Origin of the sequence: Planktotalea sp. (assembly GCF_050633725.1) — a bacterium.
Taxonomy (GTDB): domain Bacteria; phylum Pseudomonadota; class Alphaproteobacteria; order Rhodobacterales; family Rhodobacteraceae; genus Planktotalea.
This window is the reverse complement of record NZ_JBOEHB010000017.1, coordinates 18,324-117,346: the sequence shown is the minus strand read 5'-3', so window position 1 is coordinate 117,346 and position 99,023 is coordinate 18,324. Positions and strand designations below refer to the sequence as shown.

103 protein-coding genes and 1 pseudogene are annotated in these 99,023 nt (G+C 55.2%); 35 read left to right on the top strand and 69 right to left on the bottom strand.

The genetic code is table 11. The annotated features are described in order from the left end of the window. The 4 genes from ACRBCU_RS14215 to ACRBCU_RS14200 form a co-directional block, all read right to left on the bottom strand. Positions 1–1,086: hypothetical protein (locus ACRBCU_RS14215; RefSeq protein ID WP_431366054.1), on the bottom strand; the 1,086-nt coding region annotated here is incomplete at its 3' end. 42 nt (positions 1,087–1,128) lie between these two features. After that, positions 1,129–1,941 (bottom strand): TauD/TfdA dioxygenase family protein, encoded by an 813-nt coding sequence (locus ACRBCU_RS14210; protein WP_431366053.1) that lies wholly within the window; start codon positions 1,939–1,941, stop codon positions 1,129–1,131. Positions 1,942–1,980: 39 nt separating this feature from the next. Next, a complete protein-coding gene (locus tag ACRBCU_RS14205; protein WP_431366052.1) occupies positions 1,981–2,247 on the bottom strand; it encodes a hypothetical protein in 267 nt (88 codons plus the stop codon). A 146-nt stretch (positions 2,248–2,393) separates the two neighbouring features. After that, complete coding sequence (locus tag ACRBCU_RS14200) at positions 2,394–3,053, bottom strand: hypothetical protein (protein WP_431366051.1); 660 nt, start codon at positions 3,051–3,053, stop codon at positions 2,394–2,396. A 192-nt stretch (positions 3,054–3,245) separates the two neighbouring features. Here ACRBCU_RS14200 and infC point away from each other — a divergent pair, with 192 nt between their 5' ends. Continuing rightward, positions 3,246–3,800 carry a translation initiation factor IF-3 gene (gene infC / locus ACRBCU_RS14195; protein WP_431366056.1) on the top strand — a complete coding sequence of 185 codons (555 nt, stop codon included), beginning with the start codon at positions 3,246–3,248 and terminating at the stop codon, positions 3,798–3,800. A gap of 97 nt (positions 3,801–3,897) precedes the next feature. On the opposite strand, the gene ACRBCU_RS14190 is transcribed toward infC, so the two are convergent. After that, positions 3,898–4,452, bottom strand: coding sequence for a hypothetical protein (locus ACRBCU_RS14190; RefSeq protein WP_431366050.1), 555 nt, complete (start codon positions 4,450–4,452; stop codon positions 3,898–3,900). Between the two features lie 129 nt (positions 4,453–4,581). Here ACRBCU_RS14190 and ACRBCU_RS14185 point away from each other — a divergent pair, with 129 nt between their 5' ends. Both ACRBCU_RS14185 and ACRBCU_RS14180 read left to right on the top strand, forming a co-directional pair. After that, positions 4,582–5,178 carry a class I SAM-dependent methyltransferase gene (locus ACRBCU_RS14185; protein WP_431366049.1) on the top strand — a complete coding sequence of 199 codons (597 nt, stop codon included), beginning with the start codon at positions 4,582–4,584 and terminating at the stop codon, positions 5,176–5,178. Positions 5,179–5,264: 86 nt separating this feature from the next. After that, the gene (locus ACRBCU_RS14180; RefSeq protein WP_431366048.1) at positions 5,265–6,746 is read left to right on the top strand and encodes a calcium-binding protein; all 1,482 of its coding nucleotides are present in this window, start codon (positions 5,265–5,267) and stop codon (positions 6,744–6,746) included. Here ACRBCU_RS14180 and ACRBCU_RS14175 read toward each other — a convergent pair. The 6 genes from ACRBCU_RS14175 to ACRBCU_RS14150 form a co-directional block, all read right to left on the bottom strand. Then, positions 6,743–7,729 carry a molybdopterin-binding protein gene (locus ACRBCU_RS14175; RefSeq protein ID WP_431366047.1) on the bottom strand — a complete coding sequence of 329 codons (987 nt, stop codon included), beginning with the start codon at positions 7,727–7,729 and terminating at the stop codon, positions 6,743–6,745. The genes ACRBCU_RS14180 and ACRBCU_RS14175 overlap by 4 nt on opposite strands. Then, positions 7,726–8,700 carry an XdhC family protein gene (locus tag ACRBCU_RS14170; protein WP_431366046.1) on the bottom strand — a complete coding sequence of 325 codons (975 nt, stop codon included), beginning with the start codon at positions 8,698–8,700 and terminating at the stop codon, positions 7,726–7,728. Before ACRBCU_RS14170 ends, ACRBCU_RS14175 begins: the two co-directional genes overlap by 4 nt. An 82-nt stretch (positions 8,701–8,782) precedes the next feature. Then, positions 8,783–9,364, bottom strand: a complete 582-nt coding sequence (locus ACRBCU_RS14165) for a YeeE/YedE thiosulfate transporter family protein (protein WP_431366045.1) — start codon at positions 9,362–9,364, stop codon at positions 8,783–8,785. 3 nt (positions 9,365–9,367) lie between these two features. Next, positions 9,368–9,919 (bottom strand): YeeE/YedE thiosulfate transporter family protein, encoded by a 552-nt coding sequence (locus ACRBCU_RS14160; RefSeq protein WP_431366044.1) that lies wholly within the window; start codon positions 9,917–9,919, stop codon positions 9,368–9,370. Between the two features lie 80 nt (positions 9,920–9,999). Further along, the gene (locus ACRBCU_RS14155; RefSeq protein WP_431366043.1) at positions 10,000–11,259 is read right to left on the bottom strand and encodes a vWA domain-containing protein; all 1,260 of its coding nucleotides are present in this window, start codon (positions 11,257–11,259) and stop codon (positions 10,000–10,002) included. Between the two features lie 67 nt (positions 11,260–11,326). After that, entirely contained in the window at positions 11,327–12,226 is a 900-nt protein-coding gene (locus tag ACRBCU_RS14150) for an AAA family ATPase (RefSeq protein WP_431366042.1), read from the bottom strand. A 147-nt stretch (positions 12,227–12,373) separates the two neighbouring features. On the opposite strand from ACRBCU_RS14150, the gene ACRBCU_RS14145 reads away from it, so the two are divergent. Continuing rightward, a complete protein-coding gene (locus tag ACRBCU_RS14145) occupies positions 12,374–13,333 on the top strand; it encodes a phosphoadenosine phosphosulfate reductase (RefSeq protein ID WP_431366041.1) in 960 nt (319 codons plus the stop codon). Here ACRBCU_RS14145 and ACRBCU_RS14140 read toward each other — a convergent pair. Continuing rightward, positions 13,330–13,761 carry an SRPBCC family protein gene (locus tag ACRBCU_RS14140; RefSeq protein WP_431366040.1) on the bottom strand — a complete coding sequence of 144 codons (432 nt, stop codon included), beginning with the start codon at positions 13,759–13,761 and terminating at the stop codon, positions 13,330–13,332. The two genes, ACRBCU_RS14145 and ACRBCU_RS14140, sit on opposite strands and share 4 nt — an antisense overlap. Beyond that, the gene (locus ACRBCU_RS14135) at positions 13,758–14,027 is read right to left on the bottom strand and encodes a hypothetical protein (protein WP_431366039.1); all 270 of its coding nucleotides are present in this window, start codon (positions 14,025–14,027) and stop codon (positions 13,758–13,760) included. Before ACRBCU_RS14135 ends, ACRBCU_RS14140 begins: the two co-directional genes overlap by 4 nt. A 96-nt stretch (positions 14,028–14,123) precedes the next feature. On the opposite strand from ACRBCU_RS14135, the gene pyrC reads away from it, so the two are divergent. The 5 genes from pyrC to ACRBCU_RS14110 all read left to right on the top strand — a co-directional run bounded on the left by pyrC (position 14,124) and on the right by ACRBCU_RS14110 (position 19,144). After that, positions 14,124–15,161: a dihydroorotase gene (gene pyrC / locus ACRBCU_RS14130; RefSeq protein WP_431366038.1), complete on the top strand. Its 1,038-nt coding sequence runs from the start codon at positions 14,124–14,126 to the stop codon at positions 15,159–15,161. A 73-nt stretch (positions 15,162–15,234) separates the two neighbouring features. Beyond that, positions 15,235–15,915 carry an orotate phosphoribosyltransferase gene (locus ACRBCU_RS14125; protein ID WP_431366037.1) on the top strand — a complete coding sequence of 227 codons (681 nt, stop codon included), beginning with the start codon at positions 15,235–15,237 and terminating at the stop codon, positions 15,913–15,915. Between the two features lie 153 nt (positions 15,916–16,068). Further along, positions 16,069–16,386, top strand: coding sequence for a hypothetical protein (locus tag ACRBCU_RS14120; RefSeq protein ID WP_431366036.1), 318 nt, complete (start codon positions 16,069–16,071; stop codon positions 16,384–16,386). Beyond that, on the top strand, positions 16,379–17,428 hold the full coding sequence (locus ACRBCU_RS14115) for a hypothetical protein (protein ID WP_431366035.1): 1,050 nt from the start codon (positions 16,379–16,381) through the stop codon (positions 17,426–17,428). The genes ACRBCU_RS14120 and ACRBCU_RS14115 overlap by 8 nt, the downstream gene beginning before the upstream one ends. 225 nt (positions 17,429–17,653) lie before the next feature. After that, positions 17,654–19,144, top strand: coding sequence for a replicative DNA helicase (locus ACRBCU_RS14110; RefSeq protein ID WP_431366034.1), 1,491 nt, complete (start codon positions 17,654–17,656; stop codon positions 19,142–19,144). Here ACRBCU_RS14110 and ACRBCU_RS14105 read toward each other — a convergent pair. Further along, on the bottom strand, positions 19,141–19,866 hold the full coding sequence (locus tag ACRBCU_RS14105) for a sterol desaturase family protein (RefSeq protein ID WP_431366033.1): 726 nt from the start codon (positions 19,864–19,866) through the stop codon (positions 19,141–19,143). The two genes, ACRBCU_RS14110 and ACRBCU_RS14105, sit on opposite strands and share 4 nt — an antisense overlap. A gap of 71 nt (positions 19,867–19,937) precedes the next feature. On the opposite strand from ACRBCU_RS14105, the gene ACRBCU_RS14100 reads away from it, so the two are divergent. The 16 genes from ACRBCU_RS14100 (at position 19,938) to ACRBCU_RS14025 (ending at position 34,403) form a co-directional block, all read left to right on the top strand. Continuing rightward, on the top strand, positions 19,938–21,005 hold the full coding sequence (locus ACRBCU_RS14100) for an agmatine deiminase family protein (protein ID WP_431366032.1): 1,068 nt from the start codon (positions 19,938–19,940) through the stop codon (positions 21,003–21,005). Then, on the top strand, positions 21,002–21,931 hold the full coding sequence (locus ACRBCU_RS14095; RefSeq protein WP_431366031.1) for an isopenicillin N synthase family dioxygenase: 930 nt from the start codon (positions 21,002–21,004) through the stop codon (positions 21,929–21,931). Before ACRBCU_RS14100 ends, ACRBCU_RS14095 begins: the two co-directional genes overlap by 4 nt. Positions 21,932–22,018: 87 nt before the next feature. Continuing rightward, positions 22,019–23,053 (top strand): alanine racemase, encoded by a 1,035-nt coding sequence (gene alr, locus ACRBCU_RS14090; protein ID WP_431366030.1) that lies wholly within the window; start codon positions 22,019–22,021, stop codon positions 23,051–23,053. Further along, positions 23,050–23,835, top strand: coding sequence for an MlaE family ABC transporter permease (locus ACRBCU_RS14085; protein WP_431366029.1), 786 nt, complete (start codon positions 23,050–23,052; stop codon positions 23,833–23,835). Before alr ends, ACRBCU_RS14085 begins: the two co-directional genes overlap by 4 nt. Further along, a complete protein-coding gene (locus ACRBCU_RS14080) occupies positions 23,832–24,578 on the top strand; it encodes an ABC transporter ATP-binding protein (RefSeq protein WP_431366028.1) in 747 nt (248 codons plus the stop codon). The genes ACRBCU_RS14085 and ACRBCU_RS14080 overlap by 4 nt, the downstream gene beginning before the upstream one ends. A gap of 75 nt (positions 24,579–24,653) precedes the next feature. Further along, on the top strand, positions 24,654–25,061 hold the full coding sequence (locus ACRBCU_RS14075; RefSeq protein ID WP_431366027.1) for a hypothetical protein: 408 nt from the start codon (positions 24,654–24,656) through the stop codon (positions 25,059–25,061). Then, positions 25,058–25,492 carry a paraquat-inducible protein A gene (locus ACRBCU_RS14070; RefSeq protein WP_431366026.1) on the top strand — a complete coding sequence of 145 codons (435 nt, stop codon included), beginning with the start codon at positions 25,058–25,060 and terminating at the stop codon, positions 25,490–25,492. The genes ACRBCU_RS14075 and ACRBCU_RS14070 overlap by 4 nt, the downstream gene beginning before the upstream one ends. A gap of 99 nt (positions 25,493–25,591) precedes the next feature. After that, positions 25,592–26,353: a DNA repair protein gene (locus ACRBCU_RS14065; protein WP_431366025.1), complete on the top strand. Its 762-nt coding sequence runs from the start codon at positions 25,592–25,594 to the stop codon at positions 26,351–26,353. 54 nt (positions 26,354–26,407) lie between these two features. Beyond that, positions 26,408–27,775, top strand: coding sequence for a DNA repair protein RadA (gene radA, locus ACRBCU_RS14060; RefSeq protein WP_431366024.1), 1,368 nt, complete (start codon positions 26,408–26,410; stop codon positions 27,773–27,775). Positions 27,776–27,808: 33 nt separating this feature from the next. Then, positions 27,809–28,369, top strand: a complete 561-nt coding sequence (locus tag ACRBCU_RS14055) for a CvpA family protein (RefSeq protein WP_431366023.1) — start codon at positions 27,809–27,811, stop codon at positions 28,367–28,369. 102 nt (positions 28,370–28,471) lie between these two features. Next, positions 28,472–29,929, top strand: a complete 1,458-nt coding sequence (purF, locus tag ACRBCU_RS14050) for an amidophosphoribosyltransferase (protein ID WP_431366055.1) — start codon at positions 28,472–28,474, stop codon at positions 29,927–29,929. 49 nt (positions 29,930–29,978) lie between these two features. Then, on the top strand, positions 29,979–30,623 hold the full coding sequence (locus ACRBCU_RS14045) for an SDR family NAD(P)-dependent oxidoreductase (RefSeq protein ID WP_431366022.1): 645 nt from the start codon (positions 29,979–29,981) through the stop codon (positions 30,621–30,623). Positions 30,624–30,683: 60 nt separating this feature from the next. Further along, positions 30,684–31,466, top strand: a complete 783-nt coding sequence (gene surE, locus ACRBCU_RS14040) for a 5'/3'-nucleotidase SurE (RefSeq protein WP_431366021.1) — start codon at positions 30,684–30,686, stop codon at positions 31,464–31,466. Further along, positions 31,463–32,104 (top strand): protein-L-isoaspartate(D-aspartate) O-methyltransferase, encoded by a 642-nt coding sequence (locus tag ACRBCU_RS14035; RefSeq protein WP_431366020.1) that lies wholly within the window; start codon positions 31,463–31,465, stop codon positions 32,102–32,104. Before surE ends, ACRBCU_RS14035 begins: the two co-directional genes overlap by 4 nt. A 66-nt stretch (positions 32,105–32,170) precedes the next feature. After that, positions 32,171–33,331 (top strand): peptidoglycan DD-metalloendopeptidase family protein, encoded by a 1,161-nt coding sequence (locus ACRBCU_RS14030; RefSeq protein ID WP_431366019.1) that lies wholly within the window; start codon positions 32,171–32,173, stop codon positions 33,329–33,331. A 34-nt stretch (positions 33,332–33,365) separates the two neighbouring features. Beyond that, the gene (locus tag ACRBCU_RS14025; protein ID WP_431366018.1) at positions 33,366–34,403 is read left to right on the top strand and encodes a glycosyltransferase family 2 protein; all 1,038 of its coding nucleotides are present in this window, start codon (positions 33,366–33,368) and stop codon (positions 34,401–34,403) included. On the opposite strand, the gene ACRBCU_RS14020 is transcribed toward ACRBCU_RS14025, so the two are convergent. The 6 genes from ACRBCU_RS14020 to ACRBCU_RS13995 form a co-directional block, all read right to left on the bottom strand. Then, positions 34,400–35,233, bottom strand: a complete 834-nt coding sequence (locus ACRBCU_RS14020; RefSeq protein ID WP_431366017.1) for an ATP-binding protein — start codon at positions 35,231–35,233, stop codon at positions 34,400–34,402. The two genes, ACRBCU_RS14025 and ACRBCU_RS14020, sit on opposite strands and share 4 nt — an antisense overlap. After that, positions 35,230–36,189: a twin-arginine translocase subunit TatC gene (gene tatC / locus ACRBCU_RS14015; protein ID WP_431366016.1), complete on the bottom strand. Its 960-nt coding sequence runs from the start codon at positions 36,187–36,189 to the stop codon at positions 35,230–35,232. Before tatC ends, ACRBCU_RS14020 begins: the two co-directional genes overlap by 4 nt. Then, a complete protein-coding gene (tatB, locus tag ACRBCU_RS14010) occupies positions 36,186–36,746 on the bottom strand; it encodes a Sec-independent protein translocase protein TatB (RefSeq protein WP_431366015.1) in 561 nt (186 codons plus the stop codon). The genes tatC and tatB overlap by 4 nt, the downstream gene beginning before the upstream one ends. Before the next feature lie 6 nt (positions 36,747–36,752). Then, on the bottom strand, positions 36,753–36,974 hold the full coding sequence (locus ACRBCU_RS14005; RefSeq protein ID WP_431366014.1) for a twin-arginine translocase TatA/TatE family subunit: 222 nt from the start codon (positions 36,972–36,974) through the stop codon (positions 36,753–36,755). Between the two features lie 161 nt (positions 36,975–37,135). Beyond that, complete coding sequence (locus ACRBCU_RS14000; RefSeq protein ID WP_431366013.1) at positions 37,136–38,215, bottom strand: ABC transporter ATP-binding protein; 1,080 nt, start codon at positions 38,213–38,215, stop codon at positions 37,136–37,138. A gap of 73 nt (positions 38,216–38,288) precedes the next feature. After that, entirely contained in the window at positions 38,289–39,668 is a 1,380-nt protein-coding gene (locus ACRBCU_RS13995; protein ID WP_431366012.1) for a sodium:proline symporter, read from the bottom strand. 160 nt (positions 39,669–39,828) lie between these two features. Here ACRBCU_RS13995 and ACRBCU_RS13990 point away from each other — a divergent pair, with 160 nt between their 5' ends. Next, entirely contained in the window at positions 39,829–40,518 is a 690-nt protein-coding gene (locus ACRBCU_RS13990) for a hypothetical protein (RefSeq protein ID WP_431366011.1), read from the top strand. On the opposite strand, the gene ACRBCU_RS13985 is transcribed toward ACRBCU_RS13990, so the two are convergent. After that, the gene (locus tag ACRBCU_RS13985; protein ID WP_431366010.1) at positions 40,515–41,294 is read right to left on the bottom strand and encodes an SDR family oxidoreductase; all 780 of its coding nucleotides are present in this window, start codon (positions 41,292–41,294) and stop codon (positions 40,515–40,517) included. The genes ACRBCU_RS13990 and ACRBCU_RS13985 overlap by 4 nt on opposite strands. A gap of 129 nt (positions 41,295–41,423) precedes the next feature. Here ACRBCU_RS13985 and ACRBCU_RS13980 point away from each other — a divergent pair, with 129 nt between their 5' ends. Continuing rightward, positions 41,424–42,443 (top strand): Hint domain-containing protein, encoded by a 1,020-nt coding sequence (locus ACRBCU_RS13980; protein WP_431366009.1) that lies wholly within the window; start codon positions 41,424–41,426, stop codon positions 42,441–42,443. A 128-nt stretch (positions 42,444–42,571) separates the two neighbouring features. Beyond that, complete coding sequence (locus tag ACRBCU_RS13975) at positions 42,572–44,182, top strand: peptide chain release factor 3 (protein WP_431366008.1); 1,611 nt, start codon at positions 42,572–42,574, stop codon at positions 44,180–44,182. 6 nt (positions 44,183–44,188) lie between these two features. On the opposite strand, the gene ACRBCU_RS13970 is transcribed toward ACRBCU_RS13975, so the two are convergent. Then, positions 44,189–44,959, bottom strand: a complete 771-nt coding sequence (locus ACRBCU_RS13970) for an N-acetylmuramoyl-L-alanine amidase (RefSeq protein WP_431366007.1) — start codon at positions 44,957–44,959, stop codon at positions 44,189–44,191. 265 nt (positions 44,960–45,224) lie between these two features. On the opposite strand from ACRBCU_RS13970, the gene ACRBCU_RS13965 reads away from it, so the two are divergent. From ACRBCU_RS13965 to ACRBCU_RS13955, 3 genes are all read left to right on the top strand, one after another. Then, complete coding sequence (locus tag ACRBCU_RS13965; protein ID WP_431366006.1) at positions 45,225–46,949, top strand: glycosyltransferase family 2 protein; 1,725 nt, start codon at positions 45,225–45,227, stop codon at positions 46,947–46,949. Continuing rightward, positions 46,942–47,892 carry a glycosyltransferase family 2 protein gene (locus ACRBCU_RS13960; protein ID WP_431366005.1) on the top strand — a complete coding sequence of 317 codons (951 nt, stop codon included), beginning with the start codon at positions 46,942–46,944 and terminating at the stop codon, positions 47,890–47,892. The genes ACRBCU_RS13965 and ACRBCU_RS13960 overlap by 8 nt, the downstream gene beginning before the upstream one ends. A 201-nt stretch (positions 47,893–48,093) precedes the next feature. Next, positions 48,094–49,548 (top strand): DEAD/DEAH box helicase, encoded by a 1,455-nt coding sequence (locus ACRBCU_RS13955; RefSeq protein WP_431366004.1) that lies wholly within the window; start codon positions 48,094–48,096, stop codon positions 49,546–49,548. Positions 49,549–49,614: 66 nt separating this feature from the next. Here the strand turns inward: ACRBCU_RS13955 and ACRBCU_RS13950 are convergent, their stop codons facing one another. Further along, the gene (locus tag ACRBCU_RS13950) at positions 49,615–50,199 is read right to left on the bottom strand and encodes a hypothetical protein (RefSeq protein WP_431366003.1); all 585 of its coding nucleotides are present in this window, start codon (positions 50,197–50,199) and stop codon (positions 49,615–49,617) included. A gap of 84 nt (positions 50,200–50,283) precedes the next feature. Between ACRBCU_RS13950 and ACRBCU_RS13945 the strand changes: the two genes are divergently transcribed. Further along, positions 50,284–50,742 (top strand): MarR family winged helix-turn-helix transcriptional regulator, encoded by a 459-nt coding sequence (locus ACRBCU_RS13945; protein ID WP_431366002.1) that lies wholly within the window; start codon positions 50,284–50,286, stop codon positions 50,740–50,742. Here the strand turns inward: ACRBCU_RS13945 and ACRBCU_RS13940 are convergent. The 42 genes and pseudogenes from ACRBCU_RS13940 to ACRBCU_RS13735 all read right to left on the bottom strand — a co-directional run bounded on the left by ACRBCU_RS13940 (position 50,739) and on the right by ACRBCU_RS13735 (position 90,909). Then, positions 50,739–52,406, bottom strand: a complete 1,668-nt coding sequence (locus ACRBCU_RS13940) for a ribonuclease J (RefSeq protein WP_431366001.1) — start codon at positions 52,404–52,406, stop codon at positions 50,739–50,741. The genes ACRBCU_RS13945 and ACRBCU_RS13940 overlap by 4 nt on opposite strands. A 6-nt stretch (positions 52,407–52,412) precedes the next feature. Then, a complete protein-coding gene (locus tag ACRBCU_RS13935; RefSeq protein WP_431366000.1) occupies positions 52,413–53,186 on the bottom strand; it encodes a type III pantothenate kinase in 774 nt (257 codons plus the stop codon). A 15-nt stretch (positions 53,187–53,201) separates the two neighbouring features. Then, entirely contained in the window at positions 53,202–53,960 is a 759-nt protein-coding gene (locus ACRBCU_RS13930) for a biotin--[acetyl-CoA-carboxylase] ligase (RefSeq protein WP_431365999.1), read from the bottom strand. Continuing rightward, the gene (nuoN, locus tag ACRBCU_RS13925) at positions 53,950–55,392 is read right to left on the bottom strand and encodes an NADH-quinone oxidoreductase subunit NuoN (protein ID WP_431365998.1); all 1,443 of its coding nucleotides are present in this window, start codon (positions 55,390–55,392) and stop codon (positions 53,950–53,952) included. The genes ACRBCU_RS13930 and nuoN overlap by 11 nt, the downstream gene beginning before the upstream one ends. A 14-nt stretch (positions 55,393–55,406) precedes the next feature. Further along, the gene (locus ACRBCU_RS13920) at positions 55,407–56,951 is read right to left on the bottom strand and encodes an NADH-quinone oxidoreductase subunit M (protein ID WP_431365997.1); all 1,545 of its coding nucleotides are present in this window, start codon (positions 56,949–56,951) and stop codon (positions 55,407–55,409) included. Next, entirely contained in the window at positions 56,951–59,098 is a 2,148-nt protein-coding gene (gene nuoL / locus ACRBCU_RS13915; protein WP_431365996.1) for an NADH-quinone oxidoreductase subunit L, read from the bottom strand. The genes ACRBCU_RS13920 and nuoL overlap by 1 nt, the downstream gene beginning before the upstream one ends. Positions 59,099–59,102: 4 nt before the next feature. Further along, positions 59,103–59,408 (bottom strand): NADH-quinone oxidoreductase subunit NuoK, encoded by a 306-nt coding sequence (nuoK, locus tag ACRBCU_RS13910; protein ID WP_424439108.1) that lies wholly within the window; start codon positions 59,406–59,408, stop codon positions 59,103–59,105. Between the two features lie 77 nt (positions 59,409–59,485). Then, positions 59,486–60,094 carry an NADH-quinone oxidoreductase subunit J gene (locus ACRBCU_RS13905; RefSeq protein ID WP_431365995.1) on the bottom strand — a complete coding sequence of 203 codons (609 nt, stop codon included), beginning with the start codon at positions 60,092–60,094 and terminating at the stop codon, positions 59,486–59,488. Further along, the gene (locus ACRBCU_RS13900) at positions 60,091–60,498 is read right to left on the bottom strand and encodes a carboxymuconolactone decarboxylase family protein (protein ID WP_431365994.1); all 408 of its coding nucleotides are present in this window, start codon (positions 60,496–60,498) and stop codon (positions 60,091–60,093) included. The genes ACRBCU_RS13905 and ACRBCU_RS13900 overlap by 4 nt, the downstream gene beginning before the upstream one ends. Next, entirely contained in the window at positions 60,495–60,989 is a 495-nt protein-coding gene (gene nuoI / locus ACRBCU_RS13895) for an NADH-quinone oxidoreductase subunit NuoI (RefSeq protein ID WP_431365993.1), read from the bottom strand. The genes ACRBCU_RS13900 and nuoI overlap by 4 nt, the downstream gene beginning before the upstream one ends. Before the next feature lie 4 nt (positions 60,990–60,993). Continuing rightward, complete coding sequence (nuoH, locus tag ACRBCU_RS13890) at positions 60,994–62,034, bottom strand: NADH-quinone oxidoreductase subunit NuoH (protein ID WP_431365992.1); 1,041 nt, start codon at positions 62,032–62,034, stop codon at positions 60,994–60,996. 7 nt (positions 62,035–62,041) lie between these two features. Continuing rightward, positions 62,042–62,446: a hypothetical protein gene (locus tag ACRBCU_RS13885; protein WP_431365991.1), complete on the bottom strand. Its 405-nt coding sequence runs from the start codon at positions 62,444–62,446 to the stop codon at positions 62,042–62,044. Positions 62,447–62,454: 8 nt separating this feature from the next. Beyond that, positions 62,455–64,145, bottom strand: a pseudogene (locus tag ACRBCU_RS13880) (molybdopterin-dependent oxidoreductase); the annotation flags it as partial. Between the two features lie 2 nt (positions 64,146–64,147). Further along, positions 64,148–64,484, bottom strand: a 337-nt coding sequence (locus ACRBCU_RS13875; protein WP_431365990.1) for a 2Fe-2S iron-sulfur cluster-binding protein, incomplete at its 3' end; no start/stop codon positions are given. Between the two features lie 6 nt (positions 64,485–64,490). Then, entirely contained in the window at positions 64,491–64,901 is a 411-nt protein-coding gene (locus ACRBCU_RS13870; protein WP_431365989.1) for a DUF5333 domain-containing protein, read from the bottom strand. Positions 64,902–65,019: 118 nt separating this feature from the next. After that, complete coding sequence (locus ACRBCU_RS13865; RefSeq protein ID WP_431365988.1) at positions 65,020–65,349, bottom strand: hypothetical protein; 330 nt, start codon at positions 65,347–65,349, stop codon at positions 65,020–65,022. Beyond that, entirely contained in the window at positions 65,346–66,647 is a 1,302-nt protein-coding gene (gene nuoF / locus ACRBCU_RS13860; protein WP_431365987.1) for an NADH-quinone oxidoreductase subunit NuoF, read from the bottom strand. Before nuoF ends, ACRBCU_RS13865 begins: the two co-directional genes overlap by 4 nt. 7 nt (positions 66,648–66,654) lie before the next feature. After that, entirely contained in the window at positions 66,655–66,882 is a 228-nt protein-coding gene (locus tag ACRBCU_RS13855; protein WP_431365986.1) for a DUF5337 domain-containing protein, read from the bottom strand. Between the two features lie 12 nt (positions 66,883–66,894). After that, positions 66,895–68,013 (bottom strand): hypothetical protein, encoded by a 1,119-nt coding sequence (locus tag ACRBCU_RS13850; RefSeq protein WP_431365985.1) that lies wholly within the window; start codon positions 68,011–68,013, stop codon positions 66,895–66,897. 30 nt (positions 68,014–68,043) lie between these two features. After that, positions 68,044–69,225, bottom strand: a complete 1,182-nt coding sequence (locus ACRBCU_RS13845; RefSeq protein WP_431365984.1) for an NADH-quinone oxidoreductase subunit E — start codon at positions 69,223–69,225, stop codon at positions 68,044–68,046. A gap of 32 nt (positions 69,226–69,257) precedes the next feature. After that, positions 69,258–69,770 (bottom strand): hypothetical protein, encoded by a 513-nt coding sequence (locus ACRBCU_RS13840; RefSeq protein WP_431365983.1) that lies wholly within the window; start codon positions 69,768–69,770, stop codon positions 69,258–69,260. A gap of 1 nt (position 69,771) precedes the next feature. After that, the gene (locus ACRBCU_RS13835; RefSeq protein ID WP_431365982.1) at positions 69,772–70,083 is read right to left on the bottom strand and encodes a hypothetical protein; all 312 of its coding nucleotides are present in this window, start codon (positions 70,081–70,083) and stop codon (positions 69,772–69,774) included. Next, positions 70,080–71,303, bottom strand: coding sequence for an NADH-quinone oxidoreductase subunit D (locus ACRBCU_RS13830; protein ID WP_431365981.1), 1,224 nt, complete (start codon positions 71,301–71,303; stop codon positions 70,080–70,082). Before ACRBCU_RS13830 ends, ACRBCU_RS13835 begins: the two co-directional genes overlap by 4 nt. Beyond that, positions 71,303–71,473, bottom strand: coding sequence for a hypothetical protein (locus ACRBCU_RS13825; protein WP_431365980.1), 171 nt, complete (start codon positions 71,471–71,473; stop codon positions 71,303–71,305). The genes ACRBCU_RS13830 and ACRBCU_RS13825 overlap by 1 nt, the downstream gene beginning before the upstream one ends. Beyond that, entirely contained in the window at positions 71,470–72,078 is a 609-nt protein-coding gene (locus tag ACRBCU_RS13820) for an NADH-quinone oxidoreductase subunit C (protein WP_431365979.1), read from the bottom strand. The genes ACRBCU_RS13825 and ACRBCU_RS13820 overlap by 4 nt, the downstream gene beginning before the upstream one ends. Before the next feature lie 21 nt (positions 72,079–72,099). Beyond that, positions 72,100–72,633, bottom strand: coding sequence for a NuoB/complex I 20 kDa subunit family protein (locus tag ACRBCU_RS13815; RefSeq protein WP_431365978.1), 534 nt, complete (start codon positions 72,631–72,633; stop codon positions 72,100–72,102). After that, positions 72,624–72,989 (bottom strand): NADH-quinone oxidoreductase subunit A, encoded by a 366-nt coding sequence (locus ACRBCU_RS13810; RefSeq protein ID WP_431365977.1) that lies wholly within the window; start codon positions 72,987–72,989, stop codon positions 72,624–72,626. Before ACRBCU_RS13810 ends, ACRBCU_RS13815 begins: the two co-directional genes overlap by 10 nt. Before the next feature lie 318 nt (positions 72,990–73,307). Next, a complete protein-coding gene (locus ACRBCU_RS13805; protein ID WP_431365976.1) occupies positions 73,308–74,099 on the bottom strand; it encodes a crotonase/enoyl-CoA hydratase family protein in 792 nt (263 codons plus the stop codon). Then, on the bottom strand, positions 74,096–74,959 hold the full coding sequence (locus ACRBCU_RS13800; RefSeq protein ID WP_431365975.1) for a hydroxymethylglutaryl-CoA lyase: 864 nt from the start codon (positions 74,957–74,959) through the stop codon (positions 74,096–74,098). The genes ACRBCU_RS13805 and ACRBCU_RS13800 overlap by 4 nt, the downstream gene beginning before the upstream one ends. After that, positions 74,956–75,633, bottom strand: a complete 678-nt coding sequence (locus ACRBCU_RS13795) for a glutathione S-transferase family protein (RefSeq protein WP_431365974.1) — start codon at positions 75,631–75,633, stop codon at positions 74,956–74,958. Before ACRBCU_RS13795 ends, ACRBCU_RS13800 begins: the two co-directional genes overlap by 4 nt. Further along, entirely contained in the window at positions 75,630–77,576 is a 1,947-nt protein-coding gene (locus tag ACRBCU_RS13790) for an acetyl/propionyl/methylcrotonyl-CoA carboxylase subunit alpha (protein ID WP_431365973.1), read from the bottom strand. The genes ACRBCU_RS13795 and ACRBCU_RS13790 overlap by 4 nt, the downstream gene beginning before the upstream one ends. Positions 77,577–77,642: 66 nt before the next feature. Beyond that, positions 77,643–79,247, bottom strand: a complete 1,605-nt coding sequence (locus ACRBCU_RS13785; RefSeq protein WP_431365972.1) for a carboxyl transferase domain-containing protein — start codon at positions 79,245–79,247, stop codon at positions 77,643–77,645. After that, positions 79,244–80,785: an AMP-binding protein gene (locus ACRBCU_RS13780; RefSeq protein ID WP_431365971.1), complete on the bottom strand. Its 1,542-nt coding sequence runs from the start codon at positions 80,783–80,785 to the stop codon at positions 79,244–79,246. Before ACRBCU_RS13780 ends, ACRBCU_RS13785 begins: the two co-directional genes overlap by 4 nt. Next, the gene (locus ACRBCU_RS13775; protein ID WP_431365970.1) at positions 80,786–81,127 is read right to left on the bottom strand and encodes a hypothetical protein; all 342 of its coding nucleotides are present in this window, start codon (positions 81,125–81,127) and stop codon (positions 80,786–80,788) included. Continuing rightward, on the bottom strand, positions 81,127–82,290 hold the full coding sequence (locus tag ACRBCU_RS13770) for an isovaleryl-CoA dehydrogenase (protein ID WP_431365969.1): 1,164 nt from the start codon (positions 82,288–82,290) through the stop codon (positions 81,127–81,129). The genes ACRBCU_RS13775 and ACRBCU_RS13770 overlap by 1 nt, the downstream gene beginning before the upstream one ends. Before the next feature lie 149 nt (positions 82,291–82,439). Further along, positions 82,440–83,240 carry a glycosyl transferase gene (locus ACRBCU_RS13765; RefSeq protein WP_431365968.1) on the bottom strand — a complete coding sequence of 267 codons (801 nt, stop codon included), beginning with the start codon at positions 83,238–83,240 and terminating at the stop codon, positions 82,440–82,442. 609 nt (positions 83,241–83,849) lie between these two features. Beyond that, a complete protein-coding gene (locus ACRBCU_RS13760; RefSeq protein ID WP_431365967.1) occupies positions 83,850–85,016 on the bottom strand; it encodes a M20 aminoacylase family protein in 1,167 nt (388 codons plus the stop codon). A 12-nt stretch (positions 85,017–85,028) separates the two neighbouring features. Next, a complete protein-coding gene (locus tag ACRBCU_RS13755; protein ID WP_431365966.1) occupies positions 85,029–86,201 on the bottom strand; it encodes a M20 aminoacylase family protein in 1,173 nt (390 codons plus the stop codon). Between the two features lie 69 nt (positions 86,202–86,270). Then, positions 86,271–87,611 carry an NAD(P)/FAD-dependent oxidoreductase gene (locus ACRBCU_RS13750; protein ID WP_431365965.1) on the bottom strand — a complete coding sequence of 447 codons (1,341 nt, stop codon included), beginning with the start codon at positions 87,609–87,611 and terminating at the stop codon, positions 86,271–86,273. Continuing rightward, on the bottom strand, positions 87,611–88,783 hold the full coding sequence (gene argE / locus ACRBCU_RS13745; protein ID WP_431365964.1) for an acetylornithine deacetylase: 1,173 nt from the start codon (positions 88,781–88,783) through the stop codon (positions 87,611–87,613). Before argE ends, ACRBCU_RS13750 begins: the two co-directional genes overlap by 1 nt. Beyond that, complete coding sequence (locus ACRBCU_RS13740) at positions 88,776–89,081, bottom strand: hypothetical protein (RefSeq protein ID WP_431365963.1); 306 nt, start codon at positions 89,079–89,081, stop codon at positions 88,776–88,778. Before ACRBCU_RS13740 ends, argE begins: the two co-directional genes overlap by 8 nt. A 7-nt stretch (positions 89,082–89,088) precedes the next feature. Next, positions 89,089–90,909, bottom strand: a complete 1,821-nt coding sequence (locus tag ACRBCU_RS13735; protein ID WP_431365962.1) for an ABC transporter ATP-binding protein — start codon at positions 90,907–90,909, stop codon at positions 89,089–89,091. Positions 90,910–91,221: 312 nt separating this feature from the next. Here ACRBCU_RS13735 and ACRBCU_RS13730 point away from each other — a divergent pair, with 312 nt between their 5' ends. The 3 genes from ACRBCU_RS13730 to ACRBCU_RS13720 all read left to right on the top strand — a co-directional run bounded on the left by ACRBCU_RS13730 (position 91,222) and on the right by ACRBCU_RS13720 (position 95,040). Beyond that, on the top strand, positions 91,222–92,925 hold the full coding sequence (locus ACRBCU_RS13730; RefSeq protein ID WP_431365961.1) for a peptide ABC transporter substrate-binding protein: 1,704 nt from the start codon (positions 91,222–91,224) through the stop codon (positions 92,923–92,925). A gap of 140 nt (positions 92,926–93,065) precedes the next feature. Then, positions 93,066–94,073 carry an ABC transporter permease gene (locus ACRBCU_RS13725; RefSeq protein ID WP_431365960.1) on the top strand — a complete coding sequence of 336 codons (1,008 nt, stop codon included), beginning with the start codon at positions 93,066–93,068 and terminating at the stop codon, positions 94,071–94,073. After that, on the top strand, positions 94,066–95,040 hold the full coding sequence (locus tag ACRBCU_RS13720; RefSeq protein ID WP_431365959.1) for an ABC transporter permease: 975 nt from the start codon (positions 94,066–94,068) through the stop codon (positions 95,038–95,040). The genes ACRBCU_RS13725 and ACRBCU_RS13720 overlap by 8 nt, the downstream gene beginning before the upstream one ends. Positions 95,041–95,151: 111 nt before the next feature. Here ACRBCU_RS13720 and ACRBCU_RS13715 read toward each other — a convergent pair whose 3' ends face one another. The 4 genes from ACRBCU_RS13715 to ACRBCU_RS13700 all read right to left on the bottom strand — a co-directional run. Then, a complete protein-coding gene (locus ACRBCU_RS13715; RefSeq protein ID WP_431365958.1) occupies positions 95,152–96,708 on the bottom strand; it encodes a hypothetical protein in 1,557 nt (518 codons plus the stop codon). A gap of 141 nt (positions 96,709–96,849) precedes the next feature. Beyond that, positions 96,850–97,179, bottom strand: coding sequence for a DUF2322 family protein (locus tag ACRBCU_RS13710; RefSeq protein WP_431365957.1), 330 nt, complete (start codon positions 97,177–97,179; stop codon positions 96,850–96,852). 97 nt (positions 97,180–97,276) lie between these two features. Then, on the bottom strand, positions 97,277–98,674 hold the full coding sequence (gene murD / locus ACRBCU_RS13705) for a UDP-N-acetylmuramoyl-L-alanine--D-glutamate ligase (RefSeq protein ID WP_431365956.1): 1,398 nt from the start codon (positions 98,672–98,674) through the stop codon (positions 97,277–97,279). A gap of 70 nt (positions 98,675–98,744) precedes the next feature. Beyond that, positions 98,745–99,023 (bottom strand): tetratricopeptide repeat protein (locus ACRBCU_RS13700; protein ID WP_431365955.1); only part of this gene is annotated, 279 nt, incomplete at its 5' end.

The following is a 99,023-nucleotide window of genomic DNA, read 5'->3' as shown; positions in this document are numbered from 1 at the left end:
GATCAAGGTAGAGAACGTCACCGTGTCTGGGAAAAACCGCGGCAAATACTGAGAAAATGCAATCCTTTGTGCGTTTTTGAGGTCTTTCTGCATATGCGCCAATAGGTTAACGCGTTTCGCACGCAGGTTAGTAAGCTCTTGAATTTTTTCATTTGTTCGCGCGGCAGAAATTGCAGCGCCATATTCAGCTATCGCGTCTGAATGACGTTTCTGCCTCCAAAGCAAGCTTGCTTTCAATCCGAAAATGCTTGCCTCCGCGTCACCTTCGTGCATGGCGCGCTGATCTAATTCATGCCTGCGCTCCGACTGGCTACGCAAGCCAATTTCGATGAGGTCTAACGCAAGATTTGAATTACCTTCGGCAAGCGCTACTCGAACGGAGTCCGCAAGTTCAGCAACGTTAGGGGCTTCGTTGGCTGCGCGCGTCAGGTCAGTTAACCGAACATCAGTGTCATCACTATCTGCACCCAAATCTGACAACAATCGCTGTTCGTTTTGAATCATTATCGATTGGCTTAAGTTGTCAATCATCTCCTGTTGTTGCGCAAATTTATCAAGCATCTGTTGGTGACGTTCGTCCGCTCGACTTGCCTCATCTTCTTGATTGCGGGCAATTGCAGTTAAGCTATATGCAACTGCATTTTCAAAGGCTTGATCCGCCATCAATTCAGTCAGAATTTGCGCCGAAATGTCTCTGAAACGCTGATGTAAGATTGGTTCGTTAAAAGGCGTTTTGTTGGGTACTTGTAAAAGCATACGGCGAGCAATCTCGTCGACATCGCGCCCAGCTTCATTAATGTCCTTTTCAGTCAAGCTGATATGCAAAAACATTTCGGGAATCAGCGTTCGATGTTCTTCGGACAAATGTGTATGTTTAATTCTAGTTTTTAGCTTTTGCGCGACTTCGTCTACAAATGGCTTTTTCGCTTCAAAGCCTAATATTCCCAAGACGGAACCGACAAAACTAGAAACACTGGCAGCCGCACCTGTTGCAGAACCGACAGAAACTGATGCAACTGCTCCTGCAGCGGAAACTAGACAGTTTGCAGCGTGATAATATGGGTCCGCACGTTTAATAGGTTTCATTGCGACTCAATCAAATACCAATTCCGCATTTGGGACACTCTATTAATTGAAACCTTCCAATGCCACCCCCTCTACCGTAATCCTGTGCATCAACCTGCCATGCCCTGCGTAGTCGGCACTGGCGAAATGTTGCACGAGGCGGTTGTCCCAAATGGCGACGCTGCCTTCCTCCCATCTCAAACGGCAGGAATATTCGGGGCGGGTCGCGTGGGCGTAGAGGTAGCTCAGCAAGGGTGCGCTTTCCTCGGCGCTCCAGCCTACAAAGTTCTCGGTGAAATCGCCGTTTACATAGAGACAGGGCGCGCCTGTTTCGGGGTGGGCGATGACGCAGGGGTGCAGCGCTGGGGCGCGGTGAGCGCTGGCGTCGGCTTCGATACCGACGCGGCTTTGCGCAAAACTGCCGTCGGAATGCACAGCGCTGAGGGATCGCAGCGTGGATTTGAGGCCCTCGGAGAGACCTTCATAGGCGGCGGTCATGGAGGCAAAGAGCGTATCGCCGCCATAGGGTGGCAGTTCACGCGCGGCGAGGATGGAACACATGGCGGGCGCAGGGTCATAGGAGTGATCGGTGTGCCATGTGCCACCAATGACGCGCGTCATCTCTGGCGATGTGCGCACTTCGGCGATCATCGGGTGCGTGGCGACGGGGGTGAAAAAGCGGTTGGTGTCGATCTTGCCGAACCGCTCGGCCAGCGCGATATGCGCCTCGGGCGTGAGGGATTGGCGGCGGACCACCACCATGCCGTGCGCGAAAAGCGCGGCTTTGAGATCGGAAAAGCCAGCATCCGTCAACGCATTGAGATCGAGCCCCGTGAGTTCAGCGCCAACCGCGCCAGAGAGTTTGCGAATGTCCATGTGCCGAGCAAATAGACAATCCGCAGAGGTGGCAAGCCTTTAGCTCTCACTGCCTGTGTAGGTCACCCCATCGTGCACACATTGAATGGGCGAAGTGCCGGGGACAATGATGCCGATGCCAACGCAGCTTTCGAAATCCTTCACGCTGTTGGCGCGTGCCGCTTCAAAAGCGCCGCCAGAGGGGCGCATTGGCGCGTTGTTTGACGTGGCGGCAGCCCCGGCATTTGCTTTGTTCAAGACGGGCAAATTGACAGTTTGGCAAGCGCTGAGCAGGCAGATTGCGGCGAGTGCAGTTCGTTTTTTCATATTAACCCCAAGTACTTAGAACTGAATACGAGCAAAGATTAACTTAGGTTACATCTTTGGGTCAGGGGAAAAATTTTGGAGTTTAGGCAAAAGAAAAGCCCCGCCAGATTGCTCGGGCGGGGCTTTCAACGTCTTAAGTGGTCGGCTTACATGCCGAGTGCGGCTTTGATTTGATCCAGCGCGCCTTTGAGCAGGTCAGGATTATCCTGCGCGCTTGAAAGGGCTGTCTTCAGCGCTGTTTTCTTCAATGCGCCGATTTCAGAGCCGTCGATCATTTCAGACACTTTTTCGAGGTTGAAACCTTCAGGTGTCAGCAGATCAGCCATGCCACCTGTTGCCTCTTCTGCGGCTTCGGTTGCAGCAGCTTCGGCCTCTTGCGCGGCTGTTGCGGCTGCTTCTTCGGCTTCAGCTGCGGCGGCAGCGGCTTGCTCTTCAGCCGCGGCGGCTGCGGCAGCGGCCTCTTCTTCGGCTTTCGCAGCGGCGGCAGCAGCAGCTTCTTCAGCGGCTTTGGCTTCTTCTTCCAGCTTGGCAGCAGCGGCAGCAGCTTCTTCCTCTGCTTTCGCAGCGGCGGCAGCAGCAGCTTCTTCAGCGGCCTTTGCTTCTTCTTCTAGCTTGGCAGCAGCGGCAGCAGCTTCTTCTTCGGCTTTCGCAGCGGCGGCAGCGGCTTCTTCAGCGGCTTTGGCTTCAGCGGCTTTTGTGGCTTCGGCTTGCGCCATTGCCGCTTTTTCAGCCGCGTTATTTGAATAGAGCATATAACCGCCACCAAGTACGACAGCTGCAATAATTACCCAAATCATGTTCTTCATGGATCATTCCCCTAAAAGGTATTCTTCCGCATTCAGCGTCTTTGCGTGAATGCTGCGCAGGCGAAATGATCACATAGCCACGTGAGCGCAAGGGGAAAACGTTGCATCGCGATGCAAATCGCCTCAATTTGGCGCTTGAAGCGAGAAGACACTGCCACTATCTTGCAGGCCTGAATTTAAAGCCATCAAAGGATAAATCCCATAGCCCGCAGACCTCACAATGCGCCGCCACAGCGCGACACCGGCCCACGCGTCAACGACAAAATTCGCTGCCCTGAAGTTCGTTTGATCGGAGCAGACGGCGAGAATGTTGGTGTCATTCATCCGGCCAAAGCATTGGTTATGGCCGAAGACGCCGGCCTTGATCTGGTTGAAATCTCTCCGAATGCCAATCCGCCTGTGTGTAAGATTATGGACTTTGGTAAGTTCAAATACGAAACACAAAAACGCGAAGCCGAAGCGCGTAAGAAGCAGAAGATCATCGAGATCAAAGAGGTCAAGTTCCGTCCGAATACGGATAAGAACGACTATGATGTGAAAATGCGCAACGTTTATAAGTTCTTGGAAAATGGCGACAAAGTGAAAGTCACTTTGCGTTTCCGTGGACGTGAAATGGCGCACCAGAACCTTGGTCGCGAATTGCTAGAGCGCGTTGCTGCGGACACAAAAGAGCATGGCCGCGTGGAGAACTTTCCCAAGATGGAAGGTCGCCAGATGGTGATGCTGATCGGTCCTTTGCCGAAGTAAGCGCTGTACACGACGTAATAGTTGGAAAAGCCTGGCCATTGCGCCGGGCTTTTGCTTTTTTTCACCGATTAGGAAGTGCCTGCGTGCTTTCCGCGCCCTACCCGTTTGGTTCTGAAATTCGTGTCACGGTCCTAGTGATCTTTCGTCCATCTCGTTTGTATTCTTGATACACTACGAAATTGTACTTCCCGATCGTATATTTGAAATCTCGGGTTTCTTCGGTTGTGACCCGTCGCCACGTTCCAACCCTATTTGTCGCGCCGATCTGTTTGATGTTGTAAACATACTTGCCTGTATGTCGCGTCGTGCCTCGCACAAAGTGAGTACACGGCCCAACAACATAGTAACAAGAATTCGGTACATTTTTCACGTTATAGCCGCGTGCGTTGCTCCCTCGCACAAAGTGACCCTGCGCATTGAATTGTTGCCTGACTTTATTGCCTGTTTGCAAATTCGTTTCTTCTAAGATGTAGAACCTGCCCTGCTTTCCGACATATCGGCTTACGTATCTATCGCCATTTTGCCATTTCATTTCATATTCTGTGCCAACGGGCATCTGATCGAAACGGATGCCCCAGTTTTGAGCAAACGAAGAGGTCGCAAACACAGTAAAAGCGAGCGCAAGCAATGGTAATTTCAAAAAGTTAAACATAGGTATCCTAGAGACTGGCAGCCATTACAGATTTGACTGATCTAAAAATGCATCACGCGGCGCGAAGTCGCAAGATCGTAGCTTGCTTTGAGCCAAGCGCGCAAAACGTCCACGTAAAAGGAAGATACCATGTGGGAAGAAAGATTTGCAGTTGATAACTACGTGTTCGGAACCGAGCCTGTGCCCTTCCTGACCAAGTATGAAAGCCTGTTCGAAGCGGGGCAAAGCGTGCTGTCGATTGCCGAAGGTGAAGGGCGCAACGCGGTGCATTTGGCGAAGATGGGGCTGGACGTAACGGGCGTTGAATTTGCGCCCTCCGCGGTGGCCAAAGCGGAAAAACTGGCGGCGAAGAACGGTGTCTCGCCGCGTTTCATCCAGTCTGATCTGTTTGATTGGGACTGGCCAAAGGACGCTTATGACATCACGCTTGGGCTGTTCTTTCAGTTCGTGGGCCCGCAAGAGCGCAATATTTTGTGGCGCAATATGCTGGCTTCGACCAAGCCCGGTGGATTGGTGATGATTCACGGCTACACCCCCAAACAGTTGGAATTCGGCACGGGCGGCCCGCCTAATGTTGAGAATATGTACCGCAAAGCGGATTTTCTCGAAATTTTTGAAAATTGTGATATTCTGGTAAACGACGAATATGATGCGGAGCAACGTTCCGGGTCTGCCCATGTGGGCATGTCGGCTTTGATTGATTTTATCGCGCGCACCCCTTTTTGAGAAAGTATTCAAACAAATGGATAGGCGCATGTGGAGCATTTTCATCACGTAAATAACAAGATCGAATTGAAAAAAGGAATTTATGAATGACAACGACATTTCAAAGCACCGACTCGATCGGTGCAGGACAACGGTTCAGCTTTGCTGATGCGGGCGACACGCTCGTCGTGCTCTCAGGCGTTACAATGGCCTCGACAGATTCTAGAGCGATCGCCTCCAGCTTTTCCAACTCGTCACTGCGTTTAGATGGATCAGTCTACAGTCCAGACAGTCCTGCAATTGACTTTGGTGCAGGGTCTTCGCAGATCACAATTGGTGAAAACGGTATTGTTGCTTCACATACCGGCTTTACCGGCGCTGCGGTGCGCATGGACGCTGCGGATAATGTTCTAAGCAGTGCAGGCGAAATTTCGAACCCGGGCGGTATTGGCGTTTTGTTGGCAGGAGACGACTGCCAAGCCATGAATTCCGGTTCCATAGTCGCGTCAACTGGTTTGATCGTTGGTTTCACGGGCAGTGGCAGTTCGCTTTACAACACCGGCCTGATATTCGCCAATGACGATGACAATATAGGCAATGATCCCAACGTTACCCAAATGAGCCACGGAGTGCATGTTGAAGGCAACGAGACGGCCATAACCAATGCAGCGGGGGGCGAAATCATTGCGTCTGGCTGGGGCAAAGCCGGCGTTCATGTAGGGCTTGGCATTGCGAGTACCGGAAATTGGTCAGTTGTCTTGAACCACGGGCTGATTTCATCGCTTCAAGGCTATGGCGTGGATTTTTCCGATATGCTTGCGGCGGAAGCTGCGTCGCTTACAAACCACGGTACAATTTCAGGCGCGATGGCATCCTTTATCGGGAATGTATCGGGCGAAACCATCGTTAACACGGGATTGATGGACGGCGCGGTTCTTACCAATGACGGCGATGATCGTTTCGAGAACACGGGCACGGTGCAAGGCGACGTTGACTTGGGTGACGGAGCAGACACCTATCGCGGACTTGGCGAAAGTTTTGTCTTTGGCGATGTTTTGGGCGGCGCGGGCAAAGATCGTCTTTATGGCGGCGAAAACATCGACAAACTGTTTGGCAACGCCGATGCGGATCGCATACGCGGGCGTCAAGGCGATGACGATTTGATCGGCGGCACAGGCGAAGACGATATTCGCGGCCAGCTTGGCAATGACGTGATTGAGGGCAATCAAGACAATGACCGCCTCGGTGGTGGTCAGGGCAACGATATTATCAAGGGCGGTTCAGGTCTTGATACGATCACCGGCGGCATGGGTGAGGACACGCTCACGGGCGGCATGGGCGCGGATGTTTTTGTGTTCAACCGTCGCTCTGGCGATGATGAAATCACTGACTTCAACAACAACACCGACAAGTTGGACCTGTCGAAGTTTGCCCTCTCATCGCGTCAAGATTTGACCGACGCGGGCGCTATCATTGAAAATGGCGCGGGCTCGATCATTGATCTGACGGCGGTTGGCGGCGACGGGGTGATTTACGTCGAAGACATGAGCGTCGCGCAATGGAGCAACGCAGATTTCATCTTTGCCTAAGCCTGTCGTGGGCGTGGGCGTGTTGGAATTTCTTTGAGCAATCCACCCACCCCCATGCCAGCGATGTCTTCGCTGGTGACGGGAACGCCGCAGAGCACGCGGCTTAGCACTTTGTCCGCGCCATTTAGCGCGGGCGAGCGTGCGCAGCCCGGCAGGCCAATGACCGGCTTTTCATGCAAACGAGCTAGGAACAGCAGGTTTCCGGGATCAACTGGCATGCCAAAGCGAATAAGCGTGCCCCCTGCCCCGATCAGCGCCGCAGGGGCGACATCGTTTGGATCAGAGGTGGCAGAGCCCGTGAGAATGAGGATCACCTCGCCTTTTGCGGCGTGAACGGCATTGATCAACGCGCCCTTTTCATGGGCGCAGGTCAGGACCTCGATCAAAGGGCTGCCGAGCGCGTCTAGGCGGGCTTTTGTTGCCGCAATGGCCTTTGTTTCATCAGCGCCGTGTTCGATCTGCGTGATGATCAAGGACACGGTTTGCCCCAGCGGCCCCGCAAGCGTCAGCGCGCCTTGCGCATGGGCGCAGGCCCTCTCGAGATCGCGCTCTGGCACTGCATATGAGATGATTTTCACCGTCCCGAGCATGCCGCCTGTGTGCAGTTGATGATAGGCAGGCACGGAAGCAAAAGAGATCATCGGGTTGACCTCGTTTAGCGCTGTGAGTCTGTCGAGGTCGAGCATTGCCACGCCTGCCCTTGTCGCGATAAGGTTCACCCGTCCTGTGGCCGCTTTGGTCACGCGAAGACCCGCCGTATTTGCAAGCAGCGCATCACCAAGGAGGCGTGCGGCATCGTTTTCTTCGACATCTCCTGCCTCTAGGGCGGCGACCGTGATCTCGGTTAGCCCTGCGCGGCGCAAGTGGTCTATGTGCTCGGCCTCCAGTTGGAGCCCTTTGCGCAGGCGTCCACCTTCAATGCTGACCGAGTGCGCAAGGATACAGCCAAGCGCTTGCTCGATTGGGAGAGGCCCAAACCTCACGCTGCGCCCTTGCGCAAAACTTGGGTGATTTGCGCGATGATCGACACGGCTATTTCCGACGGGCTACTTGCGCCGATATTGAGGCCAACGGGGCCATGAATGCGAGCAATGTCTTGCTCGGTGAAGCCTGCCTCTGTAAGGCGCGCGGTGCGTTTGGCGTGGGTGCGGGTTGAGCCGAGCGCGCCGATGTAAAACGCTTCAGAGCGTAGCGCGATCTCAAGCGCGGGATCGTCGAGTTTCGGATCATGGGTGAGCAGAACCAAGGCCGAGCGGGTATCAAGCGCGAACTCTTTAACCGCGTCGGCAGGCCAGTCGGTCAAAACACGTTGCCCCGGAAAGCGTGCTTCTGTCGCAAAGGTCTCGCGCGGATCAACGATGACAGGATCATAGCCAGCCATTTGCGCCATCGGCGCGAGCGCTTGGGCGATATGGACCGCGCCAACAACAATCATCCTGAGAGGCGGGTTGTGAATGGCAATGAAGCGGCGGGTTCCCTCTTCAAAGCCAGAGCGATCCATACGGAAGCGTTCGGAAAAGCCCGAGGTGTGGAGCGCGCGGGTTCCTGCGTCGAGATCAACTTCATAGGCGATCGGTTGACGTGCTGTTCGGGCGCTGACCAGATCGGCAAGCATTTGCTCGGGAAGCACTTTTCCGACAGGCTCAAGCAGAATGCGGATGGTGCCACCGCAGGCTAGGCCGACAGCAAACGCATCGCCGTCCGAGATGCCAAATTCCAACTCACGCGCATCGCCTTGTTCTATTGCCTCTATCGCTTCGACAATCACCGCGCCTTCGACGCAGCCGCCTGACACAGAACCGATGATGTCGCCCTGCCCGTTGATCGCAAGTTGACTGCCCGTGCGGCGCGGGGCGCTGCCCCAAGTTTCAATCACGGTGGCCAATGCTGCGCCTTTGCCAGCACGATGCCAGCTCAGCGCTTGTTCGGGGATTTGGTCGATGTTCATATCCATGGGCATCACATTGGCGCAGGATTTCGGAAATGAAAATGGCCACCTTGGTCGGGTGGCCATTTTCCTGTTTTGTTTGCTTTGCTTACTCCGCAGGCGTCAGCACCGTGCCTTGACCTGACAGACGCTCTGGCAGGACAATCGCGATGATAATGAACAGCGCGCCAAGTGCGATGCCGACAAGATCGCCAGAAAGTGCGGTAAGCCCGTCGTATTTCGCGCCCGGAACCGTGCCGAGCGTTTGCTTAACGCCGTCCAGCATGCCAGTCGCTTTCCACATCGGGTAGGTCACCATATAGGCCGCTGCGCCAAGCAAACCGCCTGCGATGAAGAACAGCGCGTCCTTGCGACCGGATGCGGCTGCGCACACGCTGGTGCCGGGGCAATAGCCAGAGGCGGCCCAGCCTGCGCCGAGCAGAAGGCCACCGATGAAGACGCCAACATAGGCAGTTTTCACGCTCATATGGCCCACATCCACGAGGCCCGCCATCTGACCTGCGAACATCAAAACCGAGCCTGTGCCGATCGCCAGAAGGATGGTTTTCATCAGGTGCAAGTTGGTGAGGTTCAGCATACGCCCGATCCAGTTAGGATTGCTTGCACCGATGCGATCCAGCACTGCGCCGAAAGCGCCGCCGATGATAATTGCGAGTAGAATTGAGGTCATGATTTAGGCCTCCTCTTTATACATGAACATGGCGACAGGAATTGCGGCGGCGAATGCGCCAGCGGCAAAAATGTAGCCTGAAATCGAGGTTTGCATCATGCCAGACATCATGTGGCCCGATGTGCACCCGCCAGCCAAACGCGCGCCGTAGAGCACGATAAAACCGCCCAGAAAGGCCACCGCGTAGCGTTTCATTGGGGTGTCGCCATAGTTGGCGTACCAGATTTCTGGCAGGCGCTTTTCATCTTTGCTAATGCCGCCGCGCGCCAGCGTTGACAGGAATGCCCCTGCGATCATCGCGAGCACGAAGACAAAGCTGTAGTTCAGCGGATTTGCGATGGACTTGGCGTATTTGCCATTCGATTTCGCCAGATAAGCATTGGTTGAGGTGTAGCCATCCTCGGTTTGCGTCACCAGCTCGGGGTTGGCGATGTCCGCGACGATACCGTCCAGAATGACGAATTGCGTCGAGACGCCAATCGGTTTGACCAAGACCACCGCCATGAAGAAGACGAGGCCCAAAAGCAGCCCGCCTATTTTCCAATTGAGTGTCATTTTCTTTCCTTTCGACTCAGTATGAGGGAAAGGGTGGCATTCATATTCAGTTTTTTGAATGATTTAGATCAAGTGGTGATTTATTCTTGTGCCATTGCACGCAACAGGCGGGCTTTTTCGCCTGTGTCGCCCTCGACGGAGAGCGCGTGCGCCAGATCTTCCAGTGAGGCGATGGAATGGCCTGCGCGAAAACTGTCAACATGGGGCAGCATGGCGCGAATGCCTTGGGCCTTTGGGGCAAATTCGCTCCAGCGTAGCAGCGGGTTGAGCCATATGAGGCGATGCGACGACAGATGCAGGCGCTGCATTTGTTTGGCCAGTTGGTCTGGTTCGCCGCGATCAAGCCCGTCGGTGATCAAAAGGACCAGAGCGCCCTGCCCCAGCACGCGGCGCGACCAGTCTTTGTTAAAGCGCTCAAGGCTTTCCCCGATGCGCGTGCCGCCGTCCCAATCTTGCGTTTCTGCCCCCGCCGCAGCAAGCGCCGCATCTACATCGCGTTGGCGCAAATGCCGCGTGATATTGGTGAGGCGTGTGCCAAAGGTGAACGCATGCACCTTCGCCCAGCCCGCGCCTTTGTCATTGGCTACGCTGTGCAAAAAATGCAGCACGATGCGGGAATATTGGCTCATAGAGCCAGAAATATCGCAAAGCACAACAAGGTTCGGCCAGCGTGTGCGCGGGGTTTGCTTGACCAGCTTGTGCACCTCGCCGCCTTGGCGCATGGAGGCGCGCAGGGTGGCGCGAAAGTCGATTTTAGGGCCGCTGAGCGCAGTGCGCGCACGGCGCGATACAAGGGGCGTTACGGGCAGCTTGAGCTTTGAGAGGATGCGCTTGGCCTGTGCCACTTCATCGGTGCTCATCTGTTCAAAATCAAGGCTGCGCAGGCGCTCTTCTGAGGACATGGTGAGGGAGGTGTCGATCTCGATCTCTGTCCCGTCTTTGTCTTCTTCCTGCTCTGGGAGGTCGCGCTCTACCCCATCGAGCAGCGCCTCTGCAGCGCGTTTTTCTGCGGCGCTGGCTTGTTTTTCTTCCTGCACTCCGCGAATGGCAGGCAGCATCATCGCCATCATATGTTCCATGAACTGCGGATCGCGCCAGTAAAGCCGGAAGATTTGCGCGAACACCGCACGATGTTCCGGGCGGGTGACAAAGCAGGCTTGCAGCGTAAAGAAAAAGTCGCGTTTTTCGGTGAAACCTGCCGCTTCGACGGCGTGGATTGCATCAATGACGCGGCCCGGACCGATGGGCAGGCCCGCTTTGCGAAGCGCACGCGCGAAATAGGTAATATTGCCCGCGAGGCGCGGGTTGTCGGGCAGCTCTAAGGGCGCTTGCGTTACCACTTGGTGCCCAGCGCTGGGGATTTCACATCCCCAGACCCCTGTGGGATATTTTTAGAGAGAGGATGCATTAGGGAGCTTCTAATGATTTTTTGGCATCTTCCAGAATGCGCTTGGCTTCGGAACCCTGAAGCTGCGCGATGTCATCTTGGTATTTGAGGATCGCGCCGAGCGTGTCAGCGATGACTTCGGGACTGAGTTCGAGCACATCCAGCGCCAACAGGCATTTGGCCCAATCGATGGTTTCCGCGACGCCGGGTTTTTTGAACAGATCTTCGCCGCGCAGTTTTTGCACAAAGGCGACGACTTCGCGGCTCAGGTTTTCCGAAGCCTCAGGAGCGCGGGCGGTGAGAATGTCCATTTCGCGCTCGAAAGTCGGGTAATCCACCCAATGATAGAGGCAGCGGCGCTTCAGGGCGTCATGCACTTCGCGGGTGCGGTTTGAGGTCAGGATCACAATGGGCGGCTCGGGCGCTTTGATCGTGCCAAGTTCGGGGATGGTGACTTGGAAGTCAGAGAGCGCTTCGAGCAGGAATGCCTCGAAGGGTTCATCGGTGCGGTCAATTTCGTCGATGAGCAGGACTGGCGCGCCGCCTTCTTGCGGGCGCATCGCGTCCAGCAGCGGACGCTCGATCAGGAAATCTTCGGAGAAGAGTTCGGTGGTGAGAGACGCGCGATCTGCGCCGCCTGTGGCCTCGGCGCTGCGAATAGCGACCATTTGTGCGGGAAAGTTCCACTCATAAACCGCGCTCGCGGCATCAAGCCCTTCATAGCATTGCAAGCGGATCAGCTTGCGGCCCAGCGCGGTGCTGATGGCTTTGGCAATCTCTGTCTTGCCAACGCCCGCCTCACCCTCGAGAAACAAAGGCCGCCCGAGTTTAAGCGAAAGGAACACCACCGTCGCAAGATCGCGCCCGCAGACATATCCGGTCTCGCCCAGCGCCTCTTGCACCGCATCAATACTATTCATCCCGTCCCCCCTCAAAGCCCGTCAAAACCTGCGTTTTGCCAAGACTTGGGCGCAGCATCTTCCCATTCCTGCCCCAATTTGCAGGCAATTTGCCGACAAGTGATCCGCATAAGACGGGCCTTTTTGAGACGTGCAGGAGCAAGTAAGATGCAAGACCCCCTTCATTTGTTAGACCAGTCACTGGCCGGCAAAACCGGCCAAGCGTGGCTGTCTGCCGTGGAAGATATTACAGATGAAGCAGGGTATTTCCAGCCACTCAGCCCTAAGCATAACGTCGCATTTATAGATGCGGGGAAAACGCTATTAGTGACGTTCGAATCACTGCAATCCATTCAATCCATCAATGAAAACGCCCACCCCGTCGGTTTTGAAATGGCGCGCGAAGAAGGTTGGTCTTTGCTGTCGTTCTTTTGCGATGGCCATACGTGGTTCCGCGACCCTGCGATCTATCGCTATGTGGATCGGCTTGTGGATGACGGCTTTTTTGAGGATTTCGATCAGGTTATCTTTTATGGTGCAGGATCGGCGGGCTATGCGGCCTGCGCCTATTCTGTGGCCGCGCCGGGCGCGCATGTACTTGCGTTGAACCCGCAAGCGACGCTTGATCCGCGCGTAACAGAATGGGACGAGCGGTTTCGCCGCGCGCGCCGCATTAGCTTCACCGACCGCTATGGCTATGCGCCTGACATGCTGGACGCAGCCGAGCGCGCGACGATCATTTACGACCCACGCGTTGAGATGGACGCGATGCATGCTGCGCTCTTTACCCGCCCGAATGTCGACAAGCTTCGAATGGGGTTTTATGGCGCGGCGCTTGATAGCCAGATGATGCGGCTTGATATTCTTTATCCGCTGCTCAGCGCGATCGGTGCAGGCGCTTCGGTGCCCGAAGAGTTCTACACGCTCCACCGCCAACGCCGCATGGATCGCAATTACCTGCGCGCCGTGCTTGGGGATATGGAAGATGCGAAACGGTGGACCTTTGCCAAAATGATCTGTGACCATGCTGCGCGTGCTTTGAATGCGCCACGGTTTAAGAAACGGGGCGAGCAGATTGCCGCCCTACAGGCCTCCGAACGCGCAGCCAAAGACGCGCAAGAAGACTAACGCGCAAGCATGCGCAGACGCGGCTTATGGCGGCGCTTGTACATATAGCGCGCCCAAGCCGCGATGATCGGCGTGCGCCAGCCTGCTTCGATGTCGATCTCGTCAATGAGCTCAGCGCCCAGCGCGTGGGGCTGAACCTGCAAACGGTGGATCCAGTGCTTTACGCCCATTCCTTTCTCTGACGAGGTGAAATGCATCGCAATTGGATCAAAATCAACAACCTCCATTCGATAGGGTTGTGCGGGCAAGATACCAAACAGAGACACCTCAACGTCTAACACCTGCCCTTTGTGGATCGCGCCGCTTGGCAGCCCGGTGAATGTGAGCAATCCACGCACCGCTTCTTTGAGGCAATCTATATCCGTTGCGACGGCCCAGACCTTTTCCGGGGGATGCTCATACACATGGCTCAGGCGCACTGTCTTCACTTGCCTTGCTTTCCCGTGATCCGCGCCAACAGCTCTTTGCGCGCGATGCCTGCGATAGCTCCGATGCACAACAATAGCGGATAGTCATGCACCCCGATAAGGTTAAGCACGATGAGAGCGGCCCCAAGGCAAAGCACGATAGCAATGATTGGGATTTGCTCTTTGGGGAGCGTTATGCCGATTTTACCAAAACCGTCCTTCATAAAAGGGACCGCGCTTTGATAAAATGCGCCAACGGCAAACCCGATGATCAACGTGAAAATCATATCCTACCTCCAAACGGTTGGTTCAAGACCTACCCAAGCGCTAAGAAAGACGCAAACCCCTAGCCCTTCGCTGCGCTCCAGTGTATGCGCATTTGCATGACTGATAGCCTCACACTCCGCCGCCCCGACGACTGGCACCTTCATCTGCGCGATGGCGATATGCTGCGCGCTGTGTTGCCAGAAACTGCGCGCCATTTCGCGCGTGCGATTATTATGCCAAACCTTGTGCCTCCTGTTGTGACGGGCGCGGATGCGCTGGCCTACCAAGCGCGCATCAATGACGCTTTGCCGAGCGGCATGACGTTCGAGCCTCTGATGACGCTTTATCTGACTGAAGACACGGATCCAGCGGACATGCGCGCAGCTTTCGAAAGTGGGCTGATCAAAGCGGTGAAACTTTACCCCGCAGGCGCGACGACCAATTCGGCCAGCGGCGTGCGCGATTTTGCGCGTGTGCAGCCTGTCTTGGATGTGATGGCCGAAATCGGCTTGCCGCTCTGCCTACATGGTGAAGTCACAGACTCCCATGTAGATATCTTCGATCGCGAGGCCGTCTTTATCGACACGGTGCTTGACCCGCTACGTCGCGCAACGCCCGGCCTTAAGGTCACGATGGAGCATATCACCACAAAGGACGCTGTTGATTACGCGCGCGCGCAGGGCGATGATCTAGGCGCGACGATTACCACCCATCACTTGGTGATCAACCGCAACCACATCCTCGTGGGCGGGATTAAGCCGCACTATTACTGCCTGCCCGTCGCCAAACGCGAGCTTCACCGCGAAGCTTTGGTCGAGGCCGCCACCTCTGGCGAGGCGCGCTTCTTCCTTGGCACAGACTCGGCGCCCCATACGGATGAGCTAAAAGAAAACGCCTGTGGCTGCGCGGGCTGCTTTACCGCGACCAACACCATGTCGATTCTGGCGCAGGTGTTCGAAGAGCATGGCGCGCTAGACAAGTTAGAGGCCTTTGCCTCTCTCAATGGCCCCGCGCACTACGGCCTGCCGATCAATGAAGAAACGATTACCCTGAACAAGACTGCACCAACCTACCCTGAGAAAATCATCACAGGAATGGGTGAAGTCACGGTCTTTGATCCTGGGTTCGAGCTCACATGGTCTGTCACCACCTGATCTTCATTTTCCAAAACAAACTCCCGCCGGAGGCTCCCGCATTCTCCGGCTTTGCTGCCAAACGAGACCAAACATGATCCCAACAAGCTACCCAAGCCCCGAAGAAATCGCGCGCCTTACGGCCCGTATGTTGCTTGAAATAAAAGCGGTGCACTTTAATGCGGCCGAGCCGTTCATTCTGTCTTCAGGCCTGCCCAGCCCAACTTATATTGATTGCCGCAAACCCAACTCATATCCGCGCATTCGCGCAACGATGATGGATTTCATGGCCGTTACCGTCATGCGCAATGTGGGCTTTGAAGCCTTTGACAACGTTGCGGGCGGCGAAACCGCGGGCATTTCTTATGCGGCCTTGATGGCCGAGCGCTTGGCCCTTCCCATGACCTATGTGCGCAAGAAAGCAAAAGGGCACGGGCGCGGCGCGCGGATTGAAGGCGATATGAGCGAAGGTCAGCGCGTTTTGCTTGTGGAAGACCTGACGACAGATGGCGGCTCCAAGCTAAATTTCGTCGACGCTATCCGCGAGACTGGCGCGTCTTGCGCCCACACGGCTGTGATCTTCTATTATGACATCTTCCCCGAGACCACCAAGACCCTTGGGGACCACGGCGTCACGCTACACCATCTATGTACATGGTGGGATGTTTTGGCCGAAGCCAAAGCGCAAGGTGCCTTTGATGCAGCCACGCTTGACGGTGTCGAGGCCTTCCTGAACGATCCGCGTGCATGGCAAGAGGCCAACAAACAGGGCTAAGCCCCTTGTTAAGAGAAAGAGAGAGTAAAGGGCGCATTCTAGATCGCCCTTTATGCGGGCTCAGCACTTTGTATAGTTGATCAGGTATCACACTCTCACCTGACACGGGTTTTTCGCCCCCAATGTATCGCGCTTTTTGAAACGAGACCCTCATTGACGCTGACAAGCAATATTGCCCCCTATATCGCACTTCTTTGTCTTGTTCTTGGCGCGGCGAGCCTTGGCATATATCCTGTAAAAAAGCTCATTCAGGTGAAAGAGGCCAAACACGAGCTTAAACATGGCTCGGCCGGGTTTCTGCGCACGATGTCTGGTTGGATCATCATTGCGCTTTGGATCGCTGCTGTGTGGTTCTTTGCCACCATCATTGGAGATTGGTGGGCGTTTGGAAATCTAGAACAGGCAATTGCGCGTTCCTTTCATCGTCTAGAGCTATTGCTGCATATACTGGCGGCGCTTGCCGATGACTAAACTCGCAACATTAGCGCAGCGCGATTTGCTCTGCTCGAATTGCGCAGGGCAATGCGTCTATGCGCCAAGCACCGGCACGCTCACCTGCAACAGCTGCGCCACAGAGCATCAGATTATTCCAGACCCAAACGCCGATCCGGCAGCAGAGCAGCATTATCATCCCGATATGCCGCACACAGAGCAGCCAAGGTTTGCGACGGATCGTCATTTCCAATGTGATAGCTGCGGCGGTGACGTTGTCTTTCAGGGACATTCGATCTCTGAGAACTGCCCTTACTGCAACGGTTCTTTGGTAGAGCAAGCCTTTGACGAGAGCTTTGCCATCCTTGGCATGATCCCTTTTGCGATCACCGACAGGGCTGCGCAGGAAAAAGCCCAAGACTGGGTCAAACGTCGATGGGCCGCGCCGTCAAACCTCGGGGCGCTCATATCCAATTGCCGCGTTGCGGGTATTTACGTTCCCTTTTGGACATTCGATAGCAAAGAGGCGATCGATTACACGGTACGCTACAAGAAAAAGGTCGGGAAGCGCTCTTACACAAGATCGCTCAGCGGGTCGATGAAAACCTACTTCGATGATTTACTCATGCCTGCCTCGCCCCATGTCACGCCGCTTATCCGAGACGGCATTTTACACGACTTTGACCCCGACAAATTGCGCCCGTTTGAGCCAGCCTACCTTGCAGGGTTCGCCGCTGAGCGTCACCATCAAACTGTCAAACAAGGCCTTGCGTGTAATGCCGATGACAAGGCGCTCTTGCTGCGAAATCGGATCATAAGACATTCAGGCAAAAGCAACATCGTTGATGTGAGTTATCTCACCGATACAACGGGGATCAAATATCGCCGTATTCTTTTGCCCGCCTGGATTTTGCACTACGAATACGAGGGGCAACCGATGAAAGTGATAACGTGCGGACTAAACGGGCGCACATTTGGCGAGCGCCCTTTCTCAATGCTCAAACTCTTTACTTATGCGGCGGTGCTTTCAAGTTTGGCTGCTGGTTTTGGCTTTGTCTGGGGCGCGTTGAATATCTATTGAAGAATTTTGCCGCGCGCGCGCTCGGGGTATCCACGCAGCCAGCAAGATAAAATTTTCTTAACAGCCTCTCTCGGGCCCAGCTCCGCTAGAAAATGTGGCATACCTTCGCCAAGCTACAGCATCTAGTAGAAAATTGCCCGCACTTGTGTTATCCACAAAAACATACAATTTGCACTTCCCCTGCTCTTTTTTGTAAGGACGGGGTCGGGATAGTGAGGGCGCGTTATGAATGAAATTGCATCAATCAATCAAACTCAGGTCGATGTTGCATCTGCCGAGACCATGCCGAACTCGATTGAAGCGGAACAACAGCTTTTGGGCGCGATCCTCACAAACAACGACATTTATGACCGCGTTGCATCGATTATCCAGCCGCGCCATTTCTTTGATCCTGTGCATCGTCGCATCTATGAAGTTGCCGCAGCGCGCATAGGCAAAAACAACCTTGCCTCCCCTGTGACGCTCAAAGCGTTTCTGGAAGATGACGAGGGTTTAAAAGAACTAGGCGGCCCCGCCTATCTTGCGCGCCTCGCGGGTGCGGCGATCTCTGCTTTTGCGGCGCGCGATTATGCTCAGATCATTTATGACCTCGCGATCCGGCGTGAACTGATGGGGCTTGGCCGTGATATCGCGGCAAAGGCCGCACGCGTTGATGTCGCGTCAGAGCCTGCCGAGCAGATCGTTGAAGCCGAACAAGAGCTTTATAAGCTGGCGGAAAAAGGCAGCTCGGACTCCGGTTTCCAATCTTTCCTGCGCGCGATCACCGATGCGGTAAACGTCGCCAACGCGGCCTATGAGCGTGGGGGCGGCATGGCCGGTGTCTCGACCGGCCTGGACGACATGGATAAGATGTTGGGCGGATTGCATAAATCTGACCTTTTGATCCTCGCGGGTCGCCCATCTATGGGCAAAACATCGCTTGCCACGAACATCGCCTTTAACGTCGCCAAGGCCTATCGTCAGGGTCAACTTGCCGATGGCACGCAAGGCGCGGTTGATGGCGGGGTTGTTGGCTTTTTCTCGCTGGAGATGAGCGCCGAGCAGCTGGCAGGGCGTATTCTAGCGGAAGCCTCCGAGATTTCTTCGCACAAGATTCGCCAAGGTGACATGGAAGAGTTCGAATTCCGCCGCTTTGTTGAAGCCGCCAAAGATTTGGAAGCCTGCCCGCTTTACATTGACGACACGGCGGCGATCCCGATTGCCCAGCTTGCCGCACGTGCGCGTCGCCTCAAGCGAACGCATGGGCTTGATGTTTTGATCATCGACTATTTGCAGCTTGTGCGCGGTACGTCAGAAAACCGTGTGCAGGAGATTGGCGAAATTTCAATGGGCCTCAAAGCGATTGCAAAGGAGCTGCAAATCCCAGTGATCGCCCTATCCCAGCTCTCGCGTCAGGTTGAAAACCGCGAAGACAAACGCCCGCAGCTGTCAGATCTGCGTGAATCAGGCTCGATTGAGCAGGACGCGGACGTTGTGATGTTCGTATATCGTGGCGAATACTACAAAGAACGTGAAAAGCCTGATGATGAAAACCTCGAAGCAATGGCGGCGTGGCAGGACGATATGGCCCGCTTGCACGGCAAGGCCGAGGTTATCATCGGCAAACAGCGTCACGGGCCGATTGGAACAGTCGAGCTCAGCTTTGAGGCGCAATACACGCGCTTTGGCAACCTTGCAAAACCTTGGCAGGTTGGCAGCGACGACGCGTCTTTCTAAGCAACAGCCGCGCGGGCGATTTCGTCCGCGCTTAGGCCATATTTATCGGCAAAACGACTGCGCGCCGCACGCAGCCTTTTGTCATCGGGCCGCATCCCCAGCGTACGAATGAACTCTATGCGTTGTTGGTCTTTCAAGGCCTCGCGCGAAATCGCAGTGCCCAGCGCGCGATCGATGATTTCACCGCCGGGGGATACGTGAAACCACTTTGAAAAGTCGCGAAAGTGGTGCTGGTTGTGCAGTTTCGTGACATGCCGTGCGAACGGCCCCTTTGGCACATTAAGATGCGCCGACATGTGAAACCACTCATAGCCAAGAAATGTTGCGACCCCGCCAACTGGAACAATTGCCAGTGCGATCCAGAACGCTTGCGCCGCGCCAAAGAGCGCAAGAAGCCCCCAGAGCGCGAAGAAGTTAAACCCAAGCATTGGCAGAGCCACCCAGACCGGAACAAAGAACAGTTTGTGATTGGTTGGAAAGTCGTGATGGCCATAGTGAGCGCGGTAAAGCAGATCGAAAGCCCATTGCTGCGTTGGCGGTTTCAGATGGAACACATAGCGGTGCAGGTTATATTCATTCAGGTACTGCGCAAGGATGCCCAGCGGGACACAGGCCCACACCCAAATTGGTCCCCAAACGGCTAGCGTCACAATAGCCAGTGCGCAAACCGCGGCCATGAGCACGACACTTGGATGTTGCATCAACAATCTGAGCCGAACCATTGTCCCCTCCCCCTTGCCTCAGGAATTCACCGCCAATAGGCTTGCACCACCCTATTTCAGGAGAGCCTTTGTTGAAAAGACGCGAATTCATAGCTGCGGGCATCGCAACGGGCGCAACGTTTTCGCAAGCACGTCCCGCTTTGGCAACGCAGCCCCTTCATGTGCGCCCCGAGGAAGATCGGCATGAAGCCACGTTTATGATGTGGCCCGTGAATAGAAAGGTGCATCCTAACGCGAGCTTTCTTCAGCATCTGCAACTGACGATCGCGAACATTGCCAATGCGATAGCCGATTTCGAACCCGTTATCATGCTCGCGGCGGCCAGCGATCATGGCAAAGCACGGCGCATGCTCGCGCGCGGGGTTGAGCTTTGGGATATCCCCACCGAGGATTTATGGGCGCGTGATGCGGGTCCGTTGATAGCGCATCAAGGGTCCAAACGTGTGGTCAGCCATATTCAGTTCAATGGTTGGGGCGCAAAGCAGGTTCACAAGCGCGACAGCAAAATCGCCCGCGAAGTGGCGCACATTTTGGGTTTTGACATGATCGACAGCGGCTTGATCGGTGAAGCCGGCGGGGTTGAGCACGACGGACACGGTCTGCTCATGGCGCACGAAAGCTCATGGGTGAATCGCAATCGCAATGGTGCTTTGGGCCGCGCCGAGATCGAACGTAGCTTACTCAACGCTTATGGCGCTGAGCGGATGATTTGGGCCAAAGGCGTAAAAGGTGAAGATATCACCGATTATCACATAGATTCATTAGCGCGTTTCACGGGGCCGAACCGGGCGCTGATCAACCTCAACGACAATCCCGATTGGGAAGATCCGTTCCATGTGGCCGCCTATGAAACTTACGATGTTCTAAAGGCCGCAGATGTTCAGCTAGAGGTCATTCCAGAGCCAACGTATCGGCGCGTCAAAGGCGTTGAATTCGTTGCCTCTTATGCCAATTACTATGCCTGCAACGGCGCGTTGATCGCTGCTGCCTTTGGAGATCACGAAACGGACGAAATTGCGCAGACAGCTTTGGCACGGCATTACCCGGAGCGCGAGGTCGTGACGCTTAATGTCGATGCTTTGGGTGAAATTGGCGGCGGCATTCATTGTGCAACCCAGCAGCTTCCAGAGGCTATATGACAGCTATTCCAGTCTTAGACCTAACGGATCGCAATATCGATCGCGCCTTTGTCAAAGCCTACAGCAATGTCGGGTTTGCCTATTTCGTCGGCCATGGAATTTGCCCCAAATTGCGCCAATCGCTCTTTGACGTCTCAAAGGTGTTTCACGCGCTACCAGAGTCCGAGAAAAACAAAGTCGCAGTTGATCGCAACCATCGCGGCTACATTGGAATGGCCAGTTCAACTGATGTAAATTCAACCCTCGCAGAGGTCAACAAGCCCAATCAATCGGCAAGTTTCATGATGATGCGCGAGGATGCTATAGCGGATCGCGATGTTTATCTTTCGGGCCCGAACCAGTGGCCAGATGTGGCGCAGTTTCGCGACACGCTTGAGCGCTACAATCAAGAAATGTGTGTCCTAGCGGACAAGATGATGCGAATTGCTTTGCGCGCGATTGGCGCTCCTGTTGAGGCGATAGAGATGTTCACACCGCCCACAACTTGGCTGCGGCTGCTGCACTACCCTCCGATGCCCCATGCCAGCCCCGATGATCTTTACGGCTCGGCCCCGCATACAGATTTCGGCGCGCTGACTTTTTTGGCAACGGATGACGTCGGTGGCTTGCAGGTGCAAACACCTGATGGGCGCGAGTGGATTGATGTCCCGCCTCGCCAAGACGCCTTTGTGGTCAATGTGGGCGATATGCTGCATCGGCTTTCCAACGGCGCGCTGCGCTCAACCCCGCATCGTGTGATCAACAAAACCGGGCGCGAGCGATATTCATGCCCGTTCTTTTATGACCCGCACGTTAGCGCAACGATCAAGCCTCTGATCGGCGCGCAAACGCCTGCATTTGAGCCAATGGTTTTCGGGCATTTTCTGCGCCGCGAACTTGAAGCAAGCTATGATGCGCACAAGCCAGATATGGATCAAAAAACCTAAGATCAGCCTCAGTTTAGCAACGGCGCGGCTGGCTTACGGGGTCTTTTACCCTTGACGCGCAGGTCTGTCGTGGCAAACACCTCTTTTATGAGCACAGGTACACTTACGATTGATCTGGCCGCGATGGCCAAGAACTGGACCGCACTAGATGCGATGAGCCAAGCCGAAACGGGCGCAGTGGTCAAAGCAGACGCCTATGGCACAGGCATTGGCCGCGCAGCGCGCCGGCTTGCGCAAACAGGGGCGCGCAAGTTTTTCGTCGCCGTTGCCGAAGAAGCCGCCGATATCCGCCATGCCCTAGGTCCTGATCCTGAAATTTTCATTCTGTCAGGCCATATGTCTGGCGATACGGATATGATTTCGGATTTGAACCTGATCCCCTTACTGAGCTCGATTGATCAAATGCTGCGCCATTTCGAGGCCCTGCCCGGCGCGGCCTTTGGCATTCAGCTCGACACGGGCATGAACCGTCTCGGCATGGAGCCTGCCGAATGGGAAGCCGTTCGCACACTCGTGATCCCGCAGGCACCAAAGCTAATCATGTCGCACCTTGCCTGCGCAGATGAGCCCGAGCATCCAATGAACGCGCAGCAACTTGCGGCTTTCACCCAGATGACCGATGGCATTGATGCGCCTCGCTCGCTCGCCGCGACGGGCGGCATCTTGCTAGGGCCTGAGTACCATTTTGACGTCACCCGCCCCGGAATCGGCCTTTATGGCGGCTTGCCTTTCATTGATGCCGTGCCCGTTGTCTCGATAGACCTGCCGATCATCCAGACCCGCGATGTCGCGACAGGTGAAAGCGTTGGGTACGGAAATACGTGGATCGCTGAGCGCCCAAGCCGTATCGCCACGGTGTCTTGTGGCTACGCAGATGGTATCATCCGCGCCATGGGCCCGAACACAGAGCTTTTTGCAGCAGGTACGCGCGTTCCTATTGCGGGGCGTATTTCAATGGACAGTATTGGCGTTGATGTCACCGATGCTAAGGATCTGCCTTCTTCGCTCCAGCTTCTTGGCCAGCACCAATCGGTTGATACGCTTGCCGCAAACGCGGGCACGATCGGCTATGAAATCTTAACGTCGCTAGGCGCGCGCTACACGCGGCGGTACATTGGATGAGTGCGATTTTCGCTCTGCTTGCCGCCATCGGTGCTGCGACGCTCAATATGCTGGCGGCTTTGGGACGTATTTCAATTTTCGCCTTTGAAACGCTGCGCCATTGCTTTCGCCGCCCGTTTTATCTGCGCGAGCTGGGCATTGCGCTGCTTCATGTCGGGTGGCTGTCTTTGCCTGTTGTTGGCCTTACCGCGATCTTCACAGGCGGTGCTTTGGCGCTGCAAATCTATGCGGGCGGGTCACGCTTTAACGCCGAAGCCGTGGTGCCACAGATTGTTGCCATCGGTATGGTGCGCGAGCTGGGCCCTGTGCTGGTTGGTCTGATGATCGCCGCGCGCGTGACATCCTCGATTGCCGCAGAGATTGCGACGATGAAAGTAACCGAGCAGATAGATGCGCTTGTGACGCTTTCCACCCATCCGATGCAGTATCTCACGGTGCCGCGTGTTCTGGCGGGCTTGATCTGCGTCCCTGTTTTGGTTGGCGTTGGCGATGTGATCGGAATTTTGGGCGGCTACGCTGTGGCGACAGGTACGCTTGGCTTTAACGCCTCGACCTATCTCGTGAACACCTTTGATTTCTTGGAAATGCGCGACGTTCTGTCATCGCTGGCCAAAGGCGCAGTCTTCGGGGTGATTGCAACCCTTATGGGCTGTTACTACGGTATGAACTCAGGACGCGGTGCGCAGGGTGTTGGCGCGGCGACCAAGGGCTCGGTTGAATCGGCGGCAATCCTCATTCTTGCCGCGAACTTCGTTCTTACAGGGGTGTTTTTCTCGCTATGATCACGCTCACAGACGTAAAAAAGTCCTTTGGTAGCAATCACGTTTTGCAAGGCGTGAACCTTGAGATCGCGCGCGGCACCTCGATGGTAATTATTGGTGGCTCTGGCACGGGCAAGTCCGTGGCGTTGAAATCTGTGCTTGGTTTGGTCACGCCTGACAGCGGCACGATTATGGTAGACGGGCAGAACGCCGCCACCGCCGAGCGCGACGCCTTTCTGGCGCGCTTTGGTATGTTGTTCCAAGGTGGTGCCCTTTTTGATAGCTTGCCCGTTTGGCAAAACGTCGCCTTCCGTCTGATGCGCGGTGCATTGAAACGCCCCAAGGACGAGGCCCGCGAGATCGCTATTGAAAAGCTGCGCCGCGTTGGCCTTAAGCCTGATGTCGCAGACCGCCTGCCCGCTGAATTGTCGGGCGGCATGCAAAAACGCGTCGGCCTTGCGCGCGCGATTGCAGCAGAGCCCGAGATTATCTTTTTCGACGAACCAACAACGGGCCTCGATCCGATCATGTCCGGCGTGATCAACGATTTGATCCGCGAAATTGTGGTGGAAATGGGCGCGACAGCAATGACCATCACCCACGACATGACCTCTGTACGCGCGATCGCTGACAATGTGGCGATGCTTCACGACGGCGTCATAAAATGGAGCGGGCCTGTCGCGGATATGGATAACTCGGGCGATCCATACCTTGATCAATTCATTCATGGGCGTGCGAGCGGCCCGATAGAAGCGGTGCGTTAAATCGCGCGCTCGCACCTTGTAACGCCCTTAACAAACAGCCACTTTAAGTTACGCGATTAACAAAAAGGCCGTCAGGTGAGCACTTTATTCGAGCCCAATTACCCGCTTTACACGTTTTTGATGATCAAAACGTTCTTCTATATTGAAGTTGTTGGAGTTTTGGCCTTGATCCGCGTCTTTGTTGCCTCTGGCCCATCACGCATTGCTGCGCTAATCGCCACGCTTGTTGCACTTGTCGGTGTGGCGGCGCGCTTTGCGCCCTCGCTTGCGGGGGTGTCCGGCACGGAGGCAGGCCGACTGGCCGCAAGCATCGTGAACCAAGGTGTGTTCACTGCGGGATCGGGCATGGCGCTGCCTATCGTGGTCTCGCTGATCTTTGCTCTGTCTTGGCGCTTGCGCGGGCACCGTTGGTGGGCGCTTGATGCTGTGCACCTTCTCGCCGCTATCGGCTTTTTCGGACTTTGGATTTACACGAGCCTATGAGCGTTCCTAAGCTATTGAACCTTGCGCTTATCGTTCTTTTTCCGATTGCATGGTTTGCCCCGCTGATGCGCGCTGGGTTTCTTCCGCTGTTTGGTCTGAGCGAAATCAGCATCATTTCCGGTCTGCAAAGCCTTTGGCAGAGCGACGTTTATCTTGCGCTGCTCGTTACTTTCTTTGCGCTATTTGCCCCCTATGTGAAAACCCTCGGGCTTGCGCTGGTGCAATTTGGATTGCTCAGCGACAAAGTTCAGCCCGCGCTTGGCATCCTGAGCAAATTGGCTATGGCAGATATTTTTCTGATTGCGGTTTACATCACGATTTCCAAAGGTATTGGCGTTGGACGAATTGAAACGGCTTGGGGGCTTTATCTCTTTACGGGATGTATCATGGTGCAACTGCTTTTAGGGCTTTTGATCAAACCTAAGTCCTAGCCTGCTCAGTCACCATTCTGGCGAAAGCTGCGATCTATTCCCCTGTGACGCTTGCACCGCATCGGCTAACCTCCGCCTATACCCTTGGGGGAGATGACTATGTTAGCGTTTACGAACACTTTCCGCATTGCTTCTTGGTTGATGCAACGGTTGACCTTTTTCCTACTCATCGCTTTGGCAGTCGGTGCTTTTGCTCTTACCATCGCGAGCGCCGTTGGATACGCGAGTTGGTTGGACCTACCTATAACTTTGGGCGATGACGTCTATCCTTGGGCTGGAGCCGCATTGCAGATTGTCTTTACGGTGCTGTTGATTGGGCTGTGTTTCTTTCTGCCAGCACATAATCGCATATCAAAACTGGAAACATCGCATCGACTGTTTCAAATCGGTATGGAGGATGTTGCACGTGCTTATGCAGTCGCTCATGCCCAAGATCGCACAGGTGCTTTTCAGCTTTCTAGTGAATTTGACGCTGTACGCGAACGTCTCGGATTTCTGCGCAGCCACCCCGACTTGGCGCAGCTAGAGCCTTCAGTTCTAGAAACCGCCGCGCAAATGAGCCAGGTGTCTGCCGAACTGGCGCATATCTATTCAGATCAGAAAGTGGAACGCGCGCGAAACGTTCTAAAAGAGCGCCAGCATGAAATCGTTGAGTTCAACGCCCGCTTAGAAGACGCAAAGATCGTCTCAACCGAATTGAAGGGCTGGCTGGCTCAGGTTGAAATGGATGAAAGTGTGGCGCGCGCGCAAATTGATCGCTTGGTTGATGATCTTGCAGATGTGCTTCCCGGACTGGGGCTTGAAATAACAGAGCAAGACAGCGAGAGCAAAGTAATCGCCCTGCCGCACGCCGCAGAATGATCCAAGAGCAATAGTTTGATTTGACGCCGCAAGCTGGTTTCGTCACAAGGGCGCATGGCTAAAAAACCTTCTTTCTCATGTAATGATTGCGGCAACATCACCTCGAAATGGTCGGGGCGATGTGAAGCGTGTGGCGCGTGGAATTCCATCACCGAAGACGCGGGGCTTAGCAGCTCAGGCCCCGAAAAATCCGGTCTTGGCACAGTGCGCGGACGCGCGGTGCCTTTGACCGACCTCAGCACCCAAGAAGCCCCGCCCCCGCGAACGAACTCTAACTTGAACGAGTTAGATCGCGTGCTGGGCGGCGGTTTGGTGCCTGCCTCTGCAACTTTGGTCGGCGGTGATCCGGGCATTGGTAAATCAACGCTCTTGCTGCAAGCCGCCGCACATTTCGCCAACGCTGGCCTTAAAACGATCTACGTTTCTGGCGAAGAAAGCAGCGCGCAGGTGCGTATGCGCGCGCAGCGGCTTGGCCTCGCGGATGCGCCCGTGCAACTGGCCGCCGAAACCAACCTGCGCGATATTCTCACAACATTAGAGATCGAAAACCCGCAACTTGTTATCATCGATTCCATTCAAACCATGTGGTCTGATAGCGTTGGCTCTGCCCCCGGCTCAGTCAGTCAGGTGCGCGCAGCGGCGCATGAGCTGACGAGTTTTGCCAAACGGCGCGGCATTGCGGTTATTCTGGTTGGCCATGTAACCAAAGACGGGCAAATCGCCGGTCCACGTGTGGTTGAACATATGGTTGATACAGTTCTCTACTTTGAGGGCGAGCGCGGCCATCAGTTCCGCATTTTGCGCGCTGTGAAAAACCGTTTTGGTCCCTCCGATGAAATCGGGGTGTTCGAAATGACCGGCTTGGGGCTGGCGCAGGTAACCAATCCGTCGGCCTTATTCCTCTCGGAGCGCGGCACACCTTCGCCCGGATCGGTGGTGTTTGCGGGCATTGAAGGCACGCGCCCCGTTTTGGTCGAACTGCAAGCCCTCGTCGCGCCCTCGCCTCATTCACAGCCGCGCCGCACAGTTGTTGGCTGGGATGGCGGACGCCTTGCGATGATTCTTGCGGTCCTGGAAGCACGTGTCGGCATCCCTTTCACGGGCCTTGATGTGTATCTCAATGTCGCAGGTGGAATGAAGATTTCCGAGCCAGCCGCCGATCTTGCCGTCGCCGCTGCACTTTTAAGTGCGCGCGAGGACGCAGCTTTACCCGCAGAAACTGTGGTGTTTGGCGAAATTAGCCTCTCAGGTGCCCTCAGACCGGCACCGCAGACCGAAAATAGGTTGAAGGAAGCGCAAAAACTTGGTTTTACGGGCGCACTTGCTCCGGCAGGTGGTAAAGGTGTCAAAGTCGATGGAATCGCGCTCAATCAAATGAGCGATTTGACTGCCTTTGTGGGCGATGTATTCGGCGCGGGTTAACGCGCGATCAAAGGCAAGAAAGCGAGCGGACCAATGGAAGGTTTTACGATTATTGACGGTGTAGTTGCGGTTGTTATCGTGCTCTCCGCCCTTCTGGCTTATTCGCGTGGCTTTGTGCGCGAAGCTCTTGCGATTGCTGGCTGGGTCGTTGCTGCGCTTTTGGCCTTTATGTTCGCCCCGCAAGTCGAACCTTTGGTAAAAGAAATCCCCTTCATTGGTGAATTTTTAGCTGACAGCTGCGAGTTAGCGATTATCGCGGCCTTTGCCATTGTCTTTGCGATTGCCTTGATCGTGACCTCTTTGTTTACCCCTTTGTTTGCCTCGCTTGTGCAACGGTCTGCACTTGGCGGACTTGATCAGGGGTTTGGATTTTTGTTCGGCGTTTTGCGCGGCATTCTCTTGGTTGCGGTTGCCTTCTTTGTTTATGACACCGTCGCAACTCAGCAAAATATTACAATGATTGACGAGAGCCGCTCTGCAAAGGTCTTTGCGCGCATGACCGGCCAAATCGAAGATCGCAACCCCGAGCAAGCGCTTGGCTGGATCACAACGCAATACGAACAGCTTGTCGGCACCTGCGGCGCGCCAGAGTAACGCAGTTGCGCATCTTTTGATGTGGTGACAGCGCCGCTGTGAACCTCTATGAGTGGCGCAACTTCCACAAGTTCGGATTCGGAGCTGCCCTTGACCCTTCAAATGCCTCCCGCCCATCCCTTTGACGACGACAAGCTAAAAGAAGAATGCGGCGTATTTGGCGTTGTTGGGGCCTCAGATGCCGCCAACTTCGTCGCGCTTGGCCTGCATGCCTTGCAACACCGCGGACAAGAAGCTGGCGGAATTGTCAGCCATGATCCTGTTGAGGGTTTCAACTCCGCGCGCCGCTTCGGCTATGTGCGCGACAACTTTACCAAAGCCTCCCTGATGGAAACGCTTCCCGGCCCGCTCGCAATTGGCCATGTGCGCTATTCCACGGCTGGCTCCAAAGGCGCGGTTATCCGCGACGTACAGCCGTTCTTTGGCGAATTTTCCATGGGCGGCGCGGCGATTGCGCACAATGGTAATATCACCAATGCCGATGCCCTGCGCAAAGAGCTGATTGAACGCGGCTCGATTTTCCAGAGCTCGTCTGATTCCGAATGCATCATCCACCTGATGGCACGCTCCTTGCAGCGCAACATCCCCGAGCGGATGGAAGATGCGCTGCGCCGCGTTGAAGGCGCGTTCTCCGTTGTTGCCATGACCCGCACCAAGCTGATTGGTGTGCGCGATCCTTTGGGCGTGCGCCCTCTGGTATTGGGGAGGCTCGATGGCGACGGCTGGGTTCTCAGTTCAGAAACCTGTGCTTTGGACATTATTGGTGCAGAATATGTGCGCGAAGTTGAGCCGGGCGAAATGGTCGTCATCACGGCCAAAGGCGGCGTTGAAAGCCACTTCCCGTTCCGCCGTCAGCCGTCGCGCTTCTGCATCTTCGAACATGTTTATTTCTCGCGTCCCGATAGCATCATCAGCGGTCGCTCGGTCTATGAAACCCGCCGTCAGATTGGCGTCGAGCTGGCCAAGGAAAGCCCCGTTGAGGCGGATCTCGTCTGCCCTGTGCCGGACAGTGGCACGCCCGCCGCGATCGGTTTCTCGCAAGAAAGCGGCATTCCTTATGCGATGGGCATTATCCGCAACCAATATATGGGCCGCACCTTTATTGAGCCGACCGAGCAAATCCGCAACATGGGTGTGCGCCTGAAGCTGAACGTGAACCGCGCGTTGATCAAGGGCAAACGGGTGATCCTCGTGGATGACAGCGTTGTGCGCGGCACCACGTCGCGCAAGATCAAAGAGATGATCCTCGATGCGGGCGCAGCAGAAGTGCACTTCCGCATTGCCTCCCCGCCCACGGCGTGGCCTTGTTTCTATGGCGTAGACACGCCCCAGCGCGACAAGCTGCTCGCCGCGACGATGTCCGAAGACGAAATGCGCGATCACCTTACCGTAGACAGTCTCAAGTTCATTTCACTCGATGGTCTTTATCGCGCCGTCGGCGAGGTCGAGGGTCGCAACTCTAAATGCCCACAGTATTGCGATGCCTGTTTCTCAGGCGACTATCCTGTGACACCAAGCGATCAGATCACCAAAGGATTTGAACTAAAGGCGGCGGAATAACCCCCGCCCCTTCCTCTCTCTAAAAATATCCCCGCCGGAGGCGTCCAACATGAGCAAAATAGCACTGGTTACAGGCGCCTCTCGCGGCCTTGGGTTTGCAATGGCCGAAGCCCTAGCACAGACCCATCACGTGGTCGCCGTTGCTCGTACCACGGGCGCGCTAGAAGATCTGGACGATCGAATTCAAGCCGCTGGTGGACAATCCACGCTTGCCCCGATGGATATCACCAACGAGGGTGCGATGGCGCAGCTTTGCCGCTCGGTCTATGATCGCTGGGGCAGTGTTGATCTTTGGGTCCACTGCGCCGTTCATGCGGCGCCGCTCACACCTGCGGGGCATATTGATCCGAAAGACTGGGCCAAATCCATGTCGATCAATGCGACCTCTATGGGCACGCTCATTCCCTACATTGCGCCGCTGTTGGGCGAGGTTGGCACAGCGATGTTCTTTGAAGATCAAACAACTGGTGCAAAGTTTCACGGGAGCTACGCCGCCTCCAAAGCGGCACAGATCACGCTTGCCAAATCCTGGGCCGCTGAAAGCGCCTCAACGGGCCCGCGTGTGTTGATTGAAACGCCGCCTGCGATGCGTACAGCAACGCGCTCGCGCTTCCACCCCGGCGAAGATCGCAATGCACTTGCCCATCCAAAGGATGTGGCTCAAGCGCTGCTGCCTAAATTGTTAAACGCCTAGAGCCTTTACGCACTGCCCCCCCTCCACTAAGGATCACTTTGAGCGGGTAAAGGGGCTGATATGCGCATTCTCATCACCAATGACGACGGGATCAACGCACCGGGGTTAAAAACCCTTGAGCACATCGCAAACGAGCTTGCGGGCGCAAGCGGTGAAGTTTGGACAGTTGCGCCTGCGTTTGAGCAATCAGGCGTTGGTCATTGCATCAGCTACACGCACCCGATGATGGTCTCCAAGATGGGCGAGCGCCGCTATGCAACCGAAGGCTCCCCCGCCGATTGCGTGCTTGTTGCTTTGCATGACGTAATGAAGGATGCCCGTCCTGATTTGATCCTTTCGGGCGTTAATCGCGGCAACAACTCTGCCGAAAACACGCTTTACTCAGGCACGATCGGCGCAGCGATTGAGGGCGCGTTGCAGGGCGTGACGTCCATTGCTTTGTCACAGTATTATGGCGTGCACAACGCGCAGGCCGACGATCCATTCGAAGCGGCTGCCGTGCATGGCGCGGACGTTGTGCGCCGCATCTTGGCGCAGGTTCCCGAGCGCCAAGAAGATTATCGTTTGCTCTTTAACGTGAATTTCCCGCCTGTTCCTGCCAAGGATGTGAAGGGCGTCAAAGCGGTTCGCCAAGGTCGCAGGCCAGATGTCTTTTTCGGTGTCGAGCCGCATCTATCGCCCTCTGGCAAGCGCTTTCTCTGGATCAAGGGCGGGGACCAGCGTGTGCGCCCCGCAGATCAGACAGATGGGGCCGTGAATTTGGACGGCTATATTTCGGTTACGCCAATGCGCGCCGATTTAACTGCGGATGACGTTCTCGCGCGTTTTGCTGAGACCCTATGACTGACGCATCCACCCTCATGCAATTTCTTTTCGCGTTGCGCTCAAAGGGCGTTACGGACGCGCGCGTTTTAACCGCGATGGAAAAGGTTGATCGAGCGGCCTTTATTCGGGGGCTCTTTGCCGAGCGCGCGTATGAAGATATGCCGCTGCCCATTCCATGCGGGCAAACGATCAGTCAGCCTTCTGTTGTCGGCCTGATGACGCAAGCGCTCAAGGCGGGTCCGCGCGATACCGTGTTAGAGGTTGGCACAGGCTCGGGGTATCAGGCCGCCGTGCTAAGCCATGTCGCGCGGCGGGTTTATACGGTAGATCGCCACAAACGGTTGATTTCCGAGGCGCGTGAGGTCTTTGATCGCTTTGGTTTGACAAATATTACTGCCTTTACGGCAGATGGATCGCACGGGCTACCTGATCAAGCACCGTTTGATCGCATCCTAGTAACAGCCGCGGCGGAAGACCCGCCCGGCCCGTTGCTCGCGCAGTTAAAAGTTGGCGGCATTATGGTTCTTCCAGTTGGACAATCGGACGCCGTGCAAAGCCTCATTCGCGTCACGCGCCACGAAAGCGGCTTTGAGTATGATGAACTCAGACCAGTCCGTTTTGTTCCGCTTATTGAGGGGCTGGGACGCGACGGATAAATCTGCTATAAGGGCGCAAATATTCCAAGACGCTTCGGCCAACGGAGCGCATGTGAGGACATCGAGATGACGATTTTTACCAGTAGCACAGCCGTGCGCGCCGTTTTGTGTACCACTGCTCTTTTGGCGCTAAGCGCTTGTGAAGACGGGTTTGATTCAGACATGCGCGGAGGATTTGGCAACAAATTCGACACGACCGATGCTGCGATTAACGCCACAAGAGAACGCCCGCAGCCAGATGCACGCGGTGTCATCACCTACCCGAATTATCAAGTCGCCGTTGCACAGCGCGGAGATACCGTAGCTTCGGTCGCCGCGCGCATTGGCGCTGATGCCGGTGAGCTTGCGCGCTACAACGGGCTTTCAACAGACACGCAGCTGCGCCAAGACGAAGTTCTGGCCCTGCGAAATCCTGTCTCTGCTCTGCCTGGCGGCGATCAAAGTGGCTCTGTTACAGCGCCAGGCGCCGTTGACATCACCGCCCTTGCACAAGGCGCAATTGACAGCGCACCAGTCACAACGACCGCGCTGCCTGCTGTCGGCGCAACCGGGCCAGAGCCAGTACGTCATCGCGTTGCGCGCGGCGAGACGGCCTTTACGATCGCACGACTTTACAATGTTTCGGTCCGCTCGCTTGCGGATTGGAACGGGTTAGATCGTGATTTCTCTGTGCGTGAGGGGCAGTATTTGTTGATCCCTGTCGCGCAAGACGGCGCGAACACTGCCACAGCCCCGCTCGCAGCAACCACTTCACCCGGCCAAGGATCCCCTACCCCGACGCCTCCCTCTGCGACGCAGCCCTTGCCACAAGAAGAAACGCCAGTTGCCGCAGCGCCTGTTGAAACGCCTGCAGCCCCCGTTTTGGCCAAACCAACAAAATCCACAAACACAGCGCGCATGGGATACCCCGTTCAAGGCCCAATCGTGCGCGAGTACTCTAAAAAGACCGAAGGCATTGATTTTGGCGCAAGCGAAGGCTCGCCAGTTAAGGCCGCCGCCGCTGGCACAGTCGCAGCCATAACCGAGACAACCGACAGTCATCCGATCGTTGTGGTAAAGCACCCCGGCAACCTTTTGACGGTCTATGCCAAAGTGGACGACGTGAAGGTGAAAAAGGGCGATTCAGTTACACGCGGTCAACAGATCGCTACAATCGGATCAAGTACCTTCCACTTTGAAGTGCGCGAAGGGTTTGATCATGTCGACCCTCTCCCATACTTACAGTAATTCTCACGAGCGCTCTGTTTAAAGGGACTTAGAAATGCCCAAAGCCCTCACTTGGTCGCTAACCATCTGCACCTACAACCGAGCGCATTTTCTAGTGGAGACTGTGCGCTGCGCTTTGGAGCAGACGCGCCGACCCTTCGAGATCGTGATCGTTGATGCCTCTGACGATTGGGAGGCCAGCCGCTTGGCGCTTTTGAGCCAGTTTGCCGAGGTTTGGGGCGATGTCGCGCTCGTGCATGTGCCTGCTAAGGTGCGCTCCTTGCCGTTTCAGCGAAATCAAGCGCTTGGTTTGGCGCGCGGCGATATCGTGTTTTCGCTTGATGACGATATTTACCTCTACCCCGACGCGGCCGAGATCATCATGCGCGGCTATGAGGCCGATGAAGACGAGAAGATCGCAATGATTGGCGGGCATTTCACCCATGGCCCCTATGAGGCAGATGCCCCTGCTTCACAAGAGATTGCAGCGCCGCCAAGACGCGGGTTGCGCGCTTGGCTTGAAGAACAGCTCAGCCTTGAAAGCCACTTTGTTCCCTACGGCCCGAACCTTGATCAAAGCGCTGTACCTAGCGCGGTTGAAGGTACAGGGATCCTTTCCGCGGGGCTTATCAATGGAGGGCGCAGCACGTTTCGGCGCACGTTTGGCGATCAGGTGAAATGGTCTGAATTCCTGCGCTATTACGCGACCCACGAAGATGGAGATTTTTCCTACCGCATGTCCCTAAAGGGGCGGTTGCTGAACGCGCCTAAAGCTGGCTTTTTCCATGCGGATGGCAACGATAGCACCTTCAAACGGTTTCGCGTGAACACTATTCGCTTGCGCAATTTGATGGCTCTGCACCGCGTACATTCAAAAAACCGTCTTAAGTCCGCGCTACGATTGGCTGCGATGATGCTGCGGTTTATCGCGCTTTATCTGCTGATTGATGCAGCGCAAAAGCGCTTTAGTTTCCCAACCGTGCGCGCCTATCTTTATGGGCTGGTACAAATACCGGTGTTTCTGTTTTGGCCATTCGCAGATTTCCAAGCATGGTATGTCGCCTTGCAAGAAAAGATGTACGCAAGCCGCTAAAGCGCGACGCCATGCCGTCCCGCAAGATCACAGAAGAATTGCCACGCCACACGTCCAGAACGTGAGCCACGGGTCGCCTGCCATTCAATCGCCTCAGCGCGCAAAATCTCAGGATCAATGCTCAGCCCAACAGAAGCGCAATAGCCATCAATCATCGCCAAATAGGCGTCCTGATCGCAAGGGTGAAAGCCCAACCACAGACCAAAGCGATCCGAGAGAGACACTTTCTCTTCGACGGCCTCGCCCGGATTGATCCCTGTTGAGCGCTCGTTCTCGATCATATCGCGCGGCATGAGATGGCGACGGTTAGACGTCGCGTAGAGCAAGACATTCTCAGGGCGTCCTTCGATGCCCCCGTCCAGAACCGCTTTGAGCGATTTGTAATGCTCGTCATCATGGCTGAACGACAGATCATCGCAATAGAGCACAAAGCGCTCTTTTGCGCCGCGTAGCAGTGCCAGAAGACGACCAACGCTTGGCAGGTCTTCGCGTTGCAACTCTACGATTTTGAGCGTGCTGCCTTCGTCCAAAAGCTGCGCATGCACGGCTTTCACGAGGGACGACTTACCCATCCCGCGCGAGCCCCAAAGCAGCGCGTTATTGGCAGGAAAGCCCTTGGCGAACTGGCGCGTGTTTGCAAGCAAAGTGTCGCGCGCGCGGTCGATGCCGATAAGCAACTTGATATCGACGCGGCTAACTTTGCCCACAGGCACCAGTGCATCGGGCGCAGTTTGCCAAACGAAAGCTTCTGAAGCCGAGAAATCGGGCGCGGCAAGCGGCGCAGGGGCGAGACGTTCTAACGCCTCTGCGATCCGCTCAAGCTCGCTCATTTCTCATCCTCATCCTCGTCGAATTCCTTCATCAGAGGATCGTCGAACTCTTCTTCATCATCCTCAAAGTAGCCTTCTTCGCGCAGCCTGTCGTCGCGTTTGGTTTCAACGCGGCGCACTAGGAAAATGGAGACCTCATAGAGGCCATAAACCACAGTGAAGAGGATCAATTGCGTGACAACATCCGGCGGAGTGACCAGCGCGGCCAGCAGCAAAATACCGACCATCGCATATTTACGCACCGCGCCAAGGCCATCGGCGCTGACTAGGCCCGCTTTGCCCATCAGGGTCAAAAGCACAGGCAATTGGAAGCACATACCAAAAGCGATGATAAATTTCAGTGTGATATCAAGGCTTTCATTCACCTTACCAAAGAAGGTAATGCGCACACCGTCACTATCTGTCGGCGGCTCCGGGAACAGACCACCTGTCGGGGGCAAAGCCTCACCAGCAGGGATATTTCCCGCAACCGCGCTCAGTAGCCCTGCGAAAACCGAACTGATGTCCGCAAACCCAAGGAAAAAATTCATCGCAAGAGGCGTCACAACGAACTGTGCAAAAGACGCGCCGAGCAAGAACATGACAGGAGAGGCAATAATGAAAGGCAAAAACGCATTCTGCTCTTTCTTATAAAGACCGGGCGCAACAAAGCGCCAAAGCTGAAACGCGATCACTGGAAAGGCCAGAATAAAGCCGAAGACCATCGAGATGCGGAACAGCGTGAACAGGTATTCTTGCGGCGAGGTATATTGCAGCGTCGGGTTCGGATCACCCAGATCACGCAGGGTGTTTTCGATCGGCGCGAGCAGGAATTCTAGAATCGGCTCGGCCACGACAAAGGCCAGAACAATGCCGATAATAAAGGCGATAACCGCTTTGATCAGACGGCTACGCAATTCAGTCAGGTGTTCGATCAGCGGTGCGGAGCTGTCTTCAACCTCGTCAGTCTGGCTCATGCAGTATCCTTCGCCGCTTTACTCGCGGTCTTTTTCGCGGCTGGCTTTTTGGCCGCCGTTTTTGCTGGCGTTTTCTTTGCAGCAGGTTTCTTCGCAGCAGGCTTCTTCGTCGGTGCTTTTTTGGCAGCAGGTTTCGCCGCCTCTTTTGCAGCTTCCGCTTCTGCCTCGGCGGCGCGCGCCGCTTGGGCTGCAAGGCGATCTTCTGCCTTTTTCGCCGCTGCCTCATGGATTTTCTTGGCGTCCGCCGCACGATCCGCGGCAAGTTTGCCTGTCTCGCTATCCGGCGTCCACTTTGTGAAATCCTTGGTGGCATCTTCGATGTCATCCAGCCCCAAGTTTTTGGAACTGGTCATGTCTTTAAAGCTAGACGTTGCTTCCTTTACGCCACTTTCATCCGCAGCTTGATCCATCGCGCGAGAGAACTCGCGCGCCATGCCCTTTGCCTTGCCTACATATTGCCCCACTTTGCGGAACATCATTGGCAAGTCTTTGGGCCCTACGACGATCAACGCAACAACGCCAATCACCAGAATCTCGGTCCCGCCTAGATCAAACATTGTCGATTAGACCTTGTCTGTCTCTTCAGGCGTGACGTCTTTCGCGGCCGCAGCTGCGTCCGCTGCTTCTTCTTCTAGCTCTTTTGTGCCCTCGTTGACGCCTTTTTTGAAAGACGTGATGCCTTTGCCAACTTCGCCCATGAGCGAGCTGATTTTGCCACGGCCAAATAGCACGAGGACAACGACGGCGATCAGAAGAAGGCCCGGTAGGCCGATGTTATTGAGCATGAGTGTCTCCCTTAATCTCTCTAAGAACGCTCCCAATGCGTTCATGTTCGCACCGTATCTATTGCCTCGGGGCGCGTGTTAAAAGGGACAAACGTGAAATTGCTGCGCAAAACCGCGCTTGAGAGCAAGAAAATGTCACGCTGGGCCGTCTTTGCCCGCCATTAAGCCGGAAAAATGAAGCATCTGTCACGTCGGATTGTCAGCCAGAGCGGTGTTCCGACCTTTGGCAGGAACACATTCGGAACTGTGGCGCGGATCACGGTCTCTTTGTCATCCATCTCGAATTCCACGAGACTTTCGGACCCCATGAAGCGCGCACGTTGCACGACACCGCGCGCCGCAACCCCATCGCGCGCGGTTGGAAGTGGTCCTTTACCGCCGCGATCAAAGTCGATGCCCACATGCTGAGGGCGAAAAACGATGTTTACATCCGCGCCATCCGGAACACCCGGCGCAAGGAACTGCCCAAACGGCGTATCTGCCAAAGCGCCATTGGCTTTGCTCGAAATGACGTTGATATCGCTAAAGAAACCAACCGCCGCCATATCAACAGGTGCATTGTAGATATTGTAAGGCGCGCCGCGCTGCATGATTTTGCCGCCGCGCATTAAAGCGATTTCATCGGCCATACGCATCGCTTCTTCGGGTTCATGCGTCACCAGTAGAACCGCTGCACCCTCTTCTTTGAGCAAGGCAAGCGTTTCATCACGAATGCCATCGCGCAGACGGTTGTCCAAACCAGAGAACGGCTCATCCATCAGCATGATTTTGGGACGCGGCGCCAGCGCACGCGCCAAGGCAACGCGTTGTTGCTCGCCGCCTGATAATTCATGTGGATAGGCATCAATCAGGCGCATCAGGCCAACTTTGGCGATCAGTTCTTCAACGCGAGTACGTTTTTCTACCCGCGTGCCCTTCAGGCCAAAGGCGACATTGTCCGCCACACTCATATGTGGAAAGAGCGCAAAATCCTGAAACATCAGACCGATGCCACGTTGCTCAGCAGGAACGGTAAAATTTCCATCACAGATCAGCGCGCCGTCGACCCAAATCTCGCCGCTATCTTGCATATCCACGCCAGCAATCATGCGAAGGGTGGTAGACTTGCCGCATCCAGAGGGACCAAGCAAACAGGTCACCTGCCCCGGAAAGATGCTTAGGGATACATCATCAACAACCAATTCCCCGCCAAAGCGACGCATCAGGTTTCGAATTTCTAAGCGCGGGGCATTGCCTTGCATAAAAGGCCTTTGAATTTGATCGCGAAACGTCAATCTTGAGAGAATTCATCAAGATTGACGTTTGGTATCAGCCTCACTGGACCTGTTCAACCCGTCGCGCGCCCGCAAGAACTGCGACAAATCCAACGACAAGAACGACAATACAGATCGCCAGTAGTTGCTCATATTTGTGCCCCTCTGGCAGGATCGCTGCGGCCCAATCAGAGGTGCGTGCAAAATAAAGTACCGCGCCCACGAAAGCCGCGCCAAATGCTATCAAATAGGACCAAAGCGTGACGCGGCGCCCCATGACAAGACCGACAATCAAGACGGGTGTGAGGAACATGGAGGCTGTTCCACTCACTGCAACCGCATCAAAGAGCGTCGCGTTACCCCAAAGCGTGAGCGCAGCGCCTGCCAGCATAAAGACCACCATCACCATGCGCCCGCCGCGCAGACTTCGTGGCGCGAGGGAGAGTTCCTCCACACACAACCGCGCCGCAGAGGACAGCGCCGAATCGAGCGTGCTAAGCGCAGACACCAGCAGCGAAATGAGCAGCGCAGCAAAGATCCATGGCGGGAACATACCAGCCCACGTGCCAATCAACTGGCCTTCATATTCGGCCCCGACAAGGCTCGCTTGGATGCCAAACATGCCAAAGGCGATGATGCACAACGCAGAAAGCCAGAACGCATGAAAGAAAGAGCGTCGCGTGGTTTTTTCGTCCGCCAAAAATCCGCGATCCATCATCACTGGATCATGCACGGGATAAGAGAAGACCTGCAACGCAGCCACGGCCATCAGAACCCATCCGTTATAGCTTCCCGATGTGCCTTGAGCGGTAAGAACCGCGCCGAGCTCAAATCCCGGGCTGAGCAACATCGCAGCAAAGGCAATGCAAAAGACAACCAAGAAGACCGACATTTGCAGCACATCTGTGCGCAGTGCAGCGCTAAGCCCACCCCAGGCTGAATAAGCCAGACCAAGCAGAGCAACCAATCCAATTGAGAGCTCTTTCGCCAATGCCGTTTCAGGAAGAACCGCAGAAAAAATCAACCCGACCACGATCAGGTTTGCAAAGACTTCAGACAATAACCGCAGCGCGATCACCAGATTGTAGCAGGCATTTCCAAGCGCGCCGAACCGTGCGCCCAGCCACTCTTGCACAGAGCTAGCCCCGTTAGCGCGCAGCCGCGCAACGACAAAGCCACCAGTTAAGAACGATCCATAATATGCAGCGTAGGCGAGCGTACCTGCCATTCCGTAGAAATAGCCAAGAATTGCGGCATTCATCAACGAACGCGCGAAAATCCATGTTGTGACTTGGCTCAGGACCAAGGTCATCAAACCGGGCGCGCGTCCCGTTGCGCTCTGCCCGCTAAAAAAGCCATCGACAGAGACACGGCGTGGGGCAGCCAACAGGCTCGCGATAATAATAGCTGCGAAAATCGCAACAACGGTGGTGGCGGTCATGCGCGCATCCCTCTCTAAATCAGCTCCCCTGTGCTGACAGAAGGCAGGGCGCAAATAAAGCACTGGATTTGAAGTTTAACGCAATCGTGAGCGCGCAGTGTGCGAAATTGCGTCATCCGCCTTAACGCTTCGGTAACCATACTTATGCAATCACTAAGCGATGTTAAGTTTAATACAGCCAATACGCACACTTACATTTGCAAATGCCTCCAAGTTCGTCGTGATTTGTTGTGTGCTTATGACTGGCGCATGTGACAACTCTGAAACCGAAGATGCACCCGAGCAAATCATTGGTGATCCAACTCCCGAACAATTGCGACAGCTTGAAACCGATACAAAGCTAAGCTCTGGCTTTGGAACGCCGCGCGCAGATGGAACCTTTAGCGCTTCTCTCGCGACGATATTCAAAGGGAGTTTTGAAGATGATCTCGGCAATGGCTACGCCGTTGAGTTGGGCCGCGACGATACGAGGTTTTCGGCAATGGTCGGTTTGCTCCCCGGGACAGACGTCGGACCGCTCCCAAAGACGGGCATCGCTTCGATGCGCGGTACCTATAGCGTGAGCGAAGTTGGCAAGTCCAAAGGCGATGAAAGAGAATATGGCGAAGTCGCAACAACGACGGGCCGCATTCTACTAAGGGCAGATTTTGAATTCGGCACGTTACAGGGCAGTGACGGGATACTGAGCGTGGATGGCGAATTTACCACGCAAACCCTGCGCGGATCGGCCTATTTCAACTCCCGCCAAGCGGCCTTGGCAGGAAAAGTTGGACAAGATCGGGTCATCGGCATCTTTCACGGTGCCGATGATGAGAGCACGTTTGCAGGTGGTTTTCTTGTAGAACCCTAGAACGTCGCGTTTACGCCGCCACCATCGTGCAGAATATTTTGCCCAACGATAAACCCAGCATGCTGCGAACATAAGAACGCACAGGTCGCGCCAAACTCATCAGGCGTGCCATAGCGCCCAACAGGTATCGTCTTGCACCGCTGCACTTTGGCCTCTTCAGGGGTGATGCCTTGCGCCTTGGCCACGCCGCCATCTAGAGAAACCGCGCGATCCGTCGCGTGAATACCCGGCAATAGATTATTGATCGTTACGCCCGTCCCGGCGACTTGGCGCGAGGTGCCTGCGACATAGCCCGTCAGGCCCGCGCGTGCAGAATTGGACAGTCCCAACACCCCGATCGGTGCTTTCACCGATTGCGAGGTAATGTTTACGACGCGTCCCCAGCCACGATCCATCATCGCAGGCACGAGCGCTTTAATCATGGCAATCGGGGCAAGCATATTGGCATCGAGCGCTTTGATGAAATCCTCGCGGTCCCAATCGGACCACATCCCTGGGGGCGGACCACCCGCATTGTTAACCAAAATATCAACCTGCCCGGCAGCATCCAGAACCGCAGTGCGCCCCTCTTCTGTAGTGATATCAGCGGCAACAGCAACAACGTCCACACCATATTTCGATCTGATCTCGGAAGCCGTTGCCTCCAGCGCTTCAACGCCGCGCGCATTTAAAACCAAGTCGCATCCCGCCTCGGCCAATGCCTCTGCGCAGCCACGGCCAAGCCCCTTGCTGGACGCACAAACCAATGCACGCTTACCTTTTATTCCGAGGTCCATTGCAATTCTCCCTTGTTTATTGCGCCCTGCGCGTCTAATTTTGCCCGCTCTCGTCGCAGTATCGTCTGTAAACTGACATAGTTTCATGACATGAGGGCGCAACGAATTTCAGTTAGACGAGTGTTTGGAATGAATGCAAGTGGCAACTCTGGCAACGAACTGGCGCAAAGCGTACCTGTTTATCGTGCTGAAGACTTCCTTGTCATTGACGGCGCAAATATCGACGACACATTAAGCTTTGCCAGTGAGGCATTGCTCGATGACGTCTATGAACTCAATGCTTTCGCAAAGCGCTGCCGCCTCTCTATTCTAGCGCAAACGGGCGGCAATTATCTTATTTCCGAAAGCTCGCAGATCGGCAAACCCGGTGCGCGCGTGGTCGTAGACAGCTGCATGACGGTGATGACGCCCGTAGGCTCGACCCTTGAACTTTTGTTGCTTGTAGAATTGGACAACGACGATCATGTCGCCAATGTGCTTGTCTTGCCTCTTGCACCACTGACGCCAAATGACCCCTATCGCCTTGTCGGGATCGAACGTGAGAACGCCACGCGCAAACTTGCGCAAGTGGCCTGTGTCTCCTTCTCGCGGGGCACGAATATTACCATGAGCTCTGGCGCTCAAAAACCGATTGAAGACCTGAAAGTCGGTGACAAAGTCCTCACCCGCGATGATGGTGGTCAGGAAATCCGCTGGATCGGCCAGCATACGGTCCGAGCAGTGGGCGATTTTGCTCCGATAGCGATCAAAGCTGGAACGCTAAACAATACCAACGATCTCCTGGTTAGCCCCGATCATCGCCTGTTTATCTACCAACGTCGCGACGCACTTGGCGCGGGTCGCTCAGAGGTATTGGTGAAAGCACGTCATCTGGTGAACGGGGATACCGTGACCCAACAAGACGGCGGGTTTGTCGACTATTTCCAACTGCTCTTTGATCAACACGAGATCATCTACGCCGAAGGCATCGCCGCCGAAACCTTGCTGGTCGATACACGCACCCGGCCCGCCCTGACAGATACTGTGAGCACGGATGTGTTAGAGACCCTCAATGGGCACTCGGGCTGGCTGCATCAAGAATTTGAAGTCGGCTCCGAGCTACTAGGACCAGATGCAGCAGATAAACTGCGCAAAGCAAGCAAACGGTAAGACACCCTTCTGCGAAGGGTGTTCATCTATGTTTTTCGCAGAAAAACATTGCGTCCGATATCCTTCGCAGAAGGATATCCGCGTACAAAGAGTTGCCAATTTAGACCCCCCCTCCTATAGCCATGCACATGTTAGACACAGTCACAAACCGCCCCGCGCTTCCCGCTGAAATCGCTCGCCGTCGCACATTTGCGATTATTTCGCATCCAGATGCGGGCAAGACGACGCTTACTGAAAAGTTCTTGCTTTTTGGCGGCGCGATTCAGATGGCTGGACAAGTCCGCGCCAAGGGCGAAGCGCGGCGTACGCGCTCGGACTTTATGCAAATGGAAAAAGATCGCGGCATTTCGGTCTCTGCCTCCGCGATGTCCTTCGATTTCAAGCACTTCCGTTATAATCTGGTCGACACCCCCGGCCACTCGGATTTCTCCGAAGACACCTATCGCACGCTCACTGCGGTTGACGCCGCCGTCATGGTGATTGACGGCGCAAAAGGGGTGGAAAGCCAAACGCAAAAGCTCTTTGAAGTGTGCCGGATGCGCGATCTTCCTATCCTGACCTTTTGTAACAAAATGGACCGCGAAAGCCGCGACACATTTGATATCATTGATGAAATTCAAGAAAACCTAGCGATTGATGTAAGCCCCGCGAGTTGGCCCATCGGGGTCGGTTCCGAGTTTATGGGCTGCTATGACATGCTGCGCGACCGGCTCGAATTGATGGACCGCGCAGATCGCAACAAGGTTGCCGAAAGCATCGAGATCAATGGACTAGACGATCCCGCGCTGGCGGAACATGTCCCCGCTCATTTGCTGGAAAAGCTGGTAGAAGAGGTCGAAATGGCACGCGAGTTGCTGCCCGAACTCAATCCACAATCGGTCTTGGAAGGCCACATGACCCCGATTTGGTTCGGCTCTGCCATCAACTCTTTCGGCGTGAAAGAGCTGATGGACGGCATTGGAACCTACGGGCCAGAGCCGCAAATCCAAGTCGCTTCGCCACGTGAAATCCTTCCTGAAGAAAAGAAAGTCGCCGGCTTTGTTTTCAAAGTGCAAGCCAACATGGACCCCAAACACCGTGACCGCGTGGCCTTTGTGCGTCTTGCTTCGGGGCATTTCAAACGCGGAATGAAGCTCACTCATGTGCGGACGAAAAAGGCAATGGCTGTTTCAAATCCGGTGCTGTTCCTCGCCTCTGATCGCGAATTGGCGGAAGAAGCCCATGCAGGTGACATCATTGGCATCCCGAACCACGGGCAATTGCGCATTGGCGATACGCTGACCGAAGGCGAAGCACTGCGCGTAACCGGCATCCCGTCCTTTGCTCCAGAGCTTTTGCAAGGCGTGCGGGCGGGCGACCCGCTCAAATCCAAACATCTTGAAAAGGCACTGATGCAATTTGCCGAAGAAGGCGCGGCGAAGGTGTTCAAACCGACATTTGGCTCTGGCTTTATCGTTGGCGTTGTTGGCGCGCTACAATTCGAAGTTCTCGCAAGTCGGATCGAAATGGAATACGGCCTGCCCGTGCGTTTCGATCAGAGCCAGTTCACATCTGCCCGTTGGGTCTTAGGTGACAAGCAAGCCGTTGAAAAATTCGCTGATGAAAACAAACAGCATATCGCAACCGACAACGACGGTGACATCGTGTATCTCACGCGTCTGCAATGGGACATCGACCGCGTTGAACGCGACTACCCCGATGTCACATTAAGCGCGACAAAGGAAATGATGCTGAGCTAAACCGCACTAGCCCATCGGCTTTAGATACTCCGACCAAACCCAACCAACATACCCGAGACGCGTGCGAACTTGCCACCAATGGCCAATCGCAGAGATGAATTCTACGGTCGTACGCTCTGGAAGTTCTCCGACTTTGGGTCCATTCGGGCTTGAGCGGAAGTTCAACGTCGATGGATCTACGCCTGTTACCCTATATCTGTCAAATTTGTGAATTGGATCAATATCTTCATGGGGAATTGAACTGCTTCGCGCATCTCGCAATTCCGCAACGCTAGAGCGCATTAAATCACCCACGTCCTTGAAGCCCTTAACCGATGAATCAAATGCGAGCCGAACGATGTCCCATTTGTTATTTTGCTTGATATTGAGATTAGGTTGAACTTCTGCATGGGTTAAAATTGTCTTTGACGTTATTGGAATAGAATATGCGTCAGCTAATTCCTCCAGCACCTGCATTCCTTTATCCCACTGGGTTTGTGTCATCGGTTGTTTGCCCGCATGAAACGGACGTTCTTTCGCACCTGTCATACAGCACAGGGACACGCCTATCGCGCCCGTATTTGCATTTTTAGTATGACTTGCTTGCTTAACACCCGACCCCTTTGCGTTTGCAGAAATGGGCCTGTCGCCGCGCACAAGATTGCCGTCTCCTTCAACAAGAATATGGTATGATCGTTTGTCTGTTGAATTTGCCTTGTGATTTCCGGCGGTCCAATGCAGATGAATGCGCTTCATCGTTGCTTGGGGTTTCCAATCATCGGGTAAAATATCCGGCATAGTGAAATCCTTTCAAAATTATTATTGTCGAAAATAAAAAATAGAAAATATCTCGCATCAATTTGAACACCCAGTTTGATATTAAGTCAACTTATTCTCAAAATCCAAAATTGAAATTCCGAAACAAAAAACAACAAAATTTCACCTAACCCATTAGGTTATCTATGTTTCTTCAATGCCACTGTGTTCTCACAATGAGAGCAATAAAACGGATCATCATGCCTTAAGACTTGCCGCTTTCTCAAAGTGAGGGCATTTTGGCGCTATGAGCGAGCCGCATGAAACCTCCCCACAGACATTGACCTATGAAGGCGGTTTTGATGCTGTGGTTGCGCGCATGGAGGCGCGGCAAAAGCCGCTTGGCTTTGCGAAGGGTGAAGCACTGCCGCCTCTGGATGTTGACTTGGCCGCGCTCAAAACTGCGATGGTCATCGAACGCGATCCAAAAAGCGTTCCGCGTCTCAAAGAGCAATCCGGGCATTTGCGCAAATCGCTAGAGCTAAATGCCGAATTTGTTGGTTTGCCCGAGTTGTGCAAGCTGCATGGGCTGCTCATTGCGCATCTGCGCAAATCTGATCAGCCAAAGCACACAATGACGCTGTTCACTCGGCTTTGGGCCGAAGAATCGGAATTCTTGTTTCAGCACCTCGATCCGCGCTGGCTCGTCTCGGCAATCACCACGTTTGGCGATCATGGCCAGAACGAGGTTCAACGTCGCGTTGGCCAGTCTATGACGGTTTTGTTCGCGACGATGAAACTTTATGAATCTGAGCGTCTCTATTCTGGATTTCCACCGGACAAAGAATTCAAACTCAAACGCCTCGTGCATCGCAAATTGCCACTGAATATGGACCGCTATGCGCTGGTGTCTGGCGGGCTTGATGTGAACATGCTTGCGCGGCTTTGGGTTGATGCAAAACAAGACAGCACTATCGCGCCGCTCGCACATCGCTTGCTCGATCTTTTGAATGCGGACAACGGGACGGTCTTTCGCCGTTTTGCAACGCTGCGTGGCCGCAAAATCAGACAGCGCGGGCAAAAAGACTCTGGCACATCCGAACCCGAACCTGCCAAAATCCCTGCTGTACCGATGGATCATTCCTGGGGTGTTGTCAGCACGATCAAAGCACCCGTTGAAAAAATTACCCCCTTCATTGACCATCATCTTGGACTTGGCGCAAAGCAGCTCACCCTCTATTTGGACGCGCCCCTACCGCAAAGCGAATTGGCCAAGCTCGCCCACCCAAAGGTTGAGCTTATCAATTGTAACAGCGCCTTTTGGCAAACCGTCGACAAGCCACGCTTTGAAAAACACCAACAGCGACAAGCCTTCAACGCGACACATGCCTATCGCAAGGCAAAGACCGCTTGGCTCGCACATATTGACGGCGATGAATATATCTATAGCGCGAATGATGTGGCAGATAGCCTACGCGGCGCTCCAAGCGACATTGATGCATTGATTATGCCCCCCGCGGAAGAGATTGCGACAAAGCCGGGCGCGCATACGCTGTTGTTTCGTCGCACCTATTTTGACGCGCAATGTGAAAAACAGGTATTAGGCGCGCTTTATCCGACGTTTGGCGATTATCTGCGCTCCGGCTTTATCAGCCACACCATAGGAAAGAGCATCGCGCGCACCGGGCGATCCGACCTACGCTTTGGCGTTCATATGCTTAAACGCGACGGTGTCGAAATCAAGAATACCAAACGCGTCGAAACACTTACCGTTTTGCACCGTCATGCTCCTGATTGGGAAAGCTTCCAAGAGCATTTGGCCTTTCGTCTTAGCAAAGGCTCTTACCGTGACCGAGGCCAATCGCGGCTTGGTCTTGGTGACATAATTGATCTTTTGCGCGAAGAGCACGGCGATGCTGGCCCCCGCAAGCTGTTCGATGAGGTTTGCGCCTATCGGCGCGAGGTCGTCGAAACTCTCGAACAACACGGTATGTTGATCCGCACAACGCTGCGCGAGCACGCAGATGCCTGAGCCGAAATGGGGCGTTGTCAGCACAATCAAAGCGCCCCAGCGCGATGTGCTTGGCTTTGCGGCCTATCATCTTAGCCAGGGCGCACATCGTCTCTATCTCTATTTGGACGCGCCCGACCCTGAGACCTATGCCATTCTCAAAGCTCATCCAAAAATCCGCGTAACCCAAACGGATGCGCCCTATTGGGCGAAAAAGGGGAAACATCCAAACAAACATCAGCCGCGCCAGAGCATCAACGCCGCTGATGCCTATGCAAAACGCATCGAAGTCGATTGGCTCACTCACATAGATCACGATGAGTTTCTTGTTTGGCAAACCCCGCTAAAGAATCAATTAGGCGCTTTGCCTAGCTCTTGTCTGTGCGCCCGAATTCGGCCGATTGAAGCGTTAGAATGGCATGGCCCAGCGTCGGATCCACGCCCGTTCAAAGGCTTTGCCTTGCCCATGCCTGAACGGCGCAGGATCACCGAAATGCTTTACCCGACCTTTGGTAGCCATGTGAACGGCGGCTTCCTGAGCCATGTGGCAGGCAAAATGATCTACCGCACGGGTATCGACGGCTTTTCCGTAAAGATTCACAACGCCTTTTTAGCGGGCGAGCAAAACCCCGGGCAGATCGAATTAGAGCAAACCCGCCTGTGTCACCTGCATGGCGCAAGCTGGAGCGATTGGAGCGCCAACTATGCGTATCGCAAATCCAAAGGCGCATATCGTGCGGAACTCAATGCCCCGTTTGATCAGGGCAAAGGCGGCATGAATATGCACAGCCTGCTTACCATGATCGAAGCCGATGGCGGCGAGCAAGCGTTGCGCGCATTTTACGATGAGCTTTGCACCCCGCGCGCGGACCTGCTGCGAGGTCTTGAGGAAAACGGATTGCTCCACTGGCATCGGCTTGATCTTGAGGGCGCAATTGCTGAACAGTTTCCCGCATGCGCTTGATCGTTTCCAAATTCGAAACAAACTGCGTCACTTTCGCCGAGATTTGCATCAAACGCCTCTCATTTTCCTCTGCGATTTGACCCGAGCCGCCTTTTTCGCTATCACCCGCGCCAAGGCCCGCGGGGTGCAAAGACACTCAATCACTCGGATTTGGCCTGACCAGACGTACGGGCCAAAATTGTCCGTAAACCACGGATACACATGACAAAGTTCTCTGATCTGAATCTGGACCCAATGGTCTTGAAAGCCATCGACGACGCTGGCTACGAATCCCCTACCCCAATTCAAGAAGGTGCGATTCCCCCTGCGCTAGAAGGCCGCGACGTTTTAGGCATTGCCCAAACCGGCACAGGCAAAACAGCGAGCTTTACCCTGCCAATGATCACCTTGCTAGGCAAAGGCCGCGCGCGGGCGCGCATGCCGCGCTCACTGGTGCTCTGCCCGACGCGCGAATTGGCCGCCCAAGTTGCAGAAAACTTCGACACCTATACCAAATATCACAAGAAGCTGAGCAAAGCGCTTTTGATTGGTGGCGTGTCCTTCAAAGAGCAAGACCGTTTAATTGACAAAGGCGTCGATGTTCTGATTGCAACGCCCGGTCGTTTGCTGGATCACGTAGAACGCGGCAAGCTATTGCTAACGGGCGTTCAGGTCATGGTTATTGACGAAGCCGACCGTATGCTCGACATGGGCTTTATCCCCGACATCGAACGCATTTTCGGCCTGACCCCCTTTACCCGTCAGACATTGTTCTTCTCGGCCACAATGGCCCCCGAGATCGAGCGTATAACCAACACGTTCCTCTCCAACCCTGCCCGCGTTGAAGTCGCGCGTCAGGCAACTGCCTCTGAAAACATTGAACAAAGCGTTGTCATGTTCAAAGGCTCGCGCAAAGATCGCGAAGCCTCTGAAAAGCGCAAAGCGCTACGCATGTTGATTGATGCCGAGGGCGAGAAATGCACCAACGCGATCATCTTCTGCAATCGCAAGATGGACGTGGATATCGTTGCCAAGTCGTTGAAAAAATATGGCTATGACGCCGCGCCTATTCACGGCGATCTGGATCAAAGCCAGCGCACAAAGACGCTTGAAGGTTTCCGTGAAGGCGGCTTGCGTTTTCTCGTTGCCTCAGACGTTGCAGCGCGCGGACTTGATGTTCCATCCGTGAGCCACGTGTTCAACTTTGATGTGCCGAGCCACGCAGAAGACTATGTTCACCGGATCGGCCGTACGGGCCGCGCTGGTCGTGATGGCAAAGCCGTGATGATTTGCGTGCCGCGCGATGAGAAAAATTTCGAAGACATCGAAAAGCTGATCCAAAAGACGATCACGCGGATTGAAAACCCCTTGAAGCCTGCTGAAAAATCGGAAGAGGCTCCCAAGGCTGAAACCGAAGCAAAACCAAAGCGTACGCGCTCGCGTAGCCGCAAGCCAGCAACGCCCAAGGTTGAAGCCGAAGCGCAAACAGATGCCAAGCCACAAGAGACGGCCAAGGCAGAGCAACCGCGCCAAGAGACCCAGAAACCTGCAAATAATAACAACAACCGCAATCGCGGCGGACGCGGTCGCGGTGGAAATGACAATAAAGTCGTGGGAATGGGCGATCATATGCCCGGCTTTATCGCAATGAGCTTTGAAGAGCGGCGCGCAAGCTAAGCTTCTATTTTTAAATGCAAAAAGCCCCGACTTGCGATGCGCAAGTCGGGGCCTTTTTGTTTTATCTTAGGCCGCTTTTGGGCGGCGCAGCATGCGCAGGCCAATCGCACCGAGCCCCACCAACAGACCAGTAAGTGCCAGCGCCATCGCTGTGGTCAAAGATGCAAACTTAAGAGCTGCAAAGCTGGAATATACGAGCGCCAAGCCATTGGGGATCGCAGTTTCAAACTGCATCATGGCGAAGGACACAAGGTTCTCCATAGCGTCCAGCGTGCCCCCTGCCAAAGCAAAGAATGCTGCACCGCCGCCTATCTTGCGCACAAGGCTACCGGGCGCTCCAAGCCGCGAAATCAGCGTGCCCAAGCAAATGCCAAACGCAATGACAGAGAGGATGAACAAGAAGTCAAACAATTGGGTCTGAACATAGATACCAAAGGTTCCCGAGGCGCGCATCGCATCATAGTAGCCAAGGATCTTTTCGCCGCTGAACGCCAATTGGCCTGTCGCGTAGTCAACCGGGTGCCCCGACTTTGCATAAAGCGCATCAAGATTGATCCGCGTTCCCTGAAAAGCTGCGAAGCTCGCCAGTGTTACAAGAACATGAGAACGTGTGGACAGTGCTTCAGCGCGATTTTTAAGAAGAGTAAACATGGTGTTGGTCCTTTCAATATTTGCATTCCTTGGAATATTAATTACATTCCGTGGAATTCAAATCAACCAGAAAAGTGCGCCCCGGTGAAAAATTTCCCTCAAGACATTGAAAAATATGCAAAACTAGGTGCCGCACTGAGCATTAGCACACAGTTATTCAGCACCCGCATGGCGGGTTTCCTTGATCGATTCGGACTGACAGAGGCTCAATTCTCGGTCTTGAATCACCTCTCGCGCCGCATGCCCGAAGGGCAAAGCGTAACTGCCATCGCAGCAGCGGTTGAGGTCAAACAACCAGCAGTGTCCAAAATGGTGGTGAAATTTGAGGGAATGGGCTGGGCGCGCTTTGAAGCCACCCAGAGCGATGCGCGCTCAAAGCAGGTGTTTCTCACCGACGCAGGCAAAGCGCATCTTCTGGACGTTCAACACGCCCTTTTGCCCGATTACGTGCACATGCTGGAAGGATGGAGCGATGAGGAAATTGCGACCCTCACCGCTCAGCTTTTTCGTCTTGTCGGTTGGCTCGACAAGAATAGGATTTAGGCAAGCCGTGAAATCACAATCGTCACTTCTGGCTTTTTGCCGATCTCCGCATTGCAGCTCTGACGCACCTGACGTTTGATCGCTTCTTCAAGTTTAGAATCGTCGCGCAGCGTCTTATTATTTGCACGGCCAATCAGCTGGCTCAGATCTTCCTCCAGAACATCAACCAAGGGCGCGCGTGATTTGCCTTGATCCGCGAGACCCATCAATTCGCACCACGGATCGCCGAGCATATCATCGTTCTCGTCAATAATCAGGGTGATCGTGACATGCCCATTTAGCGCCATGCGCATGCGGTCCCGAATAACGCCATCCAGCGCTCCAATTTGAACAGAGCCGTCCAGATATGTGCGCCCTGTCTCGATGTAATCAGCAACCTTCGGCGCATTGCCAGACAGATCAATCATCATTCCGTTCACCGCAACGATCCCCGCAAGACCCTTTTCTTCAGCGATTTTTACGTGGGTGCGCAGGTGACGATGCTCGCCGTGCATCGGGATGAGCATCTGCGGCTTGGTGATCTCGTGCATCTTTTCCAGATCAGGGCGGTTTGCGTGGCCTGAGACGTGGTAAAGACCAGAGCTGTCATCAATCACATCCACGCCCTTTTCAGAGAGCTGGTTGATGATGCGGATCACACCGCGCTCGTTTCCGGGGATGGTCTTGGAAGAGAACAAGAACGTATCGCCCTCTTTCAGCGTCAGGCCCTGATACTTGCCGCGCGCCAGCTGCGCAGAAGCAGCGCGCCGCTCACCTTGCGAACCGGTCACCAAAAGCATCACATTCTCGCGCGGCAGATCAAGCGCATCGTCAGAGCTGATAACCGACGGAAAGTCGCTCAGAACGCCCGTTTCAATCGCGGCTTCAATCATCCGTCGCATCGCACGGCCAAGTAGAACGATAGAGCGCCCTGCCCGCTCGCCTGCCTCGGCCAGCGTTTTCACCCGTGCAACGTTAGACGCAAAAGTGGTCGCAACGACCATACCCGGCTGATCCTTGATCAATTTCTCGATCTCAGGGCCAACGGTAACCTCAGAGCGGCCTTCATTCAGAGAAAACACATTGGTGGAATCGCACACCAGTGCTTTGACGCCGTCTTTGGACACATCGCGCCAGAGGTTCTCATCAAAAGGCTCACCCACGATAGGCGTTTCGTCGATCTTGAAATCGCCCGTGTGCAGCACGCGCCCATCAGGGCTATCGATGCACAGGCCAGAGCTTTCTGGGATCGAATGCGAGATCGGCAGGAAGCCAACGGTGAATGGGCCAGCCTTCACAGTTTCGGGCCAAGGAGAAACGGTTGTCACGGCCTTTGCCTCGACACCGTATTCTTCAAGCTTGCGCCGCGCGATATTCGCCGTGAACGCACGGGTGTAAATCGGCACGTTCAATTGCGAATAGAAATGCCCAATCGCACCAACGTGGTCTTCATGGGCGTGGGTAATAAAGATCGCCTCAAGATCATTGCGGCGCTCTTTTAGCCACGTGATGTCCGGCAGGATCAAATTTACCCCCGGCGTGCCATCCATATCAGGGAATGTGACACCAATATCCACAAGGATCAGCTTTTCGCGGCCCGGCTTTCCGTAGCCATACACATAGGCATTCATGCCAATTTCACCCGCCCCGCCAAGGGGAAGGTATATCAAACGCTCAGCGCTCATTTTATCTTATCCGTTCTTTTTGTTATGCTCGTGGATCACGATGAGACCATGCATAGTGAGGTCATCTTCGATCACGTCGAACAAGTTTTCTGCGGTCGCAAACAGCGGGGCAAGACCGCCTGTGCCAACCACTTTCATCGGCTTGCCATATTCAGCTTTGATCCGGCTGGTAATCCCTTCGATGAGGCCCGTGTAGCCCCAGAAAATACCGGTCTGGATACAAGCAACAGTATTGGTCCCGATCACGCGTTCGGGTTGCGAAATGTCAATATGCGGCAGCGCCGCCGCGCCGTTGTGAAGCGCTTCCAGTGACAGATTCACACCGGGGGAAATAACGCCGCCGACATAAGCGCCATCTTCAGCAACCACGTCGAAATTGGTAGCCGTGCCAAAATCCACAACCACCACGTCGCCGCCATGGCGATCAAAAGCAGCCGCCGCGTTTGCAAGGCGATCAGGCCCAACCTGCGTTCCCTCATCTACGCGCGGCGCAATCGGCAGCTCGCATTCGGGTTTACCAACAACCAAAGGGCGACAGCCAAAGAAACGATCCGCAAAGACGCGCAAATTGAACACCACGCGTGGCACCGTCGAGGAAATGATCACATCAGTGATATCAAGGCTGATATCGTAGTGCCGCACCAGCGTTGAGAACCATGTGAAATAGGCATCTGCCGTGCGGCCATGATGGGTCGACGTGCGCAACGTGCAGAGCCACGCTTTCCCGTCCCAAATCGAGAAAACCGTATTCGTGTTGCCGCAATCAATGGCAAGAAGCATGGTGTGTCTTTCGCTTTAGAAAAATACATCCGCAGCGGCGATCGCCACACGGCCTTGTGAGGTCTTTAGAACAAGGTTGCCCTGCTCGTCCACCGTTTCAAAGGTGCCTACAGTTTCGCTGGTCATGGTACGTGCCGTAATTACCTCGCCCAGCTTGGCTGCACGGGCGAGCCATGCTTCGCGGATTGGGGCAAACCCGAATGTGGTGAACTGCGCCTCATAGCGCGCATAGGCATTTGCGAGCAAATCGAGGAACTCTTCCGGCGCAATCGAAACACCCGTCTCGGAAAAGAGCGAGACAGGTCGCATAGCACCTGCTTCGACCTCAGCGGGCGCTGGTGCGTCCGCAAGATTAACGCCAATGCCAATCGCAAGATGGGATACAGACGGCCCCGCTCCGATGCTTTCCAGAAGGATGCCTGCCAACTTGCCACCGTTCAGCAATACATCGTTCGGCCACTTCAACGCGAGCGAATGCGCCTGAACACCGCAAGTGATGAGGGCATCATAGAGCGCGAGCGATGCGACGAAAGAGCGTAGCGCCACGATGTCAGGGGTTTCAGTTGGGTGTAGAACCAACGTGCCAGCGAAGTTCCCCTTTGGGAAACTCCAAGCCCGTCCCCGCCGCCCGCGAGACGCGGTTTGGTTCAGGGCCAAAATCCATTCCGGCCCTGTAAGAGTTGGCGCAATCCGCGCGGCTTCGGCGTTCGTGCTGTCGACTTCCGCCAGCACCCGCCGCCCATACCCGAGCGGAAAACCCGTCTTAGTTGACAAGTGTCGCCGCCGCAGCCGCTGCTGCTCCTTCAACCCCGAAGAGGTTGATCAGGCCAAGCACCATGATTGCCGCAGACCCCATCAAAAACGCCCAAAGAACGGGTGAATTGCTCTTGTCCAGCGCATCGTCCTGCTCTGCGCCAAAGTACATATAGTACACGATGCGCAGGTAGTAATAGGCACCGATCACCGACGCGACAACGCCAGCAATTGCCAGCCAAGCAAGACCTGCATCATAGGCGGCTTGCAAAACATAGAGCTTGCCAAAGAAGCCAACCATCGGTGGCACGCCCGCCATGGAGAACAGCAAGATCAACATCGCGAGCGCCTTGCCTGGCTCACGCTTGGCGTATTGGTTCAGCGCAGAAATATCCGTGACCGCTTGCCCGTCTTTTTCCATGGATAGGATAAAGGCAAAGGTGCCGACATTCATCGTCACATAGATCGCCATGTAAACCAGCATCGCCTGCACACCCAGTGCGGTTCCCGCCGCAAGGCCCATCATTGCATATCCCATGTGCGCAACGGAGGAGAAGGCCATCAGACGTTTGATGTTTGTTTGCCCAATTGCAGCGAAGGCTCCAAGGAACATGGAAACAAGCGACAGAACCGCGATAACCTGGCTCCAATCGCTAATCGCGCCGCCGAATGCATCATGCAAGACCCGCGCGAACAGGCCCATCGCCGCGATTTTCGGCGCGGTTGCGAAGAAAGCTGTGACAGGTGTTGGCGAGCCTTCATAGACGTCTGGTGTCCACATGTGGAAGGGAACCGCCGAAACTTTGAACGCAAGGCCAGAGATAATCAGGACGAGGCCGAACAGCAAACCAACGGAGAGATGCCCCTCGGTTGCGGTCTGGATAATACCAGAAAACAGCGTTGTGCCAGCGAAACCATATGTCAGGGACGCGCCATAAAGCAGCAATCCAGAACTAAGCGCGCCAAGTACGAAATACTTGAGGCCAGCTTCAGTAGATTTCGCACTATCGCGGCGCAAGGAAGCAACGACGTAAAGCGCGAGGGATTGTAGCTCGAGGCCCATATAAAGCGTCATCAGATCGCCTGCGGAAACCATGACCATCATGCCAACCACGCTCAGCGCGACAAGCACAGGGTATTCAAAACGCAGCAGGCCTTTGCGCTGCATATACTCTTGGCTCATGATCAGAACCGCCGCGGAGGATAGCAAGATCGCCACCTTAGCAAAACGCGAGAAGGCATCGTCAGTGAACATGCCGCCAAAGGCTATATTGCTGCCCTCGCCGCTGAACCCGATCCAAGCCGCGAGCAGGATGAAAATGCCAGCAGTCGCCCAAACCAGCATCGCTGCCAGCTTGTCCTTGCCCGCGTAGACCGCACCCACAAGCGTAGCAAGCGCGAAGAGCGCCAGAATGATCTCTGGCAGAATGATTGTCAGGTCAGCCTGTATCATGTTCAACGTCTTTCTTAGTGCGATGCGGCTGCTGGGGCTGCGTCTGTCACGCTTGCCAGTGCCGTTTCATAGTTGGAAACCAGCGCCTCTACAGAGGGGCCGATGATATCGAGAACGAGCGCAGGATAGACACCAAGGAGCAGTGTCATCACCACGAGCGGCGCAAAGATCGCGCGCTCTCGCGTTGTCATGTCAGAGATGGTGCGCAGGCTTTCCTTGATCAGATCACCCATCACCACGCGGCGATAGAGCCAGAGCGCATAAGCCGCCGACAGGATCACACCGGATGTAGCGATTGCAGCCACCCAAGTGTTGACCTGGAAGATGCCCATCAGTGTCAGGAATTCGCCGACAAAGCCTGATGTGCCCGGCAGACCCACATTCGCCATTGTGAAGAACATGAAGATCAGCGCGTAGGCTGGCATGCGGTTCACAAGGCCGCCGTAGGCGTCAATCTCGCGTGTGTGCATACGATCATAGATCACACCAACACAGAGGAAGAGCGCGCCAGAGATAAAGCCGTGGCTGATCATCTGAAAGATCGCACCGTCAATACCTTGTTGGTTGGCGGCAAAAATACCCATGGTCACATAACCCATGTGGGCAACCGATGAATAAGCGATCAGTTTTTTCATGTCTTCCTGCACCAGCGCCACGAGCGAGGTGTAAACAATCGCAATCGCGGACATCCACAGGATCAGCGGCGTCATCACGTCCGCGCCCACTGGGAACATCGGAAGTGAGAAGCGCAAGAAACCGTAGCCGCCCATTTTCAAAAGGATCGCCGCCAGAACCACAGAACCCGCTGTCGGGGCCTGAACGTGCGCGTCAGGAAGCCATGTGTGCACAGGCCACATCGGCATTTTCACCGCGAAGCTTGCGAAGAAGGCGAGGAACATCAGAGTCTGCAAACCGCCAACGATCTGGATACCGAGGATCGAGAAGCTTTCTGAACCGAACGTATGTGTCATCAGCGTTGGAATGTCGGTTGTGCCCGCATCCACGAACATCGCGACCATCGCCACCAGCATCAGAACCGAGCCGAGGAAGGTATAAAGGAAGAACTTGAAGCTCGCGTAAATACGGTTCGCGCCGCCCCAGATGCCAATGATCAAGAACATCGGGATCAGGCCCGCTTCGAAGAAGACATAAAAGAGCACGAGATCCAGCGCCATGAACACGCCGAGCATCAGCGTCTCAAGCAGCAAGAAGGCGATCATGTATTCCTTGACGCGCGTTTTCACATCCCAGCTTGCCGCAATAACCAACGGCATCATGAAGGTGGTCAGCATCACGAAGAGCACGGAAATACCGTCCACGCCCATTTTGTAGGACATGCCCATGACCCAGGACGCCTCTTCCACCATTTGGAAGCCGGTGTCGGAGCTGTCGAACTGCGCGAGGATAAACAATGAGACAAGGAACGTCGCGCTTGTCGCGATCATCGCGAGCCACTTTGCATTGCGCGCCGCCGCTTCGTCATCACCGCGCAGGAACAGCGCGAGGATCAGAGCCGCGAGAGCGGGGATGAATGTGACAATGGAAAGAAGGTTATCCATTAGTGCGCTCCTCCGGAGAACGTCATCCATGTCACCAGAACCAGAATTCCGATCACCATGGCGAAGGCATAGGTAAAGATATAGCCGGACTGAACGCGACCTGCGAGGCGGGTGAAGAAGGGCACGATACCCATCGCCACACCGTTAAGAGTTCCGTCGATCACATCGCCATCACCGCGCTTCCAGAAGAAGCGGCCAATCATTTTGGCGGGCTGGACAAAGAGGAAATCGTAGATCTCGTCAAAGTACCATTTGTTCAGCAGGAAATTGTAAAGCGGACGGTTGGTTTCCATGACGCGTTTCGGCATCGCTGGGTTCCAGATGTAGAACCACATCGCGATCAGGAAGCCGATAACCATGGCAATGAACGGGCTGACTTTGACCCATTTCGGCGCGTGGTGCGCGTCGTCCATCACGTGGTTGTCTGCGCCATGATAGATCGCGCCAACAGGGGCTTCGCCGTGGTGATCCATCGCAGGCTTGGCTGCGTGATCATCGCCGTGGCCATCATCCGCATGTGCGTCGTCTGCATGGCTGTCATCTGCATGTGCATCATCCGCGTGATCATCTGCTTTCGCATGATCGTCGCCATGGCCTTCAGACGCCTCAGCGTGATGCGCTGGAATGCCAAAGAACTTGTTCACCTGATCATGATCGCCAAAGAAGCTGCCGTACCAGATCATACCGGCAAAGATCGACCCGAGGCTAAGGACACCAAGCGGCACCAACATAACCATCGGGCTTTCATGCGCATGTTCATGCGTGTGCTTGTCGCCGCGCGGCTTGCCATAGAAGGTCAGGAACATCAGACGCCAGCTATAGAAGGAGGTCATCAGCGCCGCGATCACCAGCATCCAGAAGGCATAACCCCCTGCCGTGCCAGCCCATGCGCTTTCGATCACCGCATCCTTCGAGAGGAAGCCCGCGAAACCGATATGCGTGAGCGGGATACCAACGCCTGTGATGGCCAGCGTACCGATCATCATCGCCGCGAATGTGTATGGGATCTTCTTACGAAGGCCGCCGTAGTTGCGCATGTCCTGCTCGTGGTGCATCGCGTGGATCACGGAGCCCGCACCGAGGAAGAGCATCGCTTTGAAGAAGGCGTGCGTGAAGAGGTGGAACATCGCGACCGAATAAACACCAACGCCTGCGGCTACGAACATATAGCCAAGCTGGGACATTGTTGAATAAGCGATAACGCGTTTGATGTCGTTCTGAACGAGGCCGATGGTGGCGGCAACAAAGGCCGTCGTTGCACCAAGGAAGGTGATAAAGGCCGTTGCTTCTGGCGCGTATTCCATCAGCGGCGACATGCGGCAAACGAGGAAGACACCAGCCGTAACCATGGTCGCGGCGTGGATCAGGGCCGAAACAGGTGTCGGACCTTCCATCGCGTCAGGCAGCCATGTGTGCAGGAAGAGCTGCGCCGATTTACCCATCGCGCCGATGAACAACAGGAAGGCGAGCAAGTTGGCTGCGTTCCACTCGGCCCAAAGGAAGGTGATCGTCGTATCAGCCAGCGCAGGCGCGGCGGCGAAAACATCGTCAAAGTTGATGCTATCTGTGAGATAGAACAGACCAAAGATACCAAGGGCAAAACCGAAGTCACCAACACGGTTGACCACGAAAGCTTTGATCGCGGCGGCGTTTGCGGAGGGCTTGCGGTAGTAGAAACCGATGAGCAGATAAGACGCAACGCCCACACCTTCCCAGCCAAAGAACATCTGAACAAGGTTGTCAGAAGTCACCAACATCAACATCGCGAAGGTAAAGAAAGACAGATATGCAAAGAAGCGTGGCTTATAGCTCTCGCCTTCTTTCCACTGGGGATCGTCGGCCATGTAGCCAAAGGAATAAAGGTGAACCAGCGCGGAAACCGTGGTGATCACGATCAACATGATCGCCGTGAGGCGGTCCATGCGGATGCCCCAGTCCGTGGAGAGGCTGCCGCTTTCGATCCAGCGTAGGATCTGGATTTTCTCCAGCGTGCCGTCATGGCCAAGGAAGACCACCCAGCTAAAGAAACAAGCCACAAAGAGCAGACCCGTGGTGACCCACATTGCGCCCTTTTCGCCGATCAAGCGCCAGCCAAATCCACCAATGATGGCCCCGACCAGAGGCGCAAAGAGTATGAGCGTTTCCATCTGGTCAGCCTTTCATCACGTTAACGTCTTCAACGGCAATAGTGCCGCGAGTACGGAAGAAGCATACGAGGATCGCAAGGCCAATCGCGGCCTCCGCGGCGGCGACGGTGAGAACGAAAAGCGTAAAGACCTGCCCGACCAAATCCCCAAGGAAACTAGAGAAAGCGACCATGTTGATGTTCACCGCGAGCAACATCAGCTCGATCGACATCAAAAGGATGATGACGTTTTTGCGGTTCACAAAAAGGCCAAAGATACCAATGACAAACAGCGTCGCTGCCACCGTCAGGTAATGTTCTAGTCCGATCATGTCGTCCCTCAGTTCTATTAACTTGGCAGGTTACCCTGCCGGCTTGCCCCTTCGGGCATCATTCATTCAGCCGCGGCTTAAAGCCCCTGCCCCGGTTTCACGTCTTTGAGTTCCATCGCCTTCGCAGGATCGCGGTGCATCTGGGCAACCACGTTTTGGCGCTTTACGTCGGTGCGGTGACGCAATGTCAGAACAATCGCACCGATCATCGCGACCAGCAGGATCAAGCCCGCAAGCTGGAAGATCAGGAAGTATTTGTCATAGAGCAGCAAACCAAGCGCAGCCGTGTTTTGCGTATCCGTTGGAGTGACCGCATCGCGCAGACCCGCCGCCTGTTCGGACGCTTCCCAAACGCCAAAGGCCATGGTGAATTGCATCAGCAAAACGAGGCCGATCAGCAAAGCAAGCGGCATGTATTTCGCCATCTCCGCCTTGAGTTCAGCAAAGTCGATGTCGAGCATCATCACCACAAACAGGAACAGAACCGCGACCGCACCGACGTAAACGATGATCAACAGCATCGCGACGAACTCTGCGCCCAGCATCACAAACAGACCCGCAGAAGACAGGAACGCAAGCACCAGCCAAAGCACCGAATGCACGGGGTTGCGGCTAATTACGGTGAACAGCCCGCCCGCAATCGTGCAGATCGAGAACAGGTAGAAAGTAAATACAGCGACGCTCATGTCTCGTCATCCTTGTCTTCGTTCAGGACCTCGTTGGCGAATTCCATCGCGCGGGTCATCGCGGGTAGACCGGCGAACATCGACATTTGCGCGATGGCCTCGGTCACTTCATCTTTTGTGGCGCCCGCTGTCATCGCGTGGCGCACGGTCATACGCAATTGCGTTTCATTTTGCGCGCCTTGCATGGTTAAACCAGCAAGCGTCAGCAAAAGCCGCGTTTTTGCATCCAAGCCTTCTTTGCTAATGCCCTTCCCAAAGGACATTTCCATCATGTCCTTGGTCATGGTCGGCCAAAGCTTTTCCATTGCCTGAGCAGAAAAGCTTCCGGTCCCGGGCGCAAAAGCTTTCGCCATCTCCTGCGCTTGGGCCATCATCATGGCAAAGGGATTGTTTGCATCATTCATCGGTAAGGCGCATCCAGCTCAAGGTTACGGGCAATCTGTGCTTCCCAGCGGTCCCCGTTTTCGAGCAGTTTTTCTTTGTCATAGAACAGCTCTTCACGGGTCTCGGTCGCAAATTCAAAGTTCGGACCTTCGACGATCGCATCCACAGGGCAGGCTTCTTGGCAGAAGCCGCAGTAGATGCATTTGGTCATGTCGATGTCATAGCGCGTTGTGCGGCGCGAGCCGTCATCGCGTGGCTCTGCGTCAATAGTGATCGCTTGAGCCGGGCAAACCGCTTCGCAAAGCTTACAAGCGATGCAACGCTCTTCGCCATTTGGATAACGGCGCAGCGCATGCTCGCCGCGAAAGCGTGGCGACAAAGGCCCTTTTTCATGCGGGTAGTTCAACGTCACTTTAGGCGCGAACATATAGCGCAGGCCAAGGCCAAATCCTTTGACGAAATCCGCAAGGAGGAAGTATTTGGCCGAACGGCCGTAGTCGAAGTTTGCCATTGCTTTAGCCCCCTACGCCCCAGCGCGCGAATGCGCCCCAGAACCAGTCAAATTTTGCCGCGAAGGCGACGAAGACAACCCAGCCAAGGCTCATGGGCAGGAAGATTTTCCAGCCAATGCGCATCAGTTGGTCATAGCGGTAGCGCGGTGTGATCGCCTTCACCATCGAGAAGAAGAAGAACACGACCAGCATCTTGCCAACCATCCACAGAATGCCATCTGGCAAACCCGGGATTGGGGACAGCCAACCGCCAAAGAACAGAAGCGAGATCAGCGCGCACATCAAAACAACCGCGACAAGCTCACCGATCATGAACAAAAGGAACGGCGTGGAAGAATATTCCACCTGATACCCTGCAACCAGTTCTGATTCCGCTTCGGGAAGGTCAAACGGAGGTCGGTTGGTTTCCGCAAGCGCCGAGATAAAGAACAGGATCAACATTGGGAAATGCGGGATCCAGTACCAGCTAAAGATGCCATAGCTGCCATCTTGCGCCGCAACGATATCGCCAAAGTTCATAGAACCCGAAGAAATGATGATGCCGATGATGATCAAACCGAGCGAGACTTCGTAGGAAATCATCTGCGCAGCAGAGCGCAGGCTGCCAAGGAACGGGTATTTCGAGTTGGACGCCCAACCGCCCATGATCACACCGTAAACTTCCAAGGAAGACACCGCAAAGACGTATAAGATCGCAACATTAATGTCCGATAGCACCCAGCCGTCATTGAACGGGATCACCGCCCAAGCAATCAGCGACATCACCAGCGTGACCATCGGCGCGAGCAGGAAGACAACCTTGTCTGCACCCGCAGGGAAGACAACTTCCTTTACGATATATTTCAGGAAATCCGCAAAGCTTTGCAGCAGGCCAAAGACGCCAACGACGTTAGGTCCACGGCGCATCATCACAGCGGCCCAGATTTTGCGATCTGCATACATCAGAAAAGCGAGCGCCAAGAGCAAAGGAATAACCAGAAGGAAAATCTGTCCAACGATTGTCAGGCCCATGCCCAAGATTGTGGTGGTGAAAAAGTCGTACATTAGGTCCTCACACCGTCGGTATTTTGTTTTCATCGCAGGATGAAACGGTGACTTCTGCGTCAATCGTCTTTAGCCCGCGCGGCAATGCTGGAGAAATGGTGTAAACAGCGTCTGCCGTCCAAATTCCAGCCTGTTCGGCAACGCTTGTGCGCAGATGACGCGCAAAGCCGTAGCCTCGAATAAGTGCGTATTGCGCAGCAGCGCATTCCGCATAGGCATCAACGTCCGCGTTGTCACGCGCGCCAGCCATTGTAACCCGAAAATTGACCAAATCTCCGTCCAAAAGGCGCGTTTGAACGCCTTTATAATCCGGCTTGAACGGGGGTTGTTTCGGCTCGCTCGTTTGCTCGCAACCAGACACAGTTCCCGCCAGCGCCAATGCGCTGATCAAACCCGAAGGCGATATGATCATCGCTTGGTTCACTCGGCCGCCATCTTTCCTGCGCTTGCGCGTGCTTTTGCGTTTGCGCTCAGCTCTGCCATCAGCTCGCTCGCCCGTGCAATTGGATTGCTCAGGTAAAAATCACTGATTGCATTGCGGAAATCCGCCTTGCCCATCTTCTTGGCTTTCAATGGCTGCCATTCATTCTCTGGCACCTCATCAATATTCGCCAAATGCGGAACCTCTTCGACCAGTGCAGTGCGCAGCGCAGCAAGGCTATCAAATGGCAACTGCGCATCCAGCTCCGCAGAGAGCGCACGAAGGATCGCCCAGTTCTCTTTTGCGTCACCCGGTGCAAATCCTGCGCGCATCGCGAGCTGAGGACGTCCCTCGGTATTCACGAACAGCCCCTGCTCTTCCGTGTAGGCTGCGCCCGGTAGAATGATGTCCGCACGGTGCGCGCCGCGATCGCCGTGGCTGCCTTGGTAAATAACAAAAGCCCCTGCATCAATGTCGACTTCGTCAGAACCAAGATTGTAGATCACCTCGGCCCCATCTGTGGCCGCTTCGATGCCACCCTCTGTGGTGCATCCAATGTCCATAGCGCCAACGCGGCTTGCCGCTGTATGAAGAACCATGAACTTGGACTGACCCGCTTCAGCGCTCGCCATTGCTGTGCCCAGAACGGCTTCGCCGTCTGCTTCTTGCAACGCGCCTTGGCCGATGATCATCACACCTGCTTTGCCGTGTTTGTCGGAATGATCCATATCAGCGATCTTTTGCAACGCGGCTCGGTCCGTCCCGAGGTGGATATATTCATAGCTCAGATCAACTGGCTCGCCGATTAGCGCAACGGTTGCGCCTTTCGTCCAGGCCTTGCGAATACGCGCATTCAAAACAGGCGCTTCAACACGCGGGTTTGAGCCAATGATAAAGATCATCTCCGCATCGTCGAGATCTTCGATTTTTGCAGTGCCCGCATAACCAGACCGATTGCCCGCAGGCAGCTTGGCCTTATCCGTGCGGCACTCAACAGCGCCGCCCATACCCGTTACCAGTTGCTTGAGCGCAAAAGCCGCTTCCACAGGAACCAGATCGCCAACGAGACCGGCAACCTTTTTGCCCTTCATCGCAGAAGCAGCCGCGCTTAGCGCCTCTGGCCAGCTCGCTGCGCGCAGCTTGCCGTTTTCGCGAATGTAGGGGCGATCAAGACGTTGGCGGCGCAGGCCATCCCAGACAAAACGGGTTTTGTCAGAAATCCACTCTTCGTTCACACCATCATGGTTGCGCGGCAACATGCGCATCACTTCGCGCCCCTTCGTGTCGACGCGGATAGACGAGCCAAGTGCATCCATCACATCGATGGTCTCGGTCTTGGTCAGCTCCCAAGGCCGCGCAGTAAAGGCGTAGGGTTTAGAGACCAAAGCACCAACTGGGCACAGATCAATGATATTGCCCTGCAAGTTGCTGTCGAGCGTTTCGCCAAGGTAGGACGTAATTTCTGCATCCTCGCCGCGACCCGTTTGGCCCATCTGCAAAATGCCCGCGACCTCAGAAGTAAAGCGCACGCAGCGGGTGCAAGAAATGCAGCGCGTCATATGGGTTTCGACCAATGGGCCGAGATCCAGATCGTCCGTTGCGCGCTTTGGCTCGCGGAAACGCGAAAAATCAACGCCATAAGCCATGGCTTGGTCTTGCAAATCGCACTCGCCGCCCTGATCGCAAATCGNNAAATCGGGCAATCCAGCGGGTGATTGATCAGCAAAAACTCCATCACGCCTTCGCGTGCTTTTTTGACCTTTGGCGAATTGGTTTTGATTACGGGCGGTGCGCCCTCTGGACCGGGGCGCAGATCGCGCACCTGCATCGCACAAGACGCTGCAGGTTTTGGCGGGCCACCAACGACCTCCACAAGACACATGCGGCAATTGCCAGCAATCGTCAGACGCTCGTGATAGCAGAAACGGGGGATTTCGACCCCCGCCTCTTCACAGGCTTGAATAAGGGTCATTGCCCCGTCTACTTCGACTTCGTTGTCGTCGATGATGATCTTGCGTAGGTCAGACATCGGGTCTCACTTTGCTTTTAGGAGGACGCCAATTTGGCTGCGTTTCGAAATTTCAGCGCGGCCAAGACGGCACATAGAAGCGGCATCAGAGGTCGATGCACCATTTTGCGCGAGATATGCCTCGCCGCGCTTGCGCATCTTTGCCTTCTCTACTTTGCTTTTGGTGTATGAGTTGATTTCACTGTTAGAATAGCCCTTCGCACGCGCCTGACGTTTAAGGCTGTTCAAAAAGCTAAGCGCGGTGAATGTGCGCGCTGAGATAGAGCCACAACGATTGCGAATTTCATCCGCGATACCGACCGCCAGCAAACCATTGTTGATTTCGGTTTCATCCTGCAAGCCTGCGGCCGAAACGGGCGCGGCAAAGGCAAGGCTGGCGGCGAAAACTGTTGTTACTACTTTTGATGTCATACGCATGGTGTATCTCCTGTCATGCAAACTGCTCTCATCGATTGGCGTCGTGCCAAATCGCAAGACCCACATGGGGTTTGAGCGGCTTGATATGCAATAACAGTCCTGTTTTTGTTGGAATTTCTCATTCTGCGCAGCGTCCCTGAACAGTGAGTTCGTCTTCAACGATGCTAAGCGCCGTTGCCTCTGCATCCGGGCTGAGCGTCCAGTTGATATCGGAGGAGCCATAGTTGCGAACGCAGTGCGTCGTTCCTTCGTGGCGCGCCGCTTCGCGGGCCCCTTCGAGACTTTGGCTCACGGGGGAAACCGTCGCAACAAAGTCACGCTTGCTTTCGCCATCAACTTTCAAACGACCCGAAAACCGATGCCCATCAAACAAGATAGACTTTCTGGGATCTTCACATCCGGCAAGGGTTAGGGCCGCGAGGCCGCTGAAAAGTATGGTCCGTATCATCGTGCTGCCACCGCGCGCGTTGTGCGCCCTGCAATCTGCGCCTTGATGCGATCTTCGATCTCATCGCGGAAGTTATTGATCAAACCTTGGATCGGCCAAGCCGCCGCATCACCAAGCGCACAGATCGTGTGGCCCTCGACCTGCTTGGTCACATCCCAAAGCATATCAATTTCCGCAGGATCCGCATCGCCGCGCACAAGGCGCTCCATCACGCGCATCATCCAGCCTGTGCCTTCACGGCACGGCGTACACTGACCGCAGCTCTCGTGTTTGTAGAACTTTGCCAAACGCCAGATCGCTTTGATAATGTCCGTGTCTTTGTCCATAACGATCACCGCCGCTGTGCCAAGGCCAGAGCCAAGATCGCCGCGCAGGTAGTCAAAATCCATAATCGCATCGCGCATCTTTTCGCCGCGCACGCAAGGAACGGAGGAGCCACCCGGAATAACCGCTTTCAGGTTGTCCCAGCCGCCTTTGATACCGCCGCAGTGCGTTTCGATCAGCTCCTCAAACGAGATGCTCATCGCCTCTTCAACAACGCAAGGATTGTTGACGTGGCCAGAGATCGCAAACAGTTTCGTGCCCGCGTTATTCGCGCGGCCAAAACCGGCAAACCACTCAGGGCCTCGGCGCAGGATCGTTGGAACGACCGCGATGCTTTCCACGTTGTTCACAGTCGTTGGGCAGCCATAAAGACCCGCGCCCGCAGGGAATGGCGGCTTCATGCGCGGCATGCCCTTTTTGCCCTCAAGGCTCTCGAGCAGTGCAGTTTCTTCGCCGCAAATATACGCCCCTGCCCCGTGGTGCAGGTAAATGTCGAAATCCCAACCGGACTTCGCTGCGTTCTTGCCAACGAGACCCGCTTCATAAGCTTCGTCAATCGCCGCTTGCAGCGCTTCTTTCTCGCGGATGTATTCACCGCGAATATAGATGTAGCAGGCATTCGCATTCATCGCGAAGCTGGCGATCAAGCAACCCTCGATCAGCGTATGCGGATCATGGCGCATGATTTCGCGGTCTTTACATGTGCCGGGCTCGGATTCATCTGCGTTCACAACCAGATAGCTCGGACGTCCGTCGCTTTCTTTCGGCATAAACGACCACTTGAGACCCGTCGGGAAACCCGCACCGCCGCGACCACGCAGGCCAGAAGCTTTCATCTGGTCGATAACCCAGTCACGACCCTTTTGGATGATCGCTGCTGTACCGTCCCAATGTCCACGCGCCTGCGCACCCTTAAGGGTACGGTCATGCATACCGTAGAGATTGGTAAAAATGCGATCCTGATCGGCTAGCATCTTAGGGTTATCCTTTCGTCTTCTGACGCTTGCGCCAGATCTGATATGTAACAACCATCGACCAAACCAGTGCTGCCAAGACAGCGAAGTCGATGAGGAGTGCGAACCGACCGGGCATGCCCAGCTTAGGTCCAAGCCAAGGGGCCAAGATCCAAATCAGCATAGATCCCGCAATCACAAGAGCGACGGTGCGCCCTTGCTTTGCCAGTGCTGCATCTGTGTCATCAAGGCCCATTGGTTTCTTTCTTTAGTAGACCGACCCTTTGTCGACGCGCTTGGAGAACTCTGTCTCTTCGCCCGACGCCAAAAGCTTGGCTTGTTCTATCCACTTGTCGCGTGTCGCACGTCCCTTAAAGCCTTCAAGGTTCGCATTAACCCATGCCATTTCGTCAGGCGTCCAAGCTGCAATTTGATCGAAGTGGTAAAAGCCCATTGTGTTGCAGAGCTTTTCAAGCTTTGGACCAATGCCTTTGATCCGCTTAAGATCATCTGCACCGCCTTCACGCGCCGCCTCCAAAGTGGCAGGCTTTGAACCCTCGCCAGTTCCTTCAAGAACACCGTCACCATCGAAATCAGGCGTCGCGCTTGCGTCGGCCTCGGCAGCAGCGGCCGCTTTCTTGGCTTTGCGCTTGGCTTTGGTTTTCGCTTTGCCCTTGCCAGCATCTGTCGCAGCGGCATCATCTGTCGCGGCTGCAGCTTTGGCCTTCGCCTTTTTGCCAGCTTTCTTACCCGCTTTTTTGCCTGATTTGGCCGCACCTTCAGCCTCTTCGGCAGCAGGCGCTTCTTCGGGCTTGTAAGTCCATTCACCTTTGCGGGATTGCAATTCCGCCTCGCCAGCGAGTGCAGCGCTTGGCATTACTTTAACTGCATCATCAGCGCCGCTTGCCGCGTCCTCAGGGGCCGCATCCGCGCTCGCAACATCAGATGCGTCTTTTGTAGAGGCGTTTACAGCGTCGCTAACCTCAGGCTCTGCCGCTGCAACATCAGCGCTTGCCGCTGCTGATGCCGTTGCCGCTGCGGGAGCCGCTTCAGGCTCCGCCTGAGCTGCGCTTTGCGCTTTGGGTTCTGAACTCTTTGTTGCAACAGCTGCGGTTGCTGCTGCAGCGGCTCCTGCCGCCGCAACTGGCGCAGCTGCTGTGCGCCCACTGCTTTCGCGGGGCTTTTCACCCATTGCAGGCACAGGTGCACAGAACAACCAGTTGAACAGAAGGCCAAGCAGAACAAACCCGATCAGGCCAAGGATCAACGCGGCCATAAAGGATTTACCCGCAACCGACATCAACATGATAAAGATGAATGCGCCCACAAGCGCTGCAATTGCCCAGCACCAGAATTGGCACTTAGGGTCTTTGCCTTGATTAGTCATAGTTACACTCCCAGTCACTTTTATACGGCATTAGTAAACGCCGCCTTTTTTGACGCGGGTTGCAAACTCAGTCTCGCCCCCGCTTGCAAGCACTTCGGCTTGTTTCACCCAATTGTCGCGACTTACGCGACCTTTGAATCCTTCGAGATTTTGATCGACCCAAGCCACTTCGGCGTCGGTCCATTTAGAGATTTGATTAAAGTGGAAGAAGCCAAGGGTATTGAGCAGCTTTTCCAACTTCGGGCCGACGCCCTTAATCATTTTCAAATCATCCGCGCCGCTCTTCCGAGGGGCTTTGCGCGTCTTAGGCTTAGTGCCGGCACTCGCAACTGCAGATGTATCAACCTTTGCAGCCTCAGCCTTTGCAACTTTCTTCGCTGTTGCAGGCTTTTCCTTTGGCGCTTTTGCTTCGGCCTTTGCGGGCTTGGCCTTTGCAGGCTTGGCTTTTACAGCCTTAGCGGGCTTGGCCTTTTCGGCCTTGGCCTTAGCGGGCGTTGCAACGGCCCCACCCTGCCAAGGTGCCAAGAACGGCACTTCCGTTCCATCAATCCGCTTGATGGTATCGCCAATGTCCGTCGCAAGCTGCACTGACGCGTTATACTGCGTTTTGCCGCTTTCGTATTCTTTCAAGCTGCTTAGGCCCGACAAAGGCTCGCTCGAATAGCGGCCATTTTGTGGACCGGGCGTTGCGACTTCTCCGCTCGCAAAACCGTCCAAAAGATCAGACAAACCCTGCGCCGTCAGATCTTCATAATAATCCTTACCGATCTGAGCCATAGGCGCGTTAGTGCAAGCACCAAGGCACTCCACCTCTTCCCAAGAAAACTTGCCATCCGCACTCAGAACATGCGGCTTATCAGCAATCTTTTCGCGGCACACAGCAATCAAATCTTCCGCACCGCAAATCATGCAAGACAAGGTTCCGCAAATCTGGATATGCGCGACACGGCCCACGGGCTGCAATTGGAACATGAAATAGAACGACGCCACTTCGAGGCCGCGAATATACGCCATGCCCAACATATCAGAAATATGCTCAATCGCAGGGCGGGTTAACCACCCTTCTTGCTCTTGTGCGCGCCAAAGCAATGGAATGATCGCAGAGGCCTGACGGCCCTCCGGGTACTTCGTGATCTGTGCTTCAGCCCACACCTGATTGTCGGGCGTGAAAGCAAAGCTGGTCGGTTGGTCTTTGTGCAGACGTCGCAGCATTTCAAAGTCTTTCCATCTTCATTCCGACGATCTCACGAGCAAGCCGTGATCCCAGCCAGTCTTTTTCTATTGTTCAATATCGCATGCTTGGTTTTCGCCAAACTCGGCCCACCGAGGTCAACAAGCACCTTTCCTGCATAGGTCATGAACGCTTTTTTGCCAGCGTTGTTCCAACCGGACTTACGCGCCATCGCATTGAATTCTTTGCGCGAGGACCCCGCAGCGGCCCATAGGTATTCGCCCATCTTTGCATAGGTTTTGTTTCCCGCAGGAGACACCGGAACCATACACCCGTTTTTCTTGAGTGCGGTGAACAAGACCTGCGCAGCGGGCGCGCCGCGCAATTTGCCCATCGCTGTGCCAATCTCTTTCGAGCGCGCTTTCACCGCCGCATCAGGCGAGTTGATGAAATACGGTCCCATATGTCGGCAATCTGGCATTCCGCAAGCCATCACAAACGATTGCGCTGCAACTGGCTGAGGAGCCAGAAGCAAGGCCATAACAATGGCACCGCTAAGGTTTCGGATGAGTGCGAATAAGGTCATGCTATCCCGTCTTTTTCTGAGCATCTGGTGCGCAGACGCCAACGGTTGAGCGAATACCGCCGCCTTGAAGCGCAACAGCGTGGCCGCGACGCACCTTAGTTGCAGCCAATTTGGTGATGTCTTCGCGGCTCATACCTGTTTGCAATTCTACAGGCAGGTAGTCGCTTTCAAACTTCAGATCGCAGCCAATTGAAGCAACCGCCGCGTCGAAATTCGCGGAGTTGTCAGCAGTCGTCGTTCCATCCACTGTCGTGGTTTCAACGCAGCCTGCAAGCAGCGCAGGAATCGCAAAGAGCACAGCAAAACGCATCATCGGTCAATCTCTCCAAACACAACGTCCATCGTTCCAATAATCGCAGCAACGTCTGCCAATTGGTGGCCAACTGCGACATGATCCATCGCCTGCAAATGCAAATATCCAGGAGCGCGGATTTTGCTGCGATACGGTTTGTTCGATCCATCCGCGACAAGGTAAACGCCGAATTCACCTTTGGGGGCTTCTACAGCGCAGTAGACTTCGCCCGCAGGAACGTGAAAGCCTTCGGTATAAAGTTTGAAGTGGTGAATCAGAGCTTCCATCGAGGTTTTCATCTCGCCGCGTTTTGGCGGGGTAAGCTTGCCGCGCGCCATCACATCGCCCGTCGCTTCGCGCAGTTTCACAATCGCTTGGCGGATGATCGACACGGATTGCGTCATCTCCTCCATGCGGCACAAATAACGATCATAGCAATCGCCGTTTTTGCCGACAGGGATTTGGAATTCAAACTCGTCGTAGCACTCATAAGGCTGTGCACGGCGCAAATCCCATGCAAGGCCAGAGCCGCGCACCATCACACCAGAGAACCCGTAGTCCAGAATGTCTTGCTCCGTGACAACACCGATGTCGGCATTGCGCATCTTGAAAATGCGGTTTTCCGTAAGCAAACCATGAATATCATCCATGAACTTCGGAAATTCCAGCGCCCAAAGATCAATGTCATCAAGCAAATCATCTGGCAGATCCTGATGCACTCCGCCCGGCCGGAAATACGCAGCATGCAGACGCGCGCCGCATGCGCGCTCATAAAATTCCATCAACTGCTCGCGTTGCTCAAAACCCCAAAGCGGCGGCGTCAACGCGCCAACATCCAAAGCCTGCGTTGTGACGTTCAGCAAGTGGTTTAGAACGCGGCCAATTTCCGAGAACAACACGCGGATCAAGGACGCACGGCGCGGCACTTCGATACCGCAGAGCTTTTCAATCGCAAGGCACCAAGCATGTTCTTGGTTCATCGGGGCCACGTAATCGAGGCGGTCGAAGTACGGCAGGTTTTGCAAGTAAGTGCGGCTTTCCATCAGCTTTTCTGTGCCACGGTGCAGCAGGCCGATGTGAGGATCGCAGCGCTCTACGATTTCGCCGTCGAGTTCTAGGACCAGACGCAACACTCCGTGCGCCGCAGGGTGCTGCGGGCCGAAGTTGATGTTGAAGTTACGGATTTTCTGCTCACCCGCGAGGGCATCTACAGAACCGTCGTCAAACTTGGAGCCGTCCATCAGCGTTTCTCCAATTCTTGCAAATTAATTGCCATGTACCAAAGCAATCCGACCACTCCCACGGGAATGACACAAGCAACAGCCCAGTATTTGTTGATACCGAAGAACGGCAAAAGCTTCAGCATCGGAACAATCGTCAATGCCGATATGACAAGCCACCAAAAGCTCATTTCGCCTCCTCCGTCTTCTCGTCACCGGGCAGCACGTATTTCGCGCCCTCCCAAGGGGACATGAAATCAAACTGGCGGTATTCCTGAATCAAGCTCACAGGCTCATAGACAACGCGCTTTTCAACTTCGTCGTAACGCACTTCGGTATAGCCCGTCGTGGGGAAATCCTTGCGCAGCGGATACCCACGAAACCCGTAGTCGGTCAGAATGCGGCGCAGGTCTGGGTGGCCTGAGAACAGGATACCAAACATATCGTAGACTTCACGCTCGAACCAATTGGCGCTGGGATGCACGTCCACGATAGACGCAACCATATCCTCTTCGCGCACCTGAAGACGCAGGCGGATACGTTGGTTCCGATACATGGACAGGAAATGGTAAACCACATCGAAGCGCTTGCCGCGCTCTGGGTAATCCACCGCAGTAATATCCACCAAAGACGAAAAACGGCAGGTCGCATCGGTTTTCAAAAACTCGACCAGTTCCACGATATTCGCAGGGGCCACCGTGACGTTCAACTCGCCCTGCTCCACAGCCCAGGACAACACGCAATCGGGGCGTTTCATCTCGATGTGGGTGCCAAGTTCTTGCAGCGCTTCGCTCATCTGTCTCTCCTCAAGCGCACCTTAGCGCGCGATTGTTCCGGTGCGGCGAATTTTGCGTTGCAATTGCATGATGCCATACATCAACGCCTCAGCCGTGGGCGGGCAGCCCGGCACGTAGACATCGACAGGCACAATGCGATCACAGCCACGCACAACCGAATAGGAATAGTGGTAATAGCCGCCGCCATTGGCGCAGGATCCCATAGAGATCACGTAACGAGGCTCTGGCATTTGATCGTAAACTTTGCGCAGCGCAGGGGCCATTTTGTTGGTCAGTGTTCCCGCAACGATCATCAAGTCTGATTGACGCGGGGAGGCGCGCGGTGCGGTGCCGAAACGCTCAAGGTCATAACGCGGCATCGAGGTGTGGATCATCTCCACAGCGCAGCACGCAAGGCCAAAGGTCATCCAGTGCAGCGAGCCAGTACGCGCCCAATTGATGATGTCATCGGTTGAGGTCAGCAGAAAGCCCTTGTCGGCCAGCTCTGCATTGAGTGCAGCTGTGCCATGTTCGCGATCGCCGCCAGCGGTGGCAGTTCCAGTCATCACTCCCATTCCAGCGCTCCTTTTTTCCACTCATAGGCAAAGCCTGCGGTAAGCACGGCAAGGAAGACCATCATCGACCAGAAGCCCACCATGCTCACATCCTTAAAGGCCACGGCCCAAGGGAAGAGAAAGGCAATCTCGAGATCAAAGATGATGAACAGGATGGCGACCAGATAGAAACGCACATCGAACTTCATTCGTGCATCGTCGAACGCGTTAAATCCGCACTCGTAGGCAGAGACTTTTTCAGGGTCAGGATTGCGCACCGCCAAAACGATTGCTGCGAGGATCAAGATCAGGCCAAGTGCAATAGCAACGGCCAAAAAAATGATAATGGGGAGATATTCTCTTGCTATGTCTTCCACGAAGAACGGTTCCCTTCGGTGATTGTCATGCGCGAGCATGATCAAATGACGAGTATGGCTTTGTAATTGGGTTTACCGAGGGTGGCAGAAAGGGTCAACTGACCCGAAGCAAGTATTGCACGCATTCAATTGTTTGAATATACTTTGTTTTCAAAGCCTTACGCAGTGAAGCGTTCAAAATGCGGCAAATCGCCGAGTCCATAAATGCGACAGGCCATAGATATCGCGCCCAAGCGGCGCGAAACCATGCCCCACCTAGCCGCGATTCCTTTGTTTACAATCCGTTAATCGGCTGAACGGTCGCCAAATTCCGAGTATTTAGCTCGGTTTCAGCCATTCAGGGCTGCGTTTCTCGAAAAACGCCGAAATTCCCTCTAAGGATTCTGGGCTTTCCCATCGCTTAGCCAAAGCGCCAATGGTGTGCTGTATCACGTCCTCATCAACGCTGCGCGATAGTGTGCGGATCAGTGTTTTTGCATCGCGAACAGCGCCCGGCGCGCAAGAAAGATATGGCGCAACCTCGGCCTCGACCGCGGCGTCCAGTGCATCCGCAGAAACGACCTTGGCCAACAGACCCAGCGTTTCGGCCTCATGCGCATCAAAACGGCGCGCGGACATGAATACGCGCCGCGCCCGCGCAGCCCCCATACGCGCCACAACATAAGGGCCGATGGTTGCAGGTATCAATCCGAGCCGCGTCTCTGTCAGCCCCATCAGCGCGCCTTCTACGCCGATTGCCACATCGCACACGCTTGCCAATCCAACGCCTCCGCCAAAGGCATTGGCGTGAATGCGTCCGATCAACGGTTGCGGCAGGGTATCGAGCGCCTGCAACATATACGCCAGTTTGCCGGCTTGCGCCGAGCGCGTTGCGGGGTCCATATCCATCTGCGCGCGCATCCACGCCAAATCCCCACCTGCGCAAAAGCTCCCGCCTATTGCCGCAAGCACAACAACCCGAATATTCGTATCCGCTGCGATCTGCCCTGCTGCGACTGTCAGTTCGTCCAGCATCTGCTCTGACATCGCGTTATGTTTTTCGCTGCGCGCCAAGGTAAGCGTGGCAACGCCGCGGGTGTCTGTCTCAAGGGTGATGGTTTCAAAACTCATGCCAAATCTCCTTCGCGCAGCGCACGCGCCATATCTGCGGCCTTCTCCAAGACGTCCGCGTTTAGCCCAGTTTCATAGCCAAGCGCCGTCAAACGCGCATGAACCGCCTCGCTTGCCACATTGCCCGATGCCCCCGGCGCATAGGGACACCCCCCCAAACCGCCGATTGCACCATCAAAAACGCGTACACCGCACTCAAGCGAAGCCTCAATGTTATCGAGCGCCCGGCCACTTGTGTCGTGATAATGCCCCGCAAGCACCGCATCTGGCACAGCCTCACGCACCGCTGTTAGCATTTTTGTAATTTCTTCTGGATAAGCTTGCCCCGTCGTGTCCCCTAACGAAAGCTCATAACAGCCCATAGCGTGCAGCTCCTTTGCCACCGACACCACAGCCTCTGGCGCGGTCGGGCCATCATAAGGGCAATTCACCACGCAAGAAATGTAGCCGCGCACGGGAATACCTGCGTCCTTCGCCGCAGACGCAACAGGTCGAAACCGCTCAAGGCTTTCTGCGATAGAGGCGTTGATGTTCGCCTTGGAGAAACCTTCGCTCGCAGAGCCAAAGATCGCGACCTCATCGGCCTTGGCGGCAATCGCCCCCTCCAGCCCGCGCAAGTTTGGCGTCAGCGCAGCATAAGAGATACCGCTCGCGCGCTTGATACCGCCAAGCACCTGCGCGCTGGTCGCCATTTGCGGAACCCACTTCGGGCTGACGAAGCTCGCCACTTCAATGCGCTGAAAACCAGCCGTACTCAGTAGGTCAACCAATGCGATTTTGTCTTGCGCAGAAATCAGACGCTTTTCGTTTTGCAGACCATCGCGCGGGCCAACTTCGAATATCTCAACATTCGGCTTCATGTGCTTGGCTCCCATGCTGGGTAAAACGGCTTGGTGTAAAGTTGCGCATCTTCACTTGGCAGGCTTGCTTTGAACGCAGGCCTTTCAGATAGCTGCGCGAACCACCGCGCGGTTGCGGGGTGGCGTTCCAATGTGCAGAACTTCTGCCCCAAATAGACCGCCTGCCCGACGCTGATGTCCGCGGCAGAAAATCCGCTGGTCAACAGCATGTCACGGTTTTCGATCGGCGTACTCAGCCGCGCCTCAATCGCATCATAGCATTTGGACAGGCGCGCCGCCTCCAGCTTCATCACAACGGGACTGCGCATCGCATCATCGTATAGCATGATGTGTTGCTGCGTCAGCGCGGCAATATGCTGGCTGACGGTTTCCGCGAAATTCACCCAAACGAGCCACGCCATGCGATCTGGATTGCCCACATCGCGGCCAAGCCCCGCGTCAGGAAAGCGCTCGCACAGGTATTGCGTGATCGCGCCAGTTTCAAACATGCGCTCCCCATCAATCTCGAGCGCGGGAACGCGCCCCGCAGGCGAAAGCGCAAGGTAGCTTGGGTCGCGCAAGCTTTTGTCAAAGGAGTGCACAACAATCTGAAACGGAACTTCCAGCTCGTGCAGCAGCCAAAGCGAACGCATCGAGCGCGTTTGAGGACAGTGGTGCAGAACAATTTCGCTCATTCCGTTGCATCCCCTTCTGGCTCTAACTGAACGAGCGCCGCGCCTGCTTCCACTTGCGCCCCCTCAGCAGCGAGAACCTCCGCAACAACGCCAGAGCGTTGCGAAACCAACGAATGTTCCATTTTCATAGCCTCAAGGACTGCAATCCGATCACCAAGGGCCACTTTTTGTCCCTTTTTCACAAATACAGATTTGAACAAACCCGGCATTGGAGCGACGATAATGTCCTTATCGCCCCCTATATCACCTGTTTGATCCAATGGATTAACAATCGCCAAACTCACGCCATTGGGGCCAAAGACATGCACATGATCACCCACCTTTAGCGCGCGATCCGCCGCCTTGCCATTCAACGTCCAAGCCCCGGCTTTGAACCTTGCATTGACGGGGCCGAGGGGCGTTTCAATCTCGATCTTATCTGGTGACGCAAGCTGTAGACGGCAGTGATACGGCTCATCACCTTGCTGTAAAACCAAAGACTGCGCGAGCGGTGCCCATAGCGAAAAGCCTGCTTGCGGCGCTGCACCTTCCAAACCAGCAGCCCAAATCGCGGCGCAGGCAAGCGTTTGTGCATCAAGCGTGGGTTTCATCGTCAGCGCCGCTTGATCGCGCGCAATTAGGCCGGTGTCCACTTCGCCTTTCCCGAACCCTTCATGACTCGCGAGCGCATGTAGGAACCGCAAATTCGTAACAGTTCCAGAAACTTGCGTCTCCGCGAGTGCGCGTTTGAGCTTGGACAATGCAATCGCACGTGTCGCGCCATGAACCGTGATCTTTGCGATCATCGGATCATAAAACGGGCTGATCGTATCGCCTGTACGCACGCCCGTATCGGCGCGTGCGTCTTTGGCAAACTGCAAATGCGCCAATTTACCTGTTGAGGGCAGAAAGTCGTTTTCGGCATCCTCCGCATAAAGCCGCGCCTCAAACGAATGACCGCTTAGCGACAAATCTTCCTGCGCGCATGGCAGCGCTTCGCCAGCAGCAACGCGCAATTGCCACTCTACAAGATCAACGCCCGTAACAGCTTCGGTGACGGGATGCTCCACTTGCAAACGTGTGTTCATTTCCATGAACCAGAACCCGTCGACCTTTAGCCCGTCAGATCCATCAACGATGAACTCGATTGTCCCCGCTCCAGAATACCCGATCGCTTCGGCCGCACGAACGGCCGCATCGCCCATAGCCTTGCGCACCTCTTGCGACATGCCCGGCGCAGGTGCTTCTTCGATAACTTTCTGGTGGCGCCGTTGCAGCGAGCAATCACGCTCAAACAAATGCACCGCGTTCTTGCCATCGCCAAAAACCTGAACTTCAATATGACGCGGCTTTGTTACGAATTTCTCAACCAGCACATCCGAATTTCCGAAAGCCGTTTTTGCCTCGGAGCGCGCGCTCTCCAAAGCGTCAAGAAACGCATCAGGGGCTTCGACCAAGCGCATGCCTTTTCCACCGCCACCAGCGACCGCTTTGATCAAAACTGGATAGCCAATTTCTCTCGCCTTTTGCACCAATTGCTCATCGGACTGGTCCGCGCCGTGATAGCCAGGGACAACTGGCACACCTGCCTTTTCCATCAATGACTTAGCGGCGTCCTTTAATCCCATTGCTCGGATCGCCTTCGCGCTGGGTCCTATGAACACCAAACCAGCAGCTTCAACCGCTTCTACGAAGTCGGGATTTTCGGATAGAAAGCCATATCCAGGATGAATCGCCTGCGCCCCGGTTGCAAGCGCTGCTTCGATGATGACATCGCCGCGAAGGTAGCTATCAGCAGGCGCTGAGCCGCCGATATGAACAGCGTCATCTGCCATTTCGACATGGCGAGATGTAGCGTCTGCATCAGAATAAACAGCGACACTTCGCACACCAATTGCCTTGGCGCTTTGCATAATACGGCAAGCGATTTCGCCGCGATTGGCGATTAAGATGGTATCAAACATGAGTTGTTACCTTTTTATTATCAGTTATTTGAAGGGTAAAGTTGAAGTAAAACATGAACAAACCCCCTACATTCTAAAGACGCCAAAGCGCGTATCTTCGATAGGTGCGTTAAGCGCAGCCGAAAGGCTAAGCGCAAGAACATCTCGCGTCTTTCGCGGATCAATCACACCATCATCCCAAAGGCGCGCAGAGGCATAGAGCGGGTGGCTCTGCTCTTCGAACATATCAATCGTCGGCTGCTTGAATGCAGCCTCCTCTTCGGCGGACCATGTTCCGCCTCTCGCTTCGATGCCATCACGTTTGACAGTTGCAAGCACGCCAGCCGCCTGTGGCCCGCCCATCACAGAGATCCGACTGTTCGGCCACGACCACAAAAAACGCGGCTGGTAAGCGCGCCCTGCCATGCCGTAATTGCCTGCCCCAAAAGAGCCGCCAACCAGCATCGTAATCTTGGGAACCGACGTGGTCGCCACCGCCGTCACAAGCTTTGCGCCGTGACGCGCGATACCCTCATTTTCGTATTTGCGACCCACCATAAAGCCGGTGATATTTTGCAAGAACACCAGCGGAATTTTGCGCTGTGAGCATAGCTCGACAAAGTGCGCACCCTTCTGCGCGGCCTCCGAAAACAACACACCGTTGTTCGCGATGATACCAATCGGGCAGCCCTTCACATGGGCAAATCCCGTGACCAAAGTCTCGCCGTAGCGCGGCTTAAATTCATCAAAACGAGAGCCATCCACAAGCCGGGCGATGACCTCACGAATGTCATATGGCGTGCGCAAATCGGAAGGAACAACGCCAAACAGCTCTGCGGGATCATAGGCTGGTTCTTCACAGGTTTGCCATTGCACCGTCGAGGGTTTAGCGCGGTTCAAATGGCTTACGGCACGGCGCACCAGCGCAAGCGCATGGGCGTCATCCTCTGCCAAATAATCTGCAACGCCTGACAGGCGGGTATGGACATCTCCACCGCCCAAATCCTCGGCAGTCACCACTTCGCCCGTTGCCGCTTTAACCAAAGGCGGACCCGCAAGAAAAATGGTGCCCTGTTCGCGAACAATGATCGTCACATCACTCATCGCGGGGACATACGCACCGCCTGCTGTGCAAGATCCCATAACAGCCGCAATCTGAGGAATGCCTTTCGCGCTCATGCGGGCTTGGTTGTAAAAGATGCGGCCAAAGTGATCACGATCGGGGAACACTTCGTCCTGATTGGGCAAGTTCGCGCCGCCGCTATCGACCAGATAGATGCAGGGTAGATTGTTTTCCTCTGCAATCTCCTGCGCGCGAAGATGTTTCTTGACGGTCATCGGATAGTACGTGCCGCCCTTCACGGTGGCGTCGTTGCACACCACCATGACCTCTTGGCCTTCTACGGTACCAATGCCCGCGATAACGCCAGCACAGGGTGCCACATCGCCATACATGCCATGCGCGGCGGTTGCCCCCACTTCCAAGAAAGGCGATCCTGCATCCAACAGGTTCGCGACCCTTTCGCGGGGCAACATCTTTCCGCGTTTTACGTGGCGCGCACGGGACGCTTCGCTGCCCCCCAATGCGGCTTTCGTCGCCACTTCAGAAACCTGTGCGAGCGCCTCTTCATGTGCTTTAACATTTGCCTGAAATTCCGCGGAACTTGGCAAGGCCTTGCTTGTTAACCTCATTGTGCAGTCTCCATTTCCACGCATGCACGCGCTTTTAGGTCTTTACGAATGACCTTGCCTGTCACTGTCATAGGCAAAGCATCCAAAAACTGAATTTCTCTTGGATAAGAATGGGATGACAGACGTTCCTTAACAAACGTCTGAAGATTTGTGACCAAATCGTTACTCGGAGCGATACCCGATTTCAGCACCACATAGGCTTTGACAATCTCGGTTCGCAAAGCGTCGGGCTTGCCGACAACACCGACCGTTGCCACGGCGCTATGGGCGAGCAAACAATCCTCGATTTCTGCGGGGCCGATGCGATATCCCGATGAGGTGATCACATCATCCTCTCGCCCGACGAAACGAAGATAAGCGCCTGACCAAGCGCCGCGATCCCCCGTCAGCATCCAGTCACCGCGGAACTTTTCAACGGTAGCTTCTGGCTTTCCCCAATACTCCAGCATCATCGATGCTGCGCCCTTTCGGATCGCAATATCCCCTTCTTCGGAGGTTATGCGCCCCGCAGGATCAAGCACCGCGATATCAAATCCCGGAACGGGTTTACCAATGCAATTCGGACACGGATCAAACAGGCTGGACGCCGAGCTGGCCACCATGTTGCATTCGGTTTGGCCGTAAAATTCGTTAATATCGACGCCAAGGGCGCGCTTGCCCCACTCGAGCATCTCCCCCCCTAGAGGCTCGCCGCCTGACGCAACAGAGCGCAGGCTGCCAATCGAGACATCCGCCGCCTTAAGCATGCGAAGCGCAGTCGGAGGGAAAAACACATTGCGGATCGGCGCGCGCGAAAGCACGTCCAAACAGCGCTCTGGCGTGAATTTTGGCAAACGCGCGGCCACTACCGGCACGCCCAATGCAAGTCCGGGCATAAGCACATCAAACAAGCCACCAATCCATGCCCAATCTGCCGGCGTCCACAGGCAATCGCCGTCTTGACCAAGGAAATCATGGCTCATTTCAACGCCCGGTAAATGGCCAGTAAGCATCTTATGCCCATGCAGCGCCCCTTTAGGTGCACCTGTGGTTCCAGAGGTGTAAATCAAACACGCGGGCGTTTCGGGGCCAGTTTCGACGCAGGTTAAGCGAAGGTTCTCTGCCGCCTCCAACCCATCGGGCACGAACAGTAGCGCGACTGTTTCGCGATTTTGATTGGCTGGATCCGTGATGATCAAAGCCAATCCAGCGTCGCGCGCACGAACATCAAGCGCCTCTGATTGAAACAAGGTGAACAATGGAACAGAGATCGCACCAAGCGACCAAATCGCTAAATGTGCGGCGGCGGTCCATATGTCCTGAGATCGCAATACCCCGACCCGATCACCGCGTTTGACCCCGCGCGCTTGCAACTGATTTGCGAGCAAAGCACTTTTTGTCTCAAGTTCTTGGTAGCTCACTGGCCCATGCTCAAGATCAATTATCGCGATCTGATCAGCGGGCTGGGCCAAGCATTGCTCAGCCATATTGAGAACAGAGGGCAGCGCCCACTGAAAGCCAACGTGCAGCTCTGAATATGTTTGATCGCGACGTAGCATCTAAGTCTCGGGCCTTATAGATCGCCAACCGCAGGGCGTATTCCCGCCATGAACATAACGGCCAATGCGATTAAGGTGATATTCAGAATAGTTAACAGACAGGGTGCGATCACAGGGATTTTCTCCGCAAATCACAACGAGCCAGATCCCGTTTTCATCGCTTGGCACAGCATGGCACGATGTTAGACTGCGCCCCTCGCGCTCTTCTAGGTAATGCGCTGCATATTTCGCGATTACGTCAGATTCCGTGATCGTCGCGTAAATCCAGCCAACCCGCAGACCGAAGACTCCGATGGCTGCCGTGAGCGCCGCAACGGGCGTCCAAAGCAGCCAAGGGCGCATTAGGCCATCGCTCCCATAAGCTCGCGTCCTACAAGCATACGGCGTATTTCGGATGTGCCTGCACCGATCTCCATCAGTTTGGCATCGCGGAAGATACGCGCAACGGGGCTGTCATTGAGGAAGCCTGCACCACCCATCGCCTGAACCGCCTGATGCGCGACGACCATCGCTTCTTCAGAAGCATAAAGCACGCAAGCGGCTGCATCCTGACGGGTCACTTGGCCTTTGTCACAGGCTTTCGCGACCTCATAAACATAGGCGCGCGCTGTGTTCATCTTGGTGTACATGTCAGCGATTTTGCCCTGCATCAGTTGGAAGTTACCGATGCTTTGACCGAACTGCTTACGCTCGACCATGTAGGGCATAATTTCATCGAGGCAGGCCGCCATGATGCCCGTGCCGATGCCGGAAAGGACAACACGTTCGTAATCAAGGCCGGACATCAGAACGCGCACGCCCTTGCCCTCTTCACCAAGCACGTTTTCAAACGGCACTTGCACGTCGTCAAAGATCAGCTCCGCCGTGTTGGAACCGCGCATGCCGAGTTTGTCGAAATGGTTGGAGGTGGAGAAACCTGTCATCGACTTTTCAATAAGGAAAGCCGTCATACCGCGCGAGCCCGCATCTGGGTCGGTCTTGGCATAAACCACCAGCGTATCCGCGTCAGGACCGTTGGTGATCCAGTACTTATTGCCGTTCAAACGGTAGTGATCGTTGCGCTTTTCCGCGTGCAGTTTCATCGAAACCACGTCTGAGCCTGCGTTTGGCTCGGACATCGCCAGCGCCCCGACCTTTTGGCCAGAAACGAGGTCAGGCAGATATTTCGCCTTTTGCTCTGGTGTGCCGTTGAGGCTGATCTGGTTCACACAAAGGTTCGAATGTGCGCCATAAGAGAGCGAAACAGAGGCAGAGGCCCGCGCCACTTCTTCGACCGCGATCACATGGGCAAGGTAGCCCATTTTCGAGCCGCCGTACTCTTCCTCAACGGTGATACCGTGCAAGCCAAGCTCGCCCATCTCCGCCCATAGCTCTGGCGGGAATTCGTTTTTCGTGTCGATCTCTGCGGCCATGGGTTTAACGCGATCTTGCGCCCAGCGGTGAACCATATCGCGAAGCGCGTTGACGTCCTCGCCGAGATCAAAAGTCATAGAATGGGTGAACATGAGGTGGCTCCGAGTTTATTGAACGCTTGTTCAGATAATGTCGAAGCCGAATGATTCCGTCAAGCGGCGCGCGAATTTGCCTACGGCACGTCACTTGGCGCGGGCGGGAGCCTGCGGCGCGAGTTTATTTTGGAAAATGAAGCCGAAGCCTAGGCGTATTGATCGCCGAGGTCCGCTTTGGCGCGGTCGATCCAGTGGTCCTGAAGCCATGTACAGGGCTTGGAATAGCGGATGATCTGGCCAGTGTAACCAGTGAGCGCATCGCTCATTTTAGGGCGACCATGAAAGCAGACAACGCGGGCGTCATCGGGCAGTTTGGGTGCGCGAACATAGTTGGTCGGGAAAGGGTTGGTATCGTATTTGAACGAGACAACCCATTCTGGCGGTATATATTCAAAGCAGTCGTTGTCCATTGCTTTGTGCGAGGTATAGCGCTGCTCTGATCCGCGCGCTTTTTCGACTTCTTCATAAGGGTTTGCGGCCAAATCGTTGTAAAGGAACGTGTGAACCTCAGGGTCATAGCGAAAGACCGATCCGTGCCCTGTTGGTCTGCCTTTGCGCTTTTCTGTCCAGTCATGGCGCATGCAGATTTTATCGTCTGCCATGTCGAAAATGTCATCTAGGCCGCCTGTGATGACCACATCCAGATCGAACCCCAGCACAGGGCCTTCAAGGTCTGGAATGAGCCCCGGTTTGAACAGCGAGACCTTGCGCATCGCGCCTTGACGGTTGGCAACCGCAAGCGCGGCGTTCATCGGCTCCAAGAAAGGCTCAACAGGTAGGTCGAGCACCTCGATATCGGGGTGAAATCCGTCCGAATTTTCGGTCATACAGATGAAACGAATGGGCCGCGACATATTGCGCCGCACGCCAGAATAGAGGCGATTCACGTATTCAGGGCCGAAAAGCGTGCCCCATTTGATGCAAACGATTGTAGCTGGCTGTGTCATGACGCGCGGTGTATCGTGGGTGGATGGGTGCGGCAAGCGAGCATTTCTGCTGCACGTCGTGAAAGCCGCGATTGAAATCGACCCGCGCGTCTTTGCACCGTTGTTATCAGAGAACGCGGATGGAGCATTGCGTCACAAAAAGACGGCTAGTCGCCGCCGTCACCGTCCCCTTCACGGTCCCATTCTCCGCCCGGTTCTGAGGGGTCATAGTCTGCGCATCGCTGCCCTCCGTGCCATTCGATCCAGACATAGGTTCCGTCATCTCGCCGCCGCAGAGAGGTTCGCCTGCAACGATCGCGGTAGAAGGAAAATGCAAAAACGCAGATGAGGAAGACACATTCGAAAAAGTTGAATGCCCAGCCGGTTTCAGAGCTATAGCTCAGCAATGCTCGGTTCCATATATTGTTGAAAGGAGTGTGTAGAGATGAAGCGCGGCGCCTGTGCAAAGTTAGAGCTGTCTAACTCTTGAGCACCTAGCAATCTGTTTTTTCGGATCAGCTTCATATCTGCCTCCCCAATAGCATGGGGAGTGTAACAGAATAATGACAGTGCCTTGGCAAACATGTCTGCTTGCCAAGGGAATTTCACAAACGTTTGAAAACGACGCGGTTACGCCGCTGGCATACGTTGCTCGACGATTTCCGCCCACCAGCTTGCGCCTGCGGGGCTGGTTTCATCGTTAAAGTTATACTCGGGGTGGTGCACCATCGCCGTGTCGCCATTGCCGACGACGATATAGGCACCGGGGCGTTCCTCTAGCATGAAGGCGAAATCCTCACCGCCCATGACCAGTGGCGCGTCGTGGGTTGGCTTGCCTGAAACGGTTTCAGCAACGCGCGCTGCGAATTCTGTTTGCTCTTCGGAGTTCACCATCACGGGGTAGTTTCGGTGGTAGTCCAGCTCAATCGTTCCGCCGTAAGTGGCTGCGACGCCTGCACAAATCTCGCCCATGCGTTGCTCGGCGAGATCGCGCACCTCAGCTGAAAGCGTGCGCACGGTGCCTTTGATCGACACTTTCTGCGGGATCACATTATGCGCTTTGGATGAGGTTTCGAAGGACGTGACAGACACCACAACCTGCTCGGTCGGATCAACGTTGCGCGAGGCAATCGTCTGCAAGGACAGCACCAATTGCGAGGCCATGACCGTCGTGTCGATGGTCTCCTGCGGCTTGGCCGCGTGACCGCCCCTGCCCTCTAGCTCAATTTCGAACACATCCGCTGCTGCAAAAAATGGACCAGAACGGATCGCAAATTCGCCAACAGGCAGGCCCGGCCAGTTGTGCATGCCGTAGACTTCCTGAATGCCGAATTGCTCCATCATCCCATCATCGCACATCTCTTTGCCGCCGCCGCCGCCTTCTTCAGCGGGCTGGAAGATCACCACAACAGTGCCGTCAAAGTTGCGCGTCTCGGACAGGTATTTCGCCGCGCCGAGCAGCATCGCTGTGTGACCGTCATGCCCGCAAGCATGCATCGCGTCTGGCGTTTTGGAGGCATACTCAAGCCCCGTTTCCTCATGGATCGGCAGCGCGTCCATGTCTGCGCGCAGGCCAATGACTTTGCCCGATGCGTTCTGCTTGCCTTTGATGACACCCACAACGCCCGTGCGGCCAATGCCTGTAACGATCTCGTCGCAGCCAAACTCTTTGAGTTTGTCAGCAACAATACCAGAGGTGCGATGGGTGTCGAACAGGATTTCCGGATGTTCGTGTAGATCACGGCGCCATTCGGTGATTTCGGGCAGCATTTCAGCAAGACGGTTTTTGATAGGCATTTTAAATCTCCTTTACGCCGCAGGCATGCGGCTCTCGACCATGCCAGCCAGCCATGAACAGCCAGCGGGGATTGCGTCGTCATTGAAAACATATTCAGGGTGATGGACCATCGCGCCCTCTTCCCCGTTACCGAGGAAGATATAAGCGCCGGGCCGTGCCTCTAACATATAGGCGAAGTCTTCTCCTGCCATGATAGGCGGTGTGTTGTCGTCAACTGCGCCCTCTCCCGCAACGGCGCGCGCGACATCAGCGGCAAAGGCAGTATTCTCTTCGGTGTTTACAGTTACTGGATAGCCGCGATCATAGGTAATCTCGGCGGTGCAGTCATAGGCCTCTGCCGTGGCTGTCACGATTTTCTCAAAGCGACGTTGAACCAAATCGCGCACGTCTGGATCCAGCGTGCGCACCGTGCCGCCAAGTTGCACAGTTTGGGGGATCACATTGAAGGCAGAGCTGTCGTTGCTCAAAGTGCAGACCGACACAACCGCGTTCTGCAAAGGGTCTACATTGCGGCTGGTGATGCTCTGCACGGCGAGCATAATATGTGCTGCGGTGATGTTTGGATCAATCGCCTGATGCGGGATTGCGCCGTGGCCGCCCTTGCCGGTTATGGTGATCGCAAATTCGTCCGTCGCGGCCAACAGCCCGCCTGAACGTATTGCGAAGCTCCCTATCTCGCCGGGGAAATTATGCAGGCCATAGACCTCTTGCACGCCATAGGAATCCATAACCCCCTCGTCCACCATGACTTTGCCGCCTCCGCCACCCTCTTCTGCGGGTTGGAACAGCAATATGGCAGTGCCATCAAAATTGCGCGTCTCCACCAGATATTTGGCAGCGCCGAGCAGCATCGCGGTGTGACCGTCGTGTCCGCAGGCATGCATTTTTCCATCGTGGGTGGATGGGTAGTCAACGTCAGCCGCTTCATGAATCGGCAAAGCATCCATGTCTGCGCGCAGTGCAATCACGCGACCCGATTTGTTGGTTTTTCCTTTGATAACCGCAACCATGCCGGTTTGCGCGATGCCTGTTTCCAGACTATCGACGCCAATTTCACGCAGGCGTTCTTCAACAAATTGCGCGGTTTTTGGGAGTTCAAAACCTAATTCCGGGATCGTGTGAAGGTGACGACGCCATTCTGTGATTTCAGCGTGTAGATCGGCAAATCTATTATGAATCGGCATCGGTTATCCCTATCAGTTTTTAAAAGCGTCGCGCATTCAAGCGCGCACCGCAAGTGGGCGGACGCCGCGTCACAGGTTCGGCCCAAGAACCAGTGTGCTGCGATCGGAAAAACGGCCTAAGCGGAAGCGGCTCAGATCGTGCCCTGCGTCATGCCCCTGCATCAATTTCGCGGTTATGCGCCCAAAAGCTGGCCCGATGCCAAAGCCGTGGCCACACATCCCTGTGCAAATCGTCAGGTTCGGCAGGGCATCGCAAGTATCAACAATAGGCACCACATCAGGCATCACGTCAATCATGCCAGCCCATGCCTCTTTGATGTGAACGGGCCCAAGGCTCGGGAAGGTATCCGCAAAATCGCGCGCGAGTTTGCGGACTTTTGCCCTGTTCGGAGCGGGATTTAGGATACGCATTTTCTCAAACGGGCTGACGCTATCTTCAGCCCAACGTCGCCCTGTGCCCCAAGCATCGGGAAACCCTCTTGGCGCAGCAGGCAAATACCGCGTGCCGAGCGGATCCTGAAGCAGTTGCGGCATGAAACGGGCAAAGGCGCGAAAGGCATCTGGCCCAACGAACAATTCGTGAAAGCCTGAAGGCGCTAGGGTATAGCCACCATCCGCGCGCCTGCGCCAAGCAAGCCGATCGTCGACCGCATTATTGCTGGTAATTTCAGGCAGTGCTCCGCTCGCAGCAACGGTTGCGCGAACGGAAAGCTGCGGAATCGAAACACCATGCCGACGCAGCAGCAGTGATGACCACGACCCGCCCGCAAGCGCTACTCTTTTTGAAGCGATCCGGCCCCTTTCCGTGATGACCCCGCTCACTGCGCCGCCTACCAGATCAAGCGCACGCACGGCGCAGTTTTCTATGATCGTGACCCCATCCGCGACTGCGGCGCTGGCGAATTTCGGCACGGCGCGCCAAGGTTCGGCGCGAAAGTCCGTTGGTGTGTAAAGCGCCCCTGCCCAGCGCGCGTTGGCTTGGGGCAATTGGTCCATCAGCTCATGCGCGGACAAAATCCGAGATGACAGATTATGAGGCGCAACTTGATCCAGCCAGCCTTGAAACCCTTCAACGGCCTGATCATCGCGGCCCAGATACAGCGTTCCCGATTGCGTCAGCCCTACACCGCCAACCCGTTTATCGATCTCACGCCACATGGCTTGCGCTTCTAGCATTATCGGGATTTCAGCGAGATCCCTCCCTTGCGCGCGCACCCACCCCCAATTTCGCGAAGATTGCTCACCTGCAACGCGGCCCTTTTCCAAAAGCACTGGCTTTAGGCCTGCTTTAGCAAGTTCCCATGCGGTCATGACACCGATGATGCCACCTCCTATGACAACCGCGTCCGCTTCGCTCGGCAGTTCGGCGTTATGTTCAATTGGGCTTTGATCGTTGATCGGAAAGGCCATCAGGCAAGGCGCTCTAGCAGCTTCTCCATAAAGGCGTGGCCTGCGTTGAACTGTTCTACCGTGCAGAACTCATTAGGCTGATGGGCTTGGGCAATATCACCGGGGCCGCAAATCACTGCAGAGTAACCGCGCTCTTGGAACTGTCCTGCTTCAGTGCCGTAACTCACCTTATGCGAAGCGTTATCGCCTGTGATTTGACGCACCAGCGTTTCCGCTTCGCCGTCCTCTTCTGGCACAAGACCCGGCACGTTAAAGCGCTGGGTCAGCTCGATGCTGGTCTCAGGCACCACCGCCTGCATCTCCGCTTCGACCTCACGGACTTTCGCGAAATAGCGCTCGCACCACTCATCAATGCTCTCATCTGGCACAACACGGAAATCGAACCCAAACTTACAGTCCTTAGCTGTGATATTATGTGCCGTGCCGCCCTCGATCACGCCCACATGTGTGGTAGTGAAAGGCGGGACAAACATTGCCGCTGTATCAGTCGGCTCTTTCGCCATATTTTCCGCATTCAGCGCGTTGGCAAAATCAATCAACTTCGCCCCATACATGATCGCATTCACGCCCGTATGCAAAAGCGAGCTATGCACCTCAAAGCCTTTGATATGCGTATGATAACCACGCCCACCTTTGTGACCCGTGACTGCCTGCATCATGCTTGGCTCGCCTACGATCACGGCACTCGCCTTGGGCAGGGTTTCAAGAATGCGATCAATCATCGGCGGCGCGCCGGTGCAGCCGATCTCTTCGTCAAAGCTGAGTGCAATCTGCAAAGGCCGTGTCACGCCGCGCTTTTTCGCTTCGACCAGCGCCCAGATCGCCAGCCCGTCAAAGCCCTTCATATCGCAGGTGCCGCGCCCGTAGTATTTGCCGTCTTTCTCGGTCACCGTCCAAGGGTCAGTATCCCAAGGTTGCCCGTCAATCGGCACAACGTCCGTGTGGCCCGACAGAACGATACCACCTTCAATCTCTGGCCCCACATGGGCAAACAAAGCAGCCTTCTCGACCACCCGCCCCTCGGTATCGTCATAGTAACGATGGCAAGTGATGCCGTGGGAATTGAGGTATTCTTCGACCCAGTCGATCAGCGGCAGGTTGCTATCGCGGCTGACGGTGGGAAAGCTGATGAGCTTGGTCATCAGGTCGAGGGGCGACAATGTGTCAGTCATTCTCTGGGGCTTTCTCTAGTCGGACTTCAGTAGGTGAAACGAAGTAAACCCTAACAAACTCAAACATTTTGAAATTCGAATTAAACCAATCTCGCAATTCGGTACTCCCAAATATCCTCGGAGTACCGTTTCCATTGGTGGTGCGATCCATTTTACCATGAAGCTTTCTGTAGCCGAACACATCGATTGTAATCTCCGCACGATCTGCAGGATCAATGTATTTTTCTACAGCTACGCCAATATTGAAAAAGCCCTGTGCATGGTAAGCTTTTCCAAGCTTTACATCATAGTAAGGCAAACTCACCTCAATACCCGCTATCTGTCAGCAACACGAAATGCTCGGGGCTGACTTCTTCGTAGCGGGATGGTTCGGGATCATAGCCCACAGGATGCATCGGCGATGGGATCGGCTTGAAGTTCAAATCTTTCTCATCCTTGCGCTTGCGCGGATCGGCGATGGGAACCGCTTTCATCAGGGCTTGCGTATACGGATGACGCGGGTCTTCAAACACCTGCGCGCGCGGGCCCATTTCAACGATGCGGCCCAGATACATGACGCCCACATAATGGCTGACGCGTTCAACGACAGCCATATCGTGGGAAATAAACAGGTAACTCAGACCCAGTTCGGCCTGCAATTCCATCATCAGATTCACCACCTGCGCCTGCACGGACACATCCAAAGCGGACACCGCTTCATCCGCGACAATCAGCTTCGGGTTCAAGGCCAAAGCCCGCGCAATCGCGACGCGCTGGCGCTGTCCTCCGGATAATTCATGCGGGAAGCGGCGCAGGAAACTGCGCGGCAGTTCCACGCGATCAAACAGCATCTCGACGCGGGCCGTCAGCGCTTGGCCCGAGGCGGTGCCAAAGTTGCGCATGGGTTCCGCGACTTGATCCAAAAGCTGCATTTGCGGGTTGAGCGATGCAAACGGGTCCTGAAAGATCATCTGCATATCGCGGCGCGCATCGCGCAGCTCTGCCGGCGACATATCCATAATCTCAACGCCATCGAGCGTGATCTGCCCCGCGAGCGGCTCGACCAAGCGCAGCAGGGAACGACCGACCGTGGACTTGCCGCAACCAGATTCGCCAACAAGCGACAGGGTTTGGCCTTTGTTGATCGTAAAAGAGATATCTTCGGCGGCATGAACATTCGCCACAACGCGGCGCAGCAAGCCCCCTGTCACCGGAAAGCGCGTCGTCAGACCTGATACGGCTAACAAAGGCTCCTGCGTGCCGGGAATCGGTTTGATCTCATCCTGTTCATGGCCCAGCAATTTCATCGGCTCTGGCGCAGACTTCCCGCGCATCTCGCCGAGTTTCGGAACTGCCGCCAAGAGCGCCTTGGTATAAGGATGCTGCGGGTTCTCGAAGATTTCCTCGACCGTGCCCTCTTCCACCTTATTGCCGCGGAACATAACCACCACGCGATCCGCCATCTGCGCGACCACCGCCATATCGTGGGTGATGAACATCACCGCTGTGCCCGTCTCGCGCTTGAGGCGATCCATCAGCGCAAGAATTTCCGCCTGAATGGTCACATCGAGCGCCGTTGTCGGCTCATCCGCGATCAGCAAGCGCGGCTCACAGGCCAGCGCAATCGCGATGACAACACGCTGGCGCATACCGCCCGACAATTCATGCGGATATTGCGCAAGGCGCTTCTCAGGTTCTGGGATGCGGACCTGTCGCATCAGCTCGAGGGCGCGCTCTTCCGCCTCTCCCTTGCTCATCCCGCGATGCACGCGCAGACCTTCCGTCAATTGACGCCCAACCGTGAACACAGGGTTCAGCGCGGTCATTGGTTCCTGAAAGATCATGCCGATCTCGTTTCCCCGAATCGTGCGCATCAAATCAGGGTCCGCGTCACGCAAATCGATTGTCTTTTTGTCTTTTCGGTCAAAAATTAATCGCCCGCCCGAAATTTCGCCCCCTCCGTACTCAACAAGGCGCATCAACGAGAGCGATGAGACCGATTTTCCCGAACCAGATTCGCCCACGACGCAGACAGTTTCGCCAGAGTTGATTTCGAACGAAACGTCCTCAACACCCAATACAGGACCGTCTTTTGTTTGAAATTCGACCCTTAAATTCTTGATTTGGGCGATAGGTTGATCGAGCATTTCTTCCACCTCAATGCGTACACTTTATCACGCTAGGGGCAGAGCGCGCGCGATGTCAAATCGCAAAGCTCAAGCGCGCAAAAACAGCCCAGATTACGAAAGGTCGTACAGCAAGACGCTTGCATTTTCAGAAAACTCTGTTTCGATGCTCTCAGTGATCGAAAGTCAGGATGACACTCTGGGGATGTTAAGTACTTATAGTTTCAGTCTTTTTCGTTCGATCGTTACGACGAGTTCGGTAAAAACCGATCCAACACAAATGCAAAGTCACCATGGGAACTGGTCGGCTTTGATCAACAAGGAGAAACTTCTATGAAGCTTCGTACACTCATGCTGGGTGCTGCTGCCAGCTTTGCTATGGCCCCTATGGCTATGGCGGAACGTGGTAGCGACGGCACCGTCAACATCATCTATTGGCAAGCGCCATCCATCTTGAACCCCTACCTTTCCGGCGGCACAAAAGATGTAGAATCAGCGTCGCTCGTGATCGAGCCGCTGGCGCGCTACAATGAAACCGGCGAAATGGTTCCTTTCCTTGCATCGGAGATCCCCACTGTTGCCAACGGCGGCGTATCTGCGGATCTTACTTCGATCACATGGAAAATTGCACCAGGCATGAAATGGTCTGACGGCAGCGCACTGACCTCTGCGGATGTTAAGTTCACTGCCGAGTACTGTATGCACCCCGAAGGCGGCTGCGCGCAGGCATCCTTCTTTGACGGCGTAACAAACGTTGAAGCGATCGACGATTTGACGGTCAAAGTCACATTCGATCAGCCCAAGCCAAACCCATATGGCCCATTTGTTGGCGGCCAGTCCCCAATTATCCAAGCGGCGCAGTTTGCGGATTGCCTTGGTGCAAAAGCACCAGAGTGTACTGATGCGAACTTTGGCCCAATCGGCACAGGCCCATTTGTGGTTGATGATTTCCGTCCAAACGACGTGATCCAGTTCTCCGCGAACCCGAACTATCGCGATCCTGCTAAGCCAGCCTTTGCAAACGTGAACTTCAAAGGCGGCGGCGATGCAACAGGCGCGGGCCGCGCGGTTCTGGAAACGGGCGAATTTGACTACGCTTGGAACCTTCAGCTTGCACCAGACGTCATCGCAAAGATGGAAGAAGCAGGCAAAGGCAAAGCGATTGCCGGTTTTGGACCGCTCGTAGAGCGTCTTGAGATGAACCTGACCAACCCGAGCCCTGATCTGCCTGCAGAGACGCGCTCCACGGTTGCAGAGGCTCACCCGTTCCTCAGCGATCCAGCGGTGCGCGAAGCGCTTTCTATCTCTATCGATCGCGCGCTTCTCACCGAAGTTGGCTACGGCAAAGCGGGTACACCGACGTGTAACCTCGTGCCTGCTCCGGCGATCTATGCGTCTGACAATACGGCCTGCCTGACACAAGACATCGAAAAAGCCAAAGCGCTGCTCGAGGGTGCTGGCTGGGTTGACAGCGACGGCGATGGCGTTCGCGAGAAAGACGGCGTCAAGCTTTCTATCCTCTATCAAACATCGACCAACGCTGTGCGTCAGGACTTCCAAGCCCTGATCAAAGAGTGGTGGAAAGAGATCGGAGTTGAAACAGAGCTTCGTAACCTCGACGCCTCTGTCTTCTTCGGCGGCGACCCCGGTTCTCCTGATACGTTCCAGAAGTTCTACGCTGACGTGGAAATGTATGCGAACACCTTCAATGGCACAGACCCACAGCAGTACCTTGCAGCGTACCGTTGCGGTAACGAGCCGAAGCCAGCCAGCCAGTGGCAGGGTGAGAACATCAACCGTTTCTGTGATCCCGCATATGACGCGCTGATCGACAAGCTTGCAGGCACGGGTGACATCGACGAGCGCGGCAAAATCGCCCGTCAGATGAACGACATGGTGACCAAAGACACAAACACGATCATCCCATTGGTGAACCGTGCACGTGTTTCTGCACATGCAAATAGCCTCGGCGGCGTTGTCCTGAACGTTTGGGATAGCGAGCTGTGGAACATCGCAGATTGGCATCGCACAAAATAATCCTCCTGTGAGGATAACAGCCTCGCCAGTGCTCATTGCATTGGCGAGGTCCACTTTGCAAAACCGTCCTAAGTTTGTTTGCCGTTGCCCCCTGCCTTGGGAGCTGTCGCCAACACACTTGATCTTAAGTTTGGGTCCACATGCTAACATTCACGATTAGACGTCTGGTCTTATCCGTTCCGACGCTCTTATTCATCGCCCTCGTGATCTTTATGCTTATGGAGCTCGCGCCCGGCGATCCGATGGCGCAAGTTCCCCTAACCGTTCCACCCGAAGTCAAAGAAAAGATGCGCGAAGCGCTCGGTCTTGGCCAACCCGCGCATATCCGTTTCTTCAAATGGCTCTATCAGTTCTTTGTCGTTGAACCGATGGTGTTCTGGGATTGGCTCTGGGGCACCGCCCATACCGAAGGTATGCAGCGCGTTATCTCTTGGCAAACACGCAGCCCTGTGATGGACATCGTGATCCAGCGTATGCCGCAAACGCTCTGGGTTGTGGCCATGGCTTACCTCGTGGGCGTTCTTATTGCTCTGCCCATCGGCATCTATTCCGCCTACCGTCAGTATTCAGTCTTTGATCAGACTGGAACATTCGTTTCTATGATCGGCTTTTCGATCCCGCCTTTTTTTACGGGCCCGCTGCTGATTGTTCTGTTCTCGGTTCAACTTGGTTGGCTCCCATCCATTTATGACACAACCCATGTGGTCACGGACTGGGCCAGCTTCAAAGTGCAGTTCATGCAAATGATTATGCCAGTCATGGTGCTCGCGCTGCAAACCACCGCGCAGATCAGCCGCTACATGCGCGCAGCGATGCTGGAAAACCTTAACCAGGACTACGTGCGCACCGCGCGGGCCAAGGGCCTGTCCGAAGCGGTCGTGGTCATGGTCCACGTACTGCGCAACTCGATGATCCCTGTTGTGACCATCATCGCGCTCGGCATGCCCGCGATCTTCGGCGGCGCGATCATCACCGAGAACGTGTTCAAAGTGAACGGCATCGGGCAACTCCTGCTCACCGCGCTCTTCGCCAATGACATCCCAATGGTGCTGACGCTCACCTTCATCTTCGCGATCCTGATCGTGGTCTTTAACCTGATTGCCGATATTCTCTACGGCGTACTTGATCCGAGGATCCGCTATGACTGATATCGCAAAGATCGACCCGATTGAGGCACTCAAGGACAAAGAACCCTCCAAACCACCGCGCAGCCAGTGGAAAGACGTCTGGGACCAGTTCCGCAAACACAAAGGCGCGATGTTCGGCGGCGGCTTCCTCGTGTTCATAACGCTCTTCGTGATTGTTGGCCCTTATGTGTGGTCGCTCGATCCGCAAAAGCTGGACATTCGCAACAAAGACATGCGCCCGATCTACACGCTGCTCTGGGACGGCGATGCAAAGGCCGGCTGGCACCGCCCCTTCGGCACCGACAACCTGGGCCGCGATATGCTCGCCAATATGATCAAAGGCGGACGCACTTCGCTCGCCGTGGGCTGGGCCGCAATGGTGCTGGCGCTCTTCCTCGGCACGCTAATCGGCGTGCTCTCGGGCTATTTCAAACGCCTCGACGGGGTGCTCATGCGCTTCACCGATCTTGTGCTCTCCCTGCCCCTGCTACCGCTCCTGCTGGTGGCTGTGACGCTCTTCCGTCAACCCCTGCGCGCCGCATACGGGCCAGAGGGCGGCATGTTCGTGCTGATCGTTGGCATCATCGGCATCACCAGCTGGATGCAAACCGCCCGCATCGTGCGCGGCGAAATCTTGGCGCTGAAAGAGCGCGAGTTCATCCTCGCGGCGCGCTCCATCGGCACGACGCCCTATAAAATCATCACGCGGCATTTGTTGCCCAACATCATGTCGCCCATCATGGTCTCCGCAACGCTTGGCCTTGCGACCGCGATCATCACCGAAAGCGCTCTGTCGTTCTTGGGTGTCGGCTTCCCCTCCGACTTCCCCACATGGGGCAAGATGCTCGCCGATAGCGTCCCGCGCATGACCGAGTACCCCGAGCGCGTCCTGCTCCCCGGCATCGCAATCTCCCTTACGGTTCTGTCGGTTAACTACCTAGGAGACGGGTTGCGCGACGCCCTAGACCCCCGCATCAGAGGCCGCTAAACGTAGGGTGCGTGATATCACGCACCTTACCCCGCAAGTTATTCAATGAGCGGCAGGAGCCAACCCTTTGGATGATATCTGGTTAGCCGACAGAAAGGCGATACTTCCAATTCAAAAGATGCCCCAAAAATTACCCGAACCAACTTGGGTAAACACCTCGGTCACCCAGGGCCCACCTTCCGAAGCTGCCTCTTGTATTGCATCGACGCCCTTATCAAGTTTGTTCAACTTGTCTGCATATCCAACCACTGTATCTACCGCTGAACTGTCCTTGGATGCATCTGTTCCCGCTTCACCAGCTTCATGCTTTAACTTAGCCCCTCTCGGAATCGCGCCAAGCAAGAACGTCCATGCAGCCGCCTTCTCCTCATCGGTCGCTTCATCACTTGCAACCACGAGCAAAGCCCTAGAAATCGCAGCTTGAAGAAGACCACGGCTATCCGCAGCCATCCCAGCACTCATCCTGACGGCCAAGGTGATCTGTTGATCTGTCATCAACTGGACTTTGACAGCGCGTCGCCGCTTAATCTCGTCCATAACTTCTGGAGCAGATACACCAACATCAGCCGCGCGGTCTTGCAGCCCATTGAGCAGCCTATCAACTTGAACATGTTCTAATGCCGCTTCTGTCTTGGCGACCAGATGAAACGCACGATGCGCTTCTTCAATCGAGCGCAACAGTTCTCTTGGGTTGTCTTTGTTCTTAGACATCCGTTTGCGGAGCTCATCTAAATGAGGAGCGTAGGCATCTACGAGAGCTAAGCCTAAGTTTCCACGTTCTTTTTTGCAGTTACTGTTGAACTCGCGCAGAGAACGTTGAATGTCTTTAACGATACTCGACAGATCTCGATTTTCTATCGGTTCAGACGTAAGAGCGCCAGTTGTTCGAGACCGAACAATTCGCTGACCCAAAGGGTTGTCGGCAATAATTTGGTCGACTTGATAGGCACTCTCAATCTCGGCAATTAGCTCTGAAACCCTGAGAGGGCCTCTCGCCCAGTCCTCGTCTTGAATGCTCGCTACCTGGAACAATAGATGACACGGCAGTAGCTCTCCAAGTTTGCTCGTTTCAAAGTAACGCAACCAGAACCTCCAAAGTACACTTTTGCCTTCAACGCTTTCGCGAAATATCATTTCGGAGCGCCTTACAATTTCAGGAATTGTATTTGACCACAAAGGTCTTTGAGCAAGGTCCCTACCAATTTCAATGCTCGATGCATCAGCAACCACCTCGGCACGAACCGAAGGATAAGCAAACAATGGTGTTCCAAAAACAGCGTCGGAAGCGTCCCGTTGTATATTCGCCTTACAATATCCAACACGCACCGCAGCGGCAAAAACATCTGAAATTTGGCCGACATCTTTGTTCGCGATATATGCAGCTCGCGCAGTAATTCTGAAACGACTCGTCAAGGCAATTGGGCAAGCGCTAATTCCCCCCGTAACTGCTAAACACCGCAGTATAGGTAAAACGGATCTAGAATCCTCCAACGCCACTTCACCGCAAAACCATTCCCATGCTATCGGCAGTACACGCATCGCAGCGCGGTGCGCGATCTGCACAGCAATTTGCCGCGCTTCTAGCTCGCTCATGCCTTGGCTCTTGGGCCATTCGGTCAGCCATTGCTCTAAGCTGTCGCGATCGTTAATGTCTTTTGCTTCAATCATATTTCAAACATGCGAGCGCGGCGCTGCACGTGCAAGGTGAATAATCCCCCACGCAACGCAAACTCACATTAACGTACTGTTAAAAAACAACAAATGTTTCTCGCGCGAAACAAATCAGCCGCAAAGGTAAGGTGCGTGATATCACGCACCAAACAGCCGCACCTCAAGCACCGCATCGCCCTCAATAACCCCGAACAACAAATCAATGTTCGGGTGCGCACCGGGCCGCGCCTTTGCGTCCGCCGTATGTTCCGCAAAAACCGCCAATCCATGCGTTGCGGCCTCCGCATCAATCGCCCCGAACTCTTGATGAAGATACTGATAGACAACCAGCGATCCCTGCTTGCCGGGCTTGTTCTCGATCGTCGCAACAACCGCCCCTGTGGGGTCCACTAACTCAATCCGTGCGAGGCCCTCAATCGATGGCAAAAGCTGCAAGTTTTCCTTGAACGAAGATGTCGGCTCTATCATTTCAAAACCCTCATGTGTGTAAATCTAAAACGTACGGGACGGCGTACCCGCTTTCAGCAAACGGACCCCAAACGTAAGGTGCGTGATATCACGCACCCTACCCCAAGCCAGCCGTCACCAACGCCGCAAAGTGATCGCCGCGTTTCTCGAAACTGTCATACTGATCAAAGCTCGCCGCCGCGGGGGCCAACAGCACTGTCTCGCCCTCGCCAGCATCTTCCATCGCGCGCGCTACGGCTTGCTCCATCGTTGTGCAGACCTCAGTTTCAACGCCACTCAATTGCATCGCAAACCCCGCCGCCTCGCGCCCGATCACATAGGCCTTGAGCACCTCGCCCGCCGCGCCCGCCAGCGCGGACACGCCGCCCTCTTTCTCGAGGCCCCCGCATATCCAGCGGATCTTCTTGAACGCCCCGAGCGCCTTCACCGCGCTGTCCACATTCGTCGCTTTGGAGTCGTTCACATAGGTCACGCCCCCCGCCTCCGCCACGATCTGAGAGCGATGCGGCAGCCCGGGATAACTCGCGAACCCCGCCTCGATCACGCGCGGCGCGAGGCCAAGCGTGCGGCACACCGCATAGGCGCAGCAGGCGTTTTGATGGTTATGCGTTCCGGGAAGGCCCTTGATCGCGCGCAAATCAATCGAGCCGATTTGCCGCCCCTTACGATACTCCGACAGAAACCCTTTCTTCGCGAACACAGTCCAGCCGAAATCGGTCATTTTACGTTCCACAGACACACGGATCACCCGATCATCCTGCGGCCCTTCCGCCATTTGCCCAGCGAGGTACAGCCCCTCCGCCTCATCCACGCCAATGATCGCGCGCTCTGGTCCGCCTTCGGCGAACAAGCGGCGTTTCGCGGCGAAATAACCGCCCATCCCGTGATGGCGATCCAAGTGATCGGGCGAGAGGTTGGTGAACACCGCAATATCAGGCGTCAACGCGCGCGCGAGGTCGGTTTGATAGGAGGAGAGCTCCAGCACCACCACTTCGCCGTCAATCGCGGGGTCGATATCGAGCACGCCCCGCCCGATGTTGCCCGCCAATTGCGTCGGGCGACCCGCATGCTCCAGCACATGATGGATCAAGGCCGAGGTCGTCGATTTTCCGTTCGATCCCGTCACCGCCACCACGCGCGGGGTCACGTCCATGTTGTCCCACTGGCTGTTGGCGAAAGAGCGGAAAAAGAGCGAAATGTCGTTGTCCACAGGCACGCCCAGCTCCAGCGCCTCTGCGATCACAGGGTTGGGTGCGGGGTAGAGATGCGGAATGCCCGGCGAAGTGATCAGCAGCGCAAGATCGGCGAGGGTTTTGCCCGTCAGCTTGGCGGTCTCGAACCCCTCGCCCTCCGCCTTGGCGCGGGCCGCGTCGTTGTCATCCCAACACACAGGCACCGCCCCGCCCTCGTGCAGCGCGCGCGCCGCAGACAGACCAGAGCGCCCCAGCCCCAACACGCCCACACGCGCGCCGCTATATCCTTGCACTGGAATCATCGGGAAGCCCTCGTCTATTGCCTTGCGTGCATTGGGTAGATCAAATCACGCGGATTGGCTAGGTGGGGCATTACGGCTTTTGGGCAAGCAGCTTATCGAGATTGGCTTGAATTCCTGTCGTGTTCGGATGCTCCGGACCAAGCCGATCAAGCGTAATTTTCACCGCCTCACGGTAGAGGCCCTCTGCCTCCTCAAAGCGGCCCTGCGCCTCAACCACCCCTGCGAGGTTGTTCATGTGGATGGCATAGTCCGGATGCTCGGTGCCTATCGTCTTTTCATCGATTAGAAGCGCCTCGCGGTAGAGGCGCTCTGCCTCTTCATAACGGTCCTGCGCCCGTACCACATTTGC

What these genes read in the sequence shown, in the direction of transcription:
- ACRBCU_RS14210 (WP_431366053.1), bottom strand. Translation starts at nt 1,941, where the DNA reads ATGGACATTCGCAAACTCTCTGGCGCGGTTGGCGCTGAACTCACGGGG.
- ACRBCU_RS14205 (WP_431366052.1), bottom strand. Translation starts at nt 2,247, where the DNA reads ATGAAAAAACGAACTGCACTCGCCGCAATCTGCCTGCTCAGCGCTTGC.
- ACRBCU_RS14200 (WP_431366051.1), bottom strand. Translation starts at nt 3,053, where the DNA reads ATGAAGAACATGATTTGGGTAATTATTGCAGCTGTCGTACTTGGTGGC.
- ACRBCU_RS14190 (WP_431366050.1), bottom strand. Translation starts at nt 4,452, where the DNA reads ATGTTTAACTTTTTGAAATTACCATTGCTTGCGCTCGCTTTTACTGTG.
- ACRBCU_RS14185 (WP_431366049.1), top strand. Translation starts at nt 4,582, where the DNA reads ATGTGGGAAGAAAGATTTGCAGTTGATAACTACGTGTTCGGAACCGAG.
- ACRBCU_RS14180 (WP_431366048.1), top strand. Translation starts at nt 5,265, where the DNA reads ATGACAACGACATTTCAAAGCACCGACTCGATCGGTGCAGGACAACGG.
- ACRBCU_RS14170 (WP_431366046.1), bottom strand. Translation starts at nt 8,700, where the DNA reads ATGGATATGAACATCGACCAAATCCCCGAACAAGCGCTGAGCTGGCAT.
- ACRBCU_RS14165 (WP_431366045.1), bottom strand. Translation starts at nt 9,364, where the DNA reads ATGACCTCAATTCTACTCGCAATTATCATCGGCGGCGCTTTCGGCGCA.
- ACRBCU_RS14160 (WP_431366044.1), bottom strand. Translation starts at nt 9,919, where the DNA reads ATGACACTCAATTGGAAAATAGGCGGGCTGCTTTTGGGCCTCGTCTTC.
- ACRBCU_RS14150 (WP_431366042.1), bottom strand. Translation starts at nt 12,226, where the DNA reads ATGAATAGTATTGATGCGGTGCAAGAGGCGCTGGGCGAGACCGGATAT.
- ACRBCU_RS14145 (WP_431366041.1), top strand. Translation starts at nt 12,374, where the DNA reads ATGCAAGACCCCCTTCATTTGTTAGACCAGTCACTGGCCGGCAAAACC.
- ACRBCU_RS14135 (WP_431366039.1), bottom strand. Translation starts at nt 14,027, where the DNA reads ATGATTTTCACGTTGATCATCGGGTTTGCCGTTGGCGCATTTTATCAA.
- pyrC (WP_431366038.1), top strand. Translation starts at nt 14,124, where the DNA reads ATGACTGATAGCCTCACACTCCGCCGCCCCGACGACTGGCACCTTCAT.
- ACRBCU_RS14125 (WP_431366037.1), top strand. Translation starts at nt 15,235, where the DNA reads ATGATCCCAACAAGCTACCCAAGCCCCGAAGAAATCGCGCGCCTTACG.
- ACRBCU_RS14115 (WP_431366035.1), top strand. Translation starts at nt 16,379, where the DNA reads ATGACTAAACTCGCAACATTAGCGCAGCGCGATTTGCTCTGCTCGAAT.
- ACRBCU_RS14110 (WP_431366034.1), top strand. Translation starts at nt 17,654, where the DNA reads ATGAATGAAATTGCATCAATCAATCAAACTCAGGTCGATGTTGCATCT.
- ACRBCU_RS14105 (WP_431366033.1), bottom strand. Translation starts at nt 19,866, where the DNA reads ATGGTTCGGCTCAGATTGTTGATGCAACATCCAAGTGTCGTGCTCATG.
- ACRBCU_RS14095 (WP_431366031.1), top strand. Translation starts at nt 21,002, where the DNA reads ATGACAGCTATTCCAGTCTTAGACCTAACGGATCGCAATATCGATCGC.
- alr (WP_431366030.1), top strand. Translation starts at nt 22,019, where the DNA reads ATGAGCACAGGTACACTTACGATTGATCTGGCCGCGATGGCCAAGAAC.
- ACRBCU_RS14085 (WP_431366029.1), top strand. Translation starts at nt 23,050, where the DNA reads ATGAGTGCGATTTTCGCTCTGCTTGCCGCCATCGGTGCTGCGACGCTC.
- ACRBCU_RS14080 (WP_431366028.1), top strand. Translation starts at nt 23,832, where the DNA reads ATGATCACGCTCACAGACGTAAAAAAGTCCTTTGGTAGCAATCACGTT.
- ACRBCU_RS14070 (WP_431366026.1), top strand. Translation starts at nt 25,058, where the DNA reads ATGAGCGTTCCTAAGCTATTGAACCTTGCGCTTATCGTTCTTTTTCCG.
- ACRBCU_RS14065 (WP_431366025.1), top strand. Translation starts at nt 25,592, where the DNA reads ATGTTAGCGTTTACGAACACTTTCCGCATTGCTTCTTGGTTGATGCAA.
- radA (WP_431366024.1), top strand. Translation starts at nt 26,408, where the DNA reads ATGGCTAAAAAACCTTCTTTCTCATGTAATGATTGCGGCAACATCACC.
- ACRBCU_RS14055 (WP_431366023.1), top strand. Translation starts at nt 27,809, where the DNA reads ATGGAAGGTTTTACGATTATTGACGGTGTAGTTGCGGTTGTTATCGTG.
- purF (WP_431366055.1), top strand. Translation starts at nt 28,472, where the DNA reads ATGCCTCCCGCCCATCCCTTTGACGACGACAAGCTAAAAGAAGAATGC.
- ACRBCU_RS14045 (WP_431366022.1), top strand. Translation starts at nt 29,979, where the DNA reads ATGAGCAAAATAGCACTGGTTACAGGCGCCTCTCGCGGCCTTGGGTTT.
- surE (WP_431366021.1), top strand. Translation starts at nt 30,684, where the DNA reads ATGCGCATTCTCATCACCAATGACGACGGGATCAACGCACCGGGGTTA.
- ACRBCU_RS14035 (WP_431366020.1), top strand. Translation starts at nt 31,463, where the DNA reads ATGACTGACGCATCCACCCTCATGCAATTTCTTTTCGCGTTGCGCTCA.
- ACRBCU_RS14030 (WP_431366019.1), top strand. Translation starts at nt 32,171, where the DNA reads ATGACGATTTTTACCAGTAGCACAGCCGTGCGCGCCGTTTTGTGTACC.
- ACRBCU_RS14025 (WP_431366018.1), top strand. Translation starts at nt 33,366, where the DNA reads ATGCCCAAAGCCCTCACTTGGTCGCTAACCATCTGCACCTACAACCGA.
- ACRBCU_RS14020 (WP_431366017.1), bottom strand. Translation starts at nt 35,233, where the DNA reads ATGAGCGAGCTTGAGCGGATCGCAGAGGCGTTAGAACGTCTCGCCCCT.
- tatC (WP_431366016.1), bottom strand. Translation starts at nt 36,189, where the DNA reads ATGAGCCAGACTGACGAGGTTGAAGACAGCTCCGCACCGCTGATCGAA.
- tatB (WP_431366015.1), bottom strand. Translation starts at nt 36,746, where the DNA reads ATGTTTGATCTAGGCGGGACCGAGATTCTGGTGATTGGCGTTGTTGCG.
- ACRBCU_RS14005 (WP_431366014.1), bottom strand. Translation starts at nt 36,974, where the DNA reads ATGCTCAATAACATCGGCCTACCGGGCCTTCTTCTGATCGCCGTCGTT.
- ACRBCU_RS14000 (WP_431366013.1), bottom strand. Translation starts at nt 38,215, where the DNA reads ATGCAAGGCAATGCCCCGCGCTTAGAAATTCGAAACCTGATGCGTCGC.
- ACRBCU_RS13995 (WP_431366012.1), bottom strand. Translation starts at nt 39,668, where the DNA reads ATGACCGCCACCACCGTTGTTGCGATTTTCGCAGCTATTATTATCGCG.
- ACRBCU_RS13990 (WP_431366011.1), top strand. Translation starts at nt 39,829, where the DNA reads ATGTTAAGTTTAATACAGCCAATACGCACACTTACATTTGCAAATGCC.
- ACRBCU_RS13985 (WP_431366010.1), bottom strand. Translation starts at nt 41,294, where the DNA reads ATGGACCTCGGAATAAAAGGTAAGCGTGCATTGGTTTGTGCGTCCAGC.
- ACRBCU_RS13980 (WP_431366009.1), top strand. Translation starts at nt 41,424, where the DNA reads ATGAATGCAAGTGGCAACTCTGGCAACGAACTGGCGCAAAGCGTACCT.
- ACRBCU_RS13975 (WP_431366008.1), top strand. Translation starts at nt 42,572, where the DNA reads ATGTTAGACACAGTCACAAACCGCCCCGCGCTTCCCGCTGAAATCGCT.
- ACRBCU_RS13970 (WP_431366007.1), bottom strand. Translation starts at nt 44,959, where the DNA reads ATGCCGGATATTTTACCCGATGATTGGAAACCCCAAGCAACGATGAAG.
- ACRBCU_RS13965 (WP_431366006.1), top strand. Translation starts at nt 45,225, where the DNA reads ATGAGCGAGCCGCATGAAACCTCCCCACAGACATTGACCTATGAAGGC.
- ACRBCU_RS13960 (WP_431366005.1), top strand. Translation starts at nt 46,942, where the DNA reads ATGCCTGAGCCGAAATGGGGCGTTGTCAGCACAATCAAAGCGCCCCAG.
- ACRBCU_RS13955 (WP_431366004.1), top strand. Translation starts at nt 48,094, where the DNA reads ATGACAAAGTTCTCTGATCTGAATCTGGACCCAATGGTCTTGAAAGCC.
- ACRBCU_RS13950 (WP_431366003.1), bottom strand. Translation starts at nt 50,199, where the DNA reads ATGTTTACTCTTCTTAAAAATCGCGCTGAAGCACTGTCCACACGTTCT.
- ACRBCU_RS13940 (WP_431366001.1), bottom strand. Translation starts at nt 52,406, where the DNA reads ATGAGCGCTGAGCGTTTGATATACCTTCCCCTTGGCGGGGCGGGTGAA.
- ACRBCU_RS13935 (WP_431366000.1), bottom strand. Translation starts at nt 53,186, where the DNA reads ATGCTTCTTGCCATTGATTGCGGCAACACGAATACGGTTTTCTCGATT.
- nuoN (WP_431365998.1), bottom strand. Translation starts at nt 55,392, where the DNA reads ATGATACAGGCTGACCTGACAATCATTCTGCCAGAGATCATTCTGGCG.
- ACRBCU_RS13920 (WP_431365997.1), bottom strand. Translation starts at nt 56,951, where the DNA reads ATGGATAACCTTCTTTCCATTGTCACATTCATCCCCGCTCTCGCGGCT.
- nuoL (WP_431365996.1), bottom strand. Translation starts at nt 59,098, where the DNA reads ATGGAAACGCTCATACTCTTTGCGCCTCTGGTCGGGGCCATCATTGGT.
- nuoK (WP_424439108.1), bottom strand. Translation starts at nt 59,408, where the DNA reads ATGATCGGACTAGAACATTACCTGACGGTGGCAGCGACGCTGTTTGTC.
- ACRBCU_RS13905 (WP_431365995.1), bottom strand. Translation starts at nt 60,094, where the DNA reads ATGAGCGTCGCTGTATTTACTTTCTACCTGTTCTCGATCTGCACGATT.
- ACRBCU_RS13900 (WP_431365994.1), bottom strand. Translation starts at nt 60,498, where the DNA reads ATGAATGATGCAAACAATCCCTTTGCCATGATGATGGCCCAAGCGCAG.
- nuoI (WP_431365993.1), bottom strand. Translation starts at nt 60,989, where the DNA reads ATGGCAAACTTCGACTACGGCCGTTCGGCCAAATACTTCCTCCTTGCG.
- nuoH (WP_431365992.1), bottom strand. Translation starts at nt 62,034, where the DNA reads ATGTACGACTTTTTCACCACCACAATCTTGGGCATGGGCCTGACAATC.
- ACRBCU_RS13885 (WP_431365991.1), bottom strand. Translation starts at nt 62,446, where the DNA reads ATGATCATATCGCCTTCGGGTTTGATCAGCGCATTGGCGCTGGCGGGA.
- ACRBCU_RS13870 (WP_431365989.1), bottom strand. Translation starts at nt 64,901, where the DNA reads ATGCGTATGACATCAAAAGTAGTAACAACAGTTTTCGCCGCCAGCCTT.
- ACRBCU_RS13865 (WP_431365988.1), bottom strand. Translation starts at nt 65,349, where the DNA reads ATGATACGGACCATACTTTTCAGCGGCCTCGCGGCCCTAACCCTTGCC.
- nuoF (WP_431365987.1), bottom strand. Translation starts at nt 66,647, where the DNA reads ATGCTAGCCGATCAGGATCGCATTTTTACCAATCTCTACGGTATGCAT.
- ACRBCU_RS13855 (WP_431365986.1), bottom strand. Translation starts at nt 66,882, where the DNA reads ATGGGCCTTGATGACACAGATGCAGCACTGGCAAAGCAAGGGCGCACC.
- ACRBCU_RS13850 (WP_431365985.1), bottom strand. Translation starts at nt 68,013, where the DNA reads ATGACTAATCAAGGCAAAGACCCTAAGTGCCAATTCTGGTGCTGGGCA.
- ACRBCU_RS13845 (WP_431365984.1), bottom strand. Translation starts at nt 69,225, where the DNA reads ATGCTGCGACGTCTGCACAAAGACCAACCGACCAGCTTTGCTTTCACG.
- ACRBCU_RS13840 (WP_431365983.1), bottom strand. Translation starts at nt 69,770, where the DNA reads ATGACCTTATTCGCACTCATCCGAAACCTTAGCGGTGCCATTGTTATG.
- ACRBCU_RS13835 (WP_431365982.1), bottom strand. Translation starts at nt 70,083, where the DNA reads ATGATGCGTTTTGCTGTGCTCTTTGCGATTCCTGCGCTGCTTGCAGGC.
- ACRBCU_RS13830 (WP_431365981.1), bottom strand. Translation starts at nt 71,303, where the DNA reads ATGGACGGCTCCAAGTTTGACGACGGTTCTGTAGATGCCCTCGCGGGT.
- ACRBCU_RS13825 (WP_431365980.1), bottom strand. Translation starts at nt 71,473, where the DNA reads ATGAGCTTTTGGTGGCTTGTCATATCGGCATTGACGATTGTTCCGATG.
- ACRBCU_RS13820 (WP_431365979.1), bottom strand. Translation starts at nt 72,078, where the DNA reads ATGAGCGAAGCGCTGCAAGAACTTGGCACCCACATCGAGATGAAACGC.
- ACRBCU_RS13815 (WP_431365978.1), bottom strand. Translation starts at nt 72,633, where the DNA reads ATGGGAGTGATGACTGGAACTGCCACCGCTGGCGGCGATCGCGAACAT.
- ACRBCU_RS13805 (WP_431365976.1), bottom strand. Translation starts at nt 74,099, where the DNA reads ATGAGTTTTGAAACCATCACCCTTGAGACAGACACCCGCGGCGTTGCC.
- ACRBCU_RS13800 (WP_431365975.1), bottom strand. Translation starts at nt 74,959, where the DNA reads ATGAAGCCGAATGTTGAGATATTCGAAGTTGGCCCGCGCGATGGTCTG.
- ACRBCU_RS13795 (WP_431365974.1), bottom strand. Translation starts at nt 75,633, where the DNA reads ATGAGCGAAATTGTTCTGCACCACTGTCCTCAAACGCGCTCGATGCGT.
- ACRBCU_RS13790 (WP_431365973.1), bottom strand. Translation starts at nt 77,576, where the DNA reads ATGTTTGATACCATCTTAATCGCCAATCGCGGCGAAATCGCTTGCCGT.
- ACRBCU_RS13785 (WP_431365972.1), bottom strand. Translation starts at nt 79,247, where the DNA reads ATGAGGTTAACAAGCAAGGCCTTGCCAAGTTCCGCGGAATTTCAGGCA.
- ACRBCU_RS13780 (WP_431365971.1), bottom strand. Translation starts at nt 80,785, where the DNA reads ATGCTACGTCGCGATCAAACATATTCAGAGCTGCACGTTGGCTTTCAG.
- ACRBCU_RS13775 (WP_431365970.1), bottom strand. Translation starts at nt 81,127, where the DNA reads ATGCGCCCTTGGCTGCTTTGGACGCCCGTTGCGGCGCTCACGGCAGCC.
- ACRBCU_RS13770 (WP_431365969.1), bottom strand. Translation starts at nt 82,290, where the DNA reads ATGTTCACCCATTCTATGACTTTTGATCTCGGCGAGGACGTCAACGCG.
- ACRBCU_RS13765 (WP_431365968.1), bottom strand. Translation starts at nt 83,240, where the DNA reads ATGACACAGCCAGCTACAATCGTTTGCATCAAATGGGGCACGCTTTTC.
- ACRBCU_RS13760 (WP_431365967.1), bottom strand. Translation starts at nt 85,016, where the DNA reads ATGCCTATCAAAAACCGTCTTGCTGAAATGCTGCCCGAAATCACCGAA.
- ACRBCU_RS13755 (WP_431365966.1), bottom strand. Translation starts at nt 86,201, where the DNA reads ATGCCGATTCATAATAGATTTGCCGATCTACACGCTGAAATCACAGAA.
- ACRBCU_RS13750 (WP_431365965.1), bottom strand. Translation starts at nt 87,611, where the DNA reads ATGGCCTTTCCGATCAACGATCAAAGCCCAATTGAACATAACGCCGAA.
- argE (WP_431365964.1), bottom strand. Translation starts at nt 88,783, where the DNA reads ATGACTGACACATTGTCGCCCCTCGACCTGATGACCAAGCTCATCAGC.
- ACRBCU_RS13735 (WP_431365962.1), bottom strand. Translation starts at nt 90,909, where the DNA reads ATGCTCGATCAACCTATCGCCCAAATCAAGAATTTAAGGGTCGAATTT.
- ACRBCU_RS13730 (WP_431365961.1), top strand. Translation starts at nt 91,222, where the DNA reads ATGAAGCTTCGTACACTCATGCTGGGTGCTGCTGCCAGCTTTGCTATG.
- ACRBCU_RS13725 (WP_431365960.1), top strand. Translation starts at nt 93,066, where the DNA reads ATGCTAACATTCACGATTAGACGTCTGGTCTTATCCGTTCCGACGCTC.
- ACRBCU_RS13720 (WP_431365959.1), top strand. Translation starts at nt 94,066, where the DNA reads ATGACTGATATCGCAAAGATCGACCCGATTGAGGCACTCAAGGACAAA.
- ACRBCU_RS13715 (WP_431365958.1), bottom strand. Translation starts at nt 96,708, where the DNA reads ATGATTGAAGCAAAAGACATTAACGATCGCGACAGCTTAGAGCAATGG.
- ACRBCU_RS13710 (WP_431365957.1), bottom strand. Translation starts at nt 97,179, where the DNA reads ATGATAGAGCCGACATCTTCGTTCAAGGAAAACTTGCAGCTTTTGCCA.
- murD (WP_431365956.1), bottom strand. Translation starts at nt 98,674, where the DNA reads ATGATTCCAGTGCAAGGATATAGCGGCGCGCGTGTGGGCGTGTTGGGG.